The following is a 115,343-nucleotide window of genomic DNA, read 5'->3' on the forward strand; positions in this document are numbered from 1 at the left end:
TGGGGTATGGGAGATGGAATTGTTAGCCAATGTAAACAGTGGATTTGACAAAATCCCTGCTATGGAAGTGGCAATTAATGTTACCACTAACCCGACCTGTAAAGGTCTTAGCCCAGGCAAATCCCAACGCACTTGTGGATAATTCTTCACCGCGTCGGACATTTCATGGGGTTCTTTGACTACCATCATCTTAACTACGCGAATGTAGTAGTAGATGGAGACGACGCTGGTGACTAAGCCCAACAAAACTAACCAATAAAGTCCTGCTTGCCAACCAGCCCAGAATAAGTAAATCTTGCCGAAAAACCCAGCTAAAGGTGGAATACCACCCAAGGAAAGCAGGGAGATACTCAGGGCTAGTGTTAGGAGTGGGTCTTTTTGATATAAGCCAGAGTATTCGGCAATCTGGTCGGTTCCCGTCCGCAGTGAGAACAGGATAATGCAGGTAAAACCGCACAGGTTCATGAACAGGTAAACCAGTAGGTAAAATATCATACTGGCGTATCCTGCCTGTGTGCCAGCAATCAAGCCAATCATCACAAACCCAGCTTGGGCAATGGATGAATAAGCTAGCATCCGTTTCATGCTGGTTTGAGCTAGGGCGACAACGTTACCCAAAATCATGCTGAGAACGGCTAGAGCTGTGAAGACAAACCTCCACTCGTCAGCAACAAGGGGGAAAGCTGTTGTCAGCAAGCGGATGGCTAGGGCAAACCCAGCTGCTTTAGAACCAACAGATAAAAAGGCGATAACTGGGGTGGGAGCGCCTTCGTAAACGTCTGGTGTCCACTGGTGGAAGGGTGCAGCAGAGATTTTGAAGCCAATACCTGCGATCGCAAAAACCAACGCAATCACTAAACCTAAAGATTGTCCCACTTTCGCTGTGGCAATGCCATTAGCGATCGCACTAAGTTCCGTTTGTCCTCCAGATAGTCCATACAGCAGTGATACACCGTACAAAAATATTGCCGTACTGGAAGCTCCAATTAACAAGTATTTCAGCGCCGCTTCATTGGAGCGGGGGTCACGCTTGGTATAACCTGTTAACAAGTAAGAGGAAATACTCAGGGTTTCTAGGGAGATGAAAATCATCACCAACTCACTAGCCCCGGATAAAAACATCCCTCCTAAAGTAGCACTTAGCAAAATAGCGATGAATTCGGCTAAAGCGGTGCCGCTCTGCTCAACGTAGCGAATTGACATCAGTATAGTTGCGATCGCAGACAAGGCAATAATACCGCGAAAGACGATACTCAGGTCATCACTATTAAAGCTACCGGTAAAACCGATGGGATTAGGAGCGTCCCATTGAAAATATAGGGCGACAATCGAAGCAAATAAACCTGCGATCGCTAGATATCCAATCCAGCGTGCGGATGTACGCCCCAAAATCAAATCAACAATCAAAACCCCCAAGAGGGTGAGAATAACAATCCCCTCTGGCAAAATCGTTCCAGCGTTTAGCTGGGATGCAATATTAGCAAAATCCATGAGATGTATAGGTTTTGGCGATTAGACATTCAGGCTAACTCTGTTCACTCTAGCAAGTTTTCTAATCCCCGGACTAGCTCTTTTAACAAGAGCTTAACAGCTTGGGTGCAGATGGCGATTGCACCAATTTCACTAGCTGACCAGCAGCTTTCTCAGTATTTAGGAATTTACCTAACAGCTTTCATACCTCGTTTTCAGGCGCGATCTTCAGCGAATATCATAAATATTTATGCCGCAACCAGTGCGATCGTTACGTACAAAAAGCTTAGAAAATTAATAAGGGCACAGCAATGCTGTGCCCCGACAATATTTATAACTCCTAAGTTTATTAAAAACGGGCTGATGGCAGCTTGCCTTGTAGCGACTGAAATTTAGCTTGAACACAGTTGGTACAATTACAACCAAGTTGATCAATTATCGGATTAGATGTTTGAATCAAGTTTGGTGTTACCAGATCGGGAATTTGTTGTGTAGATACTACCGTTACAATTTGGGTAGCGTATGTAGATTTCAGGCTGGATGCGTTTGCTGGATTGACTACCAGCAGCATGGATACCAGAAATGCAGGACAGGCAAGTAGAATCAGTTTGATAATGTTCATAATTTACAAAGATACCTTTGCTGATACAGCATAGCCAATAAATTGTCGAGGTTCAACTTTAATTAGTGAGTATTGCTTAACTACGCCCAAATCCTTGACCCCGCAAAACCTTTGACCATACAACTAATTCGCCCTGTTCACCACCTGCGGCCAGTAACTTGCCTTGGGGATGCCAAGCTAAGGTGGAAAATCCTGCTGAGACACCTGTGAGAATTTGGGATACTTCCTTGGCTTTGTTCCACAAACATAACCAGCCGTCAGCAGCAGCAGAAGCGAGAAGGAAGCTTTTGGGTGCAAAGGCGATCGCATTAATCACACCCACATGATTAGTTAATACTCGCGCTTCCCAACCTAAAGAATCATCCTCTAGCTTTTCCCACACCACAATACCTTCAACGCTAGAAGATGCCAATATTGGCGCACCTACTTTAGTCATAGCTTCTGACCATGCCAATTGGCGAATTTTACCAGGGAAGCCACGCATCACCCAAGGATCGGGGTTGTTCCATTCCAAAACGGTGACACTACGATCCATATTACCAGAAGCCAGAAATTTGCCATCGGGCGACCAAGCCATCGCTAAACTGACAGTAGTCATATCTAAGCTGTATGGTTCTTCATCCCAGCTTTGACTATGCCAAATCTTGACTCCCTTGTAACCACTAATGGCTAAGTATTGTCCGTCAATGCGCCAATCTATACCCAAGACTGAAGAGTTGTCGAAATTCAGCGTCACGACAATTTCATGAGTATCTGCATTCCAAACTTGGACGTAACGCCCCAAACTAAAAGCCAGTTGGTTACTAGTGTAATTCCAAGCTAGCTTGTCAACCCATGCGCGGGCATTTTCCAACGTCGCAATTAATTCGGTGTCGCGCCAAATTTTCACCTGTCCATCTTGTCCACCAACGGCTAAAAATTTGCCATCAGGCGAAAAGGCAAGACAGTCTACCGATTTACCGTTAGCAGTTTGTAAGGTTGTGAGTTTGCCATCATTCCACAAAACTACTTCACCGGCGGCGGAAGTTGCTGCTAAAGTTTGACCTTGTGGCGACCAAGCGATCGCAGTTACATAATCTGAAAGTGTCCCCGAATAGTGTTGTTCAAATTCCTTAGATTTGCTGGTTGTGGTGTTCATATTTGTAAAGAGGGCATGGGGCATGGGGCATTGGGAATTGGGCATTGGGCATTAGTTATTTCCCCTCTGCCCTAATGTCTCCTCTGCACAAGAACAGCTTGTTTTATGCTATACAAGCGAGAAAATCTTGCTTTAGTTGGGCTGCATCAAGATTGCGACCGATGAAAACTAGTTCGTTTTTGGGGGTTTCGCTGGGTTTCCAGGGGCGATCGGGTTTGCCATCGAATATCATGTGTACTCCCTGGAATACAAATCGATTATCTTCTCCAGCAATATTTAAAATGCCTTTCATCCGAAAAATATCTGGCCCTTGGGTACGCAGTAACTCGGAAATCCAAGCGTTTAATTTTTCTCCATCGACTGCACCTGCTTCTACTAAAGCTACAGAAAAGACAGTTTCATCGTGTACGTGGGCATCTTCGCCTAAGAAATCTGAATCAATTTCTAATGCGCGGTCTAAATCAAAAGCTTTTACACCTAATAAAGCATCCATTCCTAGTTCGGAATTTTGGGTACGGTAGATTTTTGCGATCGCATTCATCGCCCGAATCCGTTTTTCTAATTCATCTAACTCTTCTGGCGCTACCAAATCAGTTTTATTAAGTAAAATTACATCGGCAAAGGCAATCTGTTCTTGTGCTTCGTCTGCATCCCAGTGCTGCGAGATATGCTTCGCATCTACAACTGTCACCACCGCATCTAGAGACAGTTGGCTTTGCAAATCTTCATCAACAAAAAATGTCTGAATTACTGGTGCCGGATCGGCTAATCCAGTTGTTTCAATTACTAAATGGTCAAATTTATCGCGCCGCTTCATCAAATTGCCAATGATGCGAATTAAGTCGCCGCGCACTGTACAACAGATACAGCCATTGTTCATTTCAAATATTTCTTCATCTGCATCGATAATCAATTGATTATCAATACCCACTTCCCCAAATTCATTGACAATCACAGCAACTTTTTTGCCGTGTTCGTAGGTGAGGATGTGATTAAGTAGAGTCGTTTTACCTGCTCCCAAATAGCCTGTAAGAACAGTAACGGGAACTGAATTGTTGATTACGTCAGCCACCATACTCTAAATTCCTCTTGTCTCACCTTATGGATAATCATTATCGCCCATGATAAATCTTTTTCTATTTTTGTGCGAACTTGCTGTTATTTTGGGTTTCAGCAAAATCATCACATAATTTAATCAAGAAATATTTTCTTTTTACGCATCTGTAATAAGTAATAAATATTCATAAGTTGGCATAGCCTGGTGGAAATATTGCATATAAGCCGATTCATCCTGCGGGAAGTCGCAGGTTAGTACCTTGACAATGCCACAGAATTAGTGATAATCATTATCAAATAGAGAAAATTTAATCTCCCACCTTGGTGCAAAATGATCTTTGCGTCTTGGTGCGAGTATTTAATTTTCTGAAGAGAACAAAAAATCTTGAACTGCTTCTAAAACAACTGCTGGGTATTCTTCATGTAGTCCCAGAGAACCAGGAATTACAACGCTTCTCACTCCTGGTAAGGCTACCAAAGCGTTCATTTCTTCTCGTGATTTGGGGGGGCTAGATTCTCCAATTACTACCATCAGCGGTACGGTTAAAGACTGTACAAGTTCTAAAAAATCAGATTGTTCGCGTACAGCATCGAGATTACCAGTTACAAAGGCAGCAGATGCAAATCGCGCTCCTGGTTGTTGAGTTGTGTGCCACTTTTTCTCAATGAAACTGGGTGTAATTTTAGCCGCGTCAGTAAAGACATGACGGCGGTACATAAAACTTAAAAAAGATTGGGTAGTGTTGAGTTTGTAGAGAGCTTGACCAAGTATAGGCGATCGCACCAATTCTCTCACAATGCCAGCTATTTGCTGGCTTGCTCCCATTGTCGGTAAAGGCCCACGCCAAGTAGGGCCTAACAACATAATTTGTGAGAAAGCAGTAGGTTGTTTGACAGCTAATTGTAAAACGTAACTAGCAGCATGACCAGCCGCCACCACAGTAATTGGAGTATTAAAAATAGCTTTGACAAAATCTTCCAAAAATTGCTGATATATTTCTGGTCGGTAATTCAAACTAGGGCGAGAAGATTCACCAAATCCAGGCCAGTCTATGGCTACAACTTGAAAATGGGGAGCTAGTAACTTGGCAAGTTCGCCCATTTCCAAACGTGTCGAAACACTGCTGAAAGCTGGTATTAGCAATAGCGGTGAACCTTTACCGAGGGTTTCATAAACAACGCGCAATTGCTGATTTTCCCAGTTCCAGAGATATTCTTGAACTACTCCACCAAAGCCAATAGCACCAGAGGTAGATAATAGATTGGTTGACATTAGACTAAATTTATTATTAAGAGTGAGGAGTTAGGAGTTATATCATGTCCGGTTAAAGACTTATCATTAAGACCGCACAGGGGCAGAGGGGCAGAGGTGCAGAGGGGATGGGTTTTTGGGCTTTCTGCATAGAGAAAGGGAATTATAACTAATTAGCCGGACATGATATTAGGAGTTAGGAATTCAAAACTCATCACTCTTAACTTTTGAGATTTATCTGGACTTATCTGTTTAGCTAGGTAAATCTAACTTACATTCCAATGCTTTTTTTTGCATGGTTTTAAAAATGTTGTAAAATCCATTGGCACGGGAAGGTGTCAGGCTAACATTTAAACCTGTTTCTTGAATAAAATCTGGAGTAAGCTGGACAATCTCACTTGGCGTTAGTCCATGTAATCCTTCAACCAGAAGCCCGACTAATCCTTTGGTTAACTGGGAATCGGAATCGCCCTGAAATACAACTTTACCATCATCCAAGACTGCGGTGATATAAACTTGAGACACGCAACCAGGAACTTTATTTTCGGGTAATTTATCAGCTTCTGGGAACTCATTAAGCTTCTGAGCATACCAGATTAGCTGTTCGTAGCGTCGCTTCGGTTCAGAAGCGCGTTGAAAGCGCTGGACAATTTTAGCGAGTGCAGGTGGCAAAGAATCTAGAGTTGAGGACATAAACAGAAGCTGAAAACGATCGGTATCTCCTTGAGTGTAGATTATCTTTAGAGGGATGCCTACGGCGGGCTGCGCCTACGCGCCTCTGGTTCGCTTGGCATTATCAAGCTTGCCATTACTGACTATAATTTATCAAATCCAGCTAATTACTGCGATCGCATCCCCATCGTCCAGGTTTTTTAATGCCTCTAATCACAAAAACTTAATTTTATTCTAAGTAGGAAACATTATTACTTTGTAGTATATTCTCTGCGTGCCTCTGCGCTTACCTTTGCGTCCCTCTGCGTTTAAATTTCAACCCTCGATTCTCCACGATTCGACAACGTGATGCCTACGGCGGGCTGCGCTTACGCACTTACAAAATTAGCTGCAAGTAGATTTAACTAAGCAGCTAGATAATTATTAACAATTAAAAATTAAAAATCAAAAAAATTCTGATTTTTAATTTTTAATTTCTCTCCCTTAAGGATTAATTTGTAGTTTGTGCAGCTAGCATCTGCTTCAGCTTTTCTAATTCCGAAGCCCAACGAGGATCTGGACGAATAGCGTCTGAATCGGTGGTTGTAGTGCTGCTTTCACGAGAAGCTCCGCCACCGCCGCCACGACGAGGCTTCTTAGAGCTTTTCTCACGACGGCTACCTTCTCTGTTGGGGCTAGGAGTCGGGGTACTATTACTAGCAAGAGTAACTGGTTTAGGAGCTTGCTCGTCGCCCTCTTCACCCTTTGTCCGAGGTAATGCCTTCTCTAGCTTAATGGGAGTATCTTTGAACATCTGACCATTATACTTTTCAATAATTTCGTCAGCTTGTTCATCATTGTTGACTGTAAGAAAACCGAAACCACGGCATTTGCCAGTTTTGCGGTCTTTAATTAATTTAGTAGTTACAGCATCACCTTCTGCTGCAAAAACGGCTTGCAGATCTTGACGATCTATTTCATCTTTAGGCAAATTACCTATATATAGGCGAACAGACATGAACTATACCTCCAGAGTTGAATGAACATGGCAAGGCAAGAAAACAATCACTTAGCTTTAGCTTTTAAATAGATGCTATTGACCAAGACTGCCATAAACCAATTTTTTTGCTCGAAACTGTCAACCTATACAACAATACAGTTTTTCGTCGGGATCAAGCTTATTTAATCCAAAGGCCCACACTATGGTGAGCTAATAACACCTTAATTCTAAGAATTGTAAATTTAATAGCCTATTGCCTGCTAAAGTACACGCTTTCTTCTATGCCCTTATTCGCAGAATCAAATACCATTCCTTACATTACCACGGTATTTTCTACGTAGCTAGTTTAGCGCATACATTTCCGATATTACTATTACTGCATCGTAACATAAAACACATTTTTTTATTCAGGTGAGATATTTTGAAACAAAAACCAGCCACTGGCTGGTTGATTTACTGCTGTGTTGGGAGGATAAAAAGGTATAGAGCGGGGAAAAAGCACCTAAATCCACAACTAAGCGGTGATGCTGAGTTATGTCAGTTGCTCTTGTTTGTGTAAATAAATGTAACACTTGTTAAGGAAACCTGCAACTTTTGTTTACATTCCGATTTATCTTTTGATAATGCCCAATGCCCAATGCCCAATGTCCAATGCCCAATGCCTAATGCCCAATGCCCAATGACTAACCAGTGAGAAAGACGTATGCGCCCCAAGCCTGTGCTGCAACAGCCAAAAAAGTAGACCAAATAGGATGAGGGCTATGAATAGTTTTACCACTTTGAGTTTCTAGGGTTTGGATATCGATCCAAGGTGTTGCTCCTCGCCGGAACCAACCTGTGACGATAATTTGCCGCCCGATTAGATCCTGGTGATTGACTGACTGTCCTAGCCAAGAAATGTGATGTAATTTCACCAAACCCGCGCTGGATTGCAAGATTAAATCTTGCGCTAGGGTGTTACTAGTGCCTTGACGACCTAATAATTTACCCACAAGACGCACGCTGACGCTATCAATAGGTAAGGCAGAAGGGTCAGCTAACAGGTTGGGTAAGCTGTCGTCAGTTTGTATGGTGGCAGGTTTAATATCGGGGAAGAAAGAATTAATCCGCATCACAGTACCGATGCTAAAGCCAATCAGAAGGCAGCCTGTAATGAAAGACCAATCTTCATATATCCACTTTAGATTTAAAAACTTGAGTGTGAATGCTAATTGCCAGGTTAGCCAGACGAAAGCTGCAAACAGAACCCCTAGAGGAATTCCCAACCAGGGAGCGACTTGTAATAGAAAAGACTGACGCTTAACTTTTGATGGTTCGCTTGCAAAATGTAGTTCGGTGTCTAGATGCCAGTGACGGGCTATTTGGCAGAGGCGTTCGAGGCGATCGCCCATTAAAGGATGGCTATTATTAATCGTAAACCATCGGCGATAGGGATTGGCAATATCCCACTTCAAAAAGGATTCAAAAGATAGATTACTGGCAATAGTTCCCAAAGATAAACTCTGTTGGTAGCTGACTGGGGTCAAAAGATTTAAGCTTTCGAGTTGCCAACTGGTGTGTTCTTGTTTTTGGATGTCAGCGGCGATGCCAATGGCAATTTTGAGTAAAGCGCGAATCAGGGCATTGGGATTACCAGTAATTTCAGCGGCGACGCGATCGCTATAATAAAGCCGCAACCGCGACAACCACAATGCAGTTCCAGTCAGCAAACACCAAATTCCATAAATTAGACTCGCCAGAATTGTCACTGGCCAGCGCCAAATTTTCGCCGATATTTTGTCTCCCAACTCCGACACTTGCTGATATAGCTTATGAGTTGGTAGTGTCACCAGCAGCAACAAAGACATTACAGCAAAATCCCAATGAGCAATATGCCCTAGCTGCGTGGCGTAAATAATGGCGATTTCATCATCTGCTAACTGCTCTAATAGCCCCTGACTCACAACAATCCTGGCATTACGTGGTAAACTACCATAAGTGAGAATAATTGGTGCAGCCGTTGGTAAAATCCGCAGTTTGGGTAACGGCCAGTGCCGCTGTTGGCAACAACGTTGTAGCACCCGAACAGCTTCGCGGCTGTGGGTATTCAATACATCTTTCGGAAATTCTCGCTGACCATACAAGTTCGCAAGTAGCAGATCCAGCAACCAAGGTGATACTCCGATTAAAATCACCAATACTATTAGCAAGAGTTGAGTAGGGTCGTGGTATAAAAGCTGTATCGGCTCCAGATAAGGTAGTTTGACTAAAGTCTGGTTGATGAATCCCAATGCTAACTTAAGGATTTCTCGGATCACCCAAAACAGGGCGATGAATGTCCCGGCGGACAGTAGCCGCAAGGGAATTAATTTTGGTTTACGTAGTGGTTGCCATGCTCTGGCGCGTTGTGCTTGTCGCCAGTAAATAACACCGAATAATTTGGCTTGGGTACGGGTAACGGAACCCATGAAGCCGCTTAGGGGTGCAGCCGATGGTGGTAGCGGTGTCGCTAATGTAGCTTTGAGTCTAGCTAGTGGCACCATCGGCGGGATGTCGTCGCTTTTGGTTTCTATTACTTGATCGTTGTTCGGCTTTTCCTCTAATGTAGGAGTTTCCAGGGGAGTAACGGAGGTTGAATCTGGGGTTGAATCTGGGGTTGAGTTCTCAAAAGCAACAAATCCAGTTTCGACTTTTTTTGATTCTTGATCGGATTTTTTACGTTTTGTCAGATGTTCGAGAGCGCGTGTTGCCCACTCTTGAACTTGCGGATTGTTACTCTCAATGAGGTTCTGGGAAATAGCGATCGCTTTGGGAACTTCGCCAGTGCGAGCATAAGCCATCACTAAACCAACCTGGGCTTGTAAGCTAGCAGTCCCATTATTTTGGCTGCTAGCAATAGGTTCTAGTTGGGCGATCGCTGTTTGGTAATTTCCCTGCTTGAGGGCAACTAAACCAGCCTCCAAAGACGGTTTGGCATGTGAAGGCATACAAATTCTGGCACTCCAATCTCTTCTAAATGATCCACGTTTGTGCAAAAGCGCGAACCTCGGATGCCGTGGAAATCAACCGCGCTCAAGTTTTGTTTGTCAAGTGAACGATAAAGATTGAATAAAAGCGTCAGTCGTCAGAACTCAGCTGAGTCTTCTGTAGGACTAATTCAGAATTCTTCTTCACTCCTCCACTGGTTGTTGACTAGAAAATACTGGAGCGATCGCGCTTAATTTTAACTCTGGATGGTCGCCCAATAACTGTTGACAATTCCATTCATTACGGAATAGCAACACTGGCCGTCCCATACTGTCTTTAACTGTAGTGGTATTGAATATTCGTCCCACCTTTTCTAATGCTTCCCAACCACCCTCAACCCAACGGGCGACACTGTAGGGCAATAAATCTAATATGGTTTCTACACCATACTCATTTTGTAAGCGAAACTGCACCACCTCGAATTGCAACTGACCCACCGCCGCCAAAATTGGATCGCGCTTGGCTTCATCAGTTGAATACATAATTTGTACAGCACCTTCTTCTCGCAATTCCGCAACGCCTTTTTGGAATTGTTTAGACTTCGAGGGGTTGGGATTCCTCAAAGATGCAAACAGTTCCGGCGAAAAATACGGAATCCCCTCATATTCGAGCTTTTGTCCCGTGTAAATTGTATCCCCGATCGCAAAAACACCGGGATTATTCAAACCGATCACATCGCCAGGATAAGCCACATCAATCGATTCTCGCTCTTGAGCAAAAAGTTTTTGCGGGCGAGATAGACGGATAAGTTTACCAATGCGGGCGTGATTCACCATCATATCTTTTTCAAACTTACCAGTGCAAACCCGGATAAATGCGACGCGATCGCGGTGTTTCGGGTCCATATTCGCTTGCAGTTTGAAGACAAACCCCGAAAATTCCGGGTATGTAGGAGGAACTTCGCCAACACTGCTGACATGAGAACCGGGTTTGAGGGCATAGTCGAGGAAATACTTGAGGAATAACTCGACCCCGAAGTTAGTCATGGCGCTACCAAAGAACACAGGCGTCATTTTGCCTTCGTGTATCAACTGTAAATCTAGCTCTGGTCCAACTCCATCTAACAGTTCTAGATCGTTTTTCAGTTGGTAGTACAGGTTTTGTTCTAGCTGTTCTTCTATTCTCGGATCGCCTAACTCCACTATCGTATCAAAGGCTTCTCGGCTACCGTGGGCGCTGCGTTCAAATAGGTGTATTTGTTGCTTGTGTCGGTCAAAAACACCTTTAAAGCGATCGCCCATACCAATTGGCCAGTTTACCGCATAGGTTTGCAATCCCAATTCTTGCTCAATTTCATCCAACAGTTCCAGAGGTTCTCTTCCTGGGCGATCAAGCTTGTTGATAAATGTAAAAATCGGGATACCCCGCAACTTACACACTTCAAACAATTTGCGGGTTTGGGGTTCCAAACCTTTTGCCGCATCAATCAGCATCACGGCATTATCGGCGGCTGCGAGGGTGCGATACGTATCTTCACTGAAATCTTGGTGTCCGGGAGTGTCTAATAAATTGATTTGACAATTCCGGTATTCAAATTGCAACACAGTGGAGGTAATGGAAATACCCCGTTGTTGCTCCATCGCCATCCAGTCAGAAGTAGCCTTGCGCTGTGCCCGTCGTGCTTTGACTGCCCCAGCTTCGTGAATTGCACCCCCATACAGGAGTAGCTTTTCAGTTAGTGTAGTTTTACCTGCATCGGGGTGAGATATAATCGCAAAGTTGCGGCGAAGTTCAACTGCTTGAATAAGTTCAGACTGAAGTTCAGTAGACATAAATGTATTTGTTTGTTGGCTAGCTTAATTTTTTTTGACTCTGGTAAGTCTTTTAATCTTAAGACAACGATGCTCGTGATAGGGTCGTAGTATAACCAACAATCTGACTAAATAGGAGAAAGTAATGTACGACACAGACAAGCGAAAGCTTCTATCTGCCTTGTCTCATGGAGCAATTTTTTTCAGCACAACATTGGTATCTGTAGGCATACCTATCGCCATACTGCTTGTATCTGATGATCCTGTTGTTAAAGAAAACGCCAAAGAATCCATCAATTTCCACTTTAATGTCTGGTTTTATGGTGCAATTCTGGGAGCGCTGTTTTTTCTATTCGGCTGGTTAGTGTTACCTCTATTATTGCTGGGGCCACTAGCTGGTCTGGGATATCTATTACACTGGGGATTAACAATTTGGGCACTCATCGGAGTTTTCAACAATCCTGATATACCCTTCCGTTATCCCTATATTTTCCGAGTTTTTTAACACAAATTATCATTGGGCATGGGGCATTGGGCATTGTCAATTATTTGTTATCAATTACAAAATTTCATTAATTTGTAGCGAATTCTCTGCGTTGACCTCTGCGCCACTACCCTGCGGGAAGGCGAAGCGCCTATGCGTTTAAATTTCCACCCTCAATTCTCCAAGATTTTGCCAACAGATAGTCTTATCATTTTGAATTTTGAATTGCTTCATAATGTTGTTTTTTTTCCAGTCCGTCGGATAGGTACAACCAAGCTGTAGAATACAAAATTGCCCCACAACTTGATTAAGAGTAGGGCAAAGGACAGTTAAGCACTGTTTGTAGTCTGTCTGACGGCAGGAAAATTTTAGCCTGCTTTTGTGACGCTTTATTTTGTGTCCATCTGCGTTGTTTTTCTTCATAAAATTTTATGTTTCCTATACATCGCCCCCGTCGTCTGCGTACTCATCCTCAACTGCGCCGGATGGTTCGTGAAACTGTTTTAACAACAAGCGATTTTATTTACCCACTATTTGCTGTACCAGGTGAGGGAATCGCTAATGAGGTGAAATCGATGCCTGGAGTCTACCAACTTTCGGTAGATAAAATTGTTGAAGAAGCAAAAGAAGTTTACGACTTAGGAATTCCTTCTATTATTCTATTTGGGATTCCGGCTGATAAAGATGTGGATGCCACTGGCGCTTGGCATGATTGCGGTATCGTCCAAAAAGCAGCAACTGCGGTAAAAGCAGCAGTGCCAGATTTGATTGTAATTGCTGATACTTGTTTGTGTGAGTATACTAGCCACGGTCATTGTGGTTATCTGCAAGTTGGTGATTTAACAGGACGAGTTTTAAATGACCCAACTTTGGAATTGTTGAAGAAAACAGCAGTTTCTCAAGCGAAAGCTGGTGCGGATATCATCGCGCCTTCAGGAATGATGGATGGGTTTGTGCAGGCAATTCGTCAGGGTTTAGATGAAGCCGGATTTCAAGATACGCCGATTTTATCTTATGCTGCTAAGTATGCTTCGGGTTATTATGGCCCATTTCGGGATGCAGCAGACTCGACACCACAATTTGGGGACAGAAGAACTTACCAAATGGACCCAGGTAATGCCCGCGAAGCGATTAAAGAAATTGAATTAGATATCGCTGAAGGTGCTGATATGCTAATGGTTAAGCCAGCCTTAGCATACATGGATATTATTTGGCGGGTGAAGGAAGCGAGTAACTTACCAGTTGCGGCTTACAATGTTTCTGGTGAGTATGCGATGGTGAAAGCTGCGGCTCTCAATGGTTGGATTGATGAAGAGCGAGTGGTTTTAGAAACTTTAACTGGGTTTAAACGCGCTGGTGCAGATTTGATTTTGACTTATCATGCCAAAGATGCGGCGCGATGGTTAAAGTAGGCTTGGCTTATTGAATACTAATTTAGTGGGAAATCTCACACAGAGGCGTAAAGATGCAAAGTTGTGTTTTGGTGTCTGGGTGTGAGATTCTTTGTATTTTGGCTATTGCAATGCTTGCGGTTTTTGCTAGCCTACGCAAGCTCAATATAAGGCTAAAAAGACTTTTTCGGTTTAAGTAACTTCAAATAAAACACGAGGTAATCCTGACTGACGAATAATAGATCGCAAAGTACCGATGCGTAACTCTTCGTAATTAGGGACAGGAACAGTAATTGTTGAGTCTTCGGTTTGCATCTGCATAAGAATGTGGCTACCACGCTGGCGCACTTGTACAAAGCCGTTCTCTTCCAGAATGCGGCAGACTTCTTCAGCAGAAAGAACACGAAGTTTACCCAATATTTACCTCTAAGCGTGTAACAAAAATTTCTGTGTGCAGCCTTTGCTGAATTTCAGAAGGATCTGCTGTCTCAAAGAATAATTCTAATGCTTCAATTAGGTTATTCCGTGCTTCTTCAATTGTGTCACCTTGACTGGCGATATCGAGTTCGGGACAGAGGGATACATAGCCATCCCTTTCGCGCTCAATGATAGCAGTGAATTGTGTTGTTTGCTTCATTGTCTTTAGTACAGTAGGTCTATCAATCTTGATAGTAACTGCAATGCTTGCGGTTTTTGCTAGCCTACGCAACTTTGGACAGTATATCGTCAAAAACCTTTCGAGTGGGTGTTATGGGGATAGCGATCGCAAGCGTTACACAGTTAACATCAAAATATCAAAAAGAAGGTTGTCAATTATAGATTTTGTGATCAAAGTGATGCCGGAAGGTGAACTATAATTGCCAGATGAAATATGTTTACTAATTTTTTTGAATACATTCGATAACGATGCTAACTTTATACGACAGCGGGATTCCAGGAAGAATGTAGTATTGTCCAGGAGCAGCAAGAAGTACTGTTACATGATTGTGACACTACAGGTGGTTCTTCTGGTGGCCCAATTATTGGTTTATTTGGAGGTGAACCATATATTATGGTTCTGAACAATGCTGAAATTACAGACGCTGCTACAAATCGAGGGATAATCAACCTGGCGGTAAAAATCGATTTCTTGGATCGTTTATTTGCGAAAAATTAATTAAATTTTTTACTCTGGTGTGACTGGAGTAAGTTAGTATCTTTCAATCGGAATTTTTGAGTATATTTTACACATAGTTATACGTTTTATTACATAGATAAATCAGCCGCATTTGCTAGAGTGGGAGGCGATCGCTCATAAAACCTCTAAAATCTAAGTTAAATAGCTTTGATATAGTTATGGCAATCACTCGCTCTATGCTAGGGGCCGTTTATTTAAAAAACCTAAACTCTAACTAGTGCGATCGCTCACTGTATTTGCGACAGCAGCACGATAAAATTCTAAAACCATAATCGTACTAAAAGGTCTAAATGGCAGAAACACTATTCTTCAACGCCTTACGGGAAGCCATCGATGAAGAAATGGCGCGTGACTCCAGCGTATTCGTTCTCGGCGAAGATGTTGGACACTACGGCGGTTCCTATAAAGTTACCAAAGACCTGTACCAAAAATATGGCGAACTCCGCATTCTAGATACTCCCATTGCTGAAAATAGCTTTACTGGGATGGCTGTGGGAGCCGCAATGACTGGGTTGCGTCCGATCATTGAAGGCATGAATATGGGCTTTTTACTGCTTGCCTTTAACCAAATATCCAACAACGCTGGAATGCTGCGCTATACTTCTGGCGGTAACTTTAAAATTCCGATGGTAATTCGCGGCCCTGGTGGTGTAGGACGGCAGCTAGGGGCAGAACATTCCCAGCGACTAGAAACCTACTTCCAAGCTGTGCCGGGGTTGAAGATTGTTGCCTGCTCCACACCAAGAAACGCTAAAGGACTGCTGAAATCCGCTATCCGCGATGATAATCCAGTGTTGTTCTTTGAACACGTTTTACTTTACAACTTGAAAGAAGATTTACCCGAAGAAGAATACCTGCTCCCTTTAGATAAAGCAGAAATTGTGCGTCCAGGGAAAGACGTAACAATTATTACTTACTCGCGGATGCGCCATCATGTAGTGCAAGCCGTAAAAACTCTTGAAAAACAAGGATACGATCCAGAAGTTATCGATTTAATATCCCTCAAACCATTAGATTTTGATACCATTGGTGCATCAATACGTAAAACCCATAAAGTCATTGTTGTGGAAGAATCGATGCGAACTGCGGGTATTGGAGCAGAAGTCATCGCCTCAATAAACGATCGCTTATTCGATGAATTGGATGCGCCAGTACTACGACTTTCTTCCCAAGATATTCCTACACCTTACAACGGCAATCTGGAACGACTAACAATCATCCAACCAGAGCAAATAGTAGAAGCTGTGGAAAAAATGGTAGCGTTGCGAGTCTAAAAGTTAGGAGTGAGGAGTTAGGAGTAAGGAGTTAATAATTTACTGAATTTACAACTCATAACTCATAACTCCCAACTCATAACTCATAACTCATAACTCCCAACTCATAACTCCTCAAAAGAACGCTATTATAGCGTTTGTCAGTTGCGAGTTATGGTATGCAAAGACAGCGATCGCTATTAATTTTGATTTTAGTCCTGATAATCGCCGCTATTACGGTGATTGCCACAATTCCGATACCCCTTGGGCTGGACTTGCGCGGAGGTTCACAGCTCACAATTCAGGTGAAACCATCAGCGGAAATTCCCAAAATCACCGACCGAGAATTGGAAGGTGTGAAGAAAGTTGTCGAAGGTCGGATTAATGGTCTGGGTGTTTCTGAGCCAGTAATCCAAACAGTCAGTTCAGATAAAATCTTGGTGCAACTACCAGGAGTCAACGATCCAGAGCAAGCTGAACGGGTGCTAGGGGGTACGGCGCAGTTAGAATTTCGTACCCAAAAGCCGAATACAGAAACTCAACTACTTGCTTTTCAAGCATCAAGAGCCGAATTGAAATTCAAGCAAGAAGAGTTAAGAAAGAGTACCGACAAAGCGACAATTGTCAAGAATCAAGAAGATTTACAGAAAAATAATCAAGCGATCGCAGAATTGTTTGAAAGCACCAATCCACCGCTCATTGGCAAATACCTCAAGGATGCCTATGGTGAACCCACTCAAGGTAACAACTGGAATGTTGCCATTCGCTTCGACGAAAAGGGTGGTGAACTGTTTGCCAATTTGACGAAAAATCTCGCCGGTACTGGGCGTAGCATTGGTGTTTTTCTAGACAATGAAGTTATTAGCGCTCCTACCGTGGGTATAGAATTTGCCGCCACTGGCATTACTGGTGGCTCTGCTGTGATTACAGGACGGTTTACCGCCCAACAAGCCAATGACTTAGGCGTGCAACTACGAGGTGGGGCATTACCCGTACCAGTAGAAATAGTTGAAAACCGTACCGTTGGGGCAAGTTTAGGTAAAGATAGTATTCAACGCAGTATTTACGCTGGTATTGGCGGATTGCTGTTAGTATTAATTTTCATGTTAGTTTACTACCGACTACCAGGGTTAATTGCCGACTTTTCTTTGATTATCTATGCGCTATTGACCTATGCCACCTTCGCTTTGCTAGGCATTACATTAACTCTCCCCGGTATTGCTGGGTTTATCCTCAGTATCGGCATGGCAGTTGATGCTAACGTATTGATTTTTGAACGCACCCGTGAAGAACTACGTGCTGGTAAAACTTTATATCGTTCTGTAGAGTCAGGATTCTACCGAGCTTGGTCCAGCATTTTAGATAGTCATGTCACATCATTAATTTCTTGTGCAGCACTGTTTTGGTTAGGAGCAGGTTTAGTTAAAGGCTTTGCTTTGACATTGGCGCTAGGGTTAGGGGTGAATTTGTTTACTGCCATTACTTGTAGTCGCACATTGCTGTTCCTAACATTGGGATTTCCCAACTTGCGTAAGCCAGAGTTGTTTTGTCCCAATCTCTCAACGTCAATTAAGTCTGGTGCGGAGGTACAGTCATGAAATTTAGTGTCATCAAACGTCGGAGACTTTGGTGGACAATTTCTGCCACCCTGATGATCGTAAGCATCGTGGCGATGGTGATTTCTTGGCAACAACTAGGCGCACCACTACGTCCCAGTTTAGATTTTGTTGGTGGTACGCGACTACAATTTGAACGCGATTGTACACAAGCAAACAGCTGTACTCAACCGATTGAAATTTCTGATGTTAGGGAAGTAGTTGACGCTCAGAAGCTAAATAATAGTAGCATCCAAGTTGTTGGTCAAAAACAACAGGGAATATCCATTCGCACAAAGACATTAAATGTCGAGCAACGCACCCAATTGCAAACAGCTTTGAGTGAAAAAATTGGAGTCTTTAACCCGAAAGTAACTCAAATTGACACTGTTGGCCCAACACTTGGTCGTCAACTATTTTCTCAAGGGTTATTAGCTCTGGTTGTCTCCTTTGCTGGGATCGTTATTTATTTAAGTGTGCGGTTCCAGGTGGACTATGCCGTAATCGCAATTCTTGCCTTGTTCCATGATGTTTTGATTACGCTGGGTGTTTTCTCCATCTTAGGATTAGTAGTAGGTATTGAAGTTGATAGCCTTTTCGTCGTTGCTATTTTGACTATTACTGGTTTCTCGGTGACAGATACCGTGGTCATTTATGATCGCATTCGGGAAATACTGAATCAACATCCTAACGATCGCATTGACAAAGTTGTTGATGATGCAACCAATCAAACTTTAACGCGATCGATTAATACCACGTTAACCGTTTTGCTAACATTATTTTCCCTATTCCTATTTGGCGGCGAAACCCTGAGAAACTTCGCCCTGGCCTTAATTATTGGATTTACAATGGGTGCATATTCAAGTATTTTCGTCGCCAGTACTCTCCTAGTTTGGTGGCGAGAGCGCAGGGGTGAATCCCAGGTGGTAGAAAGTGCTGAGTCGATTGATACATCTCCCAGTTCTCAGGATAGTTAAACTTGTGTATATTTCACAATTGGGTGAAAGCATTTTGAATTGCTCACCCACGCCTTGCAATCTTATTTCCCTATGGATCAACCGGAAGAACCATTAAATACTGTCCCAGACTTTGAGAAATCTGACCCCTCGTTTGCTCAACAAGTAGAAAGGCTACATCAGCTAACAGTATATGGTCGGTGGCTGTTTGTAGGCTGTTTATGGCTGACCATTGGGCCTGTCTCCTTGTGGGGTCTACGTGCAGAAATTGCTCTGTGGCAACAATATTTTACCTGGGTGGCAGTGAAATTTGGATTGTTCTACCATCCACTGTCTACCTTCGGTCTCGCCTTTTGTCTGGGGATGACTGCTGCTGTTTTAGTTTGGCAAAGTCGAAATATTCTACTCGGACTGCCACCGCAGGAAAAACAACGTTTAGAAAAACAAGTTTATCGGATACGTCAACAGGGAGCAACTCATCCTCTATGGAAGTGGGTTTGTCATTAAATTTTCTTTCTCTACACCTACAGCAATTTATAGCAAAATATGACTTAACCATACTAGACATCTGCTGAAAAAGAATTTAGAGACGCAGCAGTGCTACGTCTCTACAAGATTTCTGGATCATGCATATTTAATTCATCAAATGTCTGCTCAAAGATACTGCCAAAAGTGGATGCCATACATGAACGATCTTCAGATTAAATTTAGCGATCGCAAGTCTGAAATTGACCTTTATCAACTCCAAGAACTGTTAAACGTTTCCGCTTTCTGGGCAAAGGGACGCAGTATTGAGGATTTAAGTATAGCCATTGCCAATAGTGAGCCAGTGATTTCCGTCTGGAATAGCGATCGACTCATTGGCTTTGCAAGAGCAACATCTGATGGCATCTATCGCGCCACAATTTGGGATGTTGTGATTCATCCAGAGTATCAACATAGTGGGTTGGGAAGCAATTTAGTAGAAACTGTTTTGAGACATCCCCGCATGAGGTCGGTTGAGCGTGTTTACCTGATGACTACTCACCAGCAGGGTTTCTACGAAAAGATTGGTTTTCAAACCAACAGCACCACTACGATGGTGCTACACAATCAAGCTAACCATGCTTTCGTTTCTGCTACAGAAGTTCAGCTTCAAGAATCACTAGGGGGATAGAGATTTGTAGTCTAATAAGCTGCTGGAGTGGTTCCTTCACAATGGTCGAGGGTAGTATTTCTAACTTTCCTCCCATAACTTCCAGCAGAGTCTGATTGATTAATAGTCTCATTCCTGGGGAAAGAGTAGTCTTCTTTTGGTCAATCTGGGTCAACCGATCTTCAAATTTGAGCAAATCAATCGGCTCGCTCCAGGATATAGCATGGGTTGGTAAATCCAGCCAAATATTTACAAAATTGTTTGTAGATAGGGTGCTACTGGAAATACAAATGCTGCCTTCCTCCATCTGAGTAATGGCAGTGTCTATTAAACTTATCAATACTTGGCGGAGCCAGAGGTGATCTGTCAAAATATAAATTTCTGAGTCGGCGGGTAATAATTGTAAGGGAAAATTGCGATTTGCCGCCAGCATATAAGTTAAGTCATGAACCTCATCTAAAATTTGGGCTAAGGGTCTGGGCTGAATATCTAATTTATTGGTGCCGTGTTCAGTTCTAGCAACGTTGAGAATTTCATCCATTAGCTTCAGCAGTTTCAGTGTTCGCTCATGAGCTTGGGCAATAAATTCTCGCTCTTCAGCTGGATTTTCACACAAATCTGACAAAATTAATTGATGTAAGCCAATCAAACCATTAAAAGGCGATCGCAATTCATGAGTAGTCCGCGCCAAAAAACCAGCTTTAAACTGGCTCATTTCCCTTGCCATCAGGTATGCCAGCTGGGTTTGCTGTAGCTGTTGCGATATTGGTGGCATATCCTGTTGATCTAATGGCGCTACTGGGGATGAGCTAGATGAAACATTAGGCGATGCCTGCGGCGGGCGTAGCCATCGCCCAAATAACTGACGGAAAACCATACCTAGTGCTATTCCTACTCCTAGATATATCCAGTTGCTCCAATTCATATCTGGCAATTATTAATTTGCTAATTGACTACAACAGCGCAAACTAAAGTTTCAGATTTCTCTGTTGTTAAAAACACGAAAACAACATTATAGCTACCTATACTTGGTTATCACTCGAAATATCTAACTTGATTGCACCTTGCCGCAATATCTGCCAATTTATCCCTGTCCATTTAGCAACGGTGGAAGGTATACCTATCCCTAGTATTTCACCCTGATATTCTGTCGTTGCTAAAGTCAGAACCTGGGGAAACTGAGTCTCAATTTCTGCCATTGTTTGCAAAGGCGGCTGACCAGAAAAATTGGCGCTAGTGGTGGCAAGAGGGCCTGTTTGCGCCAAAATAGTTTGAGCGATCGCACTGTTTGGTACTCGAATCCCAATTGTTGTTGGATCGATGGGATTCATAACTTTTGGTAAGCGTTCACTCGCTGGCAAAACTAGCGTCAGCCCTCCTGGCCAATATTTATCTGCTACTTCTTGCCAAACTTTATACTCATTCTCACTACCTTTGACATACGACCACAAATCTTCAGCACTAGCCGCCATCAAAATCAAAGGTTTGTCTTGACTACGTTGCTTCGCTGCAAAAATTAATGCTGCTTTTTCTGGTATTGCTGCAAGTGCCGGAACTGTATCAGTGGGAAAGCTCACCAAAAGACCAGCGTGTGCGCCAGCTATTAGATTTGTTAGAGAAACTTGGGTCATGTTTACAAAGTTAGGAGTTAGAAGTTAGGAGTGAGGAATTTCATAACTCATCACTCATCACCCCTAACTTTTGTAGGCCAGGGCAAAGCGTTCAATTCCAGCTAAATCAGAATGAATTTGAATCTTACAATAGCTACCTTGATTTTGTAAAAGTTCTCGCACTGCATCCGCCTGTCCTGTCATCATCTCAATCAGCCACACCCCACCCGATCGCAAATAACTAGGGGAGATTTCGATCAAATGGCGAATGCTATCTAAGCCATCAGCGCCACCATCCAAAGCTAGATGTGGTTCGTGGTTAACGACTTCTGGTTGCAAAGTAGGTAAGGTGCTGGTGGGTATGTAAGGAGGGTTCGACACCATACCACAGAACTGACCTTTTAAGAATGTCAGTGGCTCCCACCAGGAACCTTGATAAAATTGAATCCGGTCAGCAAGACCCAAATTATCAGCGTTGGATCGAGCGATCGCCAGAGCTTCTAAACTGTAATCAACTGCATGAATAGTTGCTTTTGGCAAGACATCTGCTAATCCCAGTGCGATCGCACCACTCCCAGTACCCAAATCTGCCCAGTGTCCTGAAGGATTGCTAGCAGATGCTTCAGCTAAATCGATTAAACACTCTGTCTCTGGTCTAGGAATCAAAACCGCACTCGACACCGCAATTTTAAACTGACGCCAAGGTGTAACTCCCGCAATATACTGCACTGGTAAGCGGTCATTTAATCGCCTCTGCCACAACTGTTCTAACTCTTCTAGCGGCAATTGCAGTTGAATTTGCGGCCAGTTTTTAAAAGACTCCAAACGCAGTGCCAAGCGGTCTAATCCAGCAACTTCGAGGAGCAGCCAATCTACCTCAATTGATGGGACATCAGTGGCGCCTGCTGCTTCGAGAGCTGCATTCCGCCACTGCCAAAGTTGTAAACCAGAGACTATCAGATGTTTCTCCCCCATACCTCAACCTTGGAGCGCATATCCGTTATTTTTTCGGAGCGGGGGCAGCAGCTGGCTTGGCAGCGGGTGATTGATTTGGCGCCAGGGAGCGAATAAAATTGATCGACTCCCGTGATGGATACAGAACAATTTTATTGATACTAGGATCGCTGCTGCTATTGAGAGCTTCCATAACACCGTACAAATCCACCACCTGAATTTCAGTATTGGCTGCTTCCTTTGGCACGGCTTTTTTGAATTCCTCTAACAGAGCCACTGCTTGTTCTTTCTCAAAAAAGAAAGGGATGTATCGTTCATTACCTTTGGCAAGGGGAATAGTCAGATAGCTATTATCTTTCTTAAATTTCGGTACAAATAAGGGAATACCATTGAATTGCTCTACCTTTTTACCATTTTGATTGAGCATACTTGTTGCCGAGGCTACTTGCTGTTGCGTCGGGACTAAAGTATAAATCACAGAATCTGATTTCTTTTTGCTTTCTTGGACTATTTTATAGTAGTCTGCCAAGGACAAAGGTCTAACCTGTAGGGTGCCTGCCAATTGGGGATTTTCTTTTTTGAGCCGATTGTCAAGGAATTTTTGAGCATCTTGCTTGCTAATAAAAAATCCCACTTGTGAGACCGGCTTGGATGCGTTGTTTCTCGAAAGAACTACGAATTCGCCTTTAGGATTGGTGAGCGTGAATACAGGTACTTCTTGGAGCTTTTTCACGACCTGATCTTGTGGCAAGGCGATCGCCTCTAGATTGCCCATTCCTGGTATATTGCCTATTCCTGAAAGCCCTGTTAAAAATACACTACCAGCTATACCCAATGTTGCGCCTAAGCGAATAAATGATTTCATGACTGCTCCTCGCATCAATAGTCCAATTAAATTAAACAAATGGTTGGATTTGCACAGCACCAACTAGCTTTAGTTATATAGCAATTCATTTTAGTTGTGAAAAATTCATTGTGCGCGTTGAAGTTGAGTGTTAAGCATCAACGGTCAAAATCCAATGTTTCCTAACTATTTAGAGTTGCTGTAGTATCATTTTCACAAATTGGCTGTGCTAACGTTGTGTTTTTCTGGGTTTCGCTTCGCTATTGACCGCGAAATGCCGTAGATGCTTATTATATGTCTTCTCAAACAGCAAAAAGTCTCTCCATCTCTCCAACCTTGGAGATGATAGATGCCATTTTATCGGCTTTTTCTAAAATTAGTTGACGCTATTAGTTAATCAATCGTTCCATCTGTGATTGCTTTAATATCTTCTCAAATCTATACAAAGCTCAGTGTTAAACCAATTCGCAATTCGCAATTCGCAATGACGCTCTCTTCGAGACGCTAAAAGCGTAGCTTGCTTCTCTGTAAGAGTACGCGGACTCGCTACCGCTACGCTAACGCAATTACGTTTTGTGACGGGGATTTAGCTTAGGCATCAAAACGTGCTGCCCTTCTTAGGCAGGGGACTTAAACCCCCAAAGTTTGTTAAAAATCACCTTACTACATTAATGACGAAATTTGCCTGTTAGGTTTCAACACCAGAACAGCCTAATTGGTCTTCTCCGTAAAAATATCCAATTAAATTGCAGATGTTAGTAAATAAAACCTAGCTAACTGCCCTAACTGTTAACTATATTAATTGAATCGGGATGACAGGATTTGAACCTGCGGCATCCTGCTCCCAAAGCAGGCGCGCTACCAAGCTGCGCTACATCCCGTTAAGCTTATCCACTTTTTGGGTTTGGTTTTAGTTTCCCATCAAAGCGATCGCGCTTTCACAAAAGCGTTAAGCCAATCATATCACATAACACCGCTCATGCCTAATATATTTATATCTTCTGCAAATACTAGCTAGATTAGATATTTACACTGATAAAGGTTTGTCTGCCGACTTAGTTTTACAAGATATATTACTTGTTTGTTCGTCGGCTAAACCTTGTCAAACCAAATTAAATAATAGATTTGTACTACTATACCTGATTTTATTGCGCGAATCGGGTTTTATTTGGATTGAGCATTAATGAGGATACCAGAACATGCCTTTGATGCCTTCTGGATCAGCCATAAACCCCATAGTTCGGTAGAAATCTACAACATGGGGGTCAGCGAAGAGAGTGACATTACTAATTTCTTCACTCCTAAGTTTTTTGAGAACATATTTCATCAGCGCCTTGCCCAGTCCTTGACTTTGAAAGTCTGGGTGAACCACTACATCCCAGATAGTGGCATTAAACGCGTGATCTGAGGTAGCACGGGCAAAACCAATGAGCCGCTTTTGGTTTCCTCTCACTTGCCACATTGAGGCAACGAGAAAACTATGCTCAATAGCTTTTTTTACTTTTCTTAGAGGACGACGCGACCAACCAACTGCATCACAGAGTTCTTCTAGCTCATATAGGTCAATATCTCGTTCCGTGCTGAAGACGATCCGAGCCTCCTTTGAAGCAGCTTCGCTAATACTACTGGGGCTGGAGTTGCCCGCAGTTTCCGCGGTATGCTCTTCAAAGAGATTTGTCCTACTTGTCCCTACAGATTCAGGAGTACTAAACCAAGTTTTCCAAAAACCCATGCCAACGCGGTTCGGGTAGTATAACTGAATTGGTTTCCACTCTCAGGAGTGTTGATTCACTTTTAACATCGCTACTCCATTTACTACCCTTTACACTCAAAATTTTTCGGTTGTTTTCGGGATTTGCAATGGTAACAGCCAGTTAGATGCGTGTTTCACACCAATCATTTTCAACTTTAGCATTTTGTTGTAAAGGCTAGGAGAAATTCACCAAAAGGGTAAGGATATAAACAATTAAAAATTAAAAATTAAAAATTCATAATGGAAAAATCTAATCCTGGCAATTGCTCGTATAGAGCTTAAATGCACGTTAGCTTAGGAGTGAATTGTATACACAGGATTGGGCATTGGGCATTGAGAATAGGACATTGGATATCGAGAACACTCTTCTCTTGTCCCCCTTATCCCCCCAGTCCCCAACACCCAACACCCAACACCCAACACCCAGCCCCCAGATGACGAAAGCAAGCGAGTTTTACCCTTAACAATGGCTTCTGGTTTAAAATCTTCGACACTGGAACTCCTAAAGCGCTTTAACCGAGCGTTTCCCCAGTTTTATGAGCAATTCGTCAGTAGTGAAATTCAACTGCAAAATTTGCGGCTAGCCTACCGTCTCTATAAAACTAGACGCGCTGTTATTGAGCTGAAACCGGAAGGTAGCAAAAGTGCCCTGCATTTTGCTTACCGCAACCAGTCTTTTCTCCTCAGCGATATTTTTGGTGTACTAGCAGCTTATGGGTTGACTATCCACGGTTTAAGTCTATACGGTCAAATCCGTCCGCCAATGTTAGTTTTTATCAAACTGTTGGTATCTCGTGGTAGTAAAGCCTTGACCGAGAAAACCGCAGAAAATGTCTGTCGCGCCATTCGCGAGGCTTTAGGAGGTCGGTTTGAGGTAGAAGAGATGCTGGCAGTAGAATTTAATCTTGACACTGGCTTAGAGCAGGTACAAACTGAGTTCTATGTCGATCCGGTCTTTCATCTCCCTGCTCTAGTGATTGAAGCTGATAATCAACCAGGATTATTCTACAAAGTGATGTACGCTATCTGGCAGGAAGACCTTTTGGTAGTCAATGCCAATTTACTGGTTTGGCGCGGACGTACACGGCTAATTCTCTACTTGTTAGGGCCCAATGAAAGTCTCATTCCTGAATATCTGGGTCACAAAATTGCTGAAGGAGTGCGACAGAGGTTGCTGGGTAAATAAAAAAAGTGAGAAGTTATGAGTTATGAGTTATGAGTTAAAAATTCCTCACTCCTAACTTCTAACTCTTTCCACTTTAGTATTTAGTCGCACCCATCCTTAAGGGTACGATACAAGTATGGCAACTATCGAAATCTTGGGCGTTCCACACGCATACGAGCTAACGGCTCCCACTTCCTGCCCCCATGCTTTAGTATTTATCCACGGTTGGCTCAATAGCCGTGGATATTGGCAACCTGTGATTTCCCGCCTTTCAGATGATTTGCAGTGCCTGTCTTATGATTTGCGGGGTTTTGGTGAATCCCAATCCCAGGTAAAAACCGATTTTAGTCGAGCGCAAACGTCTCTGAGCCTGACGCCCATCTCCAATAGTGGCGTTGGCTCATCTTTCGATTCTCTTTATACTCCTGCTGCGTATACTCACGATTTAGCAGCTCTCCTGAAACAGTTGAATATTAGAAGTGCTTGGCTAATTGGTCACTCATTAGGCGGGACGATCGCTCTTTGGGGAGCAGATCAAATGCCTGAGTGTGTTAAGGGAGTTATCTGTATCAACGCTGGCGGTGGTATTTACCTCAAAGAAGCCTTTGAGCAGTTTCGCTCGGCGGGTCAGAAATTTTTGCAAGTCCGCCCGCGCTGGCTGTCCCAAGTGCCTTTGATTGATTTACTGTTTACTAGAGCTAGTGTGGCTCGTCCTTTAGAGCGCTATTGGGCACGTCAGCGAGTAATAGATTTCGTTGTGGCTGATCCAGAAGCGGCTCTGGGAACTCTGTTAGACTCCACAACTGAAGAAGAAATCAATCGTTTACCTGAGCTAGTATCCCAACTGAAGCAGCCAGTTTATTTTTTGGCTGGCGCCCAAGACAAGGTTATGGAACCCAAGTATGTGCGCCATTTAGCTAGCTTTCACAGACTTTTTCAATATTGTGGTGACAATGTTCTGGAAATTCCTAATTGCGGACATCTGGCTATGTTAGAACAGCCGGATGCAGTGGCCGATCACATCCGGGCGATAGTCAATAATTATAGGGTATAGGGCATTGGGCATTGGGCATTGGGCATTGGTAGTTATAAATGACAAATGACAAATGACAAATGACTACTCAACAGGTTGATACAACTTCATCACCTGAGTAAGCCCTAACCTAGACTCAACGCCTAGTGTGAGGGGGGATGTATGACCACGGGATAGATGGTCAGCGGCGGCACAGCCAATCATGGCGGCGTTATCGGTACAGAATTTTAAAGGTGGGAATAAGACGCGTAGGTTATGTTTAACGGCGGCGGCTTGGAGGTTTTTTCTCAACCCGCTGTTTGCAGCTACACCGCCACCAATGGCAATTGTATCTAGACCATAGTCAAGGGCACAGGCGATCGCTCTTTTGGTTAGCGATCGCGCTACCGTATCCTGAAAGCTAGCTGCTACGTCTGCCACTGGTACTTGTCCACTATCTTTCTCTAACTGCTGCACTAAACGTAATACAGCCGTTTTTAACCCACTAAAACTCGCATCATAACGATGAAACCCCCCACCAGGTAGAGAAACTCTTCCTTCTGGTAAAGCGAAGGCTTGAGGATTGCCCTGTTGTGCCAACTTGTCAATCATTGGGCCACCGGGATAACCCAGCTTTAACAATCGTGCCACTTTATCAAAGGCTTCACCTGCTGCATCATCACGGGTTTGTCCCAGGGTTTCATAATTACCACAATCTTTGACATAAATCAAGCTTGTATGTCCACCTGAAACCAGTAAGCTAAGAAAAGGGGGATTTAAAGTTGATTCGCTCAAGTAAGTTGCATAAATGTGACCTTCGAGGTGATGAACTCCTAAAAATGGCTTGTTGTGTACCATCGCTAGAGTTTTGGCAGCAGTTAACCCCACCAACAGCGCTCCTACGAGTCCAGGGGCACAAGTCGCGGCAATTGCGTCAATTTTTCCCCAGTCTAGTTGGGCTTGCTCTAGGGCTTGTGCGATCGCAACATTTATCGTTTCCAGGTGCTGGCGAGACGCTACTTCTGGCACTACCCCGCCATACTGCTGATGAACTGGAATTTGTGAGGCTACGATACTGCTGCAAACTTTACGATTGTTAACAATTGCGACGGCTGTTTCATCACAACTGGTTTCTATTGCTAAAACGGTTGTCATTGAGGGTGCTGAGTACTGAGTTTTGAGTATTAGAGACAAAATCTTGCTTCTTTACTACCCTACAACAACAATTCTGATACTCAAGACTCGTTCTCACCACTTAGCACTCGATAAAGACTTGGTTGAGAAGCTTTAACTTTTATTTACTTAAACTTTACTCGGTTCCCACCCAAGAGTATGATGACTTCCTAGTTATGCAAATAAACAACTGTACAAGCCGCTTCGTTTTGTACAAAGAACTTCTTGTTTTGTAATAAAAGGAAACAACTCTATGCGACGATTGTTTGCTTTGATGTTAGCGATTAGTCTTTGGTTCAACTTTGCCCCCCCAGCACAAGCTTTAGGGGCTAATTTGACACCGTGCAAGGACAATCCCGCTTTTCAAGAGCTAGCAGCTAATGCCCGTAACACCACTGCTGACCCCCAATCAGGGAAAAAGCGGTTTGAGCGTTATTCTCAGGAGCTGTGCGGCCCTGAAGGATACCCCCACTTGATTGTTGATGGTAGTCTAAATCATGCTGGTGACTTTTTGATCCCCAGCATTTTGTTTCTATATATTGCTGGTTGGATTGGTTGGGTAGGTCGTGCCTATCTGCAAGCAATTAAAAAGGAATCTGACACTGAACTAAAAGAAATCCAAATCGATCTTGGTTTGGCACTACCCATAATAGCGTCAGGCTTTACTTGGCCAGTAGCAGCAGTCCAAGAATTGCTCTCTGGAAAATTAGCAGCCAAGGATTCAGAAATCCCCATTTCTCCACGCTAAATCAGTTTAACTAATTCATTCGTTTTGGAGACTAAATTCATGGCAGACAAAGGCGATCAATCAGCTTATTTGATTAAATTCATTTCCACAGCGCCCGTGGCCACTACGATATGGCTGTTCATCACAGCAGGTATCTTGATTGAATTCAACCGCTTTTTCCCCGACCTACTTTTCCACCCACTACCATAAGTGTTAAATAGGATTTAGGACAGTTGAATCAATGTCTTGTTTTTTGCTTAATATTGTGTAGTTGATGTATTCAGCTTAGTTAGGCAGAATTATCAGCAAAAGAAGCAGCAAAAATAGTTTTTTGAAACTCGTGATACTGTTTACAGATCGCGAGTTTCACAGCTTTAAAACTAGCTAAATTAATTTTTCTAAACTTCCTAAACAAAATGCTTCTTTAGCGACAATTATTATTAATATGAAAATGCCACCATTTTAATTTAGAGGCGAACATAAAATATGGCACAAGCAGTAGATGCATCAAAGAATCTTCCCAGCGATCCTAGAAATCGGGAAGTTGTTTTTCCCGCATTCGGCGATCCACAGCTAGGCAACCTAGAAACCCCAGTTAATTCTTCTCCCTTGATCAAGGGGTTCATTAATAATTTACCTGCCTATCGCCCAGGTCTGGCTCCTGCTAGACGCGGTTTAGAAGTTGGTATGGCTCATGGTTACTGGCTATTTGGCCCCTTTGCCAAATTGGGCCCACTGCGGGATACAAGTGATGCTAACTTAGCTGGGTTGCTATCAGCCATTGGCCTGGTTGTAGTTCTCACAGGCGCTCTGTCGCTGTATGCCAGTAGCAATCCACCCAAAGCACTTCCTAGTGTTACCGTACCCAAGCTTCCAGCAGATGCTTTTAACTCTAAAGAAAGCTGGAACAACTTCGCCAGTTCTTTCTTGATTGGTGGTATTGGTGGTGCAGTAGTTGCTTACTTTTTGACTAGTAATTTGGCACTAATTCAGGGTCTATTTGGTTAATTACTAGGAGTTAGAAGTTAGGAGTTAGGAGTTTAAATTCATAACTTCTAACTCTTAACTCCTAACTTATTTAAACAAAACAGCTTCAATATCATTTAAAGCAGTTTCAAAATCGTCATTAACGATTTGAATATCAAATTCATCTGCGGCTTGAATTTCTTCTTGGGCGCAAAGCAGACGACGGGCGATCGCTTCTTCAGAATCTTGGGCACGAGAGCGTATTCGTTTCTCTAATTCATCAAAGGAAGGCGGTAAAATAAAAATGCTGAGGGCACTGGGGAAGGAAGCACGAATTTGTCTTGCCCCTTTTAGTTCAATTTCCAGCACCACCAAATTACCGGAATGAATTTGGTTAAGTACAGCTTCACGGGGTGTGCCGTAATAGTTACCAGCAAATTCTGCCCATTCTAAAAATTCACCTTCAGCAACTAATTGCTCAAACTTACTGCGGGTGATAAAGTAATAACTTTTGCCATCGATTTCCCCTGCACGGGGAGAACGAGTTGTCACGGATACGGAATAATAGAGTTCTGGATGACGCTGTAGGAGCGATCGCATTAAAGTGCCTTTACCGACCCCACTGGGGCCAGTTAAAACAATTAACCTGCCTAAATGTAAGCATTCTTCGGTAGTCGCACTATTCTGGATGGGTAAAACTGGCATCATCCCTTCAACCTGTGAATCAATCAATACATATTATTTATTAGTCTTGTGTTCCTGGTCTAGTCCACTAGTGACTAAAGAATTTGTAGCAAGAGTGACAGAAAATTTGTCTAATTCACATGGTACTACGGATACAGTGCAAAGAGGAGTGGGAAAAACCCACTGCGAGTTAATTATCTACAGTTTGATGTTCGCGAGAAATCACAAAGCGATTCGCTACCGTTTCCGGCTGAATCGCTGACAGAATTACGTGGCTGGAATCGGTGATAATTACAGCTCTAGTGCGACGACCGTAAGTTGCATCAATCAGTTGACCTCTATCCCGTGCATCGGTAATAATCCGCTTAATCGGGGCAGACTCTGGACTGACAATGGCAACTACTCGGTTGGCAGACACGATGTTACCAAAGCCGATGTTGATTAACTGAATGTCCATAAAAAAACTGACGCTAAACGCGGTTTGATAAAGCTTGAAATAAACTTCTTTCCATGTTATCGCCAAAAAACGGGAGTTACAACGCTTAAATTCAAGCCAATCTACGTTTTTAAATAATGTCTGCTTCTTTTAGCTATTTATTAGCTATTTTTCCTAAAAATCTTCCTAAAGATACAGGCAAAATCATACTGATACGAGCTAGTTAGGTGATGTATTTTTATCTTTATGTAAAGGGACTAGTACCGCAAAACGGAATTCAAAATTCAAATGGTGGTAAATAATCCACATCTAAAATTTGCTCAATGCTATAAGGACAAGTTTGCGGAAAACAATTCAATCTACTTTTCTTTTTTGCTTGTCGTAGCGCATCAATGTAGACTTCTTCAAGCACTGTGAGCAGATAGTTGTAGAGGTTTTTAGATTTAGTTAATTTCCTGAGTTCCACCCGAAAATTATCAATTTCCACTTCCCAATGATTTTTACATTCAGGGAGGCTCCAATGTTGATACAAAAGCAAATGTTTGAGAAGTTGGAGTAAATAACTTTCGAGCTTGTGCTTCTGTTCATTACCCAATCTTTCAACCTCTTCAATCAAATGATCCCAATCAAGATACTCTAAATCTCTTTCTTGCAATTGTTTCAATGTAGTTTCTAACCACAAGTGATAATCCTGTTTATAAAGAATTTGAGTGAGTATTTTAGACATTATTTAATATTCTCCTAATTTACGAAGATTGGGAATTAGGTTTTATTGACGTAAACTTCCAGCTTCACAATCGCGCAACCAAGCTTTAACCCCTTGGGCAACAGTACCGTTACTACTATCGCGTGGTGGAGATAGTGGCTGCTGTTCTGAATGGGAACCAGCTTGAGAAAACATCATCACTAGTTGCCAACCACTTTTAGTTTTAGTCAATAACAGCCAGTGAAATTGTTGTAATTCTACAACTTTCTTACCTATATATTGCCGCTCCAAGGTAGTAAAGAAAACTTGCTCAACTCCTGATGCAGCACTTTTAGACGCATCTGCACTATATTCTTCAAGGTTAAGGGGCAGAGGAGTAAACTCAGGTCTTCCTGCCACTAACATATAACTGTAAACCTGACTGCTTCTACTGAGGCGGCGGGCGCGTTGACTAGCGCGATTGGTATAACTAGGTAATTTTTGCAGTAGCTGTATAGTTAATGTTTCTAAATTTTGCTCAGAACACAAAGAACTCGCATCACTGTTGACATTTTCCTTTTCTGCTAGCGCCGAGGGTTTAGGGGTGGGGTTTATCGAGAAGGCTGGATAAGCAAAGCTATTTGAAACTACAACCCAGAAGCCACAAGCAAACAGGAAACTATAATTTTTCTGACTGAGCGAAGAGGCAAGATTGTTCTCCCCTACACCCTGTACTCTGAGTTTCTCACTGACTCTTAGCTTCATGCCACCGTGGTTAACTCCTCAGAAATCCTCTTCCAGGCTAACTCAGGCTCAGTAGCAGCGGTGATGGGACGACCAATCACTAGATAATCTGCACCAGCTTTAATGGCTTGTGCTGGAGAGAGCGATCGCTTTTGATCGCCTTTATCTGCCCAAGTTGGTCTAACCCCCGGACAAACTAGCAAAAAGTCATTTCCACAAGTTTGTCGTAGCTGTGCCACCTCTTGAGGCGAACAAACTACCCCATCCAAACCAGATTCCTGAGCCAGCAGGGCCATTTCTAGAGCATATTCTGGCAATTCTAGGGGTATTTTTAAATCAAATGCCAACTGCCGAGCAGAAATGCTCGTTAGCAGAGTAATAGCAATTAACTTTGGTGGTTGTACACCTGCTTTTGCAGCTCCTTCCTGTGCCGCCTCAGTTGCGGCTTTCAGGGCATCTCTACCAGCAGTAGCATGAATTGTCAGTAAATCCACTTCATATCTAGCTGCACTTCGGCAAGCACCAGCAACGGTATTAGGGATATCATCAAACTTTAAATCCAAGAAAATGCGCTTTTGGCGAGACTTTAACACTTCCAGAATTTTCGGGCCAGTGCTGGTAAACAACTCTAAACCGACTTTCCAGAAACTAACTTGTGGTAGGTGATCTATAAGAGCGATCGCACTTTGTTCATCCGGCACATCCAAAGCCACAATAACTCGTTGTTCTACCTGTTGACCATTCCCCATTCCCTACTCCCCATTCCCTATTTAAGGCACTAAGCGCACAAATTTATTTTTTCCAACTTGTAAAACTTTACCTTGTAATTCACTAGGAGCAGCGAAAGTGGTATCAGCATCAGTGATGCGATCGCCATCTAAGCGCACTCCACCTTCTTGAATTTTCCGCTTTCCTTCTCCAATGCTTTTGCACAAGCCAGTAACATTGAGAATATACGCTAACTTAGTAGGAAATTGCTCCACGCCAGCTAGAGAAAATTCTGGAACAGCACCTTCTTTGCCGCCGCTTTGGGCTGCTTCTTTCGCCTCTTGGGCTGCTTGTTCACCGTGGTACTGTTTCACAACTTCACATGCTAAAAGTGTTTGGCGATCGCGGGGATTTTCTGGCAGTTGATCCAAAGGTAAATCCGTCAACAGTTCAAAATACTCTTCCAGCAGATGATCGGGAACTCCTTGCAACTTTTGATACTTTTGTCCTGGGTGTTCTGACAATCCGATATAATTACCTAAAGACTTAGACATTTTTTGCACGCCATCGGTGCCAATCAAAATTGGCAGCAGCATCCCAAATTGGGGCTTTTGACCAAAATGGCGCTGCAAATCTCTGCCTACAGCAATGTTAAATTTCTGATCAGTGCCACCTAATTCCACATCTGCCTCAACTGCAACCGAATCAAAACCTTGCATTAACGGGTACAGGAACTCATGGATAAAAATCGGATTCTCTTTTTTATAGCGATCGGCAAATCCTTCCTTCGCTAACATCTGCCCCACTGTCATTGTGGAGAGTAACTCCAAAATTTTCTCTAAGTTTAACCCAGAGAGCCATTCGGAGTTATAGCGCACCTCTAACCTTCCTGGTGTGTCAAAATCCAAGATAGGACGTACTTGATCTAAATAAGTCTGAGCATTTTTAGCTACATCTGCTTCTGTAAGCTGACGACGCACTTCAGATTTACCAGTTGGATCGCCAATACGTGCTGTAAAATCGCCAATAATTAAAACTGCTGTATGACCTGCATCTTGAAATCCTCGCAGTTTTCGTACTGGTATGCTATGACCAAGATGAATATCAGTACCTGTAGGGTCAATCCCCAATTTTACCCTTAAAGGTTGGTTTGTAGTTAGTAAGAGCCTTTCTAGACTTTCGCTGTTAACATCAACTGATTGTGGGAATACTTCTACTACACCACGACGCAACCAAGCAAAATCTTGCGTCATCCGAAGAGATTCATTATTAGCTATGTTTTGCACACTAGAAGTTAAGTTGGTTATATTCACTGGCAATTTATCCACTTTCTCATCTGCCAAACTACTATAATTGCAAAAAACTAACCGCCTTGCTTCACCCAATCAATTACAGTTAAATTTACAAGTGAGGAAGTGAAATAGCCGTGTCGTCGTCTAGGACTTTTGAAGATAAACAGCCACAGCGTCGGGCTTCATCAGGTTTTGAGTTTTTGAAAGGAGTCGGTCAGGTAACTGGCGGTACTCTCCTCTCAATCACCATGCTGGCAAGTTCCATTGTAGCCGGAGGACTGGTTGGTTTAGCCATCAGTTTCCGTAATTTGCCAGATGTGAGACAGCTACGTAACTTCTTTCCCTCAGAAACGACTTACATTTATGACGTTAAGGGCAAACTCTTAACGAGTATTCACGGGGAAGCCAACCGAGAAGTCGTACCTCTAGACAGAATTTCGCCGAATTTAAAACGGGCAGTATTGGCAAGTGAAGATAGCCACTTTTACGATCACCACGGTATTAACCCCGTCGGCGTTGGGCGTGCTGTAGTAGTTAATGCAGCAGCAGGCGGAGTCAAAGAGGGTGGCTCTACTGTCACCATGCAATTGGTAAAAAACCTATTTTTGTCTCGCAAGCGTGCTTTTACCCGCAAGTTAGCAGAGGCTGTGCTAGCAATCCGGTTAGAACAAATTCTCACTAAAGACCAAATATTAGAAATGTACCTCAATCAAGTTTATTGGGGTCATAACAATTATGGTGCACAAACGGCAGCCCGCAGTTACTTTAATAAGTCAGCAGAATATTTAAGCTTGGGTGAGTCAGCAATGATGGCGGGTTTAATCCAAGCACCAGAAGAATTCAGCCCGTTTGTGAGCATGAAGCTGGCAAAACAGAAACAAAAAGAAGTGCTGGGACGGATGCTGGATTTGAACTGGATCAGCCAGTCAGAATACGACAATGCCCTCAAGCAAGAAATCAAACTTGGAAGAATTAAATCTTTTCAAGGTAGTGCTCTACCTTATGTAACCAATACTGTAGCGCAAGAGTTGGCTAAAAAGTTTGGGCGCGAGACACTACTCAAAGGCGGGATGCGGGTGCAAACTACAGTTGATGCCAACTTCCAAATCATGGCAGAAGAAACCGTTACTAAGTGGCATAAAACACTTCTGGGACAAGGATTATCTAAGAATCAAATGGCCTTGGTGGCAATTGATCCGCGCACACATTATATCAAAGCACTGGTGGGTGGTATAGATCCTAAGATCAGTGAATTCAATCGTGCAACTCAATCTCAGCGCCAGCCTGGATCTTCTTTTAAACCATTTGTATACTACACTGCTTTTGCTACTGGTAAATATGGGCCAGACTCAACGGTGGTAGATGCTCCAGTTAGCTATCGAGATGGTAACGGTTGGTACTTTCCCAGAAATTATGATGGTGGTTTTAGTGGAGCTATGCCAATCCGCAGAGCTTTAGCCCAATCGCGCAACATTCCGGTGATCAAGATTGGTAAGGCTGTGGGGATGAATAGAGTCATAGAAACGTGCCGTACCTTGGGCATTATGAGTCCAATGGAACCTGTGACTTCCTTACCACTTGGTGCAATTGGTGTCACCCCTCTGGAAATGGCTAGTGCATACGCTACCTTTGCTAATTATGGCTGGCAATCTCCACCAACTGTAATTGCCCGTGTCACCGATAGTAGTGGTAACGTGTTGCTAGATAACACCCCTAAACCACAGCTAGTTCTCGATCCTTGGGCATCAGCCGCAATTCTAGATGTGATGCGATCGGTAATCACTGAAGGTACAGGTAAAGGTGCTGCTCTCGGTCGCCCAGCCGCAGGGAAAACGGGAACAACATCATCAGAAAAAGATATTTGGTTTGTTGGTACTGTGCCACAGTTGACAACTGCTGTCTGGGTAGGGAGAGATGACAATAGACAGTTAGCTGACCATGCCACAGGTGGTGTCATGGTTGCTCCCATTTGGAAAGATTTTATGGAGAAGGCACTCAAGAACGTACCAGTAGAAAACTTCAAGCCACCTTCGCAGTTTTCTCGTCCCAAGTCAAATTAAAGTTAGGAGTGATAAGTTATGAGTTATGAGTTTATTGAGAACTCCTAACTCCCAACTCCTAACTTTTGTTAGGGCTGTTTTTCTAGCTCGGCTTTCATGCGCTCTAAAGTGAGGTGCATTTGGTCAAACATTTGTTGCGGGGTGACACCGAACTGACCTAATTGCGTTTTCAGTTGTTCTACTGTCATTTGTGCCATGAAATCTTCTGATAGCTCGAAGCGCTTCATAAAGATGCGATACCGATCCATCATGGTTTCCATTTGCTCAATAAACAGCTTTTTGCCATCGCGGTCAAATTTGCCGTAGCCATTGCCAAGCTTGATCAGCGCTTGATAATCCTCAAACAGCTGTTTTGCTTCTTGCTGAATTATTTCAGAATCGAAGAATCCCATATTGCTTATATTAAACTGAGTGCCCAGACTCAGTAGCTTAATAGTTTTACTTCTATTTATTATTTTAGTCTAGGGGAGTAATCTAGTCACGAAGCTTCGGTTTTAGTACGGTTTGTTACCGAAATTTCAACACTTGACTTGAAAACGTTTACCCTTGTTAAATCGACTTAATAAAGCCGCAATACTCAGAGCTTTAGCCATTGATTTAGGATTGGTGTTTTCACCGGGTTCAATTTTTAGTCTGGTAGCGTATTTCTGAGCTAGTAAATCTTGCGGGTTAAGTTTTAATGCTTGACGGATGTAAACCCTAGCCATGCCGAGAAATTTCTGTTTTAGATGTACTAAACCTAATAAGGCATAATAGTCGCTGTTATTTGGCTCTAACTTGATAGCATCTCGCAGTTCTTGCACGGCTAGGGCCCAATTGGCTAGCTTGACGTACTCAATAGCTCGCTGGTAGTGACGTTGAGCATAGTTTGTCAAAACTGGTTTGACATTAGTTTTTTCATTTAATGTCAATTCAACTCGTTTGACTTCTACTTCAGGGATGATGCGAACAGCTTTTTGCGGTAGAAACAGGTCAGGTTTATGCAACTGTAAGTAAACTAAATTCAGTATGCTAATTTGTTGTGTAATTTGATAGAACTGATGGAGTGATTTGTATTGAGCTTCTGCATAGGAGGCGATTGCTTCTTCATAAAATAATTCTGCTTGGGGTGCAGACATTTCTATAATTTCCTTAGCTATGGCACTTTGCTCACACAAAGCTTGCAGCTGTAATATTCTTGCGTCCGATCGCAGCATGGCTATAGCAATCAAGCGCTTGTGTCTATTTTTGAGTTGTTCGTAAGCTGGATTGATTAAATAGCTAAGTATTGCCGTCGCTAATTCTTGGTCTGGATTGCAGCTTTTAGCATAGCGATCGGGATGTAGCAGTTTCGCTAAAGTGTGATAGCGTTTAAAAATCTGGCGATCGTCAGCACTCACAGAAATTCCTAGCACAGCGTAAGGATCACAAAGCTGTTTAAACCATTCTGGCGGTAGGAAGGTCTGTGACATCGTAGTAGTCTAGATCCGTTAAAAACTTAAAATTAGCATCAAAGCTCAATGCACAGTCATGTGAAACCTACTCAAATTTCTTCAAATATTAAATTGTGGGGCTTACCAGCCAAAAGTCGGAAGGGCAAAACAGGGTAGCTGACTAAAATGAGTGAGTTTTGAATTGTCTGTGTGCCTTTTGGCTGTCTTATTGTAGGAACTGTGGTATTCGTATATTTATTAGAAATATGTTGACTAAGCGCAAAAGTCGAAGTGTTGCCGCTGTTTTAGCTTTTTCTGGCACGCTGACAATTTCAGGATTACATAAATTTTATCTGGGACAGCCGTTGTGGGGTGTTTTGTATGTGTTGCTTTCCTGGACACCTATCCCCAAGGTAGCTAGTGCAATTGAGGGAGTTTGGTATTTAGCTCAAGACGAAGAAGCTTTTGATCGTAATTTTAATCTCGGCAAGTCAGGGGCAAGAAACTCACAAAAGGTGATTAATCAGGTAGGAGCGATCGCTGACGCAATGCGTGAATTAGATGCTCTGCGCCAGGATGGACTGATTTCAGAGTATGAATTTGAACAAAAGCGCCGCCAATTGCTAGACCAGATTTCTTGAGGTAAGCGACAATCATGAATAACTGGCTACCTTTAAATTCCAGACTGCAAAAACTCCGCGCCAAGCTCCTCAACGATCCCTACTATCGCCTACAATCTGGGGAAGAAATTCAGCTAGCGGCTCAATTAGGTATCCGCATTGATGCTAATCAAGCTACTGTAGATGATTGGTTACGTCTGCCAGGTTTGTCAATTCACCAAGCGCGATCGCTTGTGGAACTTTCACATTCGGGTGTGAAATTTTACTGTATTGAAGATATCGCTGCGGCTTTGGGTATACCAGCGCCGCGCTTAGAGCCATTAAAGCCTCTGCTGAATTTTATTTACTATGACCACGAATCTTTAGAAAATCCTATCCATTTAGTCAACCCGAACACAGCAACCGTTGAAAAATTAGCACAAATTCCATTTATAGATTTGTCTCTAGCGCAAACAGTGGTGCAAAATCGGCAATCAGCCGGGCCTTACCGTAACCTGGCTGATTTCCAACGGCGGTTAGAGTTAACTGGTGATGCGATCGCCCAGATAATGTATTATTTGAGGTTTTAAGTTAAAAGTTAGAAGTTATTTTAAAACTTCTAACTCTGGCAATTTTGGATTGAAAGAAAAATCCAAAATCGTTCGACTGAGCGTAGCCGTACCCCTCCGGGGAAGCAAGCTACGCGTAGCGTTCCGCAGGAAAGTCTAAAATCCAAAACTGATTAAATGAACCCAATGCGATCAAGAGGCCAAAAGCGAAACGTTGCCCGACCGATGACATTTTTTCTGGGTAAAAAGCCCCAATAGCGAGAGTCATTACTATCGTTGCGATTATCTCCCATGACGAAAAATTCGTCTTCTGGGACTTTTACTGGTCGATATGGCTGATTTGGAGGTTCAGCGATGTAGTCTTCTGCCAAGGGTTGACCGTTGAGGTAGACTTTGCCAGAAGCAACACTAATTACCTCACCTGGCTGGCCAATAACTCGCTTGATGAACGCTTGGTCTTTGGGATATCCTCGACGTTGTAGTTCTGCGGGTGGCTGAAAAACAATAATATCTCCAGTTATGGGAGGGTGAAAATGGTAGGAGATTTTTTCAACTACCAAGCGATCGCCAGTATGTAAGGTGGGTAACATCGAGTCAGAAGGTATATAGCGGGGTTCGGCGATAAAAGTCCTGATTAAGAATGCCAAACACAGTGCGATCGCAATTAAAATCAGATTTTCTTGCCAACTACGCCATACTTTTAATGACGCACGCTCTTTTTTTGCATCACTTTCGTGAGGAATCATAAAAGTTTCTAGCCAGTTTCAGAAGTAAGACAAATACCTTGATTATTTTGACTCAAAAGGTATATTAATAGGAAAACAGGGTTTAGGGTCAACCTATACAGACATTAAATAATACACTTATCTATTTGCCAAAGATAAGCAAAAGTACTGTAAATAAACTATGACTTGTCTAAGGTAATATAAGCTAATAATTAGGATTGCTAAATATATAAATAAAAATTCTAATTGCTGTAATTATAAGGCAAGTTATGAGACAATTGTAAGTTTTGTTTCTTCCTGCAAAAGAAGCTAGTTACAGACTGCTAGAGCGATACAACCAGTAGGTTTTTTCTTTAAACAGAAAATTGGTCGTAGAGTCGGAAAATAGTCTACCCCATGTTTGACAGTATCTGTATCACTTTACTGAAAAAAGGCAGAGGGCAGTCTTGCTGGAGGTTGAGTTGCAAGAAAATATATTTGGGTCTGTATTATTAAGTGATATTACATAAAATTAGTCAAAATGTAAATGTATTTTTAAATGCATAAATCTAGTTAAATAAGTGCTTTTAGTAAAAAATACTACTTTTCAATATTAAATATAGACTTTAATGCTTTAATGGATAGATGTCATCCTATTGTGATTTTAATCACTTGCCTATATTTACGAAATTAATTTCCGTAATTACACGGTGACAGTGCATATTAAACTGTACTATTAATTAAGATATAAACATACTTAATTATCGAGAAAAAGATTCACAGACAGAAAGCTACTAGCAATTTCGGCTAAAGTATCAGCATCCGAAAGAGAAGTAAGCTGCTGATAGAATTATTTTTGCTGAATGAGTCAAAGGTGACTAGATTTAAAGAATAAATGCCCCTTGGCAATGAGAAACTATATTGAATCAATTTTCGTCTGGTCTATTTCATAGAAAGTACAAGGTAACATTCTGTCAGTTGAAAATTTAACTTTTTCTTAAAAAGGAAACAATGGCAACAGGCAGTAAAATATATCCTATCAAGAATAGAACTAATAGTTTACCAGACTCTTTTTTTAAAGACAACCCGCCCTTGTAAGTAGTTTTGTATGTTAATCAAACAATTTACTTAAGTTGTAAATTATACAGTTTTACTGTCAAAAAGTCTGGCTAAAAAAACTTCACTCTGCTAAAAGTGCAAATTGTAGGTATGACAGCTTAGTTCATCTTATTTGAAAAACTATAAAACTTGAAAGGATAATGCTGCCTTAGCAGTGAACTGAAAAACAGCAACTAATTCAGAACTCCTATTTAAGAGGATTTTGGGGTGTGGTTAATTATCTGATTGTGTTCCTCTCCTGCTTAGAGCTAGCGGTAAGAATGTGGAAGCGCAGAGCTTACCTTTTATGACTGGGTTGAAATTAAACAGTACCAATTATTGTATATTCAACGCTGTCCAAATCTAGAGCATATAGATTTCAGTTAAAGCAATATAGTCTGTCTTATCAATTCTGAATTCTCGTTAGTACCAATTCCAATTTTCATGATTACCAGAAAGCAACTGGTATCTAAATATCTAATAAAAATGTGCTATAACGTACCGTCATAACCGTGGTGATGGTTCGATCTTTGAAGGAGCTTTGAGGTGGAAAACAATAAGTCGTTTCTGTGGCCAGAAGGAATATTAATTGCGCTACTTGCTTTAGGTGGTGTTTTTAGTCTTGCTTTTATGATGCTTCTAAGGCCAAATGCTTCGGATGCTCAGAGTAGACCAAGTATAAATATCAAGGATGTATCTGCAAACGTAGGAACTCAGCAGCGTATTGAGAAATTAAAGGCGGCGATGCTTACAAGTTGGCAGCAAGAAGCACAAACAAAGGGTCTAGCCTACCCTTTACCATCACGTTTTCAAGGGGCAATAATTAACACTGCAAAACTCACTCAGGGTGAGAAAGTAATTGCTCTTACCTTTGATGATGGTCCTTGGCCTCAGACTACAGAGCAAGTGCTAGATATCCTGAAATCAAATAATATCAAAGGGACGTTTTTTGTAGTCGGGCAGAACCTAAAAAATTATCCAGAGTTAGGAAAACAGATTGTCGCTCAAGGTCACGTTATTGCCAACCATACTTGGCATCATTGGTATCACTTCTTTAATCAACAAGCTGCTGCTTTTGAAATTGATCGCACAGCAGACTTAATTTATCAAGTTACAGGTGTTAAAACAAACCTGTTCCGACCGCCTGGTGGCATCATGCACAATGGATTAGTTGCTTATGCTAAAGGACAAAAGTATGCTGTGGTAATGTGGTCGGCTGACTCCACAGACTACAAGTTACCAGCTGTACCAAAGTTGATCAATAACGTGATTAAAGATTCTAAACCTGGTGGGATTGTGCTAATGCATGATGGTGGTGGTAATCGTTCCAGAACTGTGCAAGCTTTACCAGAAATTATTAGCAACTTTAAAAAGCAAGGCTATCGCTTTGTGACTATTCCAGAACTTTTAGAAATCGAAGATACAGATCAAAAGTTCCTTGCTAACAAAAAGTAATAATTATTAATTATAGGTAATTAGTCAATAGTAATTGGCTAAATACTAAAATTATCTTTTTTGGTTAATAGGGTTGTTTTTGCATTTGGTTGGAGAGTGATAATTAAGGGCACTCTAGCAGCGAACCAAAAATTTTTTCCCCAAAGAACGATCGCTTAAATATTGATCCTGTATTGATATTATTACATGACTATTACGAAAGTTTTTTAGCGCTGAAAACCTTGTTTTATTAAAAGGCAGGCCAGAAGGCCCGCCTCACAAGATTGAATTTATTTGTTGGAAGTCTCTTAATGACTGCTTACTAAACTGAACTCAGTTGTTTTTTCAGGATTGGCTTCTGGACTATCAGCTTCAGAAGGCGGAACTAACTGCCAGAATTTCGGCAAAAATTCTTGCCAGTTTTGCAGAATTTTCTTGGCCTTTGGTGAACCAGTGCGTTCTGCATGAGTTTGGACTAATTCTTGCAGTTGCTTTGCACCTACTTCAGTAATCACCCGCTGAATTTTGACAATTTCTGGGTTGACTAACTCACGAAATGAGTCGTCTTCATCTAAGAAGTATGCCAGTCCACCAGTCATTCCAGCTGCTACGTTACGTCCTACTTTGCCGAGGACGACAATCACACCACCTGTCATGTATTCACAGCAGTGATCCCCAGCGCCTTCAATCACTGCGATGCCTTTGGAGTTTCTCACAGCAAAGCGCTCTCCTGCTAGTCCGTTGGCAAATAACATGCCACCAGTAGCACCATAGAGACAGGTATTGCCAACTATCACGTTTTGTGATGCGTTATAGGTAGCATCAGTTGGAGGTTTGATGATGATTTCACCACCATGCATCCCTTTACCTACATAGTCGTTTGCTTCTCCTTCTAGGCTCAGAATTATGCCGGGGAGGTTGAAAGCACCAAAGCTTTGCCCAACACTACCTGTGAAGTTGAGATTAATTTGTCCTTCAAAGCCACTGTCACCGTACTGGGAAGCGATCGCACCCGCTAATCTTGTGCCCACTGTTCTGTCAGTATTGATAATTGGGTAAGTCTTGGTGACAGTAGACTGATTTCTAATAGCAGCCTGAATGTCAGGATCAGCAAGGAACTTGTCATCCAAAACCACGCCATTGCTGTGAACTTCTTCATGCACCAACCAGCTACGATTGTCTTTGCTATTTGGTAGCTGAAGTAAACAGTCGAGATTCAGCGATCGGGTTTTGGTGAGTTTTGCCTCTGGGCGCAGTTTCAACAAATCTGCACGTCCAATAATTTCTGACAAAGAACGGTAGCCAAGTCGTGCTAACAAACTACGTACTTCTTCAGCGATGAAGTAGAAGAAGTTGACAACCTGTTCCGGCATTCCTGTAAACCGCTTACGGAGTTCTTCTTTCTGAGTAGCAACACCCACAGGGCAGGTATTCATGTGGCAAACTCGTGCCATGATACAGCCTTCAGCAATCATGGCAATTGAGCCGAAACCGAATTCTTCACCGCCCATCAATGCACCTATTACCACATCCCAGCCACTTTTCAGTCCCCCATCCACGCGTAAAATCACGCGATCGCGCAAGCCATTTTCCATCAAGACGCGATGCACTTCACTTAAACCGAGTTCCCACGGTGAGCCAGCGTGTTTAATGGAACTTAGTGGTGATGCACCTGTACCACCATCATGGCCAGAAATCTGGATGATATCAGCGTTTGCCTTGGCTACACCAGCGGCGATCGTACCAATGCCAACTTCTGCAACTAGCTTCACCGACACCTTTGCTTTCGGATTTATTTGGTGCAGATCAAAAATTAGTTGTGCTAGGTCTTCAATAGAATAAATATCGTGGTGCGGTGGTGGCGATATCAGCGTTACACCTGGTTTGGAGCGCCTTAACATCGCAATGTATTGGCTCACCTTGGGCCCTGGCAGTTGTCCACCTTCCCCAGGCTTGGCACCTTGGGCAATTTTGATTTCAATTTGTTTGGCGTTGACTAGGTACTCTGGGGTGACACCAAAGCGTCCCGATGCAACTTGCTTAATGGCACTATAAGCTCGATCGCCATTCTGCAATCCTTTTAAATGAGGTAGGGTTGGCGAGTGACCAAACTCGTCTACATCATCTAAAACTGTGTAACGCACTGGATCTTCGCCGCCTTCTCCAGAATTTGATTTACCACCAATGCGATTCATGGCGATCGCTAAAGTTTCGTGGGCTTCTCTTGACAAAGCGCCTAAAGACATGCCACCTGTGCAGAAGCGCTTGACTATTTCATATACCGATTCCACTTCTTCTAGAGGAACCGACGGGCGGTCGCCTTGAAAGTCCAGCAAGTCCCGCAAGGCTGTTACTGGTCTGCCTTGGAGGTGCTTTTTATAAACTTCGTAGTGGTCGTAGTTTTTGCCATCTAGAGCCTTATGCAGCGCCTTAACCATTTCGGGGCTATTCATGTGGTACTCGCCGCCAGGACGGTACTGCACAAAACCCAAGTTTTCTAACTTCTTGGTCGTTAGTTCTGGGAAAGCTTTGACATGGAAGGAAAGCACTTCATCAGCAAGTTCGGTAACACTCAAACCACCGATGCGGGAAGTCGTCCCACGGAATCCCAGGTCAATTAAATCTCCACCAATGCCAATAGCTTCAAAAATTTGGGCTGCTTGATAGCTTGAAAGCAGAGAAATTCCCATTTTGGAGAGAATTTTAAGCAAACCTGACTCTACTGCTTTGCGATAGTTTCCTAAAGCTTGTTCTAGGGTGAGGGTGGGAATTTTTTGCACACCCATTAGCTTTTGAGTTTTGGGATCGGACCACCAATCACGCACCGTATCTAAAGCCATGTACGGGCAAACTGCACCAGCACCATAGCCAATCAGACAAGCAAAGTGATGGGTACTCCAGCATTGAGCAGTATTCACAATCAGGGATGTTTTCATTCGCAACCCCTCACGAATCAGATGGTGATGCACCGCACCCACTGCTAATAAGGAAGGAATGTAGGTATATTCTGTGTTGATACTGTCATTGACCCGATCCCGATCGCTTAATATTAAAATCTTTGCACCTGCCCGGACTGATTCAGCTGCTTGTGCTTGTAAAGATTGCACTGCGGCTTTCAGTCCTTCTGGACCGCTGGCGATCGCAAATAGGGTTGACAACTCAGCCGTGGCAAATCCTGACAGCTTAATGGTCTCTAACTCACTATCCGTTAACACTGGCGACTCAAGTTTCAATCTCCGAGCATATTCTGGCTTAGGTTCTAATAAGTTACCCCGTTCACCCAGTTCAACTTTTAGAGACATCACTAGCTTTTCCCGCAGGGGATCGATCGCTGGGTTCGTCACCTGAGCAAAGCGCTGTTTGAAATAGTCATAAAGCAGGTGGGGCTTTTGTGACAGCACAGCTAAGGGAATATCATCACCCATGCAGAAAGTCGGCTCCGAACCTGCGATCGCCATTGGATGAATCACCATTTCTACATCTTCTGTGGTGTAGCCAAAGGCAGTTTGACGCTGAAGTAAGGTTTGCTTGTCAATAGTCAATTGTCCTTGGTCATTTATCAATTGTCCTTTGCCATTGCCATTTGCTAATGACGGATGACTAATGACCAATGACTTTAATTCTTGACGGTGCTGTTGCAGCCATTCTCCATAAGGGTGCTGCTTGGCAATGCGCTGCTTAATATTCCAATTCTTCAGCACTTCATGATTTTCTAAATCCACGGCAATCATTTGCCCTGGCCCAAGTCTACCTTTCTCGACAATATCGGCTTCTGGGAAATCCACCACACCAGCTTCCGAAGCTACAACAATGTAATCATCTTTGGTGATCGCGTAGCGAGCTGGTCTTAAACCATTACGATCTAAAGTTGCACCAACTTTTTTGCCATCGCTGAATACTAAAAGTGCTGGCCCGTCCCAAGCTTCTTGCAAACCACTGTAATATTCGTAGAAATCAACAATTTCTGGAGATTCACGTAAAGAAGGCTGATTTTGGTAAGCCTCTGGAACCATAATCATTAAAGCTTCCAAGGGGCTGCGTCCAGAGCAAACCAGCAATTCCACTACATTGTCTAGGGTAGCTGAATCGCTGTTATCAATATGAACTAATGGCTTGAGTTCCTGGATGCGATCGCCCCATACAGGATGATTTAGGCTTGCTTCTCGTGCCATCATCCAGTTGATGTTACCCAATAAGGTATTGATTTCACCGTTGTGACCCAAAAGCCGCATCGGTTGGGCTAGGGACCACTTGGGCATTGTATTGGTACTAAAGCGGCGATGATAAACAGCAAAGGCGCTTTTGTAAGCTGGATTTTTTAAATCGTTATAAAAGCTACCCAAGACAGCGGAACGCACCATGCCTTTGTAGACAATTGTGCGACTTGACAACGAACAGATATAAAATTCTTCTGAGATGTCAGTTGCAGCTTTACTAATTCGGCGGCGGGTAATGTACAACTGCCGTTCTAATTCATCACCGCTTTTGTCAACAGAAGCTAACAAAACTTGTTCAATCTGGGGCTGATTTTCTCTTGCTTGTATCCCCAGCAAATCAGATTGCACTGGCACTACTCGCCAACCCAATACAATTAATTTCTCTTCAGCAGCTACTTGCTCAACAGTTACCCTAGCTTTTTGTGCAGCTTGCTGGTCTTGTGGGAGAAATATCATCCCCACAGCTATACGATCGGTAGATGGAAATTCCTTTCCCCTTTGGGCAAAGTCTTGTTGGAACAACTCCCAAGGGATAGCTGTCAATACTCCAGCACCATCACCAGAGTCGCGATCGGCGCTACAACCTCCCCGGTGTTCTAAACAGGTTAAAGCAGCTAAGGCTTTTTCGACAATTTCGTGGCTGGTATGATTCTGACGATGAGCAATAAAACCTACACCACAGGCATCTCGTTCCTCTACTAACCACTTTTGCCCCTGATAGGTATCTCTTGAGTTGATGATATCCGCTGTGATTTTCTGGTTTTGATTCATCGGTTTATTATTCATACCCTGTTCCTGAAGTATTGAGTTACCAATTTTGCCACTACATTGTGGGAAAAAATTTTTAAATTCAGCGATGGAAAATATATAAGCACTGAAAATTTAGGAAAAAAAATTTTAACTTCGGTTTTACTTTATCAGTTACCCCGTGTTAAAATGATTGCGTGTTTTTTATGTGTTTATGCGGTGTTAGACAAGTTACCTCCGCCAAGACATTATTTTGCCCTGACAGTTTCTTTTTTATATTTTGAAGTTAAGTATTTTCTCAATGCCTTTTTTCCAGATGCACACTAGCTACTCATAGAGCCTATTTTTTTGGCTCACCTGAAACAAACAAAACTAAAACTAAACGCTGTACTATGTTCTAAAGCCAAAGTCATCCCGATCCAGCAATAAAATCAGCGTATTACAATATATACCCATTTGACAATTCCCAAATATTTTTGTTGTTGTCTAGAATTTTGCCGCTTACCAGTTGCCACATGTATTACTATTAACTAGACATTACTGAAGTAATAACAGTAGCAACGTTCAGTTAGGATTAGATATCTTAATCCAGTTTTGATAACCAAAACTACCGTATATAGTGTGGTTAAAATTAGTGGGAGTTAAAAAACTTGATTGCAGTGGCTTTAGCGTCTAAATAAATTAATGTGTGTCTAAAAGATATAAATAGCCAATATATAGATTACCATATTTATTCAAAAATCAAGTCATGTTTTCTTTATATTTCCAAATAATTGGTTAGTTTAAACCTTGGGTGATAGTTTTCAAAAGTACCTAGTAAATTATGGTAAAAATGCCGAATTGTTGCCAATCAGAGATTAGCTATGGCTCTGCAAACGCCAAGGGCGAACGCAGATTTTTCCGGGCTACTGTGTCACCAATACTTTTAACAGTACTGTGCTTAACTACTACCTGTGCTACCAACGCCCAGGAGTCCCCAAAAACAACCAAATTTATACCCAGGTTAATCTCACAGTCACCTGCACCTCCTTTAACAGGTGTAGCATCCTCTGGGAATCAAATTTCCCTCAATGGTCGTACTTTACCAGGAACTTGGTTACAGCGACCTGGAAAATCTGGACAGGTGACAACCAATATTAGTGATGGGGCATTTAGGCAATTAATTGGAGTAAATTTCTTAAACAGTAGTAATTCAGCGAAGCAACCAATACAGTGGTTTTCGTCGGTGACAAAGCCACTGGTGTTAGCCACCAGGCTACTAGGAGCATATCGCTATCTGGATATCACTAATTTTGCTCAAACATCTGGCTGGCAAATTCAAGCTAATGGCAACACTTTGGTGATTGCTACCCCAAAAACACAAATCACAAATATTGTTCAGAGTCAGGAACCTCCAGAAGCGAGTACCCCTTTGCAACAGTCTCGGATTCTTGTCGATTTAGATCGTCCCACTCCCTGGCAAGTTGCACAAGGGTCAGCGATCGCCAAACCGCAAATTTTATCTTCTGATCCAGACACACCAACCCCAAAGTCCACTGTACCGCCAAATAGAGAGTGGACAATTACCCTGGATGGAATAGCCGACCCTGTTTTGATAGAACGCTATACTCCCCAGCCACCAGCACCACCAACATTACTGCCAAATCTGCTCAAACAATTATTACCAACTACACCAACAGAACCAATACCATTACCTCCTGAACCACTGATTCAAAAAGTGGAGGTGGTGAAAAACCAAACGATTATTAGTCTGAGCGTTCCTTTTGGTCTATCGCCTCAAGTTACTACTGTCGCTAACCCCAATCGCCTGATTATCGATATTCGACCCGATCCTCTAGAAGAACGAGATATTACTTGGGCCCCAGGATTGCGCTGGCGACAGCATTATGTCAACTTAGGCCCAGAACGTTTTCCGATGGTCTGGTTAGAAGTTAATCCCCGCAAATTTGGGCTAACCTTGAAACCTATGTGGGCTAGTACTGACGGGCTAGCTGGTACTGCTCCCTTAATTCAAACAGCACAACGTTACTTAGCAGTAGCTGGAATTAATGGTGGTTATTTTAACCGTAACAACCGATTGCCATTGGGTGCGATTCGTCGGGATAATCAGTGGTTATCAGGCCCGATTCTTAATCGGGGTGCGATCGCTTGGAATGATTCAGGCCAATTTTACTTCGGTCGTCTTACGTTGGAAGAAACTTTAATTACGGCAAATGACCAGCGCCTACCAATTCTGTTTTTCAACAGTGGCTACGTCCAGAGCGGCATTGCTCGTTATACCACAGCTTGGGGATCAACTTACACGCCCCTGACGGATAACGAAATTATCTTAGTGGTAGAAAAAGATCAAATTACTAATCAGTTACCAGGCGGCAAAGTTGGTACGACAGCGGTTCCCATTCCCCAGGATGGCTACCTGCTAACTTTACGTGCTAACGCTACTAGTGCTGCCTCCCAGCTACCTATTGGAAGCGCAGTAAGTATTTCCAGCACCACTACTCCAGCTGATTTTAGTCGTTATCCCCACATTATCGGTGCTGGACCGCTATTAGTCCAAAATCGTCAAATTGTCCTTGATGCCAAAGGCGAAAAATTCAGTAATGCCTTTATTGCCGAAAAGGCTATTCGTAGCGGTATTTGCACAACGACAACAGGCACACTGATAATTACTGCCACACATAATCGTGTCGGCGGTTATGGGCCTAATTTGGCAGAACATGCCCAATTGATGCAACTAATGGGCTGTGTGGATGCTTTAAATTTGGATGGTGGTAGTTCTACCAGCCTTTATTTAGGAGGTCAACTACTCGATCGATCGCCCAGTACCGCTGCTCGTGTTCATAATGGAATTGGTATTTTCCTGCAACCACGATAATGAGAGAGTCACAAGTAGAAAAGCCTATTCATCACCAATGTACAATGCCCCATGCCCCATCTTTTTTTAAAGTTTAGAACAAGCTGTCATTTTGCTTGATGAAGACTTGGTGTAGACATCAGAATTTTAGTAGTGATGGTTTACACCATAAGGTTTGATTTTGCTATGTTTATCAAAGTGCGACAAAATTGCTGATTTTTAAGGTTGCAAGATAGCGCCAGGTTTTTTTATCAATAATTAAGAGTACCAACGGTTTGTTATGTCTTCAAATGAGGTAACTATGGCTCGATATCAAGAAACTACACAGACTGAAACTCTACACCTCCCTCCAAACATAACTTCCAGGGGCGTTGCTGCAACTGAATTACGTCCTTGGGGTGCTTTTACAGTTTTAGAAGAAGGGCGCGGATACAAAATTAAGCGCATCGAAGTTAAGCCTGGACACCGCCTCAGTCTACAAATGCACCATCACCGCAGTGAACATTGGATTGTCGTCTCTGGTACAGCTAGAGTAGTTTGTGGTGAGAAAGAAGTACTACTGAGCAATAATGAGTCAACCTATGTACCTCAATGTACATCTCATCGTTTAGAGAATCCTGGCGTGATCCCCTTGGTATTGATTGAAGTTCAAAATGGCGAATACTTGGGAGAAGATGATATTATCCGCTACCAAGATGACTATGCCCGTACCAAAGATTAAAACCAAAAGAACGCTATTAAAGCTCTAATGCCAAAGCTGAATAGATTTTTGTGTAAACCGTCTTTGTAAACGAACTATTGCACCCCAGAAGTCCCTACCTTGTTAAGGTGGGGACTGAAGCATGTTAGTGTTATAAATGTAGTAATAGCGATCGCGCTCATGCCTTTGGTGATTTGGAATTTTGCAAAAGCAAGGGTCAACCTATCTGTAAAATGGAAGATGGGGTATTCAATTGCAAAAAACGAGTTCCATGATTCATCTGAGTCAAGCAGCCGTAAGTGAGATTGGGCGAATAAAGTCCAAGCAACCAAATGTCTTGTTTCGATTGGCAGTAAAACCAGGTGGTTGTTCAGGGTTCTTTTATGATATGTCCTTCGATGAAGCAATAAAAGTAGACGACCAGGTTTTTGACTTGGATGAGATTCAAGTGGTCATAGATGCCGCAAGCTTAAATTACCTCAACGGTTTGAGAGTTGATTATTCAGAAGACTTAATGGGTGGTGGTTTTCGCTTCCACAATCCCCAGGCGATCGCTACCTGTGGCTGTGGCAATTCCTTCTCCTTGAGTCCTTAGTAATTGTATATTAGTCAAAAAACAGATGTTCAATCACTAAGGCTAAGGAAAAATAACAATTGACATAAAGCCGTAAAAAAAGATATAATCAGGATTTGTTAAAACTTAGACCAGTAAGCAGCTTTACGCGCTGTAACTCATGCCAACAATACAGCAGCTAATACGAAATGAGCGCGAACAAGCGCGTCAGAAAACCAAGTCCCCTGCTCTGAAACAATGTCCCCAACGTCGGGGAGTTTGTACCAGAGTATACACGACCACACCAAAAAAGCCTAACTCGGCCCTACGCAAAGTAGCAAGAGTCAGACTTACCTCTGGATTTGAAGTCACAGCTTACATTCCAGGCATTGGTCACAACTTACAAGAACACTCAGTTGTGATGATTCGCGGCGGTCGGGTTAAGGATCTACCAGGCGTGAGATACCACATTATCCGTGGCACCCTAGATACAGCCGGAGTCAAAGACCGCAAGCAAGGCCGTTCCAAGTATGGAACCAAGCGTCCCAAAGAAGCGAAAAAATAGGATTAGACGATTAATCGCATCCCACACGATTAATCGTCTAATTCAAAGCGCTAAAGGGCACAAAAAGGATCGCCGTCTGTGTTTTAACAGTAGTTATGAAGGCTGCTAAAGTCTGTTTCAAAAAATCAAGCAAGCTACATCTACACTAAGCGAGCAAGTGTAGAAGTTCTGAGGATAACGCTGTAACCGACAGCGAATTCTCATCTGAACATTAAAGTTTATAATCTTGTCGCCTTGAGTATTTAGTTGCAAGTAGCAAGTCAAACAATTTTAGATTTTAGATTTGCGATAGCGTAGCGTTAGCGAGTTATCGAGCGTCTTTTGGATTGGTCGAACCCACAAGGGAATTAGGCTTACAGACTTTTGATTTGTTCAGATCGCAAGGATCTGAACATATACCGAAAACTTTTAATCCAAAATCAAAAATCAAAAATCAAAAATTGGCAGTCAATAAGTCAGCCTTGCTGCAACGGTCGAAAAAAAATTGAGGAAGTCTGAGGGTTGGGTTCTACCACTTTTAGTTTCCGGTGTCTGATAGCATATAATTTCGTTGCCAATTCCGAATTAAAGGTAAAGTATGTCTCGTCGTGGTGTTATTCAAAGGCGCCCAGTTCCGTCTGACTCCGTATATAACAGTCGCCTTGTGAGCATGATTATCAGACGGATCATGCGTCATGGCAAAAAATCACTTGCCGCACGCATTGTTTATGATGCATTAAAAACTATTGAAGAACGCACTGGTGCTGGTGCCTTAGAAACCTTTGAAAGAGCAGTGCGAAATGCCACGCCTTTAGTAGAAGTAAAGGCTCGGCGAGTTGGTGGAGCAACCTACCAAGTACCAATGGAAGTGCGTACAGAACGGGGCACTACTTTAGCACTGCGTTGGTTAGTGCAATATTCCCGGTCAAGACCAGGCCGGACAATGGCCAGCAAATTGGCAAATGAGTTAATGGATGCTGCTAACGAAACTGGCAATGCTATTCGCAAACGCGAAGAAACGCACCGGATGGCGGAAGCTAACAAAGCATTCGCACACTATCGTTACTAAGTAAAAAAGCGATATATCGCCTTGCCGAAGCGGTATATCGTGGATTTACAAAAAAAGACGGTTTTCCGTAAAAGTATAGAATCTTAACAAAGAGTAATATACAAGATATCATGAGGCAAAAACTATAGGAGGTAGCTGTGGCACGCACGATCCCGCTAGATAAAGTACGCAACATTGGTATTGCGGCGCATATAGATGCGGGCAAAACTACAACAACAGAGAGAATATTATTTTACTCTGGGATAATTCATAAAATTGGCGAAGTTCATGAAGGAACTGCCGTCACAGACTGGATGGAGCAGGAGCGGGAGCGGGGAATTACCATTACTGCTGCTGCTATCAGTACCAGTTGGAAAGATCATCAAATTAACATTATCGATACTCCGGGTCACGTAGACTTCACAATTGAAGTTGAGCGTTCCATGCGCGTGTTGGATGGTGTAATCGCAGTATTTTGTTCTGTGGGCGGCGTGCAACCGCAGTCTGAGACAGTGTGGCGGCAAGCAGAGCGCTACAAAGTTCCTCGGATCGCCTTTATTAACAAGATGGATCGCACCGGAGCGAACTTTTATAAGGTTCACGAGCAAATCCGCGATCGCCTGCGGGCGAATGCGATCGCCATTCAACTACCAATTGGTAGTGAAAACGACTTCCAAGGTATCGTTGACCTAGTAGGACAACGTGCGTATATTTATGCAAATGATCAAGGAACCGATATCCAGGAAACTGATATCCCAGAAGCATTGCAAGCGCAGGTAGACGAATTCCGCACCAAGCTAATAGAAGCCGCGGCAGAAACTGATGATGCTCTGATGACTAAGTACTTCGAGGGCGAAGAACTTACAGAACAGGAAGTTCGGACTGCCCTACGTAAAGGCACAATTGCGGGGACGATTGTACCAGTACTTTGTGGTTCGGCATTCAAAAACAAAGGCGTACAGTTGATGCTGGATGCCGTTGTCGATTACTTGCCAGCGCCAAGTGAAGTACCGCCAATTCAAGGCTTACTGCCCAATGGCGATACTGTTGAGCGACGGGCTGATGACAACGAACCCCTAGCAGCTCTGGCATTCAAGATTATGGCTGACCCTTATGGTCGCCTAACATTTGTTCGTGTTTATTCTGGTGTCCTGAAAAAGGGCAGCTACGTTCTCAACGCTAGTAAGAATAAAAAAGAACGGATTTCCCGGTTAGTTCTGATGAAGGCAGATGACCGGCAAGATGTCGATGAACTGCGAGCAGGTGATTTAGGAGCAGCTCTAGGATTGAAAGACACCTTGACAGGTGACACCCTCTGTGATGATGGATCGCCGGTAATTCTGGAATCTCTATTCATTCCTGAGCCTGTGATCTCGGTGGCGGTCGAACCCAAAACTAAGAACGACATGGACAAGCTGTCCAAGGCTCTGCAATCTCTCTCAGAAGAAGACCCCACCTTCCGTGTCCGCGTTGATCCCGAAACAAACCAAACCGTAATCGCGGGAATGGGAGAGCTACATCTAGAAATTCTAGTAGACCGGATGTTACGAGAATTCAAGGTGGAAGCGAATGTAGGTGCGCCGCAAGTAGCTTACCGAGAAACAATTCGGAAAGCTGTGAACAAAGTTGAGGGCAAATTCATTCGCCAAAGTGGTGGTAAAGGTCAATACGGTCACGTTGTGATCAATTTGGAGCCTGGAGAACCCGGTACTGGCTTTGAATTCGTCTCCAAAATTGCTGGCGGTACAGTACCTAAAGAGTACGTTGGCCCCGCAGAACAAGGAATGAAAGAAAGCTGCGAATCCGGTGTTCTAGCTGGATATCCGTTGATTGACGTCAAAGCGACGCTAATTGATGGGTCATACCACGATGTAGACTCTTCAGAAATGGCTTTCAAAATCGCTGGCTCAATGGCGATGAAAGAGGCTGTGCTGAAAGCTTCACCTGTCATCTTAGAGCCTATGATGAAAGTTGAGGTTGAAGTTCCTGAAGACTATATGGGTAACGTCATTGGCGACCTCAACACCCGCCGAGGGCAGATTGAAAGTCAAAGCACCGAAAAGGGACTCGCTAAGGTAACATCCAAAGTTCCACTGGCGAGTATGTTTGGCTACGCCACTGATATCCGGTCAAAAACGCAAGGTCGGGGTACCTTCACGATGGAGTTCAGCCACTACGAAGAGGTGCCTCGCAGCGTAGCTGAAACTATCATTGCAAAAAGCAAAGGGAACGCTTAGTTAAAATAAGGAAATGAGCATTCATGGCACGCGCAAAGTTTGAAAGAAATAAACCCCACATCAATATCGGTACTATTGGCCACGTTGACCACGGCAAAACCACGTTAACGGCAGCCATTACCCTGACCTTGGCAGCTCTTGGTCAAGCTACAGCTAAAGGCTACGATCAAATCGATAACGCGCCAGAAGAAAAAGCAAGGGGTATTACCATCAATACCGCTCACGTTGAGTATGAAACCGAAAGTCGGCACTATGCTCATGTAGACTGTCCTGGACACGCTGACTATGTGAAGAACATGATCACCGGCGCTGCCCAAATGGATGGAGGTATCCTCGTAGTAGCTGCTACTGATGGCCCTATGCCCCAAACCCGCGAACACATTCTGTTGGCAAAACAGGTGGGCGTTCCCAGTCTGGTTGTATTCTTGAACAAAGAAGACTTGATGGATGACCCAGAACTCTTGGAACTAGTAGAGCTAGAACTGAGAGAACTGTTAAGCAGCTATGACTTCCCTGGCGATGATATCCCCATTATCAAAGGCTCTGGTCTGCAAGCTCTCGAAGCAATGACCAAGAATCCTAAGACCAAAAAAGGTGAAAATCCTTGGGTAGATAAAATCTACGATTTGATGGACGCTGTGGATTCTTTTATCCCCACTCCTGAGCGGGATGTTGATAAGCCCTTCCTGATGGCTGTAGAAGACGTATTCTCAATCACAGGTCGTGGTACTGTTGCCACCGGTCGGATTGAACGGGGTGTTGTCAAAGTTGGCGATAACGTTGAACTAGTGGGTATCAGAGATACTCGTGCCACTACCGTAACTGGTATTGAAATGTTCAAGAAGAGTCTGGAACAAGGTATGGCTGGAGATAACGCTGGCGTACTACTCCGGGGTATTCAGAAGGCTGATATTGAACGGGGTATGGTAATTGCCAAACCAGGTTCAATTAAACCTCACCTGGAATTTGAAGGTGAAGTATACGTCCTAACTGAAAAAGAAGGTGGTCGTAAGACTCCATTTTTCGCTGGCTACCGTCCCCAGTTCTACGTGCGGACAACTGATGTAACTGGTACCATCAAAGCCTACACCTCCGATGAAGGCAAAGAAGTAGAAATGGTGATGCCAGGCGATCGCATCAAGATGACAGTAGAATTGATCAACGCGATCGCGATTGAACAAGGAATGCGCTTCGCTATTCGCGAAGGTGGTCGCACCATCGGTGCTGGTGTCGTCTCCAAAATTATCAAGTAGCACCTTTTTGCTCATAACAAAGGAGCAGAGATGGTATTTATTTTGCCTCTCTGCTCCTTTCTCTTCCCTCTATAAATAAGGTAATAGGTTACAGGGGACAGGTAATAGTTTTCTGTAACCGATAACTTGTAACCTTTAACCTGTAAATATTCCCCTAACTACGCAGAACCTGGAAAATTAAAGATGGCAACTCTACAGCAGCAGAAGATTAGAATTCGCTTACAAGCCTTTGACAGGCGCTTATTAGATACATCTTGCGAGAAGATTGTAGACACGGCTAACCGCACCAACGCTACAGCTATAGGCCCAATTCCTTTACCAACAAAACGCCGGATCTATTGTGTGCTGCGATCGCCCCACGTAGATAAAGATTCACGGGAGCACTTTGAAACCCGTACTCATCGCCGGATTATTGACATTTACCAGCCCTCTTCTAAGACTATTGATGCCCTGATGAAATTGGATCTACCATCGGGTGTAGATATTGAAGTCAAACTTTAATTTAGTCATTAGTCATTGGTCATTTGTCATTAGCAAAGCACGAAGGACAAAAGACAAATGACATTAGTATGAATATTTACACAGCCCTGAAGAAATATATCTCAGGGCTTTTATTTAGCTAGGAAACAAATGATAGAATGTAGATAAAGTACGGGAAAAGCAGAGAAAAAGAAATTTTAAAGATTAAGTTTATACCAAAGCAACAATGACATCATCTTCTAAAATTGCAGTTCGCGAACTACCTCTGTTCCCGTTACCCGAAGTAGTTCTGTTTCCTACCAGGCCATTACCTCTGCACATCTTTGAATTTCGCTACCGAATCATGATGAACACGATTTTGGAGAGTGATCGCAGGTTCGGTGTTTTGATGTTTGATCCAGTCAAAGGTACAATTGCAAACACTGGTTGCTGTGCCGAAATCATTCATCACCAACGGCTACCAGACGATCGGATCAAGATGATGACTTTAGGGCAGCAAAGATTTCGTGTATTAGAGTATGTTCGTGAAAAGCCATATCGCGTTGGCTTAGTTGAGTGGATTGAAGACCAACCACCCACTAAAGATTTGCGACCTTTATCAACTGAAGTAGAACAACTACTGCGAGATGTTGTGCGTCTGTCAGCCAAATTAACCGAACAAAATATCGAACTGCCAGAAGATTTGCCCGATCTACCAACAGAGTTATCTTATTGGGTAGCCAGTAACCTTTATGGTGTCGCCGCAGAGCAGCAATTATTGTTAGAAATGCAAGATACTGTAACTCGTCTAGAGCGAGAAGCAGAAATTTTAACTTCTACTCGGAATCACTTGGCAGCTCGTGCTGTTCTCAAAGATACATTTAGTGAAAAGTGAGGAGTTAGGAAGAAAAAACAAAAAAAAGATCGACAACTTATAATTTATATTTCCTAGCTGATAACTGGTAAATCCTAAATGATAACTCTTAACAGATAACTCCTAACTTCTTAAGTAACGGCGGTGATCGGTAAAACATTGTAAGCGCCAAGAATTTTTAAAATCTCTGTGTGGATAGTTAATTCTGCTAAAGCAGATTGCATTTGTGCTTCCTTGGCATCTGCTTCTAAATCCATGAAAAACAAGTATTCGCCTAGCGATCGCTTCGTCGGACGAGATTCAATCCGGCTGAGGTTAATTCCTAGTTGAGCAAATATTTGCAAAGGTTTGACCAATGCTCCGGGTGTGTTGGCAGGCATACTAAAAGCCAGTGATGTGTGACTAGCAGGTGCTTTTGTTGCCTGGTATCCAGCGTCCACTTCACCCTGACTTACTACCCAAAAACGAGTAAAGTTTTCTGGATAGTCGTTGATGTTACTGGCAAGTATCGGCAATTTGTAGAGTTGAGCGGCTCTACTAGAAGCGATCGCTGCCGTTGTCGTCTCTTGCTCCAATTGCTGTAGTGCTTCGGTTGTGGAATTGCTAGGAATAATCTGTACAGTCGGCAGAAACCGCTCTAACCATCCCTGACATTGTGCCAAAGCTTGCGGGTGAGAGTAAACAGTTTTAATCCTATCCAAGCTAGGCGCACAAGAAATTAACATATGGGCAATGGGTAATACCAAACCCAACTGAATTCGCAAACTGTCCAATTGCCAAAGTGTATCCAGTGTTGTAGTAACACTCCCTTCAATAGAATTTTCCACTGGCACAACAGCCAACTGCGCTTGACCATTCGCAACAGCGTGCAGTGATTGGGAAATACTGGGATAGGGGCATAATCTAGCTTCAATTCCCGTACTTTTGCCCAACCAGTTGGCATAAAAAATAGTTGCTTGTTCTGCATAAGTGCCGGGAGGCCCTAAATGTGCGATCGATAAAGTCATGCTTTTAGCCTTGAGTTGCGAGTTTAATGCGTGAACAGAGATTATGATATTTTGGTTTGGCAAATATATTCAACATCTACTCTTACTAAACACTGTTATCTCTAAAATTTACGCACTAAACGAATAGACCGAAATATGTATCCAGAAAAACAAGTTATGGAAATCAGTCTTCTAGCAGATAGATTTCCTAGCAGTTTTTTGGCTAAATCCCTCTAAAGATTTAAGAGCAATGATATTGGTTTCTACCCAAATAAACAAGCATATTCTTGATTTTGTGTCAAGAGCTAAATCCTAATCTATATTTCTTGAACTAAAGATAGAATGAGCGTACCAACTTTTTGCTAATGATATATAGCTGAGAAGCAACAATCGTTTTTATAGTCAATAAATTTTGTACTTTTCTAATAATCAGAACTAAGTTGTTAAAAAATATTAAAATTAAGAAACAGATATTTTTATTAGCTCATGGCTACCCGGTTTACTGCCTCCCAATCGGTTGAAATCGCTGTTCCAGAGCAGCCCATTCCCATTCAGCACTACTTGCGTCAGCCTCAACGTCTGGTTAAGGCTTTGGTTGAGAATAGCCGGATTCAGCAACTTTCAGAGGAAGTATTTCGCTTGAAAATGCGTCCGCTGACTTTTATGTCATTGAGTATTCAACCTACTGTAGACATGAGAGTCTGGGCAGAATCAAATGGAATAATTTATTTGCGATCACTAAACTGTGAAATTTTAGGTTTCGAGTATATTAACCAGCGCTTTACTCTCAATTTAAAAGGGTATTTGTCTCCCAAAGAGTTTAGCACTGGCACTCGCCTCCAAGGAAAAGCTGATTTAGAAGTGCTCGTGGATTTCCCACCGCCATTTTCCTTTACTCCTAAGCCGATTTTAGAAGCTACGGGGAATGGTTTGCTTAAAAGTGTACTGTTGTCGGTCAAGCAACGGTTATTGAATCAACTTTTGACGGATTATCGCTACTGGGTGATATCACAAACCAAAGATACAAAACTTGATAGTGATAGTACTGATTTACCAATCCTGAATGCTGAGTAATTTTTTAACAAACAGAATTCAGGAGTCAGGAGCCAGAATACCCTTTCAGGGAAGCAAGCTACAGAATTGAATTCTGTAATTAGTGGCACGACTGAATCCCCAACTAATTCATTCTGAATTCTGAATTCTGAATTTTGTATTCTTCTTCAATCACTCAGCACTCAGTCCTTTGATTTGGCAAGGACGAAAAGACTGACGATGTAGGGGCGAGGACCCATATTGTTGCAAAGCCAGCAAATGCCGTTGGCTACCATAACCCTTGTTACATTCCAGGTTGTACATAGGGTATTTTAATGCTAGACGCATTACCAGATCGTCACGCCAAACCTTAGCGACAATACTAGCAGAAGCAATAGCAAGCGATCGCTCGTCCCCTTTAACTATTGTTTGTTGCGGCAGTGGTAAATCTTTGATGGACTGATTGCCGTCAATCAAGCAGAGTGCAGGCTGTACCTTTAACTTCAGCACAGCCCGCTTCATTGCTAACAACGTCGCTTGCAAAATATTTATCTTGTCAATTTCGGCAGTAGAAGCAAACCCAATTTTCCAGTCTATAGCCAGCGCACAAATTTGCTGCGCTAGCTGAGTTCTTCGAGAACTAGACAACTTTTTACTGTCTTTGATTTTAGCTGCTATCAGTATTGGCAAAGCGCGATCTGGTAAGATCACTGCTGCCGCCACCACAGGGCCAAATAGAGCACCTCGCCCTACTTCATCAACACCTGCAACCAATCCTGGAATCTCTGACAAGAAGGTAGAAAACTCCAGCCAAGTGGATTGTTCCAAAGGCGTTGGCGATGTTTCTACCATAAAGCAAATTAATTATCCTCGATCGCTGAGGAACGACGACGACGGCGACGGCTGGCAGTGGTGCTGCTATTAGCTTCGCTTTCATCTGCGATCTCGTTCGCGGCGGCTTTCGCAGATAAACGTCCCGAAGGATTCACAGTCAACTCCGATGGTTCAATCGTCTCTTCACTCAAAGATTTTTGTTCTGGCTCAATAACTTTTGGTGTCGGTATTTTGCTGGCAGTTATTTCAGGTGTTGCCTTTTGGGCAATAGTGATTATTTCAGGTGTTGGTTTTTGGACAATAGTTGATTCTGAGATTGATTCAATTGGGGTCGTTGGCTGTTGACCGGGCTGAATCACATTAATAATCACAGACTTGGTATTTTTAACCTCTTGCTCTAACTTCACCAAAGGAGATATTCCCATCAAGGCAAATATATCCTGTTCTTGAAGGCTCATTTCTACAGTTCTAATCTCCGGTGGTTCTACCACTGGCTTAACTGGTTCTGCCTTGATAATTTTAGTGCGCTCTACTCTTTCACTCCAGCCTGGTTTACCAAGAGTGGGTGAGGGAATTTCTGGTACAACTCCTAGTTCTGGTTCTACATCCAGGTCTAAATCTGGCTCGTTAACAAAAGCCAGGGGATTGGGAACAATCCGAGCTTCATCTTTCCCGTTTAACCCATTGACACCAATTCGACTGCGGCGAGTTCGGGTACGACGCTTATCATTAAGTTCTTGATAACTAGGATGATTAATCAGATTTAGGTTGCTCAATTCCGAGTCACTGTCAAATGCTTCCCCAAATCCATCATAGGTTTCTCGTGGTTCCGGGATGCGGGCAGACGGCTGACGTGGTTCTCGGTGAGGCAAGGATACAAAACGCTCGCGCTCTGGTGTCTCTGCCGGTATCGGTAATCGGTTTTCGATTTCTCCAGGCAGACGCACAGTATGTCCTAAACCGCCACAGGTGGGGCAAGTTTCACCAAACAATTCGTAAATATTTTGACCCTGACGTTTGCGGGTCAATTCTACTAAACCCAGTTCGGTGAGTTGGGCAATCTGGGGACGAGCTTTGTCTGCTTTAAGTGCTTTATTAAAGTGTTCGAGAACTTGTAGTTGGTCACGTCGTGATTCCATATCGATAAAATCAACGACGATCACTCCGGCGATATTTCGCAGGCGCAACTGGCGAGCAATTTCTGTTGCTGCTTCGCAGTTTGTCCACAAAACTGTTTCTCTAGCTGTTGCCGATCGCGTAAACGAACCTGAGTTAACATCGATTACGGTTAATGCCTCTGTCGGCTCGATAATAATGTAACCGCCAGAAGGTAGGTCTACTCTCGGTTTCAGAGCTTCTCGAATGGCAGCAGTGATCCGGAAGTACTCTAAAATTGGGGAGCGATCGCGATGATGGTCAATCAACAATCCCTGTGGTGTTTGACCACCACTCCAATTCTGCAAGTACTGTTTGACGCGCTTCAAACCAGTACTGGAATCCACGACAATCCGATTTACATCCGCGCCGTACATATCCCGCAATACACGCTGGATAAAGTCATCGTCCCGGTTGAGTAGTGCTGGAGCACGGGTGGAATGAGCTTCCTGCTGGATAGCCTCCCATTGCTTTTGCAGCAACTCCAAATCTTCCATAATCGCTTCTTCGGGTTTGCCTTCTGCTTCTGTACGCACAAGCAAACCCATTCCCGCCGGCTTGACCAAAATCGCCAGCGCTCGCAAGCGGTTGCGCTCACTTTCACTTTTAATCCGTCTGGATAAATTTACGCCCCTACCATAGGGCATCAGTACTACGTAGCGTCCGGGTAAGGTAATATTACCCGTGAGTCTAGGCCCTTTTGTCCCCGTTGGCTCTTTCATTACTTGCACCAAAACTTTCTGTTGTGGTGCTAGTAGTTCTGTAATTGCCGCTGCGGTACGCTTGAGCTTCAATGGCCCCAAGTCGGTGACGTGAATAAAACCGTTGCGCTCTGGGTCGCCAATATTGACAAAAGCCGCATCTATCCCAGGTAATACATTTTCTACTACTCCTAAGTAGATATCACCTATTTGATGATGACCCGTAGCAACAACGAGTTCCTGTATTTGATCTTCAGAAAAAACCGCAGCAATTTGGTGCTGCTCCGCGATGATAATTTGTTTTGGCATTCAATTTCCTCAAAAATTGGCAGCACTTACAGGTTTGAGGTTTGTTGTATCAAATCCGGTTAATTACTTAATAATTTAAAACTACCTGCGTCTTTGCGTCAGTTTTAATTACCAGTGTTTCTCGGTTTGATATTATACTTTCGCTGCCCTCGCAACCCTCAAAAGGCGCTACTGATAATAAAAATCGCAAATCTGAGCTTCTAAGTTAAATAGCTATTGGCGCTCTTAAGAGCGTTTCCACGGCTGATTATTCCAGAACTGCTGCATATCGTTTAAGCAATTAAATCAACCGTCCGTGGTTGATTTGTGATGCAATACTCTCAATCAAGAGAGTTCTGAGTTAAAAGTTCTAAATCCTGAGTTAGCATTTTAACTCAAGATGCTTTATTTGAGAGTAACCTACTGAATTCGTTAAGAAAAAGAAACTATTTCTATTTTCCATTCCCCGGATTTATCTTAGGGTTATACTCAGCAGCCCCAGTTGCTACCCTGCCTTGAGCCGCTCTAGCCTAAGACAAGCAGCGCTTTGCGCGTCTCGTGAACGTCTACAAGTCGGCATAACCGACAGCGGTTGCTTTAACTCTAAAAAAGTAATGCACTAGCTCTTGGGCACTACCTGGATTAGACATTCAGCAGTTGTTTAAAAAGCATGAATTTAGAGAACCTAACCGAGCCTGCTGTTAGTTACTGATTCACAAGGTAGCTATATAGAGAGTGTGCATTCTTTAATCTGCTTTTTGTTTGTCTAGGATAAAATCCTAGAAGTTGCACTCTAATATCTTTGCTTTTGCCCCCTGAATACCAGGGTAGTGAACCAGCTAATTCAATGCAGCGCCAGAAAATTTCTCTTCACCCTATTCTAACGCAACCTTGCTAAAAATCAATTCCTGTGAGCTGCCATCTTAGGACAACTACTAGCAAGTTGCCCTACAGAGATTATACCCCTAAAATTAGCCGATTGCGGTGGATGTGCAGGAGTTGAAATTCTACACCAGCCACTGTCTCTAGCATAAACAGGATTTGTTCGGGACGCAACAGCAAACCGTCCTGGCGATAGCTACCTAAATAACGGATTACAGATGACATAGATTCTGCAACGCTTTTGTGGGTTTCTACTAACTCCAGTTCAAATAAGCGATCGCGCAGATTTATTAACTGGCTCTTGCCTGATTTAGTTATTTGCTGGTACCAAAGTTCCTCTTTTGCTTTGATTGTATCAATCCAGTTTTGCCATTGTATGGGTGTTGTTTCTGCAAGTGCTGCTACAGTAATTAAATACTCTGCTGACTCTAGCAGTTGGGTAGCGGCACTAGCTTTTAAATCTATCTGCTCCACATTATATATAGGTATGTCTGTGGGCATTTCATGAGCCAACTTTTCTCGGAAAGTATCAACTTCCACTGGCACAGTTAACTCAAAATCTGCAATTTCACCGCTGCTAGTAGCCCCTAGAGCTAAAGCAGTTGCTAGAGAAATCCGTGGCATTGGGTGAAACCCACCAGTAAAAGCAATTGGTAAGCCTGCTCGCCGCACAACTCGGTCAAACAGACGGATTAAATCAAGATGGCTTATCAAAGCCATATTACCTTGTTTCCCAAACCAAACTCGCAGTCTTTGCGCCTTAGTTGTGTTGGGGACAAACTCGCCAGCAAATTTTGGGATGGCAGGTGATTCAATCACGACATTATGCCCAAAGTCGGTGCCACAGACGCCACAATGAGAACAACCTTCAAAAGAGCAGTCGGGTACAATTGCAGCTTCTAGAGCGCGTTGCAAGTCTTCTTGGAGCCACTTTTTGTCAATCCCGGTATCAATATGATCCCACGGTAGGGGAATATCGAGGGAGTGGGAAGAGACGCGATTAATCGCGTCTGTATTGGGGAGAGACGCGATTAATCGCGTCTGTACAGGAGTTAGGAGTTGGGTATTTTCTCCATCTTCTCTGCTCTTTTGGGCCTGTGCGTGAAACAAATTCCATTCGCCATTTTCTACTTGGCGGTATTTCCAATCTAAATCGGCTTGGGCGATCGCAGATCCCCAAGCACTAAAAGCTCGATCTAAATTTTCATACCAGGAATCCATACCTGCACCCAATTCCCAGGCACGGCGGACTACTTTGCTCAAATTGCGATCGCCTCGTCCCACAAAATCTTCCATTGCCGAAATGCGGACATCGGTAAAATTTACCTTCACTGCCTTGATTCGCCGGAATTCTTGCCGTAACAGGTTTTGTTTTCGCTTAAATTCAGTGGTAGAGACTGAGTGCCACTGGAATGGTGTATGGGGCTTGGGCGTAAAGTTAGAAATTGTCAAGTTAAAGTTTAGGGGTTTTCTACCCTTACCCCGACATTCTCGCTGTAGCCAGCTTACTGTTTCCGCAATGCCCAGAACGTCAACATCCGTTTCACCCGGCAAGCCAATCATAAAATACAACTTTATTTTATCCCAGCCTTGCTCCCAAGCGGTTTTTACTCCCCGCAACAATTCTTCATTCGTCAACCCCTTATTCACAATGTCTCGCATTCGCTGAGTTCCAGCTTCTGGAGCAAAAGTCAGGCCACCTTGGCGCGTACCTCCAAGGATGTTGGCAATATTCTCATCAAATCTGTCTACCCGTTGGCTTGGTAGAGTCAGAGAAATGTTTTCATTTTTTAAGCGATTTTTGATTTCCATCCCCACTGCTGGTAGGGACAAATAATCAGAACAACTCAGAGATAGTAGGGAAAACTCATTGTAACCAGTTGCCCGCATACCCTGTTCAATTGCTTCTACAACCTTATCGGGTTCTACATCCCGTGCTGGTCGAGTTAGCATTCCTGGCTGACAGAAGCGACAGCCACGAGTGCAACCACGCCGAATCTCAATGCTCAAGCGGTCATGAACAGTTTCTACATAGGGAACTAACCCGATGGAATATGCTGGTATGGGAGTTGCAACCCGTCGCAGAATTCGTTTTGGCACGTCTGGGCGACGAGGGTGAACTGAGCCATCCTCTGCCATGTCGTAAAACTGAGGGACATATACGCCTGGTATCTGTGCCAAATCCAGTAATATATCTTCCCGACTCAATCCTGCTTGTTTGCCTTCTTCCAATACCAAACCAATTTCTGCCAGCAGTTCTTCTCCATCTCCAAGGGCGATAAAGTCGAAGAAGTCGGCATAAGGCTCAGGATTTGATGTCGCTGTTTGCCCACCAGCGAAAATCAACGGAAATGAGGACTGGGTATCGGTAGATTCCCTGCCTTCCTGCTCCTCTGACCCTCTGCTTCCCTGCCTCTCTTGCCACGTCAAGGGAATTCCAGCCAAATTCAACATTTCGAGGATATTAGTTGCACCCAGCTCGTAACTGAGGCTAAAACCTAAAATGTCGAATTCTGTCAGCGATCGCTTTGACTCTACCGCAAACAATGGCGTATTAGTTTCGCGTAGTTTGGCTGCCAGGTCTTTTCCTGGGAGGTAGGCGCGATCACACAATTGACGCGGTTGGCCATTCAAGATGTTATAAAGGATGATGTGCCCTAAATTAGATGCACCGACTTCATATACTTCTGGGTAGGTTAAAACCCAACGTATTGCTGCCGTATCCCAAGGTTTGTGTACTGCTAACAGCTCGTTACCCAGGTAACGGGCTGGTTTTAAAATATCCGACGTTATTAATCTTTCAACTGCAACAACCACTGTGCTATCTTCTAGCTACCTTAATTACAGCTACCCAAGCCTAACATTAGCATTGAATTTGGTCTTCTAACAGAGTTTCTCGTTGCAACTTACAACTCCTTTACAAAAAGCCCGTTTATTGCGCGAACCTTTGTGCTTTTACATAAAGTTATGTTTGGGCCACTTCGGCTTCAGCATCTAATATTTCAAATACCCTATCGAGTTGCGTTAGCTCAAAAATAATTCTAATTTGTGGAGCAACAGCGCAAAGTCGGCAACTTCTTCCTAAAGTAAGAGCCAGCTTGTGTGTAGATAACAATGCCATCAACCCCGCGCTGTCTAACGATTCTACTGCTGCAAGGTCTACTACCAAGATGGAAATACCATTTTGCGCCAACGCTGTAGCCATATCTCGTTCAAATTCCAAGGCGTTTGCAGCATTTAAACACCCTTGGGGGTGAATGACTGCAATCTTGGGATAGTTAAGCACTGCCTGCATAGTTACATCCTATTAAGAATTTTGAAGCGTCAAGCTAAGGATTATTTGAACATAAACTCTATTTTGTTGCATCGACCATACGTCTTAGCTCTCTTTGCTGAATCTTTATTTCTTTAGTATGTCTGTTTAAAGATTGTTATAATTCCAGGTTAAAATGTGTTTATATATACTTTTTTTTTATGTCACTTCAAAAACAATCAACTATAGACGGCCATAGAGCAGACAAATTATCAGTAACTATGCTGAGAAACCTTGCTTAGTCTATAACTAAAGCTAATTTAGCCAAGTCTTAACGTTAGGTTAAATCTCCCACTTTAGCGTTGCTGATGGCATCCGGCAAAGTCATAGTGAATTATCTATCTAACTAATTAAATTGTGATATATATCACTAGCAAGTTAGTATTTGGATCACTCTTTATACTGAGGCTGATCTGGGATGATTAGTGTCATATTACGGTTGAATTATTACTTATGAGAACTCAATACGCTATTCGTAAATTGGTAGAAAAAGCTCTTGACATTAAAAAACTAACTCCTGAGATAGAGAATGAAATCAACTCAGAGTTGACGGAACTGGGTTATATTTCTGATGTTGATTACGAAGCCCTAGAATTATTAATGGCAGAGATGGATGCTGGACGAATCCAGTTGGTTCCTAGCCTGGGATTTTAAAATAATTCATAATGAGGCTCTCTACGAGACGCTGCGCGTAACTTGCTTCTCTGTAAGAGTACGCTGACTCGCTACCGCTACGAAGACAGTAATCACGCTCTCTACGATAAGTTGCCTGTAGTTTGCTTTCCTGTAAGGGTACGAGGACTCCCTAAGGTAATTGTAATTAAATTTAGCAGAGGGATATAAGGGCGATATAATTGCTAGTATTTTTCTATGAGGTTGATTATTTAAATACTTAAGGTGGCTTAAACTGTGCTAAAGAACCTCTACATTGTACATTCGTAGTAAATCGCCATACAGTTCGCTAAACGCCTAAAAAAATTCCTCCCAATCTGTTTGCTGAAATTGTCCACAAGCGGAATGAACTTGTTGCTAAGGGAGTTGATATCAATCAATCCAGACAAACTGACTTCTAGTCATATCCTCCAGGTGATGCATGAGGCGATTGACGAAGCTGCTAACCAAAATTATCCACCTTACCAAGGGACGAAAAAATTCCGGGTGCGAAGGATGTAACAATGGAATTTCACAGTCTTCAAGGCATGAAAGACGCTGGTATTCGTTACAGTTGAGGAAGAGACTGGGAATTAGGGACTGGGGACTAGGAATACAAAGAAGATAAGGAAGAATTATTAAACAAGTCTCTACGTTGTCTATTCCCCATGCCCAATGCCCAATGCCCTAATCCCTAATCTCCAACCCCTCTTGATATGCTTGCCAAAGTTGGTAAATAAATTGATTGAGTTGCTGCTTTGCGACTGAATCAGGTTCAGTTTTTGGTTCTTTCGCTAAAAGTTGGCTCAAGAAGGTAATTACTTCTGTATCTAATGCTGGGCGAAATAAATTGGCAGGCCAAAGTAAGTCAGATGCATCTCGCAAATCGGTAATTAGGGGTGATTCTTCTATGAAAGTAACCATTAATAAAGGACGCACCCAGCACAACTGGCGGGAAACTACAAATTGAATGACTTCTGCATACAGGTTCCTGTCGCCATACTCTAGAGACACAATTTGTCCCGGTTGAAGAAAATCTAGGCTCATGTCCATCTTGGGCAGGGGCAAGGATTATTTTGCTTGCAACTTCCTTAATCTTAAAAGTGAAAATGCGCTACGTTTAAGAAAAGCTTCTGTAAGATTAGGGTAGCACTCTTAGGGCAGCCATGTCTTAGATGTATGCCTTATCAAGTGGCTACGCAAAACTAATACAACCAATCCCTGCCAGCAAAGGGTTTTCCTAGCATAGTATCTGAGCAGAAATACTATAGAATAGGTAAACGACTGTTGAGCGATCGCTAGACAGAGATTTTGTTGTAGTGAAGTAACGAGAAAAGAGCAAAGAGCCGTGTCAGTTGAAACCATTGAAAAGCGTTCCACATCCCGCAAGCTCGCGCCTCGGTATCGCGTTTTGCTCCATAACGACGACTACAACTCTATGGAGCATGTTGTACAGTCACTAATAGCCACTGTACCTAGCCTTACCCAACCCCAAGCTGTGAGCATCATGATGGAAGCCCATACTAACGGGCTAGCTTTAGTCATTGCTTGCGCCCTGGAACACGCTGAGTTTTATTGCGAAACATTGAAAAGTCACGGTTTAAGTAGCACTATTGAACCTGATGAATAGTCATTAGTCATTGGTCATTGGTCATTAGTCGAAATTTAGAGTATTGACTGGTGTTTGATGACTTACTTGGTATGAAAGAAAACCTTGTCCGTTTAGCTGAACGCCCTGCCCCTATTAGGCTGGGTGCTTTTATTTTGACTTTATTGTTGCTATGGTTGCCATTAGCTACACCAATATACTTACTAGTGCATGATTCAAACTTAGAAAGTATATTGACATTGGTATTGTTATATGTAGTGTTTATTTTTCTCCTGAGATTATGGGGTAAATATGTCTACCAACAGCCCCAAATTCTGCGGCATTATGGTTTAGAATTCACGCGGCAAAATGGTGTAGATTTACTGCGTGGCTTGGCTCTGGGCATAATTAATATTCTGATACTTTTTGGGGTAGAAAGTTTGTTGGGTTGGTTGGTGTGGCAACAACCGAAAGTTTTTTTGCTGAAAGTGATTTTAGAGGGTTTACTTGTTGGCTTAGGTGTTGGATTTGCTGAGGAATTGTTATTCCGAGGCTGGTTGCTAGATGAATTACAACGAGATTACAGTCTGCGTGTGGCACTGTGGACAGATGCAACTGCGTTTGCTACATTGCACTTTATTAAACCCTTGGAGGCAATTATTCATACACTGCCGCAATTTCCAGCTTTACTACTGCTGGGATTAACGCAAGTATGGGGAAAGCGTTGGCGGAGGGGACGCTTGGGTTTTCCAATTGGTTTACATGGTGGTTTAGTTTGGGGTTACTACATTATTAATGTCGGTAAATTAGTGAAATATTCTGGTCAAGTTCCTGATTGGGTAACTGGTGTAAATAATAATCCCCTGCAAGGAGTGATGGGGGTGTTGTTAATGAGTGTACTAGCTTTGTGGATACGAGGGCGAACTGAGCGATCGCGCCATATATGAAAATCAAAATATTAATCGTATCAGCTTTATTACTTACTTTTCTTTCTAGTTGTAAAGATTGTCAGGCTAAAAAAACTTCAAATCCCGCTCATGTGAAGCAGTTGCTAACAACTAAAAAATGTCCCAAGTGTGATTTAGGTGGTGCTGATTTAACAAATGCTGATTTAGCTGGGGCAGATTTAAGAGAGGCTGAACTAACTAATGCTAAATTAGACGGAGCTAATATACAAGGGGCTGATTTAACTAAAGCTGAACTCAGATGGCGAGATGATGTTGGCGACAAAGGGAAAATGGGTATATCAGAAATTGGGGATGATTACTGTAATGTTACCTATGAGGCTTCATTCAAAGGAGCTAACTTGAGGGGAGCAAAACTTATTCAAACTGACTTATCAAGTTTGGATTTAAGCGAAGGTAATCTGAGTGATGCTGATTTGACTAATGCAAAACTAAACTGGGCAAAACTAAATAAAGTAAATTTAGAAAAAGCTAATTTAAATAATGCTTCCTTAGAGTCAGCAGAACTAGATTACGCTAATCTAAAAAAGGCAAATTTGCAGGGTGCGAATTTAGATAGTAGTAGCTTGTATCATGCAAATTTAGAAAAAGCTAATTTAAATAACGCTTCCTTAGAGTCAGCAGAACTAGATTACGCTAATCTAAAAAAGGCAAATATACAGGATGCAAATTTAAGTTTGAGTAGCTTGTATCATGCAAATCTAAAAGAAGCTAACCTTACAAGTGCCAATTTAGATCGCAGTTCACTTTTAGGTGCAAATCTGCAAAAAACACAGTTGATAAATGCTAATTTGCAAGGAGCTAAACTAAGCGATTATCTTATTGATACTAATATAAGTGGAGCTAACCTCAGCAGTGCTTCTCTAACAAGTCTTAATTTACAGAAGGTTATCTACGATTCTCATACTATTTGGCGTGGAGCCTCTTATAACGAGTTTACACAGTTCCCTAATGGATTTAATTCTCTAAATGAGCAAATGGAATTTAAAAGGCTTTCTCCTTTTTAATAATTTGTTATTTTCTAATATTATTTTAATGAACTTGCTTGTCGCTGGATGTGCTGAGATATATTCACCAGGTGATGAACCCCAATATGAGAAAATTGCAGAAGATAATATTATATCTATGATTCAGACTCAAAAAAACTACTTTTCAACCCATAAAAATTTCCTGAAACCACTTGATAAACCATTAAAATCAAATTCATCTTTTTTCAAAACTGAAAAATGTTATGGTTACTATACTAAAACTATTCCTGAAATTAATGGTACATCAACTGTAAACGGTATTTATATTTATGCAAGACAGGAAGCATGTGGTGGCAATTGGGGCATAGATTTGAGTTCTTATGTTGGTGGTGTTTTTGTCGTTCCTATTATTGATGCTAAAGAAATAAAAGTGGTAAGTATCTTATGTAAAAGTGCTGGGCCAGGATATGCACCCTTAAATCATCGACCATACTATACAAATGGTTTAGTAGATTGCCCTCCTGAAGCCAAAAAAGTATATTGAGAAACTGAATTATTTAAGAATAAAAATGATGACACAATTCAACACCATTAAACAGCAGCAAGCGCAAAGAATATTAGAACTATTTGCGATCGCACGTCAGCGATATTTAGATACAGGAGGAAATCCTCAACGCACTCCCAGCGGACTCAAGGAAGATGATTATATGACAGATGAGGAAAGGCAAGAAGCGTTGGTATTAGGAAGGCAAATTTTCTCACAAGAATATATTGATAATACAGCACGCAGCATCAAATATCCTCCTGTGGAAAGCTAGCCCATTCTTCACTACGGGCTAGATCAATTTTCTCTGTGGAAGGTGCATTTCCTAAATCAGCACATAGTCCTCACAAGGATTGGCGGGGAACGGTAGAGAGTTTATCTGTTAACTCCTGTTCTATATCAGTAGCAATTTGCTGGATCAAACGTACTTTGTCCACAGTTGAAAGCTGCTTTGCTAGTTTGATAACTTCTTGTAGACTCACAAATTTTTACCTGCTTCATCTGCAAAAATTTTAACAATAGCTAAGAATACTGCAAAACGGCGAAGCACTGACCTTCGGATTAGAATAAAAACGATCGCCATAATTCACCTTGCGCGATCGCACCTACGCCACATTTTTGACTGAGATAATTCCTTCACCACACCACTGAATCAGTAGCCATCTGTCAGAATCTTTATCCTGTGCTGGCTTAAGACGGAAATTAAAAACCTCTTGCCATACCTCTACGCCATACTGGGATACAAAATCTGCCTCCAGTTCTTTAAACTGTTCCCATTGCCGATTTGCGATCGCGCTCAACATGGGAATGATTGCGGTGATTGAGACTTGTGCGGCGACGGGTGTCATTCTGGGTAGTCCTCAAAAATACAAATAATCGGCATAGGTGGTTTTTTGGTGCAATGTTTACGCAAGCGTTTCTACTACTGTCCCCACCAAACACGCTTTATTCAAATTAACGCCGCTCAAATTTGCACCTTCTAACTCTGCACAGAGTAAATTCGCTCCCGTCAAATTCGCCCCCGCCAAATTCGCACCCCGCAAGTCAGCTTCTTCCAAGTTTGCTTCACTTAATAAAGCCCCTTGCAAATCTGTGCGACTCAAGTCTACACCTTTAAGATTTGCCCCAGTCAGGTTTGCACCGCGCAAGTCAGCACCGCGCAAGTCAACGCCTTGCAAGTTCACATTCATCAAATTGGCACCACTCAAGAAAGCACCGACCAATGACACATCACTGAGTCTGGCTCCCATCAAGTTAGCGCCACGCAAATTGCTACCCCGCAAGTCAGCGCCTGTTAAATCTGCTTGCATCAGGTTCGCTCCCATCAGGTTCGCCCGCAAGTCAGTTTGTTGGAGGTTGGCTCCCATCAAATTTGCCCCCTCTAAATGTCCACCTTCGAGCTTAGAACCAGCAAAATTAGTGCCGACAAGGGTAGCGCCAGCAAGATTAATCCTGCTTAAATCCAGTCGGGAGAGTTCCTCATCTTCTAAATTTGCCCCTGGAAGTTGTTTGAGTTTTCCTAATCTAATGGCTTCAATATTCATGTAAAGTAACTACCAATCTCTTCACTGATCTTGCTGTGGCTATCCCATTGGGAATCAAGTATCCAGATACCGGCGCTGAATTTGGGTGTCATCAAGGGTAAGTCGAGTCCCTGTTGTAAACCCATAACTAATAAAGCTAGGGTATCTACAAGTTTAGGGTCAAAGCGGGTAGATTGTTGCTGTTTGCACTCATCTAAAGCTTGAGTAAATATCTGTTCCCGACTTTGATTTGACAATTTTCGCTCATTGAGTCGCCACTGAAAGTCTGCCAATAATGCCAAAATTCTCGACTCTAGGGGAATTTCATCTCCAGCTAAACCTGCTGGTTCCCCTGTGCCATTCCACCACTCGGTTTGGTGAGTGATAATTTGGGCAACTGCTCGCAGTCGTGGCATAGTTCGCAATACTTGCGCCCCTGGTACTAAGGGACAAGTTAAGGGAGAACTGGGGGCATCTTCTTGATAGCGTGTGGATATACCGCCAGTGAGAACGCTTTCTGCTTTTTGTAATGGATCTATGCGATGTAACAAAGCCGCTAGCCGCAATCTCTTAATCTGCCATGCGGGAAGATCCAAAAGCTGGGCGATCGCCTCAGCAAGTACCACCACTTCCGCAGCTGCCATTGGATTATTGACATCTGCCATATCCATCAGTTGCGCCATTCGCAAAAAGGCTTGGATTTCGTTAGAAACCAAGTTGCGATCCAGCGTTTGTTTCTGAAGCGCTGTAGGGATGGATAAATTATCTTGCCCAGTCTGGAGGTAATCTACTACACGGGAGACAACTGCACCTAAATTTTGGGATCTGGCCATTGACGGTACAATTTGTTCTTTATCGGCTGTGAGCTTTTTTGCCAATTCTGGGTTGTATTTTTTAATGTGAGTGATCGCTATTTCTGCTGTCTCTTGAACTAACTCTGGCTCAAATGTCCACAAACCATAGAATTTGCGCTCTAAGTCTGATGTCGGTACTCCAGTGCTGCCATAATCAGCCTCAGATAATTCTTGACAAATTACCATTGCTGTATACTTAGGCGATAAAATAATTAAGTGCCACTCCTGCGCTACTGGATCGACTGCATCTAATGGCACTAAGTCTACATTGGGTAGCTGGCTGGTAGGATGTTCAGCAAAGCCAGATTCAGAGGCAGCCATGATGGCAATTTGGCGGCTACGCTGGGCGATGTCTGCATATCGTTGAGCTTCTTGTAGATACCATTTCCCTTGTTGGAAGGCTGTGATCACTAAGGGTATACCGTCATCGGTTAAGATATGGTCTTCAAGAGCGTGGCACAGGGCAACTAAGGTATTTTTGTAGTAAACACCGAATCGAATTGGCCTGGTGGTGTGGCGATGAGCTGCTTCGAGCTGTTGTAGGATTGAACCTTCTAACATGGGATTTGGTAAAAATAACCGCAGAGGCACTGAGTAAAAGAGGGGGAGAAATTCAGAATTCTGAATATCCCCATATCCTGGTGTTTTCTAGGATACACCCGCTAACTGTTTTTCTTTCGTCTCTAATGGTGCTGTCAGTGCTGCTTCTAAGTCAGCACAACCCAGCTTTTCTTCTAAGATTTTCATGACTTCGCGCCCGAAGTCGTTGGGGTTTTGTTGCCAAGCTTGCAAGCAGACTTCGCCGAAGAATGAACCAAGGGGTTCGGGATTCCAGAGAAGTTTTTTGGCTGTCCACGGCATCAAACTCATTGGATCATACCCTGGTTTGAGGATGCCTTCTTTGAAAGCGTATTCTTCTAAATGGGTATGGGGTTGTAGTCCAATAAAGAAGATTGCAGGTTCGACTTTATCAGCACCAAAAATCCGTTCTAGTTCGCGGTGGTAAGCGATGGTTTGGCGGATGGTTTCGGGACGTTCGTCAATAACGTTAAAGGAGTAGTTGACGGAAACTAAGTCGTTGAAACCAGCGGCTTTTAAGTCACGGCAGTTTTGCAAAACGGTTCGCAGGTTATACCCCATCCGCATTTTCCGCACAAGTTCTTGAGAACCACTGGTAATACCGATTTCAAAGTAGTTCATCCCGGTTTTCGCCATCAAGTCACACAATTCTGGTGTCAAATTGTCGGCTCTGATATATGCTGCCCAGTGGATATCTGTCATACCAGAATCGACGATTTTTTGCAATAATTCTATAGCATCAACGATAAATTTTTTCGCGGGGATGAATTGGGCATCGGTAAACCAGAAGTTGCGAATGCCGCGATCGTATAATTGGCGCATCTCAGCAACGACTTCATCTGCTGGGTTGATGCGTACTTGTTTGCCTTCGACGACGGTGTAGACGCAATAACAACAGTTGTGAGGACAACCACGCTTAGTTTGTACACCTATATAAAAGTCTTGCTCTTGCAGGTAATAGTTAAATTCCGGCCAGATGCTTTCTATATAGTCGTAGTTACAAGCTGTTTTTTCTATTGGGGTGGGTTGTTCGTGAATTAGCCGTTTTCGTGGTTGAGTTTCTCCGGCAATGTAACAGCGTTCATCTCGAAAATCTCTGCCACTTAAAAGTTTTTCCAGCAGGGTTTCGCCTTCACCCACAGAAATAATTGTCCCTTGGGGTAAGCTTTTACCCAATTGTTCGTAAAATACGCTGACTGCACCACCACCTACAACTACACGGGCATCAGAATTATATTTTTGAGCACGTTTCAAACCACGTTTGATTAAGCTCTGATTTTGCCACAATTCTACATAGTAAGCAATGAAAATTCGCAAACCGCCCAATCCCCCACGTAGTTTCAATAGAGGATTTTTGGCGTAGTAAAATTCAAAAGCGTTTTGCAGCGGGTTGCCACCACGTCCACCAACTGGGGCATAAATTTGAATATCCCGCCAAGAAAATACTAGTAGTGTCGGTTTAAATTCATCAATACAGCGATCCAGAGCCGAACTGTAATCTAAAGGTGGCACTGTTCCCAAATCAAAGATGCGCTGTTCAATATTAGGAAACTGCTTGTGGACATGATCGCTCAGGTAGACAACCCCAATAGGAAAGATGGGGTTACAAGGAAGGCGAACGTAAAGAATTCGATTTTCCATCATCTGTGTTTTAACTTCCATCTTGCCAATCTGTGGAGAAAGCGAGAGAAACATCCAGTCTTAAAGTGTGTACTTGTTTTATTTGGTTTTATTTATCACAATCGTGCTTGACATTTCAGCCGATTATTGATAGCAGCTACCCTGCCGTTAGCAACTGCGGAAAACACTAAAATTTCTATGCATAAAACATACATAGAATCTATAGAGAGCTTTATGAAGACATTTTTTCATATAGCTTTACCATAACATCGAGTTTATTCATTAAGCGATGATCCCTGCCGATTAATCCTGGGATAGATGAAACAGCAAAACTAACTTCCTCGCTATGCTAAAAGCAAGGGGATCGTTGTTATGTCAATTCCCTAACAATCTGCTTTAAGAGAATTTAAACTTTTATACCAGGAAAAATATCAAAAAATTTTATTTATAGTGTATAATTCCGAAAAAGGTGTGAATATTTACAAAATTTTCATAACTAAAAATATATCTTTAGACAGAAATAATCTACAACTACTCAGTTGGTATTCGCAGTTACAGCAACTGGGGATCAGTGGGTGCTAGGCTTGGCTAGTGTAATGTAAAATTGTGGCGTAAAGCTCCTCAGCAGTTATGGCTCAAATATTAGATCCTCTACCACCTGAGCAATCGGGAAAAATTCTCTGCTGCTACATTAATGCCACGAGCAAAATACAGGTAGCTCGCATCTCCAATATTCCCAATTGGTACTTTGAAAGGGTTGTTTTCCCTGGACAACGTTTAGTTTTTGAAGCTCCGCGAAAAGGTCAAGTGGAGATTCATACAGGGATGATGGCAAGTGCAATTTTATCCGATAAGATATCGTGCGATCGCCTGATGCTCGAAGAACCCAGTACTTATGAGTTTGATACAGACTCATCAGATGGAAAAGACCCTATTAATACCAAATTAATGGTGCAGCAAATTAATACAAAAATCGGAGATACTACAAAACCCTTGCAAATCCTTGGTTTAGCCTCGGTTGATTAAAAAAAACATTTTATCTAAATTTAAGGGTTGCTAATTCAGCAGCCCTTTTTGTTTATTATTTATTGGGCATGGGGCATTGGTTATTCTCCTTGTTTCTCTTGTCGCCCTGATCTCATTTACAATCAATCTTATGAATCTGCCTTCATTTCTTTGGTTGTGGAAAATAGCGGCCTGGTCGATGGGATTATCCCTGCTGGCATATCTAATGTTAGCAATCACCGGCGTTTGGATGTTTCGGGCGAGAACTTCGCAGCAATTCCCTTTTATTACCCCATTTATGGGCGGAAATAAAGGGGTGCGATCGCTCCACTACACAATGGGCATCAGCATGGTAAGTTTAGTGCTACTATTGCTAGCGATCGGTATTGTTGGCACTTTCGGGCACTTTGGATCTTTAGGTCACTCGTCACACCTAATAGCTGGATTAATAGTGGTAGCACTAGTTTTACTGTCTGCTTTCAGTGCCACTCAAATTAGTGTCAGACGACCTTGGGCTAGACCCTTACACATTGGCGTAAATATTATTCTGTTTGTAGGATTTGCCTGGGTATCCCTTACTGGTTGGATTGTAGTGCAGAAGTATTTACCGTGAACTACCACACACCAACCACCAGGGACATAGACCTACCCTACAATGAAGAAAAGCATTGTAATTGAGCCGTGACAGCAAACTCAGCCAATATCTCAACTTATGTTTTTCGTCTGTCTCCTTTGATTCGGATAACGTTGCTGACTCTATACATAGCACTCACAGTCCCATTACCCTTCTTATCGCAGGTAACAGCTGCACCCGTATCTCCAGAATTATTGTGGATAGGGATTGGCATCGGTTTAGTTGCCTTGTACGCGGTATTAACTGAACAAGTAATGGTAGATGACGAGGGAATTCAGGTTACTTACCCCGCCTGGGTGCCTCGCTTTTTTCGTAAAGGCTGGTCTTTACCTTGGTCACAAGTCAAAGAGTTAAAACCCCGCACCACTGGTCAAGGAGGGCTAGTTTATTACTTCCTCAGCCACGATGGGAAAGCTTATTTACTACCGATGCGTGTAGCTGGATTTGCCCGTTTGGTGCAAATTGTCCAAGCAAAGACGAGCATTGACACCACAGATGTTCGCCCTTTAGCACAGCCCTGGATGTACCTGATTTTACTGGGATGTACACTGCTGTTACTATTAGTCGATGGCTGGGCGATCGCGACAGCCCTAACTACCAGACAATTAACTTAAAATTGGGCATGGGGCATTGGTTATTTCTCCCCAATCCCTACTCCCTACTCCCCATTCCCCACTCCTCTTGAATACAGCAAAAGCCACACTTAGGCTAGAGCAAGTTAATCTGTTTACAAAGCTGAAAACCCAACTTCCTGGCAATCAGCAAGGATACCCTATATTGCAGGATATTTCCTTAGAGGTATTCCAGGGCGAACGCATTGCCATTGTAGGGCCAGTAGGCGCTGGGAAAACTTCGTTATTACATCTCCTCAACCGCCTAATTGAACCCACGAGTGGTAAGCTCTATCTAGAAAATCAAGAATATCGCCAAATTCCTGTCATCCAACTACGCCAGATGATTGTACTTGTATTGCAAGAGTCAAAGCTGTTGGGCATGACAGTTGGGCAAGCTTTGGCTTATCCTTTGGTTTTGCGTGGTTTGTCCAAACAGACAATTCAGGAACGAGTCAATTACTGGACAGAACAACTGCACATTCCTAATGAATGGTTAGGGCGAACAGAGGTGCAACTTTCTGCGGGAGAACGACAACTAGTAGCGATCGCCCGTGCCTTAGTCATCCAGCCTAAAATATTATTATTAGACGAACCAACCTCTGCCTTAGATGCTGGTACAGCTTCTCATCTAATGCAAGTCCTAATCCAGTTGAGTCAAACTCATCAAACCACGATTCTGATGGTAAATCACCAATTGGAACTAGCCCAGATGTTTTGCACTCGGTTATTACACCTACAACAAGGTCATTTATTCGCAAATCAAAGAGCCTCAGAGATAGACTGGATTGAATTACGAAAAAGCCTGATTCAAGCAGCAGTTCTAGACGATTTTGGATTTTAAATTTTGGATGAGACAGGAATCAGGAATCGTTTTCTTACTCCCCCTCACCCCAATGCCCAATGCCCAATGCCCAATGCCCAATGGCCCATTCACACTTGACTACTAGTAAGTGTTGAACGTTGATTATTAAATCTCTCTCTAGCTAACTTTGTTGTCTGTGACTGTGAAATATTGGTATTCAAAATTTCCATGTTAAAACGGTATCCAACATTGCGGATAGTTTGAATCAAATTGGGTTGTCGGGGATCGAGTTCAACCTTTTTCCGCAGCGATAAAACGTGAGTATCAATAGTACGAGGGTTATCAATCGCATCAGGCCAAGCACGACGCAGCAATTCCGATCTACTTAGAGGTACTCCTCCAGCTTGTGCTAAAACATACAGCAAACTAAATTCCTGGGGCGTTAAGTCAATAAACTCCCCTTGGAAGCGGACACGACGCTGAACTAAATCGATTTGCAAAGTGCCATAATCCAAATAAGCTGGTGCCGTAGGTGTGCGCTTCCGACGAATCAGTGCCTCTACTCGTGCCAAAAACTCTTGCATCCCAAAAGGTTTGCTCAGGTAATCATCTGCACCCGCCTTTAAACCTGCGACGATATCAGCTTCACTATTACGGGCAGATAACATTAAGATTAGAGGCTGCTGCTGACGATGCAACCAACGACAAAACTCAATGCCATCACCATCAGGCAGGTCTGCATCCAAAACTACCAGTGTTGGTTGATGGCTTAAAAATACTTCCCTTGCTTGATAAATACTGGCAGCTTGATGCACGCGGTATTCCAGTTGTTGCAAGTGCCAACCCAACAACGACCTCAGATGGGGATTCCCCTCAATGATTTCTATACAAACCGAACCCACGGTGGCAAGACCCCTTAGCGTCGATGACTTTCAAAGTAACAAGCCCATCTCTAAGGTTTTGTAGCCTTTGTTACTTCAATTGCGATTAACTTTACATTTCCTAATAAAATGAGTGGCAATATCTTTAATTTATGCCTTGCCAATAGGCAATTAGAAATATTATTAAATTTTTATTAAATTTCTCGAAAGTGTTGTTAGACTTATGAAAAGTTCTTTTAGCTTAACATTTTGCTTTTAGATGGGTGTTATGTGGCAAATATCTAGAACCCAACCAGCTAACCACTACTACAACAGTTTTTCAACCTGATGATAAAAGTCGGTTTTTTCGCAAAAATTTAGTGCTTCTATCCAGGAATATAACATCAATACAATTGGGCTGTTGATTATGAAAATCAAAAAAAATAACTTAGCAGCTAACTAGAATCGATGTTTTCTGGAATAGGATTAAAGTAGCTTGTAGCTGCTATGAGGGTAATACCCAAAGTAGATGTGTTGACTTTGAGTTTATGCCAAAGTGAAATTACACTTCACTTTTTAGCGTGAATCATTTACAATTCTCATTCCAAAGAGATTAATACAGCAGTTATGCTCCAAGACACACAAACCATCCGCTATTACCAAAGACTCACCGACGCCTTCGTCGAGTTATGGAATCGCGGTTATCGCACGGATGATATGCGGATGTATTTGGATGGATATCTAGCCGCACTGCGACATAGCAACGTCATTGAACCTTTTCTGATTCATCGCCTAGAAGAGGAAGCCAGCCGCTTCTTGTACGATGGGTCGAACTTTGCAGTCCCGCAACCACAGCCACAAGCCGATTACTACTAAGTACCATTTACCTGGTCATTGATAGTAACCGTTAATTACCGCAGGTAATTATAGCATATTATCTGTATTGGTCAACGGGTTGTCGTGGTGTGAAATTTTGGAGATATTGTATTGATTAAACGCATCCCCTCAGTCTTATATTGGTTTTGCCAATACGACTGAGGGGATTGTTGACTAGTTGAAATCAAGCCCAATATACAGCTGTTTTCTTTTGCATGAGGTACAAAGCCACTGCTTTTGAGGCAGAAGGCAAGAGTTAGAAACATCTTTATATCTGATGTGTGAGTCCTGGACTTTGTACCTCACTTACTTGCAAACTGCTGTATATAAAGTATTTTTGTCAGAAACCGATTAAAAAACCCTTGAAAGAGCAAAGAAATAGTATCTCTCCTTTCAAGGATATAAAAAACGGCAGATTGCCTTGATTGCGAAGCGCAAATTCAGTAGCATACCCTTTAGTTTGGGTAAAGAGAGATTACGAAGCTAATGCTACTTCTACCTTTTCCTGCAATTCACCTTTTTGGTACAGTTCAATCAAGATGTCAGAACCACCAACGAATTCACCATTGATATATACTTGGGGAATTGTCGGCCAGCTAGAGTATTCTTTAATACCTTGACGAATTTCAGGATCTGATAGAACGTCAACTGTCTCAAAGGGAACTCCCAAGGTATTGAGAATCTGCACAACGTTGTTGGAGAAACCACATTGGGGCATTAACTTGTTTCCCTTCATGAAAACTAAAATCTTGTTTTCTTGTAGCAAGCTATCAATTTTGTCTTTGAGTTCTGGTGTCATGGTATTTGTGTTTCCTATGTTGCATTAATAGAGTGAGGAGTGAGGAGTGAAGAGTGAGGAGTTAAAAATTCATAATTCATAACTCCTAACTTCTAACTTCTAACTCCTAACTTTAGGAACTTGCTGTTGCTTGCCAAGCTTCGGGAGTGTATGTTTTCACCGCTAAGGCATGAATCGCTTCAGTTGACATAGCTTGACCCAACGCACCATAAACTAACTGGTGCTGTTGCACTAGTCCTTTACCTGCAAAGTGCGATGAAACTACTGTCACCTGATAGTGGTCGCCGCCACCAGTCAAGTCTTGCACCTGAACCTGTGCGTCTGGCAGTTCCGCCTTGATCATTTCCTCAACCTGTTGCGGACTAATCATCGCAATTCCTGAAAAAACTTACTTTTCTATTATTAACAGATATAGAGCAGATGCCTGTGCCAACTTCAGGCTTTGGCAAGGCTGTAGATAAACGCGCCTCTGAGGTGTATTGCTTGAGAACGCTGGGTCAAGGTTACGGCGGATAGCTCTATCCTAGCACTGGGGCGTTACCAAGCGACTGGTTAGGGAAATGTAGGTAGGGAAAAACAGACAACAAAAATTTAATTTATTTTTTTGGGGATGAAGAGGATGAATTACCACCTTCTCTGGGATAGGGAGAATCAACAAAACCCAACTCAAACAACTGTTTATAGGCTTTCTTACCTAAATCCCGTGTCGGGTTTTGACTCTTAATTATTTGAACTAATAACGGTACAGCTAATTCTGGCTGATTTTGTGCCCGATGTACCAATGCTAGCTGAAAGGTGGCTTCATCTCGCTTTTGAGCTGTTAATAGAGCTTTTTGACGCTGAGAATCAGAAACTCTGTTGTCAATTCCCGAAAAGCTAGAATTTAACTCTTGATAAAAATTAGATAGCTGATTATAAACTTGACGTGCTTCTTGCAGTTTCTTGGCAGCTAAGGGGTAGTTTTGAGCAGAAACGGCTTGTTCTGCATCTTTCACTAAGCGATCGCCACCTTCAATGCTCAAAAGGCTGTTACTTTGGGTTATGGGGCGGAGGTTATTAGGATCGTTGGGGTCAATGGGTTGTGGTTGGCTGGTAGTGCCTGGTGACTGTGATACCTGAGCATTCACAGGTGATAGCAGGCTAAGGACTGCTATAACTGATAAAACAGTACGGTGCATCAAGGTAACAGCGACAGCAGTGTTCATGGGATCAATTAGTGCGACAACTATATAAAAGAGTTATGGAAACTTCGGGTATCTTAACTCTGTTTTGGTCTTGGACAAAGCAAAGTTACATCCTAAGTATCTCTGATTTAGACTAAAAATCAGTTTAATAGAGTTCCCATTACCCCTGTATACCAACTAACTTATATCGCTGTGATGAGCGATACCAACAGGGGAGTGCGTCACCATCTGCTTAACTACCGACTTTCCTCCCCAATAATTATCTCAGGTTAACTGGGATATTTGGCAGGAGGATTTTCCCAAAGCACTGCTTGAAGTCTTTGCGTAGGCGTAGCCCGCCGTAGGCATCGCACCAAACTAGTTCAGAATAGCGATGTCTTCAGTCGGCGCTTCCCAACTTTTATTTAACTCTCTGATCAAATAGTGAAAATATTTATCATCAAGCAATTCAGTAGTTTGCAGACAATTAATTAGCTATTGGCTCAAAAAAATGCCAATTTGGCTGAATATATCATCAATAGAGGGTAATCTATAGATTATATACATACTCAAAGGTTGCAAAACACCACTAATCTTTTGTGACTTACTCAGGATGAATATAGCAGTTAGTAATTAGTGTCATATATTGAAAAGGTGCAGTTTCTAAATTATGTACGGTCAATGATTATGAGGTTTGACTGTATCAAGAATTAGTAATTTCTGCAAATGCGTGGTTAGTAACTTTTGTTTCTTGATGGCTCAATTGTTGCAGTGCCTTTGCTAAATCAGTTGTGATGTTTTTTGCATCTTGTTTTATACAGCCATTCATGTAATCCGCGACTCTGATTGGGGAGCCAATGTCAATACTCACATCTGTACCCCAATTGGGATAAGGTTGGCTGTAGTTAATGCCTATGGGTATAATTTTGACTCCCAGCCCGGAATGACTAGATTCAGCACTCAAAGCAAGACGAGCAATTCCTGGCTTCAACTGGTGAACTTGGCCATCACGAAAAATGTTACCTTCTGGAAAGATCACCAGGGTTTTTTGCTGCTGAAGTAGTTCTACTCCATGTCGCAGCGTGCGGATTGACGGATGCTTAGAATTTACAGGAAATCCCCCTAAACGTCGAACAAACCAGCCTTGCAAACCTTGGCATTCGTCAATAGTCACCATAAATCGCAAGTCTTGCTTTCTTAGACAAGCGGTAGCGTAGGGTACAAGCAAGGCATCCCAACGCGCCCGATGTGTAGGCGCAAGAATTACAGGCCCAGTTGTGGGGATATTTTTTTGTCCGGTTATTCTAATTTGTCCAAAGAATAATGGTAATAGGCAGTGACGCCCTAATAAATATGCCAGGGGACTTAACCAAGGAGAAACCCTTGAGGTAGTACCAGCTATCTGAGGATTTGCTGGGGTTTGCTGGCAGGTATCGGATGAAGAGTAAAATTCCATCATGACGGATGCAGCTGATTGACGGGTAAAAATTTAACGAAAAGCCTGATTAGTTACACCGTAGATTCTCTTGTGTGACTTGTGTCGTACTAGATGGACAGTTTTACCTCTGTCTGTTAGTTTACCCTACGCCGCCTAGTAGCAAACCAAGTCTGTAATTGCTGACGACAAGCTGACTCTAGAATGCCTCCGATTACTTGGAGACGGTGATTAGAAGCAGCACTATCGGGGATGTTAATAACTGTACGAATTGCGCCAGTTTTTGTATCGTCTACTCCATATACCAGTAGTCCTAGTCGTGATTGGACGATCGCACCTGCACACATCGGGCAAGGTTCGAGAGTTACATACAGAGTGCATTCATTAAGATGCCAATTTTGTAAAGTTGTTGCCGCTGTCTTGATAGCGAGAATTTCCGCATGAGCAGTAGGGTCTTTGTCGCGCTCTTTTCTGTTTTCTCCTTGTGCTAGCAAATTGCCTGTTGAATCAATGATAACAGCACCTACAGGGATTTCACCTGCTTCACCTGCTGTTTGTGCTAATTCTAGGGCATAACTCATCCATTGTTGATGTATAAGATATTCTGTATACTTAGTTAGCATATTCTTATCAAGAAAGGCAGTCTTGCTGGAGGCAGAAGGAATACTGCTTTCTGCTCTCTGCCGTAACCTTTTATAGAGCAAGAGTTTAAGACAAGAATACCAAATTAAAATTTGGTGGCTCTCTCAACAGCAGGGGGTCTGAATTCCCAACTGAGGTAAAACCTCCTGCCTCCTGCCTCCTTCAATGCTAAATAGCCGCTTGGGCTAAAAGGGGATCGAGTTGACTTTGTGTGTCTAATTGATAGAGGTCATCGCAGCCGCCAATGTGCTGGTTATTGATAAAAATTTGTGGTACGGTACGGCGACCATTGGCGCGTTCTGCCATTTTAGCTCTGGCTGCTGCGTCGCCGTCGATTTTGTATTCAGTAAAATTTACACCTTTCCACCACAGCAGTATCTTGGCACGAATGCAGTAAGGACAAGTTTGCCAAGTGTAAAGTTCGACATTGGCTTTGACTCGCTCTGGATGGCGATTTAAAAGGGGATTAAGAAAGTCCAGCATATTAATCTTAAGCAAGGTTTTAACTATGTCTCTAGCCTAGATCATTGCTTACCGCATCGGCGCTGGAACCCACTTTTGGAAACTCTCTAAATGATTCCAGTAAGATAAATATCCTGTCAATGCCCAGATTAGAGCGGCTACTATTAGCACTACTACGCCAATTAGCCGCCAAGTTCGGTTGGTTTTCCAATAAAGAGTTGGCGCTGCAAAAATACCGCCTAATCCAGTTAAAATAAAGCCGATTCCCGATAAAAGCGGTTGCTTTGTCAAATTCAAGTTGATGATGCGGATACCCACTATGATCGCAACTGCACCAGCAAAGAAGCCATAAATTGCTATTGTCAATAAATCCCAACCTTGAGCCAGGGCGATCGCAGCCGCAACAAGTAAAATACCAAATAAGATACTTGTTTCACCGAAGGCAATGTTAAAGCTACCTATTACTGGCCAGGTGAAGCTCATGTGTAAACCAGTTGTTAAGGCTATAGCCCCAGTAATTCCAAATCCCGGAATCCACTGTCTTTGGCTAGAACTATCTATACCACGATACACATAGTCAGCGAGTAGAAATAACCCAGCTACCATGTTGATTAACATTAGTGTGATGTAGTCGATAAACACGATTACCTCAGAAAAAGGTGAGAAAAGTGGGAAAAGTTGGATGTTTTGTATGAACCTTTGATTATCCTGTCTCCAGCTTGATACATTATTGTTGCAGTCAATTTCGCAGTTGCAAGCTCATGAAGACTAGTCAATACTTCTTGCGGAAAATCAAAGCTCTAACAGCCGACAAACAAGAAAACCTGCAAGCTCCTCTATTCGAGGAACTATCAGACTCCGAAACCATCAAAATCGTCGGGGGCATAGGTCTCTCGGAGGCAATAGAGACACTCGAGAGACGGTTCTTGGGGGAGGTCCCACTGGTGGTCCCACTCGACTTGATCCCACTCGACTTAGAATAATCGAATTATCTCACACCCGCACATCAAACCTACAACCTCGATTTGCTTGGACGAATTTCTGTACCAATAAGTGCTAGTTCGGGGCGTGACTCGCTTCTCTACAAGACGCTGCGCGAACGCTCAAATTCAAAAGTCATTCATCCAAATGTTTTGCCCAGTTGTAAAAAAGCTGGATGCCACTCCCTATCGGGAAGTCAAAAGTCAAAAACAGTCTTTACTTTTTCTGTGTATAAAACATCTACAGTGTACACACATCTCTCTACAAAACCAAAATCGTTGTAGATCCTCCTAAATCCTCCTTAAATAATGAAAATTATTGAGAATAGTGTCAATAAATATGAAGTTGACACTTCGTTAACATTTGTAATCGAAAATTGGTAACCGCCCTTTGGTAGACTTAAAGACTGAAATAGCCAGATAAAGCGGCAGAAATTCAAGCAGTTGAGAGGGCAGACTCTGTGGAAAATACACTTGGGTTAGAGATTATTGAAGTAGTAGAGCAAGCCGCGATCGCATCCGCAAAGTGGATGGGTAAAGGTGAAAAAAACATCGCTGACCAGGTAGCTGTGGAAGCTATGCGGGAGCGGATGAATAAAATCTATATGCGCGGTCGCATTGTGATTGGGGAAGGCGAACGCGACGATGCGCCTATGTTATACATTGGGGAAGAAGTTGGTATTTGCACCCAACCAAATGCCAGTAGTTTGTGTAACCCTGATGAACTAATTGAAATTGATATCGCCGTTGACCCCTGTGAAGGTACGAACTTGGTAGCTTATGGACAACCTGGTTCAATGGCTGTGTTGGCAATTTCTGAAAAGGGTGGATTATTTGCTGCTCCTGACTTTTACATGAAGAAGTTAGCAGCACCTCCCGCAGCTAAGGGCAAGGTAGACATCAACAAGTCAGCCACAGAAAACCTGAAGATTCTCTCTGAGGTTTTAGACCGGGGTATTGATGAACTTGTAGTAGTAGTCATGAAGCGCGAACGCCATAACGATTTAATTAAAGAAATCCGTGAGGCTGGAGCGAGAGTCGCCCTAATTTCAGATGGTGATGTGGGTGCAGCTATAAGCTGTGGTTTTGCTGGAACTAATATCCACGCACTGATGGGTATCGGTGCGGCTCCTGAAGGTGTAATCTCGGCAGCAGCAATGCGTGCTTTGGGTGGACATTTCCAAGGTCAACTGATCTACGACCCCGCAGTAGTAAAAACAGGTCTGATTGGAGAAAGCAAAGAAGCTAACCTTGATCGTTTAAAGTCTATGAATATCAATGACCCCGATAAGGTCTATGATGCTCATGAACTAGCATCTGGTAAAACTATTCTGTTTGCTGCTAGCGGCATTACCAGTGGTAATCTCATGCAAGGTGTACGTTTCTTCAAGGACGGGGCAAGAACTCAAAGCTTGGTTATTTCCAACCAGTCGAAAACTGCTCGATTTGTTGACACAATTCACTTGTTTGGTGAACCAAAAGTTCTCCAACTGAACTAATTTTTAGGGAATGGGGAATGTTAAAAGTAGAGGTAAAGCATTTAGAAAGAAATTTTTCTATAAAACGGAAAAATATTCACCCAAATGCTTCATCGTTACACTAGTTAGTAGTTAGTATTTAGTGATTAGTTATTGTTTATTGGTTGGAAAAACTATCAACCAATAAATAATAATTCCCCATTCCCTATTCTCACTCAATCCCCGATTGCCAACTACCAATTAGTAACTACGATTTAGCAAATGAATATAGCAGTGGTGGGGTTAAGCCATAAAACAGCCCCAGTAGAAGTCCGGGAAAAACTGAGCATTCCAGAACCACAAATTGAAAGTGCGATCGCTCAACTGGCCAGCTATCCCCATATTGACGAAGTTGCAATTCTTAGTACTTGTAACCGCCTGGAAATTTATATTGTTACCAGTGAAGCAGACCAAGGTATCCGGGAAGTAACGCAGTTTCTTGCGGAATACAGTAAATTACCCGTGCTTTCTCTACGACAACACTTGTTTATGCTGCTGCATGATGATGCAGTAATGCACGTTATGCGGGTAGCCGGTGGTTTAGATAGTCTGGTACTCGGAGAGGGTCAAATTCTGGCTCAGGTGAAGACTACTCACAAACTGGGACAGCAATATAGCGGTATAAAAACCATTTTGAATCGATTATTTAAACAAGCACTGACAGCTGGTAAGCGGGTTCGTACTGAAACTAGTATTGGTACTGGCGCTGTCTCTATCAGTTCGGCAGCTGTGGAGTTAGCACAAATTAAAGTGGCAAATTTAGCAGCTTGTCGAGTGGTAATTCTGGGTGCTGGTAAAATGTCGCGGCTGCTGGTGCAACACCTACTTTCTAAAGGTGCTGTGGAAATTAGTATTGTAAATCGCTCTCGCGATCGCGCCCAAGAATTAGCAAAGCTGTTCCCTCAACAACCGATAAAAATTCATCCACTATCGGAAATGATGGCTGTAATTGCCGATAGTGATTTGGTGTTTACAAGTACTTCGGCAATAGAGCCAATACTTGACCGTGCCAAATTAGAAATGGTTTTAGAAGTTCAGCGCTCTTTAATGTTATTTGATATTTCTGTGCCGCGTAATGTTCATGCGGATGTAAATGAATTGGAAAATGTGCAAGCGTTTAATGTAGATGATTTGAAGGCAGTAGTAGCGCAAAACTACGAAAGCCGTCGGAAGATTGCACAGGAAGCCGAGCGACTTTTAGAGGAAGAAGTGGAAGCCTTTGATATTTGGTGGCGCTCTCTTGAAACTGTTACCACTATTAGCTGTCTGCGAAATAAAGTCGAAACCATCCGCGAACAAGAGTTAGAAAAAGCTTTGTCGAGATTGGGTTCGGAATTCGCTGAAAAACATCAAGAGGTAATTGAAGCATTAACGCGGGGAATTGTCAATAAAATTTTACATGACCCGATGGTGCAATTGCGATCGCAGCAAGATGTTGAAGCTAGACGGCGCTGTATGCAAACTCTGCAAATGCTGTTCAATCTTGATGCAGAGGAACAGTTTAGTTAAATTAAATAACCAGAACCCCAACTTGTGGTGAGAAGTTGGGGTTCTGAGCCAATCGGTTTGAAATTAGATATACTTCTAATTAGACATCTATCTAATTAGAAATTAGTTATGCAACCAGAGCAATTTAACATCTTACTGCGCTTTTTCAAGGCATTAGCGGATGATAGCCGATTGAAGATTGTAGGTATTTTGGCGAATCAGGAATGCAGCGTCGAAGAATTAGCGGTGCTACTGCAACTCAAGGAACCGACGGTATCCCATCATTTAGCGAAACTTAAGGAGCTAAATTTGGTGACAATGCGTCCCGAAGGCAATAGCCGTCTATATCAATTGGATAGCGAAGCTTTGCAAAGCATCAGTAAGGAAATTTTCACACCTGAGAAAATAGCATCTTTGATAGAGGATGTGGATACTGAAGCTTGGGAAAGTAAAGTGTTGAAAAATTATATAGAAGACGATACTCAACGCCTCAAAGAAATTCCTGCTAGTCGCAAAAAGCGCCTAGTAATTCTCAAGTGGTTAGCAAACCAATTTGAAGTGGGAATCAACTACCCTGAACGCCTGGTAAATGACATTCTCAAACGCTACCATCCTGACTGCGCCACCCTGCGGCGAGAGTTGATTGGTTATCAGTTAATGCAGCGAGAGAATGGGGTTTATTGGCGTACAACATAACAATAATAGGTTGTATCTTTATGCAGTTAGAAACACAAAAATTCTATTACACACCTGAAGAGTATTTAGAAATTGAAGAAAAGGCAGAATATAAAAGCGAATACCGTGATGGAGAAATTGTACCGATGACGGGTGGCACTACAAATCATAATAAAATTGCAGGCAACTTTTATGCTTATTTTAAGTTTGGTTTGAGAGGCAAGAATTATGATGTTTATATTGGTGACGTGCGTTTTTGTGGATACCCCGTTATCGGCAGCATACATATCCTGATGTGATGGTGATTGAGGGACAACCTATTTATACAGGAACCAGCACAACAACGGTGATGAATCCGATGTTAATTGCTGAAGTTTTATCTAAATCGACTAAAAATTATGACCAAGGCGACAAGTTTCTTTATTATCGCTCTATTGCAGAATTCAAGGAATATATTTTAATTGACCAATATCAGTATCATGTGATGCAGTATGTAAAAACTGCGAAAAGTCAATGGTTATTTACTGAATTTGAACATGAATCTACAACTTTATCACTGCAAACGGTTGATTTTCAAATTGAATTGCGCGACCTTTTCGAGCAAATCAATTTTGCAGAAAATAATGAAGATTAAAATAATGGTGTAATTGCGATCGCAGCAAGATATGCAAACTCTGCAAATGCTATTCAATCTGGATGCAGGGGAGCAGTTTAGTTAAACTCAACAACAAGCAAAATCTCCGACTTCTGTAAAAAGTCGGAGATCGAAACTTTTCGATTTTCACAATAATTGTTCTGGATCAATTCCCCGCTCTTGCAGCCGTGTCAATAAATCTTGATATCGTTGGCGTTCTTCCTCCAGTTGTTGGAGAGCTGCTTCTTTGGCTTGACGTTCTTGTTCAGCACGTTGACGTTCTTGTGTACGTATTTGGTCAAGCTCAACGGGTGTAAGAAATTTATATCCATCAAGGCGATATATTTCTAGAGTTTGTGGAGTGAGTTCAAAGCGGATTCCCAAACGGGGACTTATCCACCCGTAAATCTGGTTAATTTCTTGCAACCAATCTTCTGAGCGCAGAAAACCTGTTAATTCATTTCGGTCTGGGTCGTAAATGTAATATTCTTCAACTCCATAGCGTTGATAAAACAGGAGTTTCTTTGCCATTTCTTTAGTTGTATTACCAGGAGATAATATTTCAAACACCACCTGTGGCGGAATATTCTCTTCTTCAAATTGCTTGTAAGAACCCCTATCTCCCTTGGGTCTACCAAACACTACCAGAGTATCAGGTGCTTGTTTGATGTTAGGATTATCTTTAACTGGATACCAAAATAAATCTCCAGCAATGAATACATCTGATTGCGATGCAAATAAAATTTCTAAATTTTCTTTAATAGTTACTATCCAACGAAATTGCTTGGTATTATCCGCCATTGGTTTTCCATCGCTTTCGAGGTAGATGACCTCAGATGCGATATTAGGAGTGATTACCATAATGCTACGCCTCCACTCTTCGAGTTTCTCATAGTTTGGGACGGTTCCAAGTGATAGGTTCAGTCGCTACCAAAGTTCTTCACTAAATTTGTGTTTCTTCCTCGGTAAAGATAGGAGGCCACAATTCAGTAATGGGCAATTCCCAACCGGGAAAAAGTTCTGGTATCGTTAAAATATCGCCATTTTCTAAAACTGTCGGTTCGCCTGTAGAGCGATAAATTGTAACTGTCTCTTCATCAGGATCAATTAGAATGCCGACGATCGCTCCTAGTTCTATAAATTTCAGAATTTTGGCTAGTATAAGTTTAATTTTATCACTCTGAGATTTAATTTCTACCACCAAGTCAGGAACAAGTTCTCCAAAGTAACGAGGACTTTGGAGAAGTCGGGAAGCCCGAACAAAGGAAACATCAGGTGCTTTGAGATTTGTATCTGGCATGATGAAACCGCCCGCAGAATCAAATACTCTTCCCCAACGACGAGGATTTATCCAGGCAAAGAGAAAGGCAATCAGACGACTACTGATTTCGCTGGATACAATATCTGACGGGCCCATTATTGAAATTTTCCCATTTTCGAGTTCCAACTGGTAATCTAAACCTGCTTCGGTAAAAGCTGTTTGAACTTGCTCTAAATCTCTGAGTGTCATCATTGACATAAAAAGCTTTTTCCACTGAGATATACAACTCGATTTTAACAAGAGCCAAATTTCCGAAGATTTGACACCGTGTGCCACTTTCTCTCAAACCTAAGCCTTAAACCATTGCCTCGCAGCGAATCAGAGCAAGAATAAAAGCCTCTCCCACACAGGGAGAGCTTTGGAGGAGAAAGCTAATCGCACTCTATTTTCCCAAATAAGCTTCTAGAACTTTTGGATTAGTTTGAATTTCTGCTGGCGTACCATCAGCCAAATTCTGCCCTTCAGCAAGTACCCAAACACGATCGCACAAGGACATAACCACATCCATATTGTGTTCAATAATCAGAAAGGTCATTCCGTCTTGACGGTTCCAAGTGATAATGCGATCGCAAATATCATCAATCAGTTTTGGATTCACCCCAGCAGCCGGTTCATCCAACAAAATTAACTTGGGATTAGTCATCAGCGCCCGTCCCATTTCTAGCAGCTTGCGTTGTCCACCAGACAAGCAACCAGCGTAATCGTGTGCTTTTTTTGCCAAGCCTACTGATTCTAATAAGTACATTGCTCGCTCTTGCAGTTGCTTTTCTTCCTTAGCGATGATATGCGGTTGCAACTGCACCTGCCAAAAATTTTCACCCGTTTGTTTTTGCGCCGCCAGCAGCATATTTTCTAACACCGATAACCGCGAGAGAGTCCGTGCAACCTGAAAGGTACGTATTACCCCCTGCTGGGCGATTTGATATGGTTGCAAATTGTGAATCGGTTCGCCGTCAAAAATTACTCGTCCTTTATCAGGGCGAATGAAGTTTGAGAGTAAGTTAAATAAAGTAGTTTTGCCAGCACCATTGGGGCCAATCAAGCCCGTAATACTGCCTTTAGGAACTTCGATTGTTGCCTCATTAACTGCTTTGACACCACCAAAGCTTTTAGAAAGTCCAGTGGCTACCAAAAGGGGAAGCCGGGATGAATAGTTATTTACCAAGGGTGAGTTCCTCCTTTTTCCCTAAGATACCTTGAGGACGCCAAATCATCAGTACCATCAAAATTAGTCCGATTACCATGATGCGAAACGCGCCCAAACGTGCTTCATCAAGAGAAACGATTCTGGGTAAGACTTCTCGCGTCAGCGCATCGTAAGCAAAGAAAATTACCGCCCCTAAGATTGTGCCGACATTATTCCCAGACCCGCCTAAAATCACCATAATCCAAGTGTCAAAGGTGATCTGCGGTTGGAAATTATCAGGGTAAATAGCGCCCAGTTGCCAAGCAAAGAAAGCACCAGCGATACCCGCGATCGCACCTCCTAACATGAGAGATTGTAATTTATACCAAAAGACATTTTTTCCTAGCGCTTTCGGAATTTCTTCATCTTCACGGATGGCTTTGAGAATTCTACCCCAAGGCGATCGCACCAAAATTTCTAACCGCCAGTATACAAATGCTAAAACCAGCAGTAACACCAGCATTAAAGCCGCTTTTGGGTTGTAGTTATATAGTCCAATCACCCCAGAAATATAAATCGCTGCCGCCAAAATTGCTAACACAATTCCCACACCCAAGCGCGATGCAAATTCTTGCTTGCTAGTCGTCCTTTTGCCCAAATCAGTAGTCCGAGATATTTGAGTGGTACGAATCCATTGCCACAAAGTAAAGAAAGTTACAGCAGCCAGCAGCGTTAAAAGCCCAATCATTACTAATCTGACAAACAAACTTGGCTCTGTGGATAGGGGTATAGGATAACTTTGTACACCAAACGCCCCAGAAATCCAGGTGTCACCCACAGGTAATTCCTGATTATTCACCACCAAACGAATTAATTCGCCCGTGCCAATGGTGACAATTCCTAGATAATCTTCTCGTAAGCGGAGAGTTACAAAACCAATTATTAAACCCAACAAGGCAGCGACAATTGCCCCAGCCAGTGCCGATACCAGTAGGGGTACGCCCTTTAAGCTTAACAATACCGTTGTATATGCTCCCAGAGTCATGAAAGCAATATGACCAAAGTTAATTAATCCTGTAAAGCCCCACTGTAAATTCAGTCCTAGTGCAAATAGAGCAAAAAGTGCTGTAGAAATTGCTAAGAAAATGAGATAGTCAACCATATTAAATTATTTGGGAATTGGGCATTGGGCATTGGGAATTGCGAATTGGGCATTGGGGATTGGGAATTGGGTATGGGGAAAGAGAAGGCAGGAGGCACAAGGCAGAAGTTCTTTAATTTTGAATTTTGAATTTTGAATTTTGAATTGATTGCTCCCTGCCCCTCTGCCCTCTTCGCCGGGCGAATAAATTTTAGCGTAGCTTGAGCGGAGCTAATTTTATGGGAATACTATTTATTGTTGGTGTTTGGTGGTAGGGAATAATTGACGTATGAATTTGCTGCGACTTAGAATGCATCACTTAATCGAGCAGTTAGGCGATGACGATTTGCAAGACATTTGGAACGTTCTCGAAGCTTTACATTATGACTTTTATATGCTAAAAGCCATACAAAAAGTCAAGCGATCGCAGCAACCGTGGGATATCTTAACCCATGAAGAAGCGGTAAGACTGTTGATGTTTTTCTGATTCAGCAGCGCTTTCTTTATCTAGTACAGCGCGGCGGAAATCAAGCTAGCATTTTAAAACTTGCAAAAGCCTTGATATACAAAACTTTTGACTTTTGACTTTTGACTTCCGCCTTGCGGTACTAGTGCCAGTGGCCCCTCAAGTTTTGGTGAAGGTAACGCCCAGTGAGTCTGGAAATGCGCTATGCCAGGTCTTTTTTGCTAGACCTGAAGAATTTAGAACCTGCCGCCTACGAGCGGGTGCATGATTTTGTTTTTATTGAGTTAGCCCAAAAGTGGCAGTTGAGTGATTTAAGAGAACTGCGACAGCTTGATAGTGAAGGTATTTTTCACCGCTTCACCCTAGATAATTATCTGATTGGTATAGAAATTAGGGGTGAAATTGTGAAATTTCTGCGTGTCATCCCTATGCCAGATGTTTAAAGTCAAGAGTCAAGGGAACACTTAAAACTGTAAACTGTATAAGGCTAGGCAGGGATCGCTATAACCTTACATTAAACTGGTTTTTGAAATAACACTTTATTTGAGATTTCCCTATGGATGCTAGGGCACTTTGGCAACGATACCAAAACTGGTTATATTTCCACGAGGGATTGGGACTGTACTTAGACGTAAGTCGGATACGGTTCGATGATCCCTTCGTGGATTCGTTGCGGCCGAAGTTTGACAAGGCGTTTGCGGATATGGCTCAACTAGAGAAGGGTGCGATCGCAAATCCTGACGAGAACCGCATGGTTGGACACTACTGGCTGCGAAATCCTGATTTAGCGCCAGCTCCAGAACTTACACAAGAAATAGTCCAAACCCTAGAACAAATCGAAGCTTTTGCAGAAAAAGTCCAAACAGGTGCTATTCATCCTCCCAGAGCAAGCCGCTTCACGGATATTATCTCCATTGGAATTGGTGGTTCCGCTCTCGGCCCCCAATTCGTCGCTGAAGCCCTCGCTCCTGATTTCCCGCCCCTGAAAATTCACTTTATCGATAATAACGATCCCACAGGTATTGATCGCGTTATCAATCATCTCCGAAATAGCCTTGCCAGCACTTTGGTATTGGTGATCTCCAAATCAGGGGGAACACCGGAACCCCGCAACGGCATGATTGAAGTTAAAAAAGCTTACGCCGGACACAATTTGGAATTTGCTCAATATGCGGTAGCAATTACCAGCGTTGATAGCAACCTCGATAAACTAGCCAAAGATGAAGGTTGGCTGGCCAGATTTCCGATGTATGACTGGGTAGGAGGACGCACCTCAGAAATGTCTGCTGTGGGGCTAGTACCAGCGGCATTACAGGGCATTGATGTTCGCGCTATACTAGATGGTGCAAAAGAAATGGATGACGCTACCCGCGTCCCAGATGTGAAAAATAACCCAGCAGCCTTGCTTGCTTTGTCTTGGTACTTTGCAGGCAATGGAAAAGGCGAAAAAGATATGGTTGTCCTACCTTACAAGGACAGCTTATTTTTATTCAGTCGCTATTTGCAACAGCTGGTGATGGAATCCTTGGGTAAGGAAAAAGACTTAGAAGGCAACGTTGTCCATCAAGGCATCGCCGTTTATGGCAACAAAGGCTCAACAGATCAACACGCTTACGTCCAGCAGTTACGCGAGGGTGTAGCGAATTTCTTTGCTACCTTCATCGAAGTATTGGAAGATCGTCAAGGCCCATCCACTGAAATAGATCCAGGAGTTACATCAGGCGATTATCTTTCCGGTTTTCTCCAAGGAACCCGACAAGCGCTTTATGAAAATCACCGCGATTCGATTACAGTCACGATTCCCCAAGTTAATCCCCGAACTGTAGGGGCATTAATTGCTTTGTATGAACGTGCTGTTGGTTTATATGCTAGTTTGGTCAACGTCAACGCCTACCATCAACCAGGAGTAGAAGCTGGCAAAAAAGCTGCCGCCTCGATTCTTGATTTACAAACACGAGTGGTAGCAGTCCTACAAAAAGAAAAAACTCCCCTTTCTCTTGACGAACTCGCCGAGAAGGCAGGCGCATCAGACCAAGTTGAGGCAATTTACAAGATTTTGCGTCACATCTATGCCAATCAGCGGGGTGTAGTTTTACAAGGTGATCTTCAGAAACCCGGTAGTTTGACCGTTTCTGCTAGCTGATAGCTCTAGTCTAAATCTCACATTTTGTCCAGAATTGTTGTCTCAACAACAATTTTTTATTGTGAAGCATCCTAAATAGAAGATATATCTTCTGTCTAGGATGCTTCACTGTATAATTCGTAATTCGTAATTAAGTTTCATAACTCAATACCGTTTGGTTAAGTATTGCTTTCTTCTCTTCCTTTGCCTAATTACGAATTATTTTAATTATGAATTGCCATAAGGCGTTGATTAAAATAACTCTTGGGTAAGAAACAGCGATCGGGTAAAAAAGGATTGTTGAGATTTTGACACAAGAAAGTGCTGGGTTTATCCCGATGACAAAATGGTGGCACAATTCCCCAGTGTTCTGCTAGCCAAATCCAGTATCCTGTTTCAATTCTGCCGTAGCTTGATACCGTGAGAATCTCTCCAACGCTGTTGTTAATAGATACTAAATTTGATGATGATTTGATGTCAATTAATAGCCAAGCTAACTCATCTACAGAAAAGTAATAGCCATTTTCGGCAGCGATGTCTATGAACTGCTGTGGATCTTTAGCTATTAGTAATTCTTCCTTGAGAGATGGCGTTTTTTGTGCAATATCAAAAAGATCCCAAATCTGTCTTCTCGTAACTAGAAACCAGGCAAGTTCTTCTGCTGTCAAGTTGTAACCATTTTCTCTTGCTAACTTGAGAAACGGCTCAAGGCTATCGGTTTCTGCTAGTTGACTTTTCAACTGGAAAGTTTGCTCTACTAGTGACAAGAAATCAATAATCTTTTGCCATGTAACTTTGTCAAAGTTTTTGTTAACTTTTATTTTTTGTTTCCAATAGATGTATTTATCTTCTTTAAGAAAGAAATTCCAAATTTGATAATACATGGGTCATCTTGCCTAAGTTTTAAACTTGGTAGAGGTTTGTGATTAATGAACACCAGTGTAGTAAGTATAATGTGTTTCTTCGACAGTACTAAACCCTTATATCATGTAAATGAAGTTACATAGTGGCTAAGTATGAATTTTTTGTAAAGTTTGTAACTATAAATAGCATTTACTGAGGAAAAGATGAAAGATTGCGATGCCTTGGGGTGGGCTGCAACTAAGATTTTTATTGCTTCTCATAAAATAAAATTAAGTCAATAGATAGTATTAATTATTCATGAAGTAATTAATTGTAAAGCAATCTGTACTTTAGTTATTTTGAAACGAACTACAGAGGCGCAGAGAACGCAGATGTAAAAAAAAGATATATTATACTATCTTTAGTTCATAGGTAAATAGCAGAGGAAGTAAAAGCGATCGCCTTTATCTTTCTGTAAAATAAAGTTAAGACAGCATTAACAAATAGGGTTAATTATTATGACTGAATCAACTGCAAAACAACCTGCACGTCGAGGTAGAATCTTTCCAGAACGCACTTTACCACCAGAAGAGCTTGCTAGACGCAAAGCTGAAGATGAGGTATTCTATCATCGCTGTCGGGAAATTTTTGACCGTGTACGTCCCGATTTTATTCAGGAACACTATGGTTGGTATATTGCTGTGGAGCCAAATAGTGGAGATTATTTGATTGATGTGGATAAAATGCAAGCTCATAAAAAAGCCCTACAAAAGTACCCAAATAGTAGACATTGTATATTCTGTCTAAATGAAACGGGAACAACTGGCACAATATGATTCAGGGTAACTTTGGAGATAATGGACAACTATTTTTTGAAATTGATTTGATTACATCTGATGGATTAGATTTGCCTGTAGATGCCATGCTGGATACTGGTTTTACAGACTTTCTGGCTATTAACAAACAAGATTTAGAGTGTCTTAATTGGGCTTATATCGGTGAAGAATCTCTACGAACTGCTAAGGGAAAATCAAGATTTGATATTTATTTAGGCAAGGTGATATTAAACGAACAAGAGTATGAAATTAATGTTTATGTGGGCAATGAAATTACGGAAGTATTATTAGGTTCGGAATGGCTAAAAATTCTGCCGTTGGTAGCAAATTATCAGGTTGGTATATTAACTTTGGGATAAATGCGATGTCTACGGCTGCCTACGCCTACGCACTTCAGTTATTTTGAAACGAACCGCAAAGTACGCATAGACACGAAGTGGCTTCCCGAAGGGTAGAGCGCGAAGGTAAGAAAAGAGATGTATTTTGCTATATTTTAGTTAAGAAGTAAATTGCGGAGAAAGTAAAAGCGATCGCTATTCCAATCACTACCTTTAATTCGCCCTAAATAGCCTGTTAAGGGTGAGGAAAGTTCTATCAGTAAATCGTGAACTATTTCATCATTTAGTCGGGGGTTATGAGTAGCATTGTAATGAACACGAATTTCTGTAACTGTAAAACTCGGATGTGTAGCTTTTGAAGTTTCGTTATCTTGTTCAGAGAGTTCTTTAACTGCCATAATAATCTGCGATCGCAACTTAATGTCTCTCTCAGCTTTATCAATATATTCATTAATTCTATAGTCAATTTGCCCAGGTTCTAGATATTGCCGTAATTCGATTAAATTAATAGCACCTGGATATTTGGCTTTGAATTCAACTAACTTTTGTAAAGTCATAGCATTAATAATACTTACTTTCCATTTGTGCGCAGCTTTTAGTATATCTGTAGATGGATTACCTGGGCCAATTACTAATTTTGCTGAATCAAGAAATGGATCAGCACCTAAATGCATTCCGCCTAGCTTAATTAATTCCTCAACTGTACCGCTAGGAATAAGCCTACCCGCTTTACACTCGCAAACAATAGGGTAAGGTTTTGAACAAAATAAATCTAAGCCTCCAGCGCCACCTTTGTAAGCATTTTCAACCTTGAATCCTAAAAACTCCAGACTTTGACGTGCGATGTTTTCAAAATCTGTACCAGCTTGGTAGTTGCTTTTTTTCTCCTCTAGCTCGATGCTGCGATCGCCCAGTTTTGCAATATCATTTATCCAAGCTAAATTTGGATCGGGTTGCGTAATTAGCTTGTCACTACTCCAACCTAAGAATACTTTGATATCGTCGTCTAATTGTTTAGCTGCTGGTTGGCTAATGGTTAGGGATGCGATCGCACTCTGCAATTCTTCTAATTCAGGATGTAGCGGGGGTTCTAGCTTTTCTAATTGGCTTTTGCGTTGGGCGAAGGTGCGATCGTTTAATACAGGTTTGGCTTCAGAAACGATCAGCGAAGAGTTTAAAGGGCGAAACTCAGGATTTGGGGATTTCAAAAAAATCTCAAGCGATTGAGGCAGTAGATAAACACGTAGGTAAGCCAGAAAAAGATGAGGTCTTTTCCCAAGAGTTAGCTGTAATGCTTCTTTTGTCCAGACTGTTAATTGTGACAAACTATCCAAAGATTCAGGAGGGTGCAAAATGCACCCTTCACACCTAGCCCAAGCTTTAACCACAACCTTTTCACAACCTTGTTGGGCTAAAACTGTTTGAGCAATTGACAAAAAACTTGGGCGATAGTACTGCTCATAGGATTGTAAGTTAATTGATATATCGGTTGGATAAAGGGCAAACTGCCGCCCCGAATTAATAAATTTTCGAGGCATTGTGGCAATCATTCGCCCTTGTATTAACGCTTCAATCTCAGAAGCTGGTAAACATAAGGCTGTGTCAAGGACAACTGATTCGCTCATGTTTATTAATTTAACAACTCACTCAGATCCTCTGAGTCGTCTGTATTCTCTATAATGGATGGGTTAAGGAAGTCGTTTAATAATTCTTCTCCCTCAATAGTTTCGTCATCGATATGACCAGAAGGATCGCTTAAAATTTCTAAAAGTAAAGGATTTTTACGAGTAAACATCCGGCAAAATTCCATAACTTGTTCTTCGGTTAGCTGATAGCTTTCACGTTTCTGATAAACAGCATCAAAGTAAATTAGCTCTCGGATTTCCTCAGCTTTTAGATCCACGTGTTCTCCACCAAGTTCTTCTACAAGTTTTTTGAGATAACTATAAGAATCCCAATTTTTGTGAATCTTATTTGCTTTAGAGCGAACTAAACAACCTCGCGTTATATCGAATGTTTGATATTCAATTAAACGCCACATTCCTGCTCCAACTGCTCTTCCATGTAAGTATTGGAGAACAGCAACACCGATTTTGAAACCTTTGTTTTTTTCTTTGCCAATTATTTTAAAGTTTATCCAATCCTGATTTTTTGACTTTGGCTCAACATCAGTAATATCTTCGATTGTTAATTCCTCTAGCTTTTCACCTGTAGAAGTTTCACATTCTAATGTTTGACCTTTCAAACTCTGAAAGCCAAAACGTAAAGCATCGATAATTAAAGAGTTATTTTTTTCATCTAAATAATCTCCATTATCTACCTTGCTTTCTCTTTCTAAAGCCAAGTAAAATCTTTGCAATGGGTCTTGTGGTAATATTTCTTCCTCAACCTTAAAATTTTCAGCACACCATTTCAACGCTTCCCTTACAGTTAGTCCGTTCTTTCCATATTTTCTTAGTTCACTTTCTTCAAATGGATAAAGTGGATGATGAGGTTTTAAGTGTTTTATTTCATAAAACTCTTTTAACCAAAGTGTGACTAAATCAACCATAGAATCGCTACCAAGAGTTTTTAAATCTATTGGTTTTCGTTGCGTATATTTTGAAACTCGATCGGGTGTACCACCAGGCATCAGATCCACCTTATTTGTCCACGTATCAGGCAACATAACTGTGAGAATAACAAGACCTCTACCAAGTACAGATGGTTCGAGAGTATCATGTAGACGCTTCACTAAATCAGCAATTACCTGTGGAGTTGTTAAGCCATCATCACTGCAATTGTTTTCTACATCTATTTCATCAAAACAGATGACGACTGGGTTATAGTAATTCACCAAATTCAGGATTTGCTGAATATTTTTGAGGGCTTCAGATTCCCTGTCTTGACTAGCTTTACTAGGATTGGGTAATCCTAATTCCTTAGCATTAGAGGTTGCTAATTCATCACCAGATAACCATTTAATTGCAAAAGATGCTTGAGTTTCTGAAAGTGTCCACAAAATAGCCCTGACAATATAGGGATCTGCATTTGGTTTTGTTTTGAGAACTTCTTTGGTCAGCCTATCCATCAAATTTTTGTTTCTAGCTGACCAGCTTAAAGATACTTTATCAAATCTTTCAACTAGTACCTGGGGAAAAAGGCTTGGAAAATTAGAATCGATAGCTTTAAAGCCTTCATTTGCCATCGCCGCTGCCACTTCCTGCCATTGCATTACGCCTTGACTACCAGTATTACTGAGACTATCTGCCAAAGTTTGTTGGAACTGGTATTTAACTAGGTTTAAATCTGTATAGTTGTTAACACCTGCATAAATGAACAGAGCAGTTCCATTGGTTTTCAGTCTATGGCGAATGCGACTAAGGATGTGAGTTTTACCCACACCCTGTTGAGCTGTTATGGCAATTGATGTCACTTTCTCTTGAGTCGATTGGCTAGTACGTACCAGATCAATTGCCTGAAAAACTGCATTAGAAGCGTGAGCATTTAAAGTTGGTACATCGGGGAATCCCTTCCCCCATACATCTTGTTCTTTGACTATGCCAGCGTTGATAAATGGATTATGACTTCTGATCGCAGCGTTAAGGGCTTCTGTTGGAGAGACGGCTGAACTGTCCATAGTAATTTTGTCTGAGTAAAAAGCGACATAAGGATTCGGAGAAATTTAGGAATTTAAAAGCTTGGTGTAGTAACGCAACCCACCACCAGGAATTGTTATTGAATCATCACGCTTGTCTGGCGTGATATCTCGCATTTCTCCTGCCATGAGCTGCAAAACATCTTTTTCTTGCATTTCCAGCAACCACTCACTGAACTCTGTACGACTCACCCGATCGCCAATTCCTCTTCTAATGCGATAAATTGGCACTAGATTATTAAAGTTGTACTCATAGTTCAACTTGTCGTAGACTTCCAACGCCACAGATTTAAACTCGTCGTAAGATGCGATCGCACCTTTAACCCCATTAACTGGTACATCTGCACCAGTCACTGCAACATCTATCTGACTAATCCACTTCACCAACGCATTCGCCGCCCAAGTACCGACAATCGTCCCTTCAAACTTAAAATCGCCACTTCTCAAACCCTCACCCAATACCTCTAAACCCTTGCCAGATGTCAGAGAATATCCCTTTTTGGAAATTGCGATCGCACCCTGCTTCTGTAATTCCTCGAATATGCCCTGATAATCTGCCACCTTCTGGCTTTTAGATACAATTCGCTTAGTGAGTTGACCCTTCTTAACTTCTTGCTGCATTCCTCCCAAATCCCATAAAGCCAAAAGAAGACGAGTGCTAGTATTTTTTGATGTCATATTAAGTGTACTTTTTGACAAAAAGCATCATAGTAACTGTATCTTTCTAAATTATTTATGCAGAAAAAATAACCGAGAAATTGCTGAAAATTTCGGCGTTTCAGCTAAATAGACTCATCAAAAATCAACAATATATTTCCTTGGGATGAATGCAGTTTCTCTCAAAGGCGGGATGGAACGCTTGAGAAAATCGACGATCATGACAGAGAAACGCTGTAGCTGTGCAGTTGTAAATTGAGTGGTATGTGTTTTTTCAATTCCCAGCGAAATAACAGGAATTCCAACTTTGTTTTTGCAACAGCAAGGCTTTTAGCAAATACAGGTGAGAACGAAATCCAATGAATACAATATATAAAGAACGTAAAATAGTTTCGCGTCTATTTGCAGTGCTGCTTTCGGCATTGCTAATGGTGCCCTTGCTGAGTAGCTGCGGAGGCGGTTCCCAAAAAGCTAATGTGCCACCACCAGTGGATGATACCGTTAGTAGAACAGTGAGCGATCGCACAAACCAAACCGAAGTTAAGAAAGGATTGGGTACGGGGCAAAAAGTGGCACTTTTGGCGGGAGCTGCGGCACTTTACTACATGTACAACCAACATAAGAATGCTCCACAAGAAGGAGCGCAAGGTAAATACTATCTTTCCAAGAACGGGCGTGTATATTACCGTGATGCTGAACATCGCGCTCACTGGGTAACGCCACCAGCAGAAGGAATTAGAGTACCAGAATCTGAAGCACAAAAGTATCGGGAATTCCAAGGCTATAACCGGAATGCCACAGGTCGCGATCTCACTGGTATAACTTCATCCGCAGCTCCGGCACTCTAGATCAGCGAAGCGTGTGTAAATAAGAAAGCGGGTTTCCCGGAGGATAACGCCGATCGCGCACGTCGGAAACACGAACTTAAATCAGGAGACAGATTATGGTAGATGAATTTTTCCGAAAGGCGAAGGAGTTGCTTTTGGGGTCAAACAGGGATCAAGCCGATCAAGATGCCGAATTCCGCGATCGCAATGTACGTCCAGCCAGCGAAGATCCCTACGGTGATCCCGCAGATCCGGCATCTTACGGCGATGTTCGCCCAGCTAGTGAAGACCCCTACGGCGACCCCGCAGATATCGCGTCTTACGGCAATGTTCGCCCAGCTAGCGAAGACCCTTACGGCGACCCCGCAGACACAGGGGAGTTTGGTGATGTCCGCCCAGCCAGCGAAGATCCCTACGGCGACCCCGCAGATCAGGATTCCCGCCGTTAACGCAAAACCAATCTGGTGATATTGGTTTTCATAGTGTGATGAATTTTGGAATAACAAATAAGCAGTGGGATTTGAACCTACTGCTTTTTATTTTGGCTGCTATTTATACGGATTACGAATTATTTTGTTGCCCAAAATTTCCTGCGGTTGCTGAATATTTTGATGCACAGATCGAGCCGAAGTTAAACTAAGATGCGATTTTTCTAAGCAAGAATTCAGGAGGCAGGATAGCGCAGCGTTAGCGAGTCCGCGAGCGTCGGCAGGAGGTTTTATTAAGCAGGAGATTCAGACCCTTGCATATAAGCAGCCCCAAATTTTTTTGTTTTGTGGGGGTGTTAAACCCAAGACCCATCGGCCGCAGGAAACAGAACGGAGCCAGGAGCCACCCTTTGCCTTCGGGGCAGTTTTCCTCCTGCCTCCTGCCTCCTTGATAAATTCTGACTTTTGACTTCTGAATTCTTTTTACTTATTTAAACTCTTCGAGTTGATCCACACGTAACCAAATATTAGGTGTTGGCACTTTCCCAAACTTAATCAGGGCGTAATCACCTTTGATATCGACAATTTCGCCTTTGGTTTCAAACAAATAAGAAGGAAAGCGAGGATCACTGGCTTTAGCCTCCAGACTGTTTTCTAGTTTCTCGCGCACAGCGCGAACCATATCTCCTTTTTTGACTGCCATGAGTTCCTCTCTCAAATTTGTAACGTCTTTCACCTGCATTTTAAAAGAGTTCCGAGTTAGAACTCCTAACTTTTGTAAAGACGCAATTAATCGCGTCTCCTGACTCCCCGTAACGTTTGACACTCGGAGCAAAAATGACTAGATCGCCCAGCTAACCTGATCCGTTGAATTGATGTACCACAAACTCGACAGGGTTCTCCAGCGCGGTTATAAACCCAGGCTACACCACCATAGTTGCCGTTAGTACCTTTAACGCTTAAGAAATTACTAAATGTCGTACCACCAGCCTCAATGCTGGTTTCTAACACTTGAATGATGGCTGTTCGCAAACGTTCAATTTGCTTTAGCTGCAAATCTATACACAAGGTTTCAGGTAAAATGCCACTCTTAAACAATGCTTCATCAGCATAGATGTTACCTAATCCCGCCACCACCGATTGATCTAGTAGCGCAGTTTTAATCGGACGGCGGCGGTTTTGGAGTTTGCTTGCTAGATATTCAACATTAAATTCTGGTGAAAATGGATCTGCTGCCAGTTTTGCCAAACCAGTCATAATACTTTCTACAGCAACACCAGGCGGAACCCACCATATTTTACCGAAGGTTCGCTGGTCAACAAAACGCAATTCCTGCTGATCCCCAAAGAATAATCTAACTCGCGTGTGCTTATGTAATGGTTCATCTCGATGCAGCCATAGGAGTTGACCGGTCATTCGCAGATGAACTCCTAGCCAACTGTTTGATGGAGGGGAAGATGAGGAGAGTTCAGCGAGGAGATATTTACCGCGACGATGCCAAGTAGCGATCGCATTTTTTTCAATTCCATCAACAAACTCACCAACAGAAAACGGGTAGGCGATGGTGCGATCGAGCAACACATCTCCACCCGTGATTTCTTGGTTGAGGGTCAATTGATTTAGACCCCTTCGGACTGTTTCAACTTCAGGCAGTTCAGGCATTCAAGCTGAGTTAAGCAAGCAATTGTGATTTATTTGAGGGATCGAGGAAGAAGAGATGGGGTAGTAACTTACATAGCCCTATATGGCTCGTATTACTACCCAAAAGAAACCGTAAATACCCGCAGGGCGGCTCTCGTAGATTAGGGTAGGCTAGGACAAAGAATGAATAAACTGAAATTTTCAGACTTCATACTTCAGACTTTAAAACTACCCTTCATCATCGCATCAAACAACCCCCTTGTAGCTTTGCTGCTATTTTTTCGGTGCTTTAGCCTTTGGTGCTTCAACCTCGACTAATTCATCCTGGGCAAAGTTGTTGGTATTGATACCAGAGTAATTGACCTTTTCAAAGCGGACAATTACAGGGTATTTGATGCCACTTTGGTCGATGGAAGCTACAGTTCCTAGATCCTGAAACCAGTAGGATTCAGGGCGGAGAATACGTACTTTAGAACCACGTTGAACCATGATTATTTTCCCTTTTAGTTATCAATCGCCAATCTAGAGGGCTAATTGATTTCACTCTACAACCTCACGGTCGCAGCAAGAGTCTTTGTTAAGTTATTTGTCTGAATTGGGCATTGGGCATTGGGCATTGAAAAGAGGCAGAGAGGCAGGAGGCAGAAGGCAGAAGGCAGAAGTTCTTGAATTTTGAATTTTGAATTGATTTCTCCCTCATCTTTCCACTCCCTTAACACATCCCAAATTTAAAACTGTATTAGACCCTACTTGACAAGGCACACGTTATAGCGTACCTTCGTTCGCAAACAGTTATTTTGTAGAAGCTTATGTTTTAGTTAAGACAAACACACTTCCCTCATTACCTCTGCCGATCCGCAGGTCGTTATCTATATAAGTGATATCTAACCAGCCTTGCTGTTTGTCACTATTTATGGCAACATCAATTCCGGGAAATTTTCTACCTGCTTCAATTTGTTGGATAAAAGTTACCGGAGAATTGTATTCTATTAAACGTTGTAAGCCGATAATAGAACGTTCAAATTTCACTTGGACACGCCGACCGGAAACTGGCTCAAATTTAGCAGCAATGCTGACTAATCCTTCTAAATAAGGTAAGCCATAAATCTCAGCTATGTTGTAAACACTGGTAGTCTCTACCCGGATACACTGATAGATTTGACCCAGTTTGCATAAAGGTAGACGATCTAAATTTAAAAGAGCCTTGCTAGTGGTGTATAGTAATCGCCAATTGCCATCTAGCAAATTACTAGCTTCCACCGGACGGGGTGTAGGATTAAAGTCTTCTAAATTGGCGATCGCTGCTAAGATAGCCTGTTTCTGTTCTTCAGTCGCCAATAGACCGCGATTAGTAAGTGTGATCGCATCCATAAGAGCCGCTTTTGCCATCATCGCCTGTCACCTCAAAAATCACTCACTTTCCATCAGCATAAACAAGATATTCATGACATATATGTAGAGCCATAAAAATTACTAAGAATCGCTTGACTTAAGCCTTATGCTTATTAAATAAAAAAATTTCTATCTGAATGCGGATTTATCAACTAAAGGGTTGAAAAGATAACTAAATTAATCCGTGTCAAGTGATAGACTCTAAATGTCAACTTACGTAAACCTTTTCTTGTCCTGACTCGATATGTTGAACTCTCCATTACGTGAAGCAGCTCGTAACCAACGAGCCGATGTCATCCCCCTAAAGCCAGAGTCCTCTTTGTTGGACTGGTTACAAAACAACGGTCGCATCATCGCGCGTGACGTTCACGAACCGGATTTTCAAGCTGACGAAGAAGGAATAGACTCCCTAATGGGTGTAGACGATGGAATTGGCTACGACCTCGATGATGATGATGATGATGATGATGATATAGGAATCGCTGAGAATTAGCCTTTTCAGGCTAGGGACTTGGTAGTATCCCTAGTTACTGGTATTCAATTTTATAAGTGTGGAGTGAAGGGAAACTTCTGTGGACGCTAAATTATCTCCTGAGCAAGGATTAAACATTTCTGGAATCGCTCTAGCCTCTTTATTAGCCGTAGGGCTAGGTACAACAGCATTTTTCTTGGATTCGATGGCCAATCGGCTACCTTGGCAAAGTATGTCGTTAACCCTGCCACTGCTGTTGTGTGCGTTTGGTTCAGGTGTAGTGGGCTATTGGGTAATACCTCTACTTCAAGCACTAAAAACTGGACAAATAATTCGCGAAGATGGGCCCCAAGCTCATCTAAAAAAGGCAGGCACTCCCACAATGGGCGGTATATTTTTTATACCTGTATCTGTGCTACTTGCCTGTATATTGTCTAACTTTTCTAAAGAGGTGCTTGCAGTTTCGGCTTTGACACTCAGCTATGGATTGATTGGCTGGCTCGACGATTGGCAAATTCTGCGTCGGAAATCAAATAAAGGTATATCTCCACAAACAAAACTGGCTTTGCAGGTAAGTTTTGCGGCAATGTTTTGTCTATGGCTGATGTTTAATCAACCTTCTAATATTACAAATATTGCTTTGCCTTGGGTGAGCTTCACACTACCATTAGGATTCCTATTTTGGCCAATAGCCGGTTTTGTACTAGTTGCAGAAAGCAATGCGACTAATTTAACAGATGGTATTGATGGCTTGGCAGCAGGAACAGTAGCGCTCGCACTTTTGGCATTAGGTGCTTTAGTCGCACCAACAGCACCAGGATTGATGGTTTTCTGTGCTGCTTTAAGTGGTGGGTGTTTAGGTTTCTTAGCCCATAATCGCAACCCAGCCCGCGTTTTCATGGGAGATACTGGTTCCCTTGCACTGGGAGGAGCTTTAGCTGCTGTAGCACTATTAACAAACACCTTAGTAGGTCTGTTTATTCTCAGTGGTATCTTCTTTGTAGAAACCCTTTCGGTAATGGCACAGGTAAGTTATTACAAAGCCACGAAAGGCCCCGATGGCAAAGGCAAACGTCTCTTTAAAATGGCACCCTTACACCATCATTTGGAACTTACTGGCTGGTCAGAATTGCAAGTGGTTGGAGTGTTTTATATAATCGCTGCTATTTTGGCTACTATTTGTTTAGCGATCGCTCCATTCTGAATGTTTTAAAAACTGCTTGAATATAAAAAAACAACTCCCACATCTTCAGGGAGTTGTTTTTTTATACGGTAAATTTTATAAGATTCTGATTTCTATTTTGGAAAGTCTGACACTTGAAGCAGACTGAAAATTAGCTTATTTCAAGGCTTGCGGTGTTCTGAATTCAGAATTCTTCTTCAATTATAGGTATTTACATATTCCCTAACGCGATTCTTCCCTGTTCGCTTTGCCTCAAGCATGGCTTGATTTGCCTGATTCAGCAAATCCTTAACCGTAATTCCTGGTTCTGATACAGCTATTCCAAAAGAAGCAGTGATGGTTTCAAGGATCTGATCGCCGTCTTTCAATTGCATTTGTTCAATATCTAGCCTTAATTGTTCTACTCGCTTCCTGAGCGTTTCCATTGTCATATTAGGCATCACAATCACAAATTCTTCACCACCCCATCTACAAGCAATGTCAAAGGAGCGAATAGATTTTAACAGCAGTTTTGCTAATCCCTGGAGAACAATGTTGGCAGTCACGTGCCCATAGCGCGAGTTGTAAGATTTGAAGTTATCGATATCAAGGAAAATAATACTAAGAGGTTGTCCCGATCGTTCAGCTTCTGCTAGCCTTTGTTCCGTTATGCTTTGCATATAGCTTTGATTGAATAGTTGGGTCATCCCATCCCGCAAGTTCTCATGGATTAGACGCTGTTTTATCGATAAATTATTCAGTGCAAAGCCTAATGTTCTAGCAATAATCTCAGTAATTTGTTGAGCTTCTGGACTGATTTCTTCAAGTGCATTGATGTGTAAGATCCCAATTACTTCACCTTGTGCGAAAAATGGAACACACAAATGTGTGCCGCTAACAGGCTGTATTAAGTGACTGCACATTAGTCCTGAATTACAAGGCGATAAAAGGTTTAATTTTCCTCTCCGCAATGCCCAACAATCAGATAGTGAAAATATTTCTTTACTGCTTCTTTTACTTCCCCAAAAACTATTCATCTGAACATAATTCTTGGAATTAGCAATTATATCGATACAACCACTCATATTAGGAAATAGCTGGGAAAAAGTTAAAGCAACTATTTGATATACCTCATCTTTAGACTCACAGGAATAAAGCATATCCGTCATATCTGAGAGATATATAAGTTCTCGTTTTTTTGCCTCTAATTCCAGTGTTTTTTCTTCTAGCTGCTGATTTAGCTCAGTGAGCGATCGCTGTGCTTCTATGGATTCTGTAATATCGATACTGATCCCACCAATGCGGTAAGCGCCCGTTGCGTAATCGCTAAACGGAAACTTAAACGATAGCCAGTAACAAGGCTGATCGTTACCAGGTATCTTTACCTCTTCAATCAGCTTTAAGGGGCGTAGAGTTTTCAAAACGACTTGCTCGTTTTCCATTACCCGCCGCCCCTCTTCTGGATCTGGCAAGAATTCACTAGTCGTTTTCCCCAACCATTCTTGTGGATCTACCGAAAATCTAGATTGTATCTCCTGGTTGTAGTAGAGCATTCTAGATTGCTCATCTTTGATATAGGCTGCAAACGGGCCCTGATCTAGGAATAGCTGTTGTATCTGCTGGCTGTGTTGAAGTTCACGGGTATCTTCTTGAGATTTGGTGATCGCCCCTATAATTTGATAACCGGTTGGCATCAGGTAGATTAAAGCAGCCAAGGAAATAAACGCTATTAAGTCGAGTACAGCTAAGTGCAGCAGGGACACTGGCACATGTGGCTCAAAAATCGCCAAAAGATGATGAAATCCGCGAAATAGTACAAATCCACTTAATAAGAAAAAAGCTAGCTTATACTTAGAAGGGATCGTTGCCTTAGTTTTCGCAAAGAAAATCCCTATTACTATAGAGATGCCAAAGTAGGAAAATGCAGTGATGCAGTGAGCAATGATGCAATTCCAGTAAATAGGCTCCATTGATAACCTGATATTAACATTTCATCTGCTTCACTATAATTCTGGGTAGTCTCAAGATGTAACTATAGAAAGGATGAGTTGCAATTCCTCAAGCTTTAGTTTTATCTTAGTCAATGCTGAGTGCTGAGTGAGAAAATAGTATTCAGTACTGATCTACTTGGTAATAAGCTAATAATCATTCAAATTGCATCGCTACGTCTTTTGCAATCTTTCTAAAGCTAAGGATTATGCAACTTAAAGGCGGATTAGTTTAACAACTCCCTTTGTGGGCGGTCTTTTAACTCAGCATTCTTGATAAAAGTTCTTATGGTAACTTTCGGAACGGCTGGTAGAGTCGATGGCAGGTATTATCCCGCGCACCTCTCTGTTAAATCTGGGCGTGCGACTTTCATCGCACCCAGCTTCCGATTCCTTGACCGTAGCACCATAATTCGAGTTGTTGACGATGCTTTTTACTTTCTGACGGAAAGCTTTGAAGTTGTCCACGGAAGGAACACTTCTGAATTTCCCTTTGGTTTGCACTTTAAAGCGCCATCCAAGAAAGTCAAAACCATCTGTCGTGCGTGTTAGCTTGGTTTTCTTTTCACTTACTTTCAATCCTCGCTCTGCTAAAAAGTGATTGATCAGGGCAAGTATTTCATCTTAGGAACTCCCTGTTAGCACCAGTGTCAACCCGTAATGGTTGTCTGATTGCACCCTGTTCCAGGCTTCAGTCTACAAGAATCGAGCTTGTTCGCTGCTGGCAGATAAGGAGTCACGTCAGAGTTTAACGGGTAGGACTTACACCTACATCAATCGGGAAGTTCAATCTGGACTTGGGAGTCTTGGATTGGAGTAATTATGTACGGTCTTTTAACCGTGATTTAGCACTCAACGAATCGCACGCTCATTTCGCCCCCTTACAAACCTGACTTACCAAGTGAGTGAGTTCGGGTAAGATCAATTTTTCCATCGCCAGTCGCACAGCATTACTGGAACCAGGAAGCGAGAAAATTAATTTATGTTGATAAACACCAGCAACAGCACGAGAAGCGATCGCCCGCGAACCAATTTCTTGATAACTTAAAAAACGAAATAACTCACCAAATCCCGGTAAGGTTTTCTCCAGTAACTTTTCAATGGCATCGTAGGTGGTATCTCTTGGTGCAATACCTGTACCACCATTGAAAATTACAGCATCCAAATTTGAGCTTTTACCCAGATTTTCTATCTGCCCTTGAATTTGTGTTGGTTCATCTTTGATAATCGTGTAGGCTCCTACAGCATGGTTAGCATCAAGGAGTAACTGCTGAATTAGCTGGCCACTTTTGTCTATTTCAAAAGTGCGTGTATCGCTGATAGTAACCACAGCACAAGTTACTAAAACTCCAGGGGAGTCTGGATGGGATTGTGGCATTATATGTCACTCATGTACTATTAATAATTGATAATTGGGCATGGGGCATGGGGCATTGGTAATTGTCAATGCCCCATGCCCCATGCTCTATGCCTCATTTTTGCTCAGTCCCAGATCGTTTTCTTCAGCATACCGCTCCATGAAGCGCATAAAGCGCTCCCATTCTTGGGCAGATTTCATGACGTAAAGTGCTTCTAATTCTTCCGGTTTCCCATTAATAAATTTAGCTTTAACTTCACGGGTAATTATCTCGCCTTCTTCGTCAATCAAGTACATCCCGGTAATATCTTCGGTAGTACCTTGATCTAAAATTTTCGGATTCGTAAAAATAAACGTCGCTGTACCACTGTCCCCAGTGCGCGATCGCGTCAAGCGCACATCTGGAGTTACCTCTTCGTCAAGACCTCTAGAAAACTGGATTTTCGCCATGATGAATGAATTTAAGCTTTGGTGATGGTTAATTTAATATTCTCTCATCAATTAGAACACCACGGTCTAGAGACTACTGTTATTCAATTTTTAGTGTATATACTTAAATTGCTTCTTTTTCAAGTAACAAAGTTACGGGGCCATCGTTTTCAATTGTAACTTGCATCATTGCACCAAATTTACCTGTTTCCACCTGCAAACCGCTAGCTCTTAATTTGGTAACAAAACGATTATACAAATCTTCTGCCGATTGGGGAGCGGCTGAACGGTCAAAAGAAGGACGACGACCTTTGCGACAGTCACCATAAAGTGTAAATTGACTGACTACCAATAACTGACCGCCAATTTCTTGTACAGATTTTTGCCAACGGTCGTCTCCTTCCGCATCAGGAAACAGCCGTAATTCCAAGGACTTACGCACCATCCAGTCGATTTCAGCATCAGTATCGGTATTAGCAATACCCACGAGCAAATTTAGCCCCCGGCCAACTTTACCGACAATTTCACCGTTAACTGTAACTTGAGATGATTTAACTCGCTGGATAACAACGCGCATTTTAACTAATTCGTAATGACGCTCTCTACGAGACGCTAAAAGCGAACGAAATACTCGCTCTAAGCGTTGGCGCAGCCTCTCGTAGAGAAGCCATGCCGTTGGCGTTCGCGTAGCGTCTCTGAAAGAGAAGAGAAGGCTTTACGCTAACGTAATTCGTAATTATTGGCGAAACACTCGCTATTATCTCATTTTCATTGATCAAAATCGATGGCGGAGCCATTAGGAATGTATTCCCAGGTGGAACCTGGGAACGAGTATTAAACTCTTAACTCTTGTACAGACACGATTAATCGCGTCTCTCCTAACTGTTATTTGCCAAAACCTTTACCGCGAGAGGTTGAAGGTAGAGAAATGCAGTTTTCGAGTTGACTAATTAAAGCCTCACGATCCAAATTTTGACCAATCAGCACTAGTTGGTTTTTTAATTGACCTTTCCATTCATCATCATCCAAGGTGAAGCGTTTACCGCAAAGGTGGAAAATATGACGTTTCGGACTTTCATCAAACCACATAATCCCCTTCGCTCGGAAGATATTTGAGGGTAGCTGGTTATCTAAGAAATACTGAAACTTCCTAATAGAAAAAGGCTTGTCACTTTGGAAAGAGATGGAAGTAAAACCATCATTTTCTAAATGGTCAGAATGATGGTGATGATCGTGATGGTCATGGTCATGGTCGTGATGATCGTGACCGCATGTTGAGTGGTCATGCTCGTCATGATGATCGTGATGGTCGTGTTCATCCACCACTGTGTCAAAATATTTATCAGACTCAAACAGACCAACACTCAGAATTAAAGGAAGTGGCACTTGCGATCGCGTAGCGCGGATAATTCTTGCTCCTTCCTTGACTTCGTTAATTTTTCTTTCTAACTCGTTCAAAGTGGCTTCATCAACCAAATCTGCCTTGTTCAGTACAATTACATCGCCATAAGCAATTTGGCTGTATGCTGCCTCAGAGTTAAATAAATCTAGGCTGTAATTAGCCGCGTCTACCACGGTAATAATCGAATCCAAGCGGGTTAAATCCCGTAATTCTGTGCCCAGAAATGTTAAAGCAACTGGTAGCGGATCTGCCAATCCAGTTGTTTCCACTACTAGATAATCTAGATTTTCTTGGCGTTCTAGAACTTTGTAAACTGCATCTACTAAATCATTATTAATAGTGCAGCAGATACAACCATTATTTAGCTCCACCATGTTCTCACCAGTGGAAACAATTAGCTCGTTGTCGATGCCAATTTCGCCAAATTCATTTACGAGAACAGCGGTTTTTAAACCCTGTTGGTTGTTGAGGATATGATTGAGTAAAGTCGTCTTGCCACTGCCGAGGAAACCCGTAATAATTGTTACTGGCATTCCTTGTTTGGGCGTATCCATTGCCGAAGATTCGGGTGTAACTGCTGATTGCATAGCGCTGTTATCAAATAGTCAAAAAATAGTAATGTAGCGCAGATAAGTCC

114 protein-coding genes, 1 tRNA gene and 2 pseudogenes (1 of these 117 only partly in view) are annotated in these 115,343 nt (G+C 42.4%); 52 read left to right on the forward strand and 65 right to left on the reverse strand.

The features are described 5' to 3' along the window. From HWQ40_RS07080 to prfC, 9 genes are all read right to left on the reverse strand, one after another. Positions 1 to 1,491, reverse strand: partial view of an NAD(P)H-quinone oxidoreductase subunit N gene (locus HWQ40_RS07080; protein WP_292776006.1) — the 5' portion only. Its footprint begins 114 nt before the window's first position; 1,491 of the gene's 1,605 nt are visible here — the first part of the coding sequence; the start codon lies at positions 1,489 to 1,491; its stop codon lies off the left edge, out of view. 328 nt (positions 1,492 to 1,819) lie between these two features. Continuing rightward, positions 1,820 to 2,092, reverse strand: a complete 273-nt coding sequence (locus HWQ40_RS07085) for a hypothetical protein (protein WP_292776008.1) — start codon at positions 2,090 to 2,092, stop codon at positions 1,820 to 1,822. Between the two features lie 76 nt (positions 2,093 to 2,168). Then, positions 2,169 to 3,230 (reverse strand): hypothetical protein, encoded by a 1,062-nt coding sequence (locus HWQ40_RS07090; protein ID WP_292776382.1) that lies wholly within the window; start codon positions 3,228 to 3,230, stop codon positions 2,169 to 2,171. A 103-nt stretch (positions 3,231 to 3,333) separates the two neighbouring features. Further along, positions 3,334 to 4,305, reverse strand: a complete 972-nt coding sequence (locus tag HWQ40_RS07095) for a GTP-binding protein (RefSeq protein ID WP_292776010.1) — start codon at positions 4,303 to 4,305, stop codon at positions 3,334 to 3,336. 339 nt (positions 4,306 to 4,644) lie between these two features. Beyond that, positions 4,645 to 5,559, reverse strand: a complete 915-nt coding sequence (locus HWQ40_RS07100) for an alpha/beta hydrolase (protein WP_292776012.1) — start codon at positions 5,557 to 5,559, stop codon at positions 4,645 to 4,647. A gap of 231 nt (positions 5,560 to 5,790) precedes the next feature. Next, positions 5,791 to 6,231: a SufE family protein gene (locus tag HWQ40_RS07105; protein ID WP_292776014.1), complete on the reverse strand. Its 441-nt coding sequence runs from the start codon at positions 6,229 to 6,231 to the stop codon at positions 5,791 to 5,793. 469 nt (positions 6,232 to 6,700) lie between these two features. Beyond that, entirely contained in the window at positions 6,701 to 7,207 is a 507-nt protein-coding gene (locus HWQ40_RS07110; RefSeq protein ID WP_292776016.1) for an RNA-binding protein, read from the reverse strand. A gap of 665 nt (positions 7,208 to 7,872) precedes the next feature. Then, complete coding sequence (locus HWQ40_RS07115; protein ID WP_292776018.1) at positions 7,873 to 10,155, reverse strand: M48 family metalloprotease; 2,283 nt, start codon at positions 10,153 to 10,155, stop codon at positions 7,873 to 7,875. Positions 10,156 to 10,338: 183 nt separating this feature from the next. Beyond that, positions 10,339 to 11,967 carry a peptide chain release factor 3 gene (prfC, locus tag HWQ40_RS07120; RefSeq protein ID WP_292776020.1) on the reverse strand — a complete coding sequence of 543 codons (1,629 nt, stop codon included), beginning with the start codon at positions 11,965 to 11,967 and terminating at the stop codon, positions 10,339 to 10,341. Positions 11,968 to 12,091: 124 nt separating this feature from the next. On the opposite strand from prfC, the gene HWQ40_RS07125 reads away from it, so the two are divergent. Then, entirely contained in the window at positions 12,092 to 12,451 is a 360-nt protein-coding gene (locus HWQ40_RS07125; protein ID WP_292776022.1) for a DUF4870 domain-containing protein, read from the forward strand. 410 nt (positions 12,452 to 12,861) lie between these two features. Next, positions 12,862 to 13,842, forward strand: a complete 981-nt coding sequence (gene hemB, locus HWQ40_RS07130; protein WP_292776025.1) for a porphobilinogen synthase — start codon at positions 12,862 to 12,864, stop codon at positions 13,840 to 13,842. Positions 13,843 to 14,013: 171 nt separating this feature from the next. Here the strand turns inward: hemB and HWQ40_RS07135 are convergent, their stop codons facing one another. Then, positions 14,014 to 14,238: a type II toxin-antitoxin system HicA family toxin gene (locus HWQ40_RS07135; protein WP_292776027.1), complete on the reverse strand. Its 225-nt coding sequence runs from the start codon at positions 14,236 to 14,238 to the stop codon at positions 14,014 to 14,016. After that, complete coding sequence (locus tag HWQ40_RS07140) at positions 14,231 to 14,458, reverse strand: type II toxin-antitoxin system HicB family antitoxin (protein WP_292776030.1); 228 nt, start codon at positions 14,456 to 14,458, stop codon at positions 14,231 to 14,233. Before HWQ40_RS07140 ends, HWQ40_RS07135 begins: the two co-directional genes overlap by 8 nt. 43 nt (positions 14,459 to 14,501) lie before the next feature. Between HWQ40_RS07140 and HWQ40_RS07145 the strand changes: the two genes are divergently transcribed. The 6 genes from HWQ40_RS07145 (at position 14,502) to HWQ40_RS07170 (ending at position 19,958) form a co-directional block, all read left to right on the forward strand. After that, positions 14,502 to 14,678 carry a hypothetical protein gene (locus tag HWQ40_RS07145; RefSeq protein WP_292776033.1) on the forward strand — a complete coding sequence of 59 codons (177 nt, stop codon included), beginning with the start codon at positions 14,502 to 14,504 and terminating at the stop codon, positions 14,676 to 14,678. 610 nt (positions 14,679 to 15,288) lie between these two features. Beyond that, entirely contained in the window at positions 15,289 to 16,272 is a 984-nt protein-coding gene (locus HWQ40_RS07150; RefSeq protein ID WP_292776035.1) for an alpha-ketoacid dehydrogenase subunit beta, read from the forward strand. 158 nt (positions 16,273 to 16,430) lie between these two features. After that, positions 16,431 to 17,849: a protein translocase subunit SecD gene (gene secD / locus HWQ40_RS07155; protein ID WP_292776384.1), complete on the forward strand. Its 1,419-nt coding sequence runs from the start codon at positions 16,431 to 16,433 to the stop codon at positions 17,847 to 17,849. Next, on the forward strand, positions 17,846 to 18,823 hold the full coding sequence (gene secF / locus HWQ40_RS07160) for a protein translocase subunit SecF (RefSeq protein ID WP_292776037.1): 978 nt from the start codon (positions 17,846 to 17,848) through the stop codon (positions 18,821 to 18,823). The genes secD and secF overlap by 4 nt, the downstream gene beginning before the upstream one ends. A gap of 72 nt (positions 18,824 to 18,895) precedes the next feature. Further along, complete coding sequence (locus HWQ40_RS07165) at positions 18,896 to 19,309, forward strand: hypothetical protein (RefSeq protein WP_292776039.1); 414 nt, start codon at positions 18,896 to 18,898, stop codon at positions 19,307 to 19,309. A gap of 178 nt (positions 19,310 to 19,487) precedes the next feature. After that, entirely contained in the window at positions 19,488 to 19,958 is a 471-nt protein-coding gene (locus HWQ40_RS07170) for a GNAT family N-acetyltransferase (protein ID WP_292776041.1), read from the forward strand. Here HWQ40_RS07170 and HWQ40_RS07175 read toward each other — a convergent pair. From HWQ40_RS07175 to HWQ40_RS07200, 6 genes are all read right to left on the reverse strand, one after another. After that, positions 19,921 to 20,862 carry a HAMP domain-containing sensor histidine kinase gene (locus tag HWQ40_RS07175; RefSeq protein WP_292776043.1) on the reverse strand — a complete coding sequence of 314 codons (942 nt, stop codon included), beginning with the start codon at positions 20,860 to 20,862 and terminating at the stop codon, positions 19,921 to 19,923. The two genes, HWQ40_RS07170 and HWQ40_RS07175, sit on opposite strands and share 38 nt — an antisense overlap. A 97-nt stretch (positions 20,863 to 20,959) precedes the next feature. Then, a complete protein-coding gene (locus HWQ40_RS07180) occupies positions 20,960 to 21,568 on the reverse strand; it encodes an L-threonylcarbamoyladenylate synthase (protein ID WP_292776045.1) in 609 nt (202 codons plus the stop codon). A gap of 63 nt (positions 21,569 to 21,631) precedes the next feature. Further along, positions 21,632 to 22,522 (reverse strand): peptide chain release factor N(5)-glutamine methyltransferase, encoded by an 891-nt coding sequence (gene prmC / locus HWQ40_RS07185; protein WP_292776048.1) that lies wholly within the window; start codon positions 22,520 to 22,522, stop codon positions 21,632 to 21,634. A gap of 25 nt (positions 22,523 to 22,547) precedes the next feature. Continuing rightward, the gene (locus tag HWQ40_RS07190) at positions 22,548 to 23,366 is read right to left on the reverse strand and encodes a Tic22 family protein (protein ID WP_292776050.1); all 819 of its coding nucleotides are present in this window, start codon (positions 23,364 to 23,366) and stop codon (positions 22,548 to 22,550) included. A gap of 786 nt (positions 23,367 to 24,152) precedes the next feature. Next, positions 24,153 to 24,226 (reverse strand) — tRNA-Pro (locus HWQ40_RS07195). A 299-nt stretch (positions 24,227 to 24,525) separates the two neighbouring features. Next, entirely contained in the window at positions 24,526 to 25,077 is a 552-nt protein-coding gene (locus HWQ40_RS07200) for a GNAT family N-acetyltransferase (RefSeq protein WP_289795344.1), read from the reverse strand. A gap of 487 nt (positions 25,078 to 25,564) precedes the next feature. Between HWQ40_RS07200 and HWQ40_RS07205 the strand changes: the two genes are divergently transcribed. Beyond that, entirely contained in the window at positions 25,565 to 26,284 is a 720-nt protein-coding gene (locus tag HWQ40_RS07205) for a hypothetical protein (protein ID WP_012410214.1), read from the forward strand. Positions 26,285 to 26,399: 115 nt separating this feature from the next. Beyond that, complete coding sequence (locus HWQ40_RS07210; protein ID WP_292776053.1) at positions 26,400 to 27,317, forward strand: alpha/beta hydrolase; 918 nt, start codon at positions 26,400 to 26,402, stop codon at positions 27,315 to 27,317. A gap of 63 nt (positions 27,318 to 27,380) precedes the next feature. Here HWQ40_RS07210 and tsaD read toward each other — a convergent pair whose 3' ends face one another. Beyond that, positions 27,381 to 28,430 (reverse strand): tRNA (adenosine(37)-N6)-threonylcarbamoyltransferase complex transferase subunit TsaD, encoded by a 1,050-nt coding sequence (gene tsaD / locus HWQ40_RS07215; RefSeq protein ID WP_292776056.1) that lies wholly within the window; start codon positions 28,428 to 28,430, stop codon positions 27,381 to 27,383. Positions 28,431 to 28,701: 271 nt separating this feature from the next. Here tsaD and HWQ40_RS07220 point away from each other — a divergent pair, with 271 nt between their 5' ends. From HWQ40_RS07220 to HWQ40_RS07230, 3 genes are all read left to right on the forward strand, one after another. Next, positions 28,702 to 29,196 carry a Photosystem I reaction center subunit III gene (locus HWQ40_RS07220; protein ID WP_292776060.1) on the forward strand — a complete coding sequence of 165 codons (495 nt, stop codon included), beginning with the start codon at positions 28,702 to 28,704 and terminating at the stop codon, positions 29,194 to 29,196. A gap of 39 nt (positions 29,197 to 29,235) precedes the next feature. After that, the gene (psaJ, locus tag HWQ40_RS07225; RefSeq protein ID WP_292776063.1) at positions 29,236 to 29,385 is read left to right on the forward strand and encodes a photosystem I reaction center subunit IX; all 150 of its coding nucleotides are present in this window, start codon (positions 29,236 to 29,238) and stop codon (positions 29,383 to 29,385) included. Positions 29,386 to 29,661: 276 nt separating this feature from the next. After that, positions 29,662 to 30,183: a photosystem I reaction center protein subunit XI gene (locus HWQ40_RS07230; RefSeq protein WP_292776065.1), complete on the forward strand. Its 522-nt coding sequence runs from the start codon at positions 29,662 to 29,664 to the stop codon at positions 30,181 to 30,183. Between the two features lie 66 nt (positions 30,184 to 30,249). On the opposite strand, the gene gmk is transcribed toward HWQ40_RS07230, so the two are convergent. From gmk to tyrS, 6 genes are all read right to left on the reverse strand, one after another. After that, entirely contained in the window at positions 30,250 to 30,849 is a 600-nt protein-coding gene (gene gmk / locus HWQ40_RS07235) for a guanylate kinase (RefSeq protein ID WP_292776386.1), read from the reverse strand. A gap of 166 nt (positions 30,850 to 31,015) precedes the next feature. After that, positions 31,016 to 31,282 carry an extracellular matrix/biofilm regulator RemA gene (remA, locus tag HWQ40_RS07240; RefSeq protein ID WP_041233849.1) on the reverse strand — a complete coding sequence of 89 codons (267 nt, stop codon included), beginning with the start codon at positions 31,280 to 31,282 and terminating at the stop codon, positions 31,016 to 31,018. Between the two features lie 256 nt (positions 31,283 to 31,538). Further along, positions 31,539 to 31,988 (reverse strand): DUF29 domain-containing protein, encoded by a 450-nt coding sequence (locus HWQ40_RS07245; RefSeq protein ID WP_292776066.1) that lies wholly within the window; start codon positions 31,986 to 31,988, stop codon positions 31,539 to 31,541. A 42-nt stretch (positions 31,989 to 32,030) separates the two neighbouring features. Then, complete coding sequence (locus HWQ40_RS07250) at positions 32,031 to 32,711, reverse strand: hypothetical protein (RefSeq protein WP_292776068.1); 681 nt, start codon at positions 32,709 to 32,711, stop codon at positions 32,031 to 32,033. Further along, entirely contained in the window at positions 32,708 to 33,439 is a 732-nt protein-coding gene (gene pyrF / locus HWQ40_RS07255) for an orotidine-5'-phosphate decarboxylase (RefSeq protein WP_292776071.1), read from the reverse strand. The genes HWQ40_RS07250 and pyrF overlap by 4 nt, the downstream gene beginning before the upstream one ends. Positions 33,440 to 33,460: 21 nt before the next feature. Further along, positions 33,461 to 34,651: a tyrosine--tRNA ligase gene (gene tyrS, locus HWQ40_RS07260; protein ID WP_292776388.1), complete on the reverse strand. Its 1,191-nt coding sequence runs from the start codon at positions 34,649 to 34,651 to the stop codon at positions 33,461 to 33,463. A 173-nt stretch (positions 34,652 to 34,824) separates the two neighbouring features. Between tyrS and HWQ40_RS07265 the strand changes: the two genes are divergently transcribed. Next, a complete protein-coding gene (locus HWQ40_RS07265) occupies positions 34,825 to 36,750 on the forward strand; it encodes a transglycosylase domain-containing protein (protein WP_292776074.1) in 1,926 nt (641 codons plus the stop codon). 68 nt (positions 36,751 to 36,818) lie between these two features. Here HWQ40_RS07265 and HWQ40_RS07270 read toward each other — a convergent pair whose 3' ends face one another. Further along, positions 36,819 to 37,142 (reverse strand): DUF1825 family protein, encoded by a 324-nt coding sequence (locus HWQ40_RS07270; RefSeq protein ID WP_292776077.1) that lies wholly within the window; start codon positions 37,140 to 37,142, stop codon positions 36,819 to 36,821. A gap of 126 nt (positions 37,143 to 37,268) precedes the next feature. After that, a complete protein-coding gene (locus HWQ40_RS07275; protein WP_292776079.1) occupies positions 37,269 to 38,201 on the reverse strand; it encodes a DnaJ domain-containing protein in 933 nt (310 codons plus the stop codon). Positions 38,202 to 38,428: 227 nt separating this feature from the next. On the opposite strand from HWQ40_RS07275, the gene HWQ40_RS07280 reads away from it, so the two are divergent. Continuing rightward, positions 38,429 to 38,803, forward strand: coding sequence for an NINE protein (locus HWQ40_RS07280; RefSeq protein WP_292776081.1), 375 nt, complete (start codon positions 38,429 to 38,431; stop codon positions 38,801 to 38,803). A 14-nt stretch (positions 38,804 to 38,817) separates the two neighbouring features. Further along, positions 38,818 to 39,351 carry a ComEA family DNA-binding protein gene (locus HWQ40_RS07285; protein WP_292776083.1) on the forward strand — a complete coding sequence of 178 codons (534 nt, stop codon included), beginning with the start codon at positions 38,818 to 38,820 and terminating at the stop codon, positions 39,349 to 39,351. Between the two features lie 152 nt (positions 39,352 to 39,503). Here HWQ40_RS07285 and lepB read toward each other — a convergent pair whose 3' ends face one another. After that, positions 39,504 to 40,076 (reverse strand): signal peptidase I, encoded by a 573-nt coding sequence (gene lepB, locus HWQ40_RS07290; protein ID WP_292776085.1) that lies wholly within the window; start codon positions 40,074 to 40,076, stop codon positions 39,504 to 39,506. A gap of 1,602 nt (positions 40,077 to 41,678) precedes the next feature. Between lepB and HWQ40_RS07295 the strand changes: the two genes are divergently transcribed. Further along, entirely contained in the window at positions 41,679 to 42,587 is a 909-nt protein-coding gene (locus HWQ40_RS07295; RefSeq protein WP_292776088.1) for a polysaccharide deacetylase family protein, read from the forward strand. 287 nt (positions 42,588 to 42,874) lie between these two features. Here the strand turns inward: HWQ40_RS07295 and gltB are convergent, their stop codons facing one another. Continuing rightward, positions 42,875 to 47,569 (reverse strand): glutamate synthase large subunit, encoded by a 4,695-nt coding sequence (gene gltB, locus HWQ40_RS07300; RefSeq protein WP_292776090.1) that lies wholly within the window; start codon positions 47,567 to 47,569, stop codon positions 42,875 to 42,877. A gap of 793 nt (positions 47,570 to 48,362) precedes the next feature. Between gltB and HWQ40_RS07305 the strand changes: the two genes are divergently transcribed. The 9 genes from HWQ40_RS07305 to HWQ40_RS07345 all read left to right on the forward strand — a co-directional run bounded on the left by HWQ40_RS07305 (position 48,363) and on the right by HWQ40_RS07345 (position 58,073). Further along, positions 48,363 to 50,405, forward strand: a complete 2,043-nt coding sequence (locus tag HWQ40_RS07305; RefSeq protein ID WP_292776092.1) for a phosphodiester glycosidase family protein — start codon at positions 48,363 to 48,365, stop codon at positions 50,403 to 50,405. A 280-nt stretch (positions 50,406 to 50,685) separates the two neighbouring features. Next, positions 50,686 to 51,105 carry a cupin domain-containing protein gene (locus HWQ40_RS07310; protein WP_104907515.1) on the forward strand — a complete coding sequence of 140 codons (420 nt, stop codon included), beginning with the start codon at positions 50,686 to 50,688 and terminating at the stop codon, positions 51,103 to 51,105. 250 nt (positions 51,106 to 51,355) lie between these two features. After that, positions 51,356 to 51,679 carry an iron-sulfur cluster assembly accessory protein gene (locus HWQ40_RS07315; RefSeq protein WP_292776392.1) on the forward strand — a complete coding sequence of 108 codons (324 nt, stop codon included), beginning with the start codon at positions 51,356 to 51,358 and terminating at the stop codon, positions 51,677 to 51,679. A gap of 139 nt (positions 51,680 to 51,818) precedes the next feature. Then, positions 51,819 to 52,202: a 30S ribosomal protein S12 gene (rpsL, locus tag HWQ40_RS07320; RefSeq protein ID WP_012410236.1), complete on the forward strand. Its 384-nt coding sequence runs from the start codon at positions 51,819 to 51,821 to the stop codon at positions 52,200 to 52,202. Between the two features lie 577 nt (positions 52,203 to 52,779). Further along, on the forward strand, positions 52,780 to 53,250 hold the full coding sequence (gene rpsG, locus HWQ40_RS07325; protein WP_069070112.1) for a 30S ribosomal protein S7: 471 nt from the start codon (positions 52,780 to 52,782) through the stop codon (positions 53,248 to 53,250). 137 nt (positions 53,251 to 53,387) lie between these two features. Next, entirely contained in the window at positions 53,388 to 55,466 is a 2,079-nt protein-coding gene (fusA, locus tag HWQ40_RS07330) for an elongation factor G (RefSeq protein WP_292776095.1), read from the forward strand. Positions 55,467 to 55,489: 23 nt separating this feature from the next. After that, positions 55,490 to 56,719, forward strand: coding sequence for an elongation factor Tu (gene tuf, locus HWQ40_RS07335; RefSeq protein ID WP_292776097.1), 1,230 nt, complete (start codon positions 55,490 to 55,492; stop codon positions 56,717 to 56,719). A 183-nt stretch (positions 56,720 to 56,902) separates the two neighbouring features. Further along, positions 56,903 to 57,220, forward strand: coding sequence for a 30S ribosomal protein S10 (rpsJ, locus tag HWQ40_RS07340; RefSeq protein ID WP_008232935.1), 318 nt, complete (start codon positions 56,903 to 56,905; stop codon positions 57,218 to 57,220). 205 nt (positions 57,221 to 57,425) lie between these two features. Then, the gene (locus HWQ40_RS07345) at positions 57,426 to 58,073 is read left to right on the forward strand and encodes an LON peptidase substrate-binding domain-containing protein (protein ID WP_094349488.1); all 648 of its coding nucleotides are present in this window, start codon (positions 57,426 to 57,428) and stop codon (positions 58,071 to 58,073) included. Between the two features lie 110 nt (positions 58,074 to 58,183). On the opposite strand, the gene pheA is transcribed toward HWQ40_RS07345, so the two are convergent. Then, positions 58,184 to 59,059, reverse strand: coding sequence for a prephenate dehydratase (gene pheA / locus HWQ40_RS07350; RefSeq protein WP_292776099.1), 876 nt, complete (start codon positions 59,057 to 59,059; stop codon positions 58,184 to 58,186). Between the two features lie 465 nt (positions 59,060 to 59,524). Here pheA and HWQ40_RS07355 point away from each other — a divergent pair, with 465 nt between their 5' ends. After that, positions 59,525 to 60,112 (forward strand): DUF1997 domain-containing protein, encoded by a 588-nt coding sequence (locus HWQ40_RS07355; protein WP_292776101.1) that lies wholly within the window; start codon positions 59,525 to 59,527, stop codon positions 60,110 to 60,112. Between the two features lie 150 nt (positions 60,113 to 60,262). Here the strand turns inward: HWQ40_RS07355 and HWQ40_RS07360 are convergent, their stop codons facing one another. From HWQ40_RS07360 to HWQ40_RS07375, 4 genes are all read right to left on the reverse strand, one after another. After that, complete coding sequence (locus HWQ40_RS07360) at positions 60,263 to 60,922, reverse strand: ribonuclease HII (protein ID WP_292776104.1); 660 nt, start codon at positions 60,920 to 60,922, stop codon at positions 60,263 to 60,265. 8 nt (positions 60,923 to 60,930) lie between these two features. Further along, positions 60,931 to 63,069 (reverse strand): Rne/Rng family ribonuclease, encoded by a 2,139-nt coding sequence (locus HWQ40_RS07365; protein ID WP_292776107.1) that lies wholly within the window; start codon positions 63,067 to 63,069, stop codon positions 60,931 to 60,933. A 936-nt stretch (positions 63,070 to 64,005) separates the two neighbouring features. Then, positions 64,006 to 66,747, reverse strand: coding sequence for a TIGR03960 family B12-binding radical SAM protein (locus HWQ40_RS07370; protein ID WP_292776109.1), 2,742 nt, complete (start codon positions 66,745 to 66,747; stop codon positions 64,006 to 64,008). A 148-nt stretch (positions 66,748 to 66,895) separates the two neighbouring features. Beyond that, complete coding sequence (locus HWQ40_RS07375; RefSeq protein ID WP_292776111.1) at positions 66,896 to 67,225, reverse strand: STAS domain-containing protein; 330 nt, start codon at positions 67,223 to 67,225, stop codon at positions 66,896 to 66,898. Positions 67,226 to 67,696: 471 nt separating this feature from the next. Here HWQ40_RS07375 and HWQ40_RS07380 point away from each other — a divergent pair, with 471 nt between their 5' ends. Next, positions 67,697 to 67,897, forward strand: coding sequence for a hypothetical protein (locus HWQ40_RS07380; RefSeq protein WP_094349495.1), 201 nt, complete (start codon positions 67,697 to 67,699; stop codon positions 67,895 to 67,897). A gap of 363 nt (positions 67,898 to 68,260) precedes the next feature. Next, positions 68,261 to 68,416, forward strand: a complete 156-nt coding sequence (locus HWQ40_RS07385; protein WP_334983131.1) for a hypothetical protein — start codon at positions 68,261 to 68,263, stop codon at positions 68,414 to 68,416. A gap of 165 nt (positions 68,417 to 68,581) precedes the next feature. Here the strand turns inward: HWQ40_RS07385 and HWQ40_RS07390 are convergent, their stop codons facing one another. Then, positions 68,582 to 68,947, reverse strand: coding sequence for a hypothetical protein (locus HWQ40_RS07390; protein WP_292776394.1), 366 nt, complete (start codon positions 68,945 to 68,947; stop codon positions 68,582 to 68,584). A 295-nt stretch (positions 68,948 to 69,242) separates the two neighbouring features. Here HWQ40_RS07390 and clpS point away from each other — a divergent pair, with 295 nt between their 5' ends. From clpS to HWQ40_RS07415, 5 genes are all read left to right on the forward strand, one after another. Then, positions 69,243 to 69,524, forward strand: a complete 282-nt coding sequence (gene clpS / locus HWQ40_RS07395) for an ATP-dependent Clp protease adapter ClpS (RefSeq protein WP_292776113.1) — start codon at positions 69,243 to 69,245, stop codon at positions 69,522 to 69,524. Positions 69,525 to 69,595: 71 nt separating this feature from the next. Then, complete coding sequence (locus tag HWQ40_RS07400) at positions 69,596 to 70,429, forward strand: type II CAAX endopeptidase family protein (protein ID WP_292776115.1); 834 nt, start codon at positions 69,596 to 69,598, stop codon at positions 70,427 to 70,429. Further along, a complete protein-coding gene (locus tag HWQ40_RS07405; RefSeq protein ID WP_292776117.1) occupies positions 70,426 to 71,454 on the forward strand; it encodes a pentapeptide repeat-containing protein in 1,029 nt (342 codons plus the stop codon). Before HWQ40_RS07400 ends, HWQ40_RS07405 begins: the two co-directional genes overlap by 4 nt. Beyond that, positions 71,417 to 71,959 (forward strand): type IV pilin-like G/H family protein, encoded by a 543-nt coding sequence (locus tag HWQ40_RS07410; protein WP_292776119.1) that lies wholly within the window; start codon positions 71,417 to 71,419, stop codon positions 71,957 to 71,959. Before HWQ40_RS07405 ends, HWQ40_RS07410 begins: the two co-directional genes overlap by 38 nt. A gap of 25 nt (positions 71,960 to 71,984) precedes the next feature. After that, positions 71,985 to 72,233, forward strand: a complete 249-nt coding sequence (locus tag HWQ40_RS07415; RefSeq protein WP_292776121.1) for a hypothetical protein — start codon at positions 71,985 to 71,987, stop codon at positions 72,231 to 72,233. Positions 72,234 to 72,303: 70 nt separating this feature from the next. On the opposite strand, the gene HWQ40_RS07420 is transcribed toward HWQ40_RS07415, so the two are convergent. The 5 genes from HWQ40_RS07420 to HWQ40_RS07440 all read right to left on the reverse strand — a co-directional run bounded on the left by HWQ40_RS07420 (position 72,304) and on the right by HWQ40_RS07440 (position 76,577). Beyond that, positions 72,304 to 72,441 (reverse strand): hypothetical protein, encoded by a 138-nt coding sequence (locus HWQ40_RS07420; protein ID WP_292776123.1) that lies wholly within the window; start codon positions 72,439 to 72,441, stop codon positions 72,304 to 72,306. A 123-nt stretch (positions 72,442 to 72,564) separates the two neighbouring features. Continuing rightward, positions 72,565 to 72,807 (reverse strand): hypothetical protein, encoded by a 243-nt coding sequence (locus tag HWQ40_RS07425; protein WP_292776125.1) that lies wholly within the window; start codon positions 72,805 to 72,807, stop codon positions 72,565 to 72,567. A gap of 57 nt (positions 72,808 to 72,864) precedes the next feature. After that, positions 72,865 to 73,503: a pentapeptide repeat-containing protein gene (locus HWQ40_RS07430; RefSeq protein WP_292776127.1), complete on the reverse strand. Its 639-nt coding sequence runs from the start codon at positions 73,501 to 73,503 to the stop codon at positions 72,865 to 72,867. Then, complete coding sequence (locus tag HWQ40_RS07435; protein WP_292776129.1) at positions 73,500 to 74,897, reverse strand: DICT sensory domain-containing protein; 1,398 nt, start codon at positions 74,895 to 74,897, stop codon at positions 73,500 to 73,502. The genes HWQ40_RS07430 and HWQ40_RS07435 overlap by 4 nt, the downstream gene beginning before the upstream one ends. Before the next feature lie 87 nt (positions 74,898 to 74,984). After that, positions 74,985 to 76,577: a photosystem II high light acclimation radical SAM protein gene (locus HWQ40_RS07440; protein ID WP_292776131.1), complete on the reverse strand. Its 1,593-nt coding sequence runs from the start codon at positions 76,575 to 76,577 to the stop codon at positions 74,985 to 74,987. A 588-nt stretch (positions 76,578 to 77,165) separates the two neighbouring features. Between HWQ40_RS07440 and HWQ40_RS07445 the strand changes: the two genes are divergently transcribed. The 4 genes from HWQ40_RS07445 to HWQ40_RS07460 all read left to right on the forward strand — a co-directional run bounded on the left by HWQ40_RS07445 (position 77,166) and on the right by HWQ40_RS07460 (position 79,629). Then, entirely contained in the window at positions 77,166 to 77,561 is a 396-nt protein-coding gene (locus tag HWQ40_RS07445; RefSeq protein ID WP_292776133.1) for a DUF1830 domain-containing protein, read from the forward strand. A 130-nt stretch (positions 77,562 to 77,691) separates the two neighbouring features. After that, positions 77,692 to 78,153 carry a DUF4079 domain-containing protein gene (locus HWQ40_RS07450; RefSeq protein WP_292776135.1) on the forward strand — a complete coding sequence of 154 codons (462 nt, stop codon included), beginning with the start codon at positions 77,692 to 77,694 and terminating at the stop codon, positions 78,151 to 78,153. 68 nt (positions 78,154 to 78,221) lie between these two features. Further along, the gene (locus HWQ40_RS07455) at positions 78,222 to 78,788 is read left to right on the forward strand and encodes a hypothetical protein (RefSeq protein WP_292776137.1); all 567 of its coding nucleotides are present in this window, start codon (positions 78,222 to 78,224) and stop codon (positions 78,786 to 78,788) included. Between the two features lie 22 nt (positions 78,789 to 78,810). Then, complete coding sequence (locus HWQ40_RS07460) at positions 78,811 to 79,629, forward strand: ATP-binding cassette domain-containing protein (RefSeq protein WP_292776397.1); 819 nt, start codon at positions 78,811 to 78,813, stop codon at positions 79,627 to 79,629. Positions 79,630 to 79,718: 89 nt separating this feature from the next. On the opposite strand, the gene HWQ40_RS07465 is transcribed toward HWQ40_RS07460, so the two are convergent. Next, complete coding sequence (locus HWQ40_RS07465; protein ID WP_094349507.1) at positions 79,719 to 80,492, reverse strand: response regulator transcription factor; 774 nt, start codon at positions 80,490 to 80,492, stop codon at positions 79,719 to 79,721. A gap of 585 nt (positions 80,493 to 81,077) precedes the next feature. On the opposite strand from HWQ40_RS07465, the gene HWQ40_RS07470 reads away from it, so the two are divergent. Beyond that, a complete protein-coding gene (locus tag HWQ40_RS07470) occupies positions 81,078 to 81,326 on the forward strand; it encodes a DUF6761 family protein (protein WP_292776138.1) in 249 nt (82 codons plus the stop codon). Positions 81,327 to 81,801: 475 nt separating this feature from the next. Here the strand turns inward: HWQ40_RS07470 and grxD are convergent, their stop codons facing one another. The 7 genes from grxD to HWQ40_RS07505 form a co-directional block, all read right to left on the reverse strand. Further along, positions 81,802 to 82,125 (reverse strand): Grx4 family monothiol glutaredoxin, encoded by a 324-nt coding sequence (gene grxD, locus HWQ40_RS07475; RefSeq protein ID WP_292776140.1) that lies wholly within the window; start codon positions 82,123 to 82,125, stop codon positions 81,802 to 81,804. A 112-nt stretch (positions 82,126 to 82,237) separates the two neighbouring features. After that, the gene (locus HWQ40_RS07480; RefSeq protein WP_292776142.1) at positions 82,238 to 82,495 is read right to left on the reverse strand and encodes a BolA family protein; all 258 of its coding nucleotides are present in this window, start codon (positions 82,493 to 82,495) and stop codon (positions 82,238 to 82,240) included. Between the two features lie 226 nt (positions 82,496 to 82,721). Then, positions 82,722 to 83,330, reverse strand: a complete 609-nt coding sequence (locus HWQ40_RS07485; RefSeq protein ID WP_292776144.1) for a hypothetical protein — start codon at positions 83,328 to 83,330, stop codon at positions 82,722 to 82,724. Positions 83,331 to 83,991: 661 nt separating this feature from the next. After that, positions 83,992 to 84,747: a 1-acyl-sn-glycerol-3-phosphate acyltransferase gene (locus tag HWQ40_RS07490; protein WP_292776146.1), complete on the reverse strand. Its 756-nt coding sequence runs from the start codon at positions 84,745 to 84,747 to the stop codon at positions 83,992 to 83,994. Between the two features lie 113 nt (positions 84,748 to 84,860). Beyond that, positions 84,861 to 85,346 (reverse strand): tRNA adenosine(34) deaminase TadA, encoded by a 486-nt coding sequence (gene tadA / locus HWQ40_RS07495; protein WP_292776148.1) that lies wholly within the window; start codon positions 85,344 to 85,346, stop codon positions 84,861 to 84,863. 187 nt (positions 85,347 to 85,533) lie between these two features. After that, positions 85,534 to 85,848 carry a glutaredoxin 3 gene (grxC, locus tag HWQ40_RS07500; RefSeq protein ID WP_094349514.1) on the reverse strand — a complete coding sequence of 105 codons (315 nt, stop codon included), beginning with the start codon at positions 85,846 to 85,848 and terminating at the stop codon, positions 85,534 to 85,536. A gap of 48 nt (positions 85,849 to 85,896) precedes the next feature. Further along, complete coding sequence (locus tag HWQ40_RS07505) at positions 85,897 to 86,469, reverse strand: DUF981 family protein (protein ID WP_292776151.1); 573 nt, start codon at positions 86,467 to 86,469, stop codon at positions 85,897 to 85,899. Positions 86,470 to 87,268: 799 nt separating this feature from the next. Here HWQ40_RS07505 and glpX point away from each other — a divergent pair. The 4 genes and pseudogenes from glpX (at position 87,269) to HWQ40_RS07525 (ending at position 91,121) form a co-directional block, all read left to right on the forward strand. Further along, positions 87,269 to 88,306, forward strand: a complete 1,038-nt coding sequence (gene glpX / locus HWQ40_RS07510) for a class II fructose-bisphosphatase (RefSeq protein WP_292776153.1) — start codon at positions 87,269 to 87,271, stop codon at positions 88,304 to 88,306. A 240-nt stretch (positions 88,307 to 88,546) separates the two neighbouring features. Beyond that, positions 88,547 to 89,833: a glutamyl-tRNA reductase gene (locus HWQ40_RS07515; RefSeq protein ID WP_292776155.1), complete on the forward strand. Its 1,287-nt coding sequence runs from the start codon at positions 88,547 to 88,549 to the stop codon at positions 89,831 to 89,833. Between the two features lie 108 nt (positions 89,834 to 89,941). Continuing rightward, entirely contained in the window at positions 89,942 to 90,508 is a 567-nt protein-coding gene (locus HWQ40_RS07520) for a metalloregulator ArsR/SmtB family transcription factor (protein ID WP_292776157.1), read from the forward strand. Between the two features lie 20 nt (positions 90,509 to 90,528). Continuing rightward, positions 90,529 to 91,121: pseudogene (locus HWQ40_RS07525) on the forward strand (Uma2 family endonuclease). A 147-nt stretch (positions 91,122 to 91,268) separates the two neighbouring features. Here HWQ40_RS07525 and HWQ40_RS07530 read toward each other — a convergent pair. From HWQ40_RS07530 to HWQ40_RS07545, 4 genes are all read right to left on the reverse strand, one after another. Next, entirely contained in the window at positions 91,269 to 91,982 is a 714-nt protein-coding gene (locus HWQ40_RS07530) for a Uma2 family endonuclease (RefSeq protein ID WP_292776159.1), read from the reverse strand. Between the two features lie 82 nt (positions 91,983 to 92,064). Further along, positions 92,065 to 92,640: a Uma2 family endonuclease gene (locus HWQ40_RS07535; protein ID WP_292776162.1), complete on the reverse strand. Its 576-nt coding sequence runs from the start codon at positions 92,638 to 92,640 to the stop codon at positions 92,065 to 92,067. Positions 92,641 to 92,824: 184 nt separating this feature from the next. Then, positions 92,825 to 93,607 (reverse strand): ABC transporter ATP-binding protein, encoded by a 783-nt coding sequence (locus HWQ40_RS07540; RefSeq protein ID WP_292776164.1) that lies wholly within the window; start codon positions 93,605 to 93,607, stop codon positions 92,825 to 92,827. After that, positions 93,597 to 94,730, reverse strand: coding sequence for a branched-chain amino acid ABC transporter permease (locus tag HWQ40_RS07545; RefSeq protein ID WP_292776166.1), 1,134 nt, complete (start codon positions 94,728 to 94,730; stop codon positions 93,597 to 93,599). The genes HWQ40_RS07540 and HWQ40_RS07545 overlap by 11 nt, the downstream gene beginning before the upstream one ends. Before the next feature lie 268 nt (positions 94,731 to 94,998). On the opposite strand from HWQ40_RS07545, the gene HWQ40_RS07550 reads away from it, so the two are divergent. The 3 genes from HWQ40_RS07550 to HWQ40_RS07560 all read left to right on the forward strand — a co-directional run bounded on the left by HWQ40_RS07550 (position 94,999) and on the right by HWQ40_RS07560 (position 97,318). After that, positions 94,999 to 95,196 (forward strand): hypothetical protein, encoded by a 198-nt coding sequence (locus HWQ40_RS07550; protein ID WP_104907481.1) that lies wholly within the window; start codon positions 94,999 to 95,001, stop codon positions 95,194 to 95,196. Positions 95,197 to 95,360: 164 nt separating this feature from the next. Further along, positions 95,361 to 95,618, forward strand: a complete 258-nt coding sequence (locus tag HWQ40_RS07555) for a cytotoxic translational repressor of toxin-antitoxin stability system (RefSeq protein WP_292776168.1) — start codon at positions 95,361 to 95,363, stop codon at positions 95,616 to 95,618. Positions 95,619 to 95,731: 113 nt separating this feature from the next. Further along, complete coding sequence (locus HWQ40_RS07560) at positions 95,732 to 97,318, forward strand: glucose-6-phosphate isomerase (protein ID WP_292776170.1); 1,587 nt, start codon at positions 95,732 to 95,734, stop codon at positions 97,316 to 97,318. A gap of 203 nt (positions 97,319 to 97,521) precedes the next feature. Here the strand turns inward: HWQ40_RS07560 and HWQ40_RS07565 are convergent, their stop codons facing one another. Continuing rightward, positions 97,522 to 98,181, reverse strand: a complete 660-nt coding sequence (locus HWQ40_RS07565; protein ID WP_292776172.1) for a Nif11-like leader peptide family natural product precursor — start codon at positions 98,179 to 98,181, stop codon at positions 97,522 to 97,524. Positions 98,182 to 98,658: 477 nt separating this feature from the next. Between HWQ40_RS07565 and HWQ40_RS07570 the strand changes: the two genes are divergently transcribed. Together HWQ40_RS07570 and HWQ40_RS07575 are read left to right on the forward strand one after the other, a co-directional pair. After that, complete coding sequence (locus tag HWQ40_RS07570) at positions 98,659 to 98,976, forward strand: hypothetical protein (protein WP_292776175.1); 318 nt, start codon at positions 98,659 to 98,661, stop codon at positions 98,974 to 98,976. Then, positions 98,973 to 99,335, forward strand: coding sequence for an aspartyl protease (locus HWQ40_RS07575; protein ID WP_292776178.1), 363 nt, complete (start codon positions 98,973 to 98,975; stop codon positions 99,333 to 99,335). Before HWQ40_RS07570 ends, HWQ40_RS07575 begins: the two co-directional genes overlap by 4 nt. A gap of 134 nt (positions 99,336 to 99,469) precedes the next feature. Here HWQ40_RS07575 and HWQ40_RS07580 read toward each other — a convergent pair whose 3' ends face one another. From HWQ40_RS07580 to HWQ40_RS07590, 3 genes are read right to left on the reverse strand one after another with little or no spacing between them, the layout of a single operon-like run. Continuing rightward, positions 99,470 to 100,939, reverse strand: a complete 1,470-nt coding sequence (locus HWQ40_RS07580) for a DUF1802 family protein (protein ID WP_292776180.1) — start codon at positions 100,937 to 100,939, stop codon at positions 99,470 to 99,472. Between the two features lie 5 nt (positions 100,940 to 100,944). Continuing rightward, positions 100,945 to 102,933: a P-loop NTPase fold protein gene (locus HWQ40_RS07585; RefSeq protein ID WP_292776182.1), complete on the reverse strand. Its 1,989-nt coding sequence runs from the start codon at positions 102,931 to 102,933 to the stop codon at positions 100,945 to 100,947. A 45-nt stretch (positions 102,934 to 102,978) separates the two neighbouring features. Next, a complete protein-coding gene (locus HWQ40_RS07590; protein WP_292776183.1) occupies positions 102,979 to 103,629 on the reverse strand; it encodes a hypothetical protein in 651 nt (216 codons plus the stop codon). Between the two features lie 338 nt (positions 103,630 to 103,967). On the opposite strand from HWQ40_RS07590, the gene HWQ40_RS07595 reads away from it, so the two are divergent. Beyond that, positions 103,968 to 104,456 (forward strand): hypothetical protein, encoded by a 489-nt coding sequence (locus tag HWQ40_RS07595; RefSeq protein ID WP_292776186.1) that lies wholly within the window; start codon positions 103,968 to 103,970, stop codon positions 104,454 to 104,456. Positions 104,457 to 104,551: 95 nt separating this feature from the next. Further along, positions 104,552 to 104,884 (forward strand): translation initiation factor, encoded by a 333-nt coding sequence (locus tag HWQ40_RS07600; protein ID WP_292776188.1) that lies wholly within the window; start codon positions 104,552 to 104,554, stop codon positions 104,882 to 104,884. Positions 104,885 to 105,350: 466 nt separating this feature from the next. On the opposite strand, the gene HWQ40_RS07605 is transcribed toward HWQ40_RS07600, so the two are convergent. The 4 genes from HWQ40_RS07605 to HWQ40_RS07620 form a co-directional block, all read right to left on the reverse strand. Continuing rightward, positions 105,351 to 105,566, reverse strand: a complete 216-nt coding sequence (locus tag HWQ40_RS07605; protein ID WP_292776191.1) for an NAD(P)H-quinone oxidoreductase subunit O — start codon at positions 105,564 to 105,566, stop codon at positions 105,351 to 105,353. A gap of 86 nt (positions 105,567 to 105,652) precedes the next feature. Then, positions 105,653 to 106,525: a DNA-formamidopyrimidine glycosylase gene (locus tag HWQ40_RS07610; RefSeq protein ID WP_292776193.1), complete on the reverse strand. Its 873-nt coding sequence runs from the start codon at positions 106,523 to 106,525 to the stop codon at positions 105,653 to 105,655. A gap of 252 nt (positions 106,526 to 106,777) precedes the next feature. Then, positions 106,778 to 106,993: a photosystem I reaction center subunit IV gene (locus tag HWQ40_RS07615; RefSeq protein ID WP_094349537.1), complete on the reverse strand. Its 216-nt coding sequence runs from the start codon at positions 106,991 to 106,993 to the stop codon at positions 106,778 to 106,780. Between the two features lie 318 nt (positions 106,994 to 107,311). Further along, positions 107,312 to 107,896: a PAP/fibrillin family protein gene (locus HWQ40_RS07620; RefSeq protein WP_292776195.1), complete on the reverse strand. Its 585-nt coding sequence runs from the start codon at positions 107,894 to 107,896 to the stop codon at positions 107,312 to 107,314. A 244-nt stretch (positions 107,897 to 108,140) separates the two neighbouring features. Between HWQ40_RS07620 and HWQ40_RS07625 the strand changes: the two genes are divergently transcribed. After that, positions 108,141 to 108,389 carry a DUF3134 domain-containing protein gene (locus tag HWQ40_RS07625; protein ID WP_292776197.1) on the forward strand — a complete coding sequence of 83 codons (249 nt, stop codon included), beginning with the start codon at positions 108,141 to 108,143 and terminating at the stop codon, positions 108,387 to 108,389. 79 nt (positions 108,390 to 108,468) lie between these two features. Next, complete coding sequence (mraY, locus tag HWQ40_RS07630) at positions 108,469 to 109,572, forward strand: phospho-N-acetylmuramoyl-pentapeptide-transferase (protein ID WP_292776200.1); 1,104 nt, start codon at positions 108,469 to 108,471, stop codon at positions 109,570 to 109,572. Between the two features lie 176 nt (positions 109,573 to 109,748). On the opposite strand, the gene HWQ40_RS07635 is transcribed toward mraY, so the two are convergent. From HWQ40_RS07635 to HWQ40_RS07660, 6 genes and pseudogenes are all read right to left on the reverse strand, one after another. Beyond that, on the reverse strand, positions 109,749 to 111,293 hold the full coding sequence (locus HWQ40_RS07635) for a diguanylate cyclase (RefSeq protein WP_292776202.1): 1,545 nt from the start codon (positions 111,291 to 111,293) through the stop codon (positions 109,749 to 109,751). 618 nt (positions 111,294 to 111,911) lie between these two features. Next, a pseudogene (locus tag HWQ40_RS07640) lies at positions 111,912 to 112,139 on the reverse strand (RNA-dependent DNA polymerase); the annotation flags it as partial. Between the two features lie 247 nt (positions 112,140 to 112,386). Next, positions 112,387 to 112,899 carry a molybdenum cofactor biosynthesis protein B gene (locus HWQ40_RS07645; protein WP_292776399.1) on the reverse strand — a complete coding sequence of 171 codons (513 nt, stop codon included), beginning with the start codon at positions 112,897 to 112,899 and terminating at the stop codon, positions 112,387 to 112,389. An 84-nt stretch (positions 112,900 to 112,983) separates the two neighbouring features. Continuing rightward, the gene (psb28, locus tag HWQ40_RS07650) at positions 112,984 to 113,325 is read right to left on the reverse strand and encodes a photosystem II reaction center protein Psb28 (RefSeq protein WP_194042354.1); all 342 of its coding nucleotides are present in this window, start codon (positions 113,323 to 113,325) and stop codon (positions 112,984 to 112,986) included. Between the two features lie 103 nt (positions 113,326 to 113,428). Next, positions 113,429 to 113,881 carry a D-aminoacyl-tRNA deacylase gene (gene dtd, locus HWQ40_RS07655; protein ID WP_292776204.1) on the reverse strand — a complete coding sequence of 151 codons (453 nt, stop codon included), beginning with the start codon at positions 113,879 to 113,881 and terminating at the stop codon, positions 113,429 to 113,431. A gap of 308 nt (positions 113,882 to 114,189) precedes the next feature. Continuing rightward, positions 114,190 to 115,293 carry a GTP-binding protein gene (locus tag HWQ40_RS07660; protein ID WP_292776206.1) on the reverse strand — a complete coding sequence of 368 codons (1,104 nt, stop codon included), beginning with the start codon at positions 115,291 to 115,293 and terminating at the stop codon, positions 114,190 to 114,192. Between the last annotated feature and the right edge of the window lie 50 nt (positions 115,294 to 115,343).

It is taken from the genome of Nostoc sp. NMS9 (assembly GCF_017114995.1).
Taxonomy (GTDB): domain Bacteria; phylum Cyanobacteriota; class Cyanobacteriia; order Cyanobacteriales; family Nostocaceae; genus Nostoc.

Coding starts and splice junctions, on each gene's coding strand:
- HWQ40_RS07085 (WP_292776008.1), bottom strand. CDS start 2,092: ATGAACATTATCAAACTGATTCTACTTGCCTGTCCTGCATTTCTGGTA.
- HWQ40_RS07090 (WP_292776382.1), bottom strand. CDS start 3,230: ATGAACACCACAACCAGCAAATCTAAGGAATTTGAACAACACTATTCG.
- HWQ40_RS07095 (WP_292776010.1), bottom strand. CDS start 4,305: ATGGTGGCTGACGTAATCAACAATTCAGTTCCCGTTACTGTTCTTACA.
- HWQ40_RS07100 (WP_292776012.1), bottom strand. CDS start 5,559: ATGTCAACCAATCTATTATCTACCTCTGGTGCTATTGGCTTTGGTGGA.
- HWQ40_RS07105 (WP_292776014.1), bottom strand. CDS start 6,231: ATGTCCTCAACTCTAGATTCTTTGCCACCTGCACTCGCTAAAATTGTC.
- HWQ40_RS07110 (WP_292776016.1), bottom strand. CDS start 7,207: ATGTCTGTTCGCCTATATATAGGTAATTTGCCTAAAGATGAAATAGAT.
- HWQ40_RS07115 (WP_292776018.1), bottom strand. CDS start 10,155: ATGCCTTCACATGCCAAACCGTCTTTGGAGGCTGGTTTAGTTGCCCTC.
- prfC (WP_292776020.1), bottom strand. CDS start 11,967: ATGTCTACTGAACTTCAGTCTGAACTTATTCAAGCAGTTGAACTTCGC.
- HWQ40_RS07125 (WP_292776022.1), top strand. CDS start 12,092: ATGTACGACACAGACAAGCGAAAGCTTCTATCTGCCTTGTCTCATGGA.
- hemB (WP_292776025.1), top strand. CDS start 12,862: ATGTTTCCTATACATCGCCCCCGTCGTCTGCGTACTCATCCTCAACTG.
- HWQ40_RS07140 (WP_292776030.1), bottom strand. CDS start 14,458: ATGAAGCAAACAACACAATTCACTGCTATCATTGAGCGCGAAAGGGAT.
- HWQ40_RS07145 (WP_292776033.1), top strand. CDS start 14,502: ATGCTTGCGGTTTTTGCTAGCCTACGCAACTTTGGACAGTATATCGTC.
- HWQ40_RS07150 (WP_292776035.1), top strand. CDS start 15,289: ATGGCAGAAACACTATTCTTCAACGCCTTACGGGAAGCCATCGATGAA.
- secD (WP_292776384.1), top strand. CDS start 16,431: ATGCAAAGACAGCGATCGCTATTAATTTTGATTTTAGTCCTGATAATC.
- secF (WP_292776037.1), top strand. CDS start 17,846: ATGAAATTTAGTGTCATCAAACGTCGGAGACTTTGGTGGACAATTTCT.
- HWQ40_RS07165 (WP_292776039.1), top strand. CDS start 18,896: ATGGATCAACCGGAAGAACCATTAAATACTGTCCCAGACTTTGAGAAA.
- HWQ40_RS07170 (WP_292776041.1), top strand. CDS start 19,488: ATGAACGATCTTCAGATTAAATTTAGCGATCGCAAGTCTGAAATTGAC.
- HWQ40_RS07175 (WP_292776043.1), bottom strand. CDS start 20,862: ATGAATTGGAGCAACTGGATATATCTAGGAGTAGGAATAGCACTAGGT.
- HWQ40_RS07180 (WP_292776045.1), bottom strand. CDS start 21,568: ATGACCCAAGTTTCTCTAACAAATCTAATAGCTGGCGCACACGCTGGT.
- prmC (WP_292776048.1), bottom strand. CDS start 22,522: ATGGGGGAGAAACATCTGATAGTCTCTGGTTTACAACTTTGGCAGTGG.
- HWQ40_RS07190 (WP_292776050.1), bottom strand. CDS start 23,366: ATGAAATCATTTATTCGCTTAGGCGCAACATTGGGTATAGCTGGTAGT.
- HWQ40_RS07200 (WP_289795344.1), bottom strand. CDS start 25,077: ATGGGTTTTTGGAAAACTTGGTTTAGTACTCCTGAATCTGTAGGGACA.
- HWQ40_RS07205 (WP_012410214.1), top strand. CDS start 25,565: ATGGCTTCTGGTTTAAAATCTTCGACACTGGAACTCCTAAAGCGCTTT.
- HWQ40_RS07210 (WP_292776053.1), top strand. CDS start 26,400: ATGGCAACTATCGAAATCTTGGGCGTTCCACACGCATACGAGCTAACG.
- tsaD (WP_292776056.1), bottom strand. CDS start 28,430: ATGACAACCGTTTTAGCAATAGAAACCAGTTGTGATGAAACAGCCGTC.
- HWQ40_RS07220 (WP_292776060.1), top strand. CDS start 28,702: ATGCGACGATTGTTTGCTTTGATGTTAGCGATTAGTCTTTGGTTCAAC.
- psaJ (WP_292776063.1), top strand. CDS start 29,236: ATGGCAGACAAAGGCGATCAATCAGCTTATTTGATTAAATTCATTTCC.
- HWQ40_RS07230 (WP_292776065.1), top strand. CDS start 29,662: ATGGCACAAGCAGTAGATGCATCAAAGAATCTTCCCAGCGATCCTAGA.
- gmk (WP_292776386.1), bottom strand. CDS start 30,849: ATGATGCCAGTTTTACCCATCCAGAATAGTGCGACTACCGAAGAATGC.
- remA (WP_041233849.1), bottom strand. CDS start 31,282: ATGGACATTCAGTTAATCAACATCGGCTTTGGTAACATCGTGTCTGCC.
- HWQ40_RS07245 (WP_292776066.1), bottom strand. CDS start 31,988: ATGTCTAAAATACTCACTCAAATTCTTTATAAACAGGATTATCACTTG.
- HWQ40_RS07250 (WP_292776068.1), bottom strand. CDS start 32,711: ATGAAGCTAAGAGTCAGTGAGAAACTCAGAGTACAGGGTGTAGGGGAG.
- pyrF (WP_292776071.1), bottom strand. CDS start 33,439: ATGGGGAATGGTCAACAGGTAGAACAACGAGTTATTGTGGCTTTGGAT.
- tyrS (WP_292776388.1), bottom strand. CDS start 34,651: ATGACGCAAGATTTTGCTTGGTTGCGTCGTGGTGTAGTAGAAGTATTC.
- HWQ40_RS07270 (WP_292776077.1), bottom strand. CDS start 37,142: ATGGGATTCTTCGATTCTGAAATAATTCAGCAAGAAGCAAAACAGCTG.
- HWQ40_RS07275 (WP_292776079.1), bottom strand. CDS start 38,201: ATGTCACAGACCTTCCTACCGCCAGAATGGTTTAAACAGCTTTGTGAT.
- HWQ40_RS07280 (WP_292776081.1), top strand. CDS start 38,429: ATGTTGACTAAGCGCAAAAGTCGAAGTGTTGCCGCTGTTTTAGCTTTT.
- HWQ40_RS07285 (WP_292776083.1), top strand. CDS start 38,818: ATGAATAACTGGCTACCTTTAAATTCCAGACTGCAAAAACTCCGCGCC.
- lepB (WP_292776085.1), bottom strand. CDS start 40,076: ATGATTCCTCACGAAAGTGATGCAAAAAAAGAGCGTGCGTCATTAAAA.
- gltB (WP_292776090.1), bottom strand. CDS start 47,569: ATGAATAATAAACCGATGAATCAAAACCAGAAAATCACAGCGGATATC.
- HWQ40_RS07305 (WP_292776092.1), top strand. CDS start 48,363: ATGCCGAATTGTTGCCAATCAGAGATTAGCTATGGCTCTGCAAACGCC.
- HWQ40_RS07310 (WP_104907515.1), top strand. CDS start 50,686: ATGGCTCGATATCAAGAAACTACACAGACTGAAACTCTACACCTCCCT.
- HWQ40_RS07315 (WP_292776392.1), top strand. CDS start 51,356: ATGATTCATCTGAGTCAAGCAGCCGTAAGTGAGATTGGGCGAATAAAG.
- rpsL (WP_012410236.1), top strand. CDS start 51,819: ATGCCAACAATACAGCAGCTAATACGAAATGAGCGCGAACAAGCGCGT.
- rpsG (WP_069070112.1), top strand. CDS start 52,780: ATGTCTCGTCGTGGTGTTATTCAAAGGCGCCCAGTTCCGTCTGACTCC.
- tuf (WP_292776097.1), top strand. CDS start 55,490: ATGGCACGCGCAAAGTTTGAAAGAAATAAACCCCACATCAATATCGGT.
- rpsJ (WP_008232935.1), top strand. CDS start 56,903: ATGGCAACTCTACAGCAGCAGAAGATTAGAATTCGCTTACAAGCCTTT.
- HWQ40_RS07345 (WP_094349488.1), top strand. CDS start 57,426: ATGACATCATCTTCTAAAATTGCAGTTCGCGAACTACCTCTGTTCCCG.
- pheA (WP_292776099.1), bottom strand. CDS start 59,059: ATGACTTTATCGATCGCACATTTAGGGCCTCCCGGCACTTATGCAGAA.
- HWQ40_RS07355 (WP_292776101.1), top strand. CDS start 59,525: ATGGCTACCCGGTTTACTGCCTCCCAATCGGTTGAAATCGCTGTTCCA.
- HWQ40_RS07360 (WP_292776104.1), bottom strand. CDS start 60,922: ATGGTAGAAACATCGCCAACGCCTTTGGAACAATCCACTTGGCTGGAG.
- HWQ40_RS07365 (WP_292776107.1), bottom strand. CDS start 63,069: ATGCCAAAACAAATTATCATCGCGGAGCAGCACCAAATTGCTGCGGTT.
- HWQ40_RS07375 (WP_292776111.1), bottom strand. CDS start 67,225: ATGCAGGCAGTGCTTAACTATCCCAAGATTGCAGTCATTCACCCCCAA.
- HWQ40_RS07380 (WP_094349495.1), top strand. CDS start 67,697: ATGAGAACTCAATACGCTATTCGTAAATTGGTAGAAAAAGCTCTTGAC.
- HWQ40_RS07385 (WP_334983131.1), top strand. CDS start 68,261: ATGAACTTGTTGCTAAGGGAGTTGATATCAATCAATCCAGACAAACTG.
- HWQ40_RS07390 (WP_292776394.1), bottom strand. CDS start 68,947: ATGGACATGAGCCTAGATTTTCTTCAACCGGGACAAATTGTGTCTCTA.
- HWQ40_RS07400 (WP_292776115.1), top strand. CDS start 69,596: ATGAAAGAAAACCTTGTCCGTTTAGCTGAACGCCCTGCCCCTATTAGG.
- HWQ40_RS07405 (WP_292776117.1), top strand. CDS start 70,426: ATGAAAATCAAAATATTAATCGTATCAGCTTTATTACTTACTTTTCTT.
- HWQ40_RS07410 (WP_292776119.1), top strand. CDS start 71,417: ATGAGCAAATGGAATTTAAAAGGCTTTCTCCTTTTTAATAATTTGTTA.
- HWQ40_RS07415 (WP_292776121.1), top strand. CDS start 71,985: ATGATGACACAATTCAACACCATTAAACAGCAGCAAGCGCAAAGAATA.
- HWQ40_RS07425 (WP_292776125.1), bottom strand. CDS start 72,807: ATGACACCCGTCGCCGCACAAGTCTCAATCACCGCAATCATTCCCATG.
- HWQ40_RS07430 (WP_292776127.1), bottom strand. CDS start 73,503: ATGAATATTGAAGCCATTAGATTAGGAAAACTCAAACAACTTCCAGGG.
- HWQ40_RS07435 (WP_292776129.1), bottom strand. CDS start 74,897: ATGTTAGAAGGTTCAATCCTACAACAGCTCGAAGCAGCTCATCGCCAC.
- HWQ40_RS07440 (WP_292776131.1), bottom strand. CDS start 76,577: ATGGAAGTTAAAACACAGATGATGGAAAATCGAATTCTTTACGTTCGC.
- HWQ40_RS07445 (WP_292776133.1), top strand. CDS start 77,166: ATGGCTCAAATATTAGATCCTCTACCACCTGAGCAATCGGGAAAAATT.
- HWQ40_RS07450 (WP_292776135.1), top strand. CDS start 77,692: ATGAATCTGCCTTCATTTCTTTGGTTGTGGAAAATAGCGGCCTGGTCG.
- HWQ40_RS07470 (WP_292776138.1), top strand. CDS start 81,078: ATGCTCCAAGACACACAAACCATCCGCTATTACCAAAGACTCACCGAC.
- grxD (WP_292776140.1), bottom strand. CDS start 82,125: ATGACACCAGAACTCAAAGACAAAATTGATAGCTTGCTACAAGAAAAC.
- HWQ40_RS07480 (WP_292776142.1), bottom strand. CDS start 82,495: ATGATTAGTCCGCAACAGGTTGAGGAAATGATCAAGGCGGAACTGCCA.
- HWQ40_RS07485 (WP_292776144.1), bottom strand. CDS start 83,330: ATGAACACTGCTGTCGCTGTTACCTTGATGCACCGTACTGTTTTATCA.
- HWQ40_RS07490 (WP_292776146.1), bottom strand. CDS start 84,747: ATGATGGAATTTTACTCTTCATCCGATACCTGCCAGCAAACCCCAGCA.
- tadA (WP_292776148.1), bottom strand. CDS start 85,346: ATGCTAACTAAGTATACAGAATATCTTATACATCAACAATGGATGAGT.
- grxC (WP_094349514.1), bottom strand. CDS start 85,848: ATGCTGGACTTTCTTAATCCCCTTTTAAATCGCCATCCAGAGCGAGTC.
- HWQ40_RS07515 (WP_292776155.1), top strand. CDS start 88,547: ATGAATATAGCAGTGGTGGGGTTAAGCCATAAAACAGCCCCAGTAGAA.
- HWQ40_RS07520 (WP_292776157.1), top strand. CDS start 89,942: ATGCAACCAGAGCAATTTAACATCTTACTGCGCTTTTTCAAGGCATTA.
- HWQ40_RS07530 (WP_292776159.1), bottom strand. CDS start 91,982: ATGGTAATCACTCCTAATATCGCATCTGAGGTCATCTACCTCGAAAGC.
- HWQ40_RS07535 (WP_292776162.1), bottom strand. CDS start 92,640: ATGTCAATGATGACACTCAGAGATTTAGAGCAAGTTCAAACAGCTTTT.
- HWQ40_RS07545 (WP_292776166.1), bottom strand. CDS start 94,730: ATGGTTGACTATCTCATTTTCTTAGCAATTTCTACAGCACTTTTTGCT.
- HWQ40_RS07550 (WP_104907481.1), top strand. CDS start 94,999: ATGAATTTGCTGCGACTTAGAATGCATCACTTAATCGAGCAGTTAGGC.
- HWQ40_RS07560 (WP_292776170.1), top strand. CDS start 95,732: ATGGATGCTAGGGCACTTTGGCAACGATACCAAAACTGGTTATATTTC.
- HWQ40_RS07565 (WP_292776172.1), bottom strand. CDS start 98,181: ATGTATTATCAAATTTGGAATTTCTTTCTTAAAGAAGATAAATACATC.
- HWQ40_RS07570 (WP_292776175.1), top strand. CDS start 98,659: ATGACTGAATCAACTGCAAAACAACCTGCACGTCGAGGTAGAATCTTT.
- HWQ40_RS07575 (WP_292776178.1), top strand. CDS start 98,973: ATGATTCAGGGTAACTTTGGAGATAATGGACAACTATTTTTTGAAATT.
- HWQ40_RS07580 (WP_292776180.1), bottom strand. CDS start 100,939: ATGAGCGAATCAGTTGTCCTTGACACAGCCTTATGTTTACCAGCTTCT.
- HWQ40_RS07585 (WP_292776182.1), bottom strand. CDS start 102,933: ATGGACAGTTCAGCCGTCTCTCCAACAGAAGCCCTTAACGCTGCGATC.
- HWQ40_RS07590 (WP_292776183.1), bottom strand. CDS start 103,629: ATGACATCAAAAAATACTAGCACTCGTCTTCTTTTGGCTTTATGGGAT.
- HWQ40_RS07595 (WP_292776186.1), top strand. CDS start 103,968: ATGAATACAATATATAAAGAACGTAAAATAGTTTCGCGTCTATTTGCA.
- HWQ40_RS07600 (WP_292776188.1), top strand. CDS start 104,552: ATGGTAGATGAATTTTTCCGAAAGGCGAAGGAGTTGCTTTTGGGGTCA.
- HWQ40_RS07605 (WP_292776191.1), bottom strand. CDS start 105,566: ATGGCAGTCAAAAAAGGAGATATGGTTCGCGCTGTGCGCGAGAAACTA.
- HWQ40_RS07610 (WP_292776193.1), bottom strand. CDS start 106,525: ATGCCTGAACTGCCTGAAGTTGAAACAGTCCGAAGGGGTCTAAATCAA.
- HWQ40_RS07615 (WP_094349537.1), bottom strand. CDS start 106,993: ATGGTTCAACGTGGTTCTAAAGTACGTATTCTCCGCCCTGAATCCTAC.
- HWQ40_RS07620 (WP_292776195.1), bottom strand. CDS start 107,896: ATGATGGCAAAAGCGGCTCTTATGGATGCGATCACACTTACTAATCGC.
- HWQ40_RS07625 (WP_292776197.1), top strand. CDS start 108,141: ATGTTGAACTCTCCATTACGTGAAGCAGCTCGTAACCAACGAGCCGAT.
- psb28 (WP_194042354.1), bottom strand. CDS start 113,325: ATGGCGAAAATCCAGTTTTCTAGAGGTCTTGACGAAGAGGTAACTCCA.
- dtd (WP_292776204.1), bottom strand. CDS start 113,881: ATGCGCGTTGTTATCCAGCGAGTTAAATCATCTCAAGTTACAGTTAAC.
- HWQ40_RS07660 (WP_292776206.1), bottom strand. CDS start 115,293: ATGCAATCAGCAGTTACACCCGAATCTTCGGCAATGGATACGCCCAAA.